This is a genomic window from Collinsella sp. i06-0019-1H4, assembly GCF_042849575.1.
In the GTDB taxonomy this organism is placed as follows: domain Bacteria; phylum Actinomycetota; class Coriobacteriia; order Coriobacteriales; family Coriobacteriaceae; genus Collinsella.
The window spans coordinates 2,359,638-2,455,658 of the sequence record NZ_BAABYB010000001.1; the positions used below are offsets into that span (position 1 = coordinate 2,359,638).

The following is a 96,021-nucleotide window of genomic DNA, read 5'->3' on the forward strand; positions in this document are numbered from 1 at the left end:
AGCCATGCATAGGTGCCAACGCCGGCGGCCAGCACCAACAGCAGCAGGGCGGCAATGATGCCGTAGCGCTTTTTCTTCTTGTTTTCCATCGTTCTCTTCCTTTCGAGAATCGTTTTCCCCGGCAACGGCCCCTACCGCCGCCGACGCTTTTCCCTGCCGCTATGAACGCCGCTCCCTCGCATGCACGCGGGTATGCTTGCCCGCAGGCTCGTCGGGAACCATCCGATCGAGCACTATCGACGCCGCGATCAGCAGCGCCAGAACGGCCACCACAACAAGCAAACCGGGCATCGTCGTGCAATATGCGTTGACGAAGCCCAGGTAAGGGACACAAAAAGAAACAGTGCCGATAACACTCGAAAAAGGCGTCTGCTCGGCATCGTGCATGATGCTTCCGTCTGCATTTTTGTTCGCAATTCCCTGCGTGCCGATCATCTGCGCCACAGGGTCGATCTGATACACCTGGTGCGTCACCACGGCGCCATCCGATCGGTAAAAGGTTGCATTGTCGCCCACGGCAATATCCGTTGGCTCAACCTGGCGGACAAACACCATGGAGCCAACGGGAAGCTCGGGTTCCATAGAGCCCGAGAGCACGGCAAAGGGCATGTAACCAAATGCGCGAGGAACAAAAGAAACAACGGCAAGGGCTATGACAAGCGCGAACGCCAAGCTACTCAAAAGTGCAATAAATCGTTTGAGTCTACGCGCCGTCAAAGTGATAATTCATCCCCCTTGAGGACCTATTCGACCCATCCAAAGGTCAGCAAGTTTCAACAGGAACCGCAAGGCGCTTGAAAAGTGAGTCCGAAATAAGCCAATTTGGAATCTTTTCGTAATAAAAACATAGCGATGTGCTACACATTTTTCAATGTTTTGTCGCTAAATGCTACTAATTTTGGCGTAAGTGGTCATTTATCCCCAAATTGGTCTGCTTTATCCAATATCTGTGACTAACCCCCTACGCAACTTCCCCATAGAGGGATCGACTTTTTGCGGAACTAAAATAATGGTACCCCCCCCACATTAAAACAAATTGCTGGAAGTGCCCTTTATTTCCGACCCCTTTTACTGGAGTTTTATGACAGCCCCATCTAGTTCGCAGCCCATAACCCTCTGAAAACCGTGTCCCAGAATTCCCGTCCGGAGTGGGATACGGCTTCCGCTTGTGCCCCCGTTGGGAAACCACATCCCACTCCGATCACAAATTCCGGGTCGCACTTTCCGCCAAGGCCCTCAACCGGAAACGGCATCCCATTTCTCGGCCGAAAACTGGGATGCGGTTTCCACAGAGCCCCTCAACGGGAAACCGCATCCCATTCCAAAGGCAAATTCCGGGACGCAGCTTCCGCAACCCCACCCATCCGGAAATCCCATCCCACTCCGCACACATCCGGGCATAGAACAATCAGCTTATTAGGCCTTCCATCAATAAAGGGGCGCCCTCGTGTCACGAAAAAAGCCTCGAGAATTTCGAGGCTTTCACGTTTGTGTTATCTCGAGCGCGAGGCGACACGCCTACTCGCCCAGCACGGCCTTTTTTGCGACTGCAGCCATGTTATCCATATCTTCCTTGGTGGGATGGTCCTTCGCGGCAACCCAGTTGTCGAGCAGCATCTTAAATCGGGCGTTTTCGGGATCTTGCTCGAGCATGGCCTCGTAGCGCTGCTTAACCGCGGGGCCCATCTTACCCTGACACATCGCCCAGCCCGCAAGCTCGGCATCCACGGCCAGATTGGAAGTTACGCGGTCGATAATCTGCTGGTAATAGCTCTGGTCGGCCCCAAAGCCGCAGGTGCCAAACAGGAACACGCGCTTGCCGTGCAAGGCGGAAAGCAACGCCGCGACCGAAGGCGTGCACGCGCCCTTGTCGCACCAAAAACCGACGAGCACCGTGTCGGCCGCGCAGGCGCCCTGCGCCTCGAGCGCAACCTGATCTGCATCCGCATCGTCGCTCAACGCCGCGGCATGGACAAACTCAACACCCGCAGCCTGCAGAGCGCGCTTGATCGCGCCCGATACCATCCTGGTATTACCGCTCTTGCTGTTAACCACCATTGAGCACGTCATAGTCACGTTGCCTCGTTTCCCCCAAAACTAAAGCCACTAATGCAATTTATTAGATGAATATCTTAGTACTAACGTGACAGATGTAAACCACCGTCTGTCGATTGATTAATTTGCCCCACGGGCTTGCTCACTGGGCGAATTGGCTGCGGTAGAGTTCGGCGTAGAAGCCGCCTGCCGCTAGCAGCTCGTCGTGCGTGCCGCGCTCGATAATCTGGCCGTCGCGCATGACCAGAATGCAGTCGGCGTTGCGAATCGTCGACAGGCGGTGCGCCACGACAAAGCTCGTGCGACCGGCCATAAGCTCGTCGAATGCCTCCTGAACCTGCAGCTCGGTGCGGGTATCGATGCTCGAGGTCGCCTCGTCCAGCAGCAGAATCGCCGGGTCGGTGAGCATAACGCGCGCGATGCACAGCAGCTGCTTTTGGCCCTGACTAAACGTGCCGCCGTCCTCGCCGATGACCGTATCGTAGCCGCCTGGCAGCTGCACGATAAACTTGTGCGCGTGCGCGCGCTTGGCGGCTTCGATGACCTGCTCGCGCGTGGCATCTGGGCAACCGTAAGCGATGTTTTCCGCCACCGTGCCCTCGAACAGCCACGTATCCTGCAACACCATGCCAAAGGCACGGCGCAGGCTCGCGCGCGTGTAGTCGCGCGAAGCCTTGCCATCGACCGCGATGCGGCCGGCATCGATATCGTAAAAACGCAGCAGCAGGTTGATGAGCGTCGTCTTGCCGCAGCCCGTGGGCCCGACCAGGGCAAACCGCATGCCGGGCTTGGCCTCGATGCAGATATCCTGCAGCAGCTTGCGATCGGGCACATAGCTAAAGTCCACGTGCTCAAAGGTCACCTCACCCTGCGGGGCGGCAAGTTCAACGGCATCCGCCGCATCGGGCTCTTGCTCGCGTGCGTCGAGCAGTGCAAACATTCGGCGCGCCGAGGCATACGCCGTCTGGATCTGCGTGATGACGTTGGTGACCTCGTTGAACGGCTTAGTGTACTGGTTGGCGTAGGACAGGAAGATCTGCACGCCGCCCACCGTAAGCGCCGCGGGCACACCCGTGATCACGCCGACGCAGCCGATCAAGGCAACCACGGCGTAGATGATGTTGTTGATAAAGCGCGTGCCTGGGTTAGAAAGCGAACCCATAAACTGCGCGCGTTCACCTGCCGTATAGAGCTCGGCGTTGAGGGCGTCGAAGCGCGCTTGGGCGTTCGGGCCGTAGGCAAACGCATCCACCAGCTTTTGCTCGCCCACATACTCCTCGATATGACCGCCCAGTTGACCCTGAATACGCTGCTGGGCCGTAAAGCTTTTATTGGAAAGCTTGGCGATGGCGCCGGCTGCAAAAATGGAAAGCGGCGTGACGAGCACCACCACGAGCGTCATGGCCAGGTTGATGGAGAGCATAAACGCAAGCGTGCCCACGATGGTGATGACGCCGGTAAAGAGCTGCGTAAAGCCCTGCAGCAGGCCGTCACCCACCTGATCGACGTCGTTGACCACGCGGCTCATAAGGTCGCCGTGGGCATGGCCGTCGATAAAGCTGAGTGGCATGCGGCTGAGCTTGTCGCTCGCCTCCACGCGCATGTCGCGCACCGTCTCGTAGGACAGACGGTTGACGCAGTAGCCCTGCAGCCACTGGAAGGCCGCAGCACCTACGACGACAATCGCGAGCTTGGTAACGAGCGGCAGCAGCGCATCGAAGTCCACCTGGCCCGTGGCAACGATCAGGTCGATGCCCTCGCCGATAAGGATAGGTGTGTAGAGCTGCAAGATCACCGAGATGGCAGCGCTCACAAACGACGCCGTGAACGAAATGCGATGCGGGCGGACGTAGCCCAGCAGGCGGCGAGTTACCGCGCCCACGGGATAGCGCTCGGGGTCGCCGGGCTGGCGCGGGCCGTCGCCCAGGTCGTTAAGGCTATCGTTGCCGGACACGTTAGCCGTCATCGTGGCGACCGAACCGGAAGAAGTATACGGATTCATTTAGCAGCCCTCCTTTGCGCAAGTGGATGCGGAGGCGGTCGGGACGGACACGGCATTTGGGGCGGGCGCGGGCACCGCACTCCCCTGCTGACCCTCGAGCTCCTCACGACGAAGCTGCGACTGGCAGATCTCGCGGTAAAGCTGACAAGTCGCATACAGCTCATCATGCGTACCCAGGCCCGCGACCGAGCCGTGATCGAGCACGCAGATCATGTCGGCGTCGCGAACGGTCGAGACGCGCTGGCTCACGATGACGGTCGTCAGCGGCAGCCCGCCCTCGGCGGCACCGCGCACGCTGCGCTCGCGAATGGCATGGCGAAGCGCCGCGTCGGTCTTAAAGTCGAGCGCCGAGGCGGAGTCGTCCATGATCAATATCTGAGGCGAACCCACCAAGGCACGTGCGATAGTCAAGCGCTGGCGCTGGCCACCGCTAAAGTTCTTGCCGCCCGCCTCGACCGGGGCATCCAGGCCTTGGGGCTTGTTGCGCACGAACTCGCTCGCCTGCGCCATGTCGAGTGCCGCCCAGAGCTCCTCGTCGGTCGCCGCCTCGTCACGCCAGGTCAGGTTGCTGCGGATCGTGCCGCTCACCAGCGACGCGCGTTGCGGGACGGTCGCGACCACATGGCGCAGCTGATCGAGCGGCCAGGCACGCACGTCGGAGCCCATCACGCTCACGCTGCCGGTGCTCGCATCGTACAGGCGCGAGATAAGCGAGACGAGTGTGGACTTGCCGCTGCCCGTGCCGCCGATAATGCCGAGCGTCTTGCCCAGTGGGAGTTCCAGGGTCACATCGTTGACGGCATTTGCCGCGCCCGCGCCAAAGGAGAAGCTCGCATGGTCAAAGCTCAGCGCGGGAACTGGGGCGGCATTGCCCGGCTTGGGCAGCGCGACCGGCTGGTTGCCCTCGTCGGTGATGCTCGGCACGCAATTGAGCACCTCGTTGATACGCGACGCACTGGCGCTCGCCTTGGTAAAGACCACAACCAGGTTGGCGACGTACACGATGGAGGTCAGGGTCTGCGTCATGTAGTTCACAAACGCCATGACCTGACCCTGCGTGAGCTCACCCACGTTGACCTGGATGCCACCCACCCACAGGATGGCGCACACGCCCAGGTTCATCACAAGAAACGTGACGGGATTAAGGATCGACGAGAGCTTACCCACCGCGATGGCAGTATTGGCCTGGTCATCGGCAGCTTGGGCAAAGCGCTCGCGCTCGTGGTCCTCGCGCACGAAGGCGCGAACCACGCGAGCGCCTGAAAGGCCTTCGCGGCAGATAAGCGCGATGCGGTCGAGCTTTGCCTGCAGCTGCTTGTAGTACGGGATGCAGCGCGCCATGACAAACCAAAACACCAGGCCGATAGCGGGCGTGCAAATCAAGAAAATCACGCCCAGCTTAAGGTCGATGGCAAGGGCCGCAACCATGGAACCCACGGCCAAGAAGGGCCAGCGGATGAGCATGCGCACGCCCAGCGCCACGGCAAGCTGCACCTGGTTGACGTCGTTGGTGATGCGGGTGATAAGCGACGGCGTGCCAAAGCGGTCGAGTTCGGCATAGCTCAGTTTGTTGATGTGCTGGTAGAGTGCGCCGCGAATGTCGGTGCCCATGCCCTGCGAGGTGAGCGCCGCCATCTTTTGGCAGACGAGCGTAAACGAGATGCCGATCACGGCCATGGCGGCAAGCACCATGCCGTAGTGGACGACGGCGTCCACGTCGTGCGAGCCAATGCCCTTATCGATCATCTGGGCAATCACCAGCGGCGTCAGCAGGTCAAAGATCACTTCGATCAACTTGCACGCAGGGCCGATCACCATATATCGGCGAAACTTACCACCAAAACGCCTGAGCAACTCAATCATGTATAGGCGCTCCCTATCATCATCTCTCTTCAATCTGATTCATGATAGTACGGAGAGCCCTGGAGATGCGTAAGCAACTCGTTACAGATGTAAGGGCGACGTTCGCTATCGCCCAAGGCATGTAGCAGCCGATGTTTTGGCAACGCCAGCGAGCGGCATAACGCCAGGGATTCAATTATCAGATAAATGTGACCCTTCAGGCGGTTTTGGTCGGCTACCCGCGAGTGTCGGCAGGGCGCTTGGTAGTCGCGCGATCCCGCAGGCGAAGCCGAGGACCAGCGAGACACCAAGCGCCCTGCCGGCACTCGCGGGTAGCCGCGGCACCAAAAAGCGCCTGCGCACTCGATGGATTCGGATGCCCGACAGAGGCTCCTTATGGCTGCTTCCTTCCGGACCTGACCAGATTCGGAACATGTCGTCATCCGAACCCATCGAACGCGCTAGGCGCTCGGTATATCTTACCCGCTCTCGCTCGCCACGGCAAGATAGCTAGTTTGGGACAGGGCTTTTTTGACTACTTTTTGGCTATCCAAGCTAAACCGAACGATCATTTTACTAGAGTCGGCCGAGGTCGTAGGATCGGGCGGCGGATTCACCGGCGCAGATGAGGTTAGTTATGGCTTCCTGGGAATCGAGCGCCAGCTCAAGGCCCATGGGTCTGCGACAGACTGGCAAAACCAGGTCGATGCCCTGCCCATACACCGCATCCAGGTTGTCAGCACGACCGCCCACGACAGCGGCTACCGACTTGCCATATCGCTTGGCGCGACGCGCCACGCCCACCGGTGCCTTACCGGCGGCGGATTGCTCGTCCATATTGCCCTCGCCTGTAATGACCAGGTCGACATCACGCACGCGCTCATCAAACCCCACGAGATCGAGCACCGTCTCAACGCCCGAACGCAACTCCGCCCCGAGCGCCAGCAGCGCGGCACCCAGGCCGCCAGCAGCACCGGCACCGGGCACGCCGAGCACCGAGCCAAATGTCCGTGCACCCTCGGGCACGCGCAACAACCCCTGAGCCCGCGCCCCGGTAATCGCTGCATCGAGCAGGCGGCCGTAGCCGACCATCCAGCTGTCGTACCTGCTCAGCACCTCGGCATCACCCGTCGGCAGACCCTTCTGCCCGCCAAACACCGCCAGTGCGCCTCGACGCCCCACGAGCGGATTCTCGACATCGGAAAGCACGATGATACGCGCGCCATTCAGCGCCCGAAGCGCCGGTGCCAAATCGATACTCGTCACGTGTTCAAGGCCCGCGAGACCGGGGGCGATATTGCAGCCACACTCATCGACAAGGTGGGCGCCCAGCGCCTGCAGCATGCCGGCGCCACCGTCGTTGGTGGCACTGCCGCCCAGACCAATATAGATAGTCTTTGCACCCGCGCGAAGCGCACGAAGCATCAGTTCGCCCACGCCATAGGTTGTGGCCGCCAACGCCGCCGACTCCGTGCAAGGTGAATACCCAATACCCGCCGCCTCGGCCATCTCGATGACCGCGGACTCGTGCTCGCCGTCCACCAGCATCCGGGCAGACACGCGGTCGCCCAAGGGACCTGCAACCTCGCAGGTTGAAAGCTCGCCACCGCGTGCGGCGATGGCGTCGAGCGTTCCCTCGCCACCATCTGCCAGCGGCAAAGCGCCCAGCTCGGCATCGGGCCACACACGGCGCACGCCTTCGGCAACGGCCTCCTCCGCCTGCGCACTCGACACGCTGCCCTTGAAGGAGTCGATCGCCAGCAGCACACGGCGGGGCCGCCGCTGCACGGGGCCAAAGTCGACCGTCTCGTCGGTGAGATCTCCAACACCCGCGAGCGCCTCGGCGTGAGACGCATGCGCCTCAAGGTTCAAACCGCAACCGACGCCGTCGACACCGCGCAGGCCAGCAAAATAGCTGCTCAGCACTTCACGGCACTCGCCTGCCAGCACGCCGGCGGTCACATTAAACCGATGGTTCAGGCGCGAATCGGCATTGAGGTCGTACAGCGAACCCAGCGCGCCCGCCTTGGCATCGGTCGCGCCATACGCGCAACGCCCCACGCGCGCGTTAACCATAAGCCCCGCGCACATACAGCAGGGCTCGAGCGTCACGTAGACCGTGCAATCGGAAAGGCGCCAGCGTCCAAGCGTCTGAGCGGCGGCACACAGGGCCAAAAATTCGGCATGCGCCGAAGGATCCTGGTCGAGCTCGCGGCGATTATGCGCCCTCGCGACAATCTCGCCCGCGCGCACTACCACGGCACCAATCGGTACCTCGCCCACCGCAGCGGCGGCGCGCGCCTCCGCCAGCGCCTCGCGCATGAACTTCTCGTCGATTTCGGTGATCGTCATCGTTCGCCTTCCCTGTTGCAAATTCAAAACGATGCTATCATTACGACTCACGGAGAGATGGCAGAGCGGTTGAATGCGGCGGTCTTGAAAACCGTTGAGCGCGAGAGCGTTCCGGGGGTTCGAATCCCCCTCTCTCCGCCACCTTAGTGATTCACCGGCGTCATGGTGCGCTCAAACAGCGCATCGACCACGTCGGCTATCTCGGGTCGACGCTCAAGATCGTGACCCGACTCCCACCAATTTGTGAACAGTCGAATAATGCCACCGGCGATAAACTCCGATGTCGTCTCGAGCGAAACGGGCGCCAGGGCATCTTCGGCAAGCGAGCTCATCACACGCTCGCGGATGGAACGCGCAATGCGGTCGCAAATCATGCCGGTCAGCATGCCCGACATGCTGCTGGCCAAAAGGTTATCCATGAGCTGCTCATGCGCCAGAATCATATTCATGGCATCGTCAAAGACCTCATGGCGAAGCGCCCGTACGTCATCAAGCGGCTCCGCGTCCGCTGCATCGGTCCGGTTTTGCGGCAAGCCCGTCATAAGCTCATCGATATAGAAGGCAAAGTAATCGTTTTTATCGCGAAAATGCTTATAGAACGTCGTGCGGCGAATCAGGGCCCGGTCGCAAAGCATGGCAACCGTCAAATCCTCAAACCGATGCTCTTCCAAGAGCTCGGTAAAAGCATCGAACAGGGCACGATAGGTTTTCTTGATGCGAAGGTCCATCCATATCGCCATCCTCAAGGTGTAGACAGCATTCCTTAATTTGTCGCATATCTTACACCTGTACCACCCGTTCCATATTGGCGGCCCCTCCTTGGCGGAAACATAACGCTTACCGGAAAGTTCGGTATCGCCAAAGGTTGCGGGTATACTAGTAGCGTTACACCAACGGCAGCCGGCGCAAAACGCCGCTGCCATTCGAAACGGAGACATCATGCTTCCCGTCATCATCGGTATCGTTGTTGTCGTTGTGATCGCCAGCGCCATCGCCGGCATCTACAACAACATGGTCACCAAGCGCAATCGCATCGATAATGCCTGGCAGAACATCGACACGCAGCTGCAGCGCCGCAACGACCTGATCCCTAACCTGGTCGAGACCGTCAAGGGCTACGCCAAGCACGAGCAGGACACGCTCGCCGCCGTAGTCAACGCGCGCAACGCCGCCGTGAGCGCCACCACCCCCGAGGCCAAGATGGAAGCGGACAACGTGCTGACCGGTGCGCTGCGCCAGCTCTTTGCCGTCGCCGAGGCCTACCCCGACCTTAAGGCAAATACCAACTTTACGCAGCTCCAGTCCACGCTCGAGGACACCGAGAACAAGGTGAGCTACGCGCGCCAGAGCTACAACGATTGCGTGCTCAGCTACAACAACGCCATCCAGACGTTCCCGGCTGTTATCTTTGCCGGCATCTTCCAGTTTAAGGAGCGCCAGGGCTTCGAGGCCGCCGAGGCCGCCCGCCAGGCACCAACCGTCAAGTTCTAGTGAGCCGTTGACGCATCCACAACCGTTTTTGCATAAACCGCCCCGTCGAATGCATACTTCGACGGGGCGGTTTCCTTTGTCGCGAAGGTCCCCCTCAAGGCGCCGTGCATTTTTGTGAGTATTCAGCATGCCCGACAGCTTCGAGCGCCACGATAAATGCCAAAGACCGCGAATATTCCTGCAAATCAAACGCTATCAGCCCATAGCCCCGCCCATCATTCGTAGAAAACATCGATAAATCCCGATTTTTCGCCCGAGGTCGGTATGCAAGGGCCTTCGATTGCAGAATACTCGCAAAAATGCACGTCGCCACCACCCCCCACATGGCTCGAAGCAAAACAAAAGCGCGGCCAAAAGGCCGCGTACCATCTTTAATTCAGATCTATATTGCCCGTAACGGCAGTACCGAGGTAACGCAGTCCCGAGGGCAACCTACCTTTCCGGCGCACTCCGCAGGACGAAAGAACCTCCGCCGCACGAAGTGCGCAGCGGAGGTTCTTTCATGTCCGAGGACGCGCCGGAAAGGTAGGTTGCCCTCGGGCCGGACATACAAGGCAGCTTATGCGACGGTGTAAACCCAGTTGTGCTTATCCTCGACAGCACCGGACTGAATACCAGTCAGGGTCTCGCGAAGCTTCTTCATCACGGGGCCGATCTCGGTGCAGCCAGCCGGGAAGGTCACGGTCTCATCGGCACCGTAGACCTTGTTGTCGATCTCGCCCACCGGGGAGATGACGGCAGCGGTGCCGCACAGGCCGCATTCCACAAAGGTGCCGGCCTTGACCTCGGCCCACTCGACGGGACGCTGGTCGACGGTCATGCCCAAATCCTCGGCAACCTGAACGAGCGAGCGACGGGTGATGGAGGGCAGGATGGAGTCGGTGTGCGACTGAGGAACGACGAGGGTGCCGTTCTCCTTCACGAACAGAACGTTCGCGCCACCGGTCTCCTCGACATAGGTGCGGGACTCGGAGTCGAGATACAGGTTCTCGGCATAACCCTCGCGATGGGCCTCCATCGTGGGCTTGAGGGACATGGCGTAGTTCAGGCCGGCCTTGATATTGCCGGTGCCGTGCGGTGCGGCGCGGTCGTACTCGGAAACGCGCAGCTTGACGGGCTTGAGGCCGCCCTTAAAGTACGGACCGACCGGGGTCACGAGAATGCGGAACGTGTACTCAGGAGCGGGAGCCACGCCGATCACGTCACCGGAGCCGATCATAAACGGACGCACGTACAGGGTCGCACCAGAACCGAAGGGCGGAACCCAAGCGGCGTTGGCAGAAACGACCTGCTTGACGGCCTCAACAAACTTATCCTTGGGGAACGGGGGCATCTCGAGGCGCTGGGCAGAGTTATACATGCGCTCGGCGTTCATGTCGGGACGGAAGCAGACGATGCTGCCGTCCTCGGCGGTGTAGGCCTTCAGGCCCTCAAAGACCTCCTGGCAATAATGGAAGATGCCGCCGCACTCGGAGACATGCAAGGTGTGGTCGGTGGTCAGGCCGCCCTCGTCCCACTCGCCGTCCTTCCAATGAGCCTCGTAGCTGTAATCGGTCTTCATGTAGCCAAAGCCGAGGCTACCCCAATCGATATCCTTCTTCTCGACAGTCATATGTCGCTCCTTACATACACAGTTGCATACTCGCGAACTCGCACGCAAGGACCGAGGCCGACCGCGTCGCAACGTCGCACGCCCGGAGCGTAGAGCCGGACGGGACACGCGAACGGCATCAAAGCCAATGGCACGTCGATTCGCATGCACGAGATTGTACTCCGCACGCGCGTCGGATAAAACGTTTTTCTTTAACTAACTAAAGTATTTTCATTTGACCGAAACTAAAGAGGCCCGCCACCGTAAACGGTGACGGGCCTCAACGACACGATTTGTGCGCCGGCTCGAGCTATGCGTTCTTTTTGCCCAGCTTAGCCTTAACCAAGCCGACCACGGTCGGGATGATCGACACGGCGACAATGCCGATAATCAGCAGCTCAAAGTGCTCCTGCACAAAGGGAATGCCGCCAAAGAAGTAGCCCAGCAGCGTAAAGACCGTCGACCAGGTAATGCCGCCCAGCACGTTAAAGACAACGAAGTTGCGCCAATGCATGCCGCCCATGCCGGCGATAAAAGGCACAAAGGTGCGGATGAACGGGAAGAAGCGGCCGAGGAAGATGGCCAGATGGCCCCACTTATCCAGGAAATCCTCGGACTTTTTGATGCGCTCGGGCGTCATGGCCTTTACCTTGCCCGAGGCGATGATCTTGCGGCCAAAGAAGTGGCCGATCATAAAGTTGCACTGATCGCCCAGGATGGCTGCGGCCCATGCGGTGGCCAGAAGCGCCACGATGTTAAAGCCGCCGTTGTGGGCAAAGAAGCCCGAGGCAAACAGCAGCGAGTCGCCGGGAAGGAACGGGAAGAACACCACGCCTGTCTCAATGAAGATGATCAGGAACACGCAGCCGTAGGCCATAAGCGGGCCGGCGGCGATCCAGCTGGCGATCGCAGCGCGCGGATCCTTAAGCAGCTCGGCAATGAAATTGATGAAACCCATGAAGTAAAACCTCTCAGTTGTGGGCGCGGATACGTCCAAGTTGACCAGTATACGGTTGCGGCGCGAGCACGGGCCAAACCCCTCAAAAGTCTTACTTCATTACCAGCAAGTTTGCATAACTGACACCTGTCGCGCAAAGCCGCCAAGATTGTTCTTCCTAATCCCTAGCGAATCGCTATACTTTATTGAATCGCATTGCCATGGCGCTAAGGGAGGGCGGCCGGTGAGCTTTATCAATACCATTCGCGAGGACATCAAGACCGTCCAGGCGCAGGACCCCGCCGCACAAAGCGGTCTGGTCATCTTCCTTTCCTATCCTGGCCTGCACGCCAAGTGGAACCACGTGCCCGAGCACTGGCTCTGGGAGCACGGTCATCGCTCGCTCGCCCGTGTGCTCTCGCAAATCACCCGCCACATCACCGGCGTCGAGATTCATCCCGCCGCACAAATCGGCAAGCATTTCTTTATCGACCACGCCATGGGCGTCGTCATCGGCGAAACCACCGTCGTGGGCGACAACTGCGTGCTCTACCAGGGCGTTACGCTCGGCGGCACCGGCAACGAGACCGGCAAGCGCCACCCCACCCTGGGCAACAACGTCACCGTGGGCACGGGCGCCAAGGTGCTCGGCAACATTCGCATCGGCAACAACGTCAAGATCGGCGGCAACTCGGTCGTCGTCAAGGACGTGCCCGACAACTGCACCGTCGTGGGTGTGCCTGGGCGCATCATCAAGCGCAACGGCTGCCGCGTGTTCGAGGAGAGCTTCGACGCCAAGCAGCATCGCGAGTACATGCCCGACGATGCCGCCGAGCAGAGCGCCCTCAACCGTCAGGGCATCACCGAAAACGCCCGTCGCGTCAAGGAACTCGAGCAAGAGGTGGCCGAGCTCAAAGCCCTCGTCGCCAAGCTCGTGGACGAGCGCTAAGGCCGCGGGCAGCCGCCACAGCATGAACGCCAACACAAAAGGCGCGCTGGGGAATCCGCCCCCGGCGCGCCTTCTTTTCGATGTGGCATGCGGGACTGCCCCTTTGTCACCTTATGCGAACTGGCTTAGGTAGAGGTCGGCGTAAGCGCCCTCGGCAGCCAGCAGCTCCTTGTGCGTACCCTGCTCGATGATATTGCCGTGGTCCATGACCAGGATGAGGTCGGCATCGACGATCGTCGACAGACGGTGCGCGATCACAAAGCTCGTGCGCCCGCGCATGAGCGCGTCCATAGCACGGCCGATGGCGAGCTCGGTGCGCGTGTCCACACTCGACGTCGCCTCGTCCAGGATGAGGATCGCCGGGTTGTTGAGCAGCACACGCGCGATGGTCAGCAGCTGACGTTGGCCCTGGCTGATGCTCTCGGCATCGTTAGCCACACGCGTGTCGTAACCCTGCGGCATAGTGCGCACAAAGAAGTCGACCTGAGCGGCACGTGCGGCCGCGACAATCTCCTCGCGCGTCGCCTCGGGACAGCCATAGGCGATATTCTCGGCAATCGTTCCGTCGAACAGCCAGGCATCCTGCAACACCATGCCAAACTGCTGGCGCAGCTCGCCACGATCCATGCGGCTCGTGTCCACGCCGTCGAGCGTAATGCGCCCGCCGTCAATCTCGTAGAAGCGCATGAGCAGGTTGATGAGCGTGGTTTTGCCCGCGCCCGTGGTTCCCACCACGGCGATCTTCTGGCCCGGCTCGGCGGTAAACGACACGTCGCGCATGAGCGGCTTGTCGGGCGCGTAGCCAAAGCGTACATGCTCAAAAGCGACACGGCCCTCAACGCGACCCGGCAGCCTGGCGGCCTCGCCCGGCTGCGGATCCGCCTCCATCTCGGGCTCGTCGAGCAGGTCGAACACGCGCTCCGCACTCGCCAGCGCGCTCTGCAGCGAGTTGAAGGTAAATGACAGCTGCGTCATGGGCTCAGATGCCTCGTAGATAAACTGGAAGAACGCCTGGAACACGCCGACGGTCATGTGGCCGGCAACCAGCATACTGCAGCCCACAATCGCAATCACGATCTGTGCCAGGCGGCCGATAAAGCGCACCGCGGGGCCGACGGCGTTAATCATGAAGTCGGCCTTGGCACTCACGCGTGCCAGCTCGCCCGAGGCCTGGTGTACCTCGGCAGAACTTTGGCGCTCGCGGTTAAACGCGCGAATCACCAGACGGCCCGAGTAGCCTTCCTCAACCGCGCTCGTAATCCTTGACACCCACTCCTGGCGCTCACCGGTTACGTCATGCGTGCGGCGCGAGACCACCTTGGTCACCAGCAGCGACAACGCCGTAAAGAACAAAAAGACGAGCGTGAGCGGCACGCTAAACACGAACATCACGCTCACGGCGCCCACCACGGTACCGATCGACACCAGAAGCTGCAGCAAGCCACGCTGCATGCTCTCGGACATCTTGTCCAGGTCGTTGGTCGCACGGCTGACGACCTCGCCGGGACGATGCGCGTCAAAGAAGGCAAGCGGCAGACGGTTGAGCTTTTGTGCGATGCGGTTGCGTAGGCGCAGGTTGAGGCGTTCGGCCACGCTCGACATCAAAAAGCTCTGGAGCGCGTAAAACGAGGCAGCGGCGGTCCAAATCATAAAGTAGATGAAGATGGTCCTGCCGCAGTTCTCCCAGGTGATGTTGAAGGTGGTGTCGTTGGCAAACGCCACCTGAATGTGGCTCCACAGCTCATCGATCACGCGGGCGCTATATGCCGGCGCAGCGGTGTTAAAGATGGCATAGAACACAATGCTCGCGAACACGATATAGAAGCGCCAATGGTCGCCGGCAGCCTCGCTCCACAGGCGGCGCACCGTCGCCCAGGTGTCGCGGGGTGTCTCGTCCTCATCCTCGTCGTCAACGTCGCGCATGCGCTCCGCCTCGGCGCGGGCGCGCTCGTCCTCGGCGCGCTCATTTTCCTCATAGAGTGCCTGGCGACGAGCCTCGCGCTCCGCCGCCTTGGCGGCTTCGTCCAGGTCGGGCGTGGCGCCCGTCTCCTCAACTGTCTCTGCATCCGCGGCGCCATCGGCGATGTCCTGCTTCTTGAGCTCCTCGGTCATGCTACTCACCTCCCTTCATCTGCGATTCCGCGATAGCACGGTACACCTCGCAGGTTTCCATGAGCTCGTCGTGCGTGCCTAGGCCCACGACCTCGCCATCCCTGAGCACCACGATCTGGTCGGCATGCAGAATGGTCGAGATACGCTGCGCGATGATGAGCACCGCGGCATCGCGCGTCTCGTCCTGCAGCGCATGGCGCAGTGCCGCATCGGTCTTAAAGTCCAGGGCCGAGAAACTGTCATCGAAGATATATAGATCGGCATGCTTCATGAGCGCACGGGCGATGGCCAGACGCTGGCGCTGGCCGCCCGAAAAGTTCGTGCCGCCCTGCGCCACCGGGGTATCGAGCCCCTGCGGCTGATCGAGCACAAAGGTGCTCTGGGCAACCCGGAGCGCATGAAGCATGTCGGCCTCAGTCGCGTCTTCGTTGCCAAAGCGCAGATTGCTTGCCACGGTGCCCGAGAACAGCCATGCCTTTTGCGGCACATAGGCAATGCGCCCGCGAATCTCGTCTTGCGAAAGGTCGTGCAGATCAACGCCGTCCAGGCGAATGGCGCCCTTGGTGGCATCGTGGAAGCGCAGCAGGAGCTTGGCCACCGTCGATTTGCCCGAGCCCGTCGAGCCGACGATCGCGGTCGTCTGACCGCGGCGACAGGTAAAGCTCAGATTGCACAGCGTGTCCTCGTCGGCGTCGTCAAAACGAAACGACATATGATCGAACACGGCGACCGCGTCGGCTCCGTCTGCGGACTCAGGCGCCCCGTCGCCCAGCGTAGCCTTGCCGTCCACGATGCTCGGCTCGATTTCGAGCACCCGCTGCGCACGGTTGAGGCACGCCGCGGCGCGCGGAAGCGTCAGAATCACCATCTGCGCCATCATCACAAAGAAAAGAATCAGGATCGCGTATTCCAACACGGCCGAAATGCTGCCGATTTGCATGGCGTGGACGCCCACGCGGTTGCCGCCCACCCACAGCACCGCCACCTCGGCGATGTTCATCAAAAAGAAGCTGGAGCTGTCGAGGCCCACAAACAGGTGGTTGACCTTGATGGCGTTGGCCGCGTAATCGCTAAACACCTCGTCCAGGCGCTGCTCCTCGTGGCGCTCCTTGTTAAATGCGCGGATGACGCGCACGCCCACGATGTTCTCGCGCAGCACCACGTTCATGCGGTCGATAAAGCTCTGCAGGCGCATAAAAATCGGCGCGGCGTTAGCCACCGTAAAGACCGCCGCCACCAGCACGATCGCAACCACCACGCCCAGCAGCGTGCCCATGGCGGGATCGATGAACCAAGCAAAAATGATGCCTGCCACGGCCAAGAATGGCACCGGCAACACCAGCTGAATTGTCTGCAGAATCGCCTGCTGGATCACGTTGATGTCGTTGAGCGAGCGCGTGATCATCGAGCCGGTGCCAAAGCGCTCAAAGTCGCTGGCAGACAGCTCGAGTGACTTGTCGTAGACGGCGTTGCGGATGTCACAGGCCACGTTGGCCGCCAGGCGAGCCGAAAGATAACAGCCCAGCACCGCGCCACCGCTGGCCATGCCGGTCGCGATAAGCATGTACAGGCCGTTGCGCAGGATGTAGTCGACATCACCCGTCGTGATGCCGGTATTGACCATATTCGCCAACATCGTAGGCACCAGCAGCGTGCCGACGTTATCTATCAGCAACACAAACAGTGTCACCGCAATCAGCCCGCGATACGGCTTCATAAACCTCATCAAGAGTCGCACGTCTCCCCCTCTTCTTGGTTTTCCGCTTGGCTCTCGGCGGCCATCTGCTGTTTAAACGCCTCGCACTCCTCGTTGAGCACGTGGGAAAACTTGCCGACCAGGCGCATAATCTCACACTGTTCCCAGGGCTCGAGCGCGCCAAAGGCACGCTGCTCGGCTTTAACCGCCGGCAACGCATAGTGCTCGGCGAACCGCCGGCCCTCATCGGTCAAACAAACGACCTTATTCTTGCGGCTGCCTTCGGCAAATTCCAGCGTCGCGAGCCCTCGCGCCGTCAGGGTTTTAATTGCCGAGTTAATGGTCTGCTTGCTATAGAACCATTCGCTCGTGAGTTGGCTCACGGCAACGTCTTCGTCCGCCGTGCTGATATCGACGAGCATCCAATGGGCGCAATCCGAAAGGCCGCAGGCACGCGCGAACTCTGAGTAAATACGGTCGAGCCCGTTGAGCATCCGGTCAAAATCGACCGACGTAACCGCGCAATCCATCTCTCCCACCATTCGATAGTCCGAATTTTGACTAATTGAAGTTTCAGATTAGTCCGAGTTTTGACTATCGTCAAGGGCTTCATTCGCAGCGCGCAAGCTATACAACATATCGACAAAAAAGACCGCCGGCGCGGGGGCAGCGCCGGCGGTCATGAGAGGAAATAGATTATCTGCCCGTTAGGCGGCAACGGCCTCGTAGACCGTAGCGCCCGAGAAGCTATCGTGCAGGCTCTTGCCGCAGATCCAGGGCAGCTCGACGACCTCGCAGACCGTGTTGACCAGCTCGGAGCAGTCAGTAAAGTGGCCCTTATCGTTGAGGGCCTCGCAATCCTGAACACGCCAATAGCCATCGGTGTGCGTGATGTAGTACTCGTGATCGTTGATCGACACGAAAGCGCGCGTCTTGGAACGCAGCAGCTTCAGAAATCCTTCGAAATCGGTCTCGACGACATCTCCAGCCTGGAACATGATAGTTACCTCCTGGCCCGGCGCCACCACGGCGCGTTGATAAACGTTGGTACTCCTTTAGTAAAACCTTTATCAGAAGTTATGCGGGCATCATTTAGGCAAGTGGTAAAAAACCGCAGGGTAGACGGGATAAAACGTTTAACCATCCCACTGGTTAATCACATTCTGACTGCAGTTTTATGCAAGCCGACTTTTCCGATTGGTGGCTATTGCTGTTTGGAGTCCTCTGCGCGATTACGGCTACGGCACGACGGGTAAGAACGGAGCATCTGCAACGTCATCGCTAGGAGAGCCCATGGAGACCATCGAAGCGCTCATCCGCCGCCGCAGCTGCCGCAAATACAGCGACCGCCCTGTCGAGACCGAAAAGCTCGCACGCATTATCGAAGCCGGCCAGTATGCACCGAGCGGCATGGGGCGCCAGCCGGTGACGTTTGTCGCCGTTACCGATCCGGCGACCGTCGAGCGCCTCTCGCAGCTCAACGCCCAAGTTATGGGCAGAGAGGGAGATCCCTTCTACGGCGCCAAGACCGTTGTGGTGGTGCTGGTCGACCGCAGCGTGCCCACGCACCTGGAAGACGGCTCGCTCGCCATGGGCAACCTGCTCAACGCAGCCTATGCGCTGGGCGTTGATTCATGCTGGATTCATCGCGCCCACGAGGTTTTCGATTCGCCCGAGGGCCTGGAGCTGCTGGCCAGCTGGGGTCTGTCCGCCGACGGAAGCCTGCGCGGTGTTGGCAACTGCATCCTGGGCTATGCCGAGGGCACGCTTCCCGAGGCCAAGCCCCGCCGCGAAAACGTGGTGTATGTTCCGCCGTTCTAACGAACGGCGGACCCGCTGAAAGGCCCCGTCCCATATTTGCTGCCCCACTCGCAACTTATCTTGCCGATGGAGTTGTTGCCGTTTCGCTCGTCTGACTCGCATCGGCGTCGTCGCTTTGCCCGCCTTCGTCCTTTTGAGCATCGGCAATGGTGGCAGCAGCTGCGACCATACCGCGCTGGGGCGCCACACCCGTCTGGTCTTGTGCGCCTTCAACAAGCTCCGTGCCAGCATGCGCAAGTTCAGGCGATTTGAAAATCGCGCCCAGACTCGCGCCGTCGCCGGCATATCCGAGCGCCGCGAGCGCGATGACGATTATCGCGGCAACGACCACGATCGGCACGTAACGATGCCAGCCTGCAGGATTGAGGCCGCTACGGCGGGCAGCACCGCGGCTGATGTAGCCAAGCGTTCCATCGTGCTTGAGCTTTGAGCCCACCACGCGCCTTCGTCCCCACAACGAGGACTCGGCCTGCATGGCCAAGCGAGCGCTTGCCGAAGGATAGCCATATTTTGTGCGCTTGAACGAGCCGTCGAACCCCGAGGCGCTTTTGCCCCACGTCCGCGAAGTCGTACGCCGGCCGACCGGCGCCGCACTTCGCTTTGTTCGGTTCGTTTTTGAAGTCTCCGCCATACTCCCCCGCACGCCGTAACACAATCGAAACAATGCTTCTTTGGACTGTATCACACGCGCCGCACGCGGTCACGGCGCCTCGCTCAGCGGTCGTTGTCCTTCAGCAGGCGCCATAAAGTCGTGCGGCTTATACCGAGCACCTCTGCCGCACGTGTCCTGTTGCCGTGAAGGTGCTGCAGGACCAACCGTGCGACATCGCGCTCGGTATCGGCCAGGGGACGCAAGATGTACAAATCGCTTTCGAGCGCCGGGGCGCCAAAGGTCGCGGTCTTGATAACGTCCTCCTGGGCAAGCACCTTTTTCGCCACGGCACGCTCCACCGTACCCGCCCCCACTAATATATAGAGTCGTTCAGAGACTTCACGCAGCTGCAGGTAATTGCGGGGCCAACGGTACGCATCGAGCGTCTCTGCCGCGGCGGCGGACAACATGGGGGCACCCGTCTTAAACATATCTGCCAGATACCCCAGATAGCGCGCAACCTTTTCCGACGCGCCGCCCTGCTCGGCAATCGCCGGCGCCACACTCACTGCACAGGCCAGACGCTCGGTTACAAAAGCAGCCTGATCGCTTTCGCCGCCGCCCGGCATATCGTTTGCCGTCAACACCACATGGCAACGAGTTGCGAGCACCGTGTCGATCATTGCGGACACGAGCTCGCGCAGACGTTGGGGGCCAACAGCATGCCAGCCGCCCATGCAAAGTGTCAGCCCCGTTTGGAATAGCGGCGATTCGGAACTTTTGAGCAGATGGCGCCAGCCGCGATCCGTAAGCTCATCGAGCGCAACGGACACAAAGGGCTGATCGGCATAGGGTCCATCCAGGTACAGGCGTTTTGCAATCTGATCCTGCCCCGCGCCCAGCTCGCCCTCGAGCATAAGGGGCACCCCACGCGCATAGCTCCCACGTACGGGGGCAGCGACCGCCGCCGCATCTTCGACGATGCCGTACGTGCTCGACGCGTAGCGAGCCTCGACTTCGTCGGCATTGAGCCACTCGATGCCCGCATGCGTCGCAGCGGCGCGCACCTCATGCGCCACGACCACCCAAAGCGCTCCGCGCTCCTTGGCCGTCGGGCGCACCGTCAAGCTCAACCGCACGCCCTCGTGGCCCATCACCAGGCGCGCCCCATCGCCCACGCGAGCGAGACGCTCGGAAACAAAAGCGGCGATATCCTGCTCGAGTGCCGCGTCACTCATAGTCGAGATCACAACGCCACCGCGCTCGTCGACTGCCAGCGCCGATACTCCGGCTGCGGACAATGCCTCAATCAGAATCTGCAGCTTGGCATCGCTATCCATGATTTGCCCCTGTCCGCGGCGACGTGCAACCGCCGACGGTCGCACGACCGAATGTTTCAAAATTGAACGATATTACTCACCAAACACTATAGGGCAAAAGTCGCCGTCCTGCGAGTATATGAATTGCCCCGCATCGCCATCCTGGCGGGGCGATAAGAGCTCTTCGGGACCTATCAACCTGCGGACAAGCCATACCCGCAAGAGCTCCTATCGCTCCACCGCAGGTATGCGCTCGCCAGCACGCAACACGCAAATCAGCTACTTCTCTACCAGATTCCCAGCACGTGCTGCATTCCCAAACTCATGCATGCAATGCCAATCCAGCAGCAAAAGCCCAACGCGATGGGTTTGCCGCCCTTTTTGACCAGCTCGACGATATCGGTATTAAAGCCAATAGCCGCCATGGCCATCACGATAAAGAACTTCGACAGCTCCTTGATGGGCGCCGTAATGGACGCAGGAAGCTGAAGCACCGTGGTGATCACGCTCGCCAGCACAAAGAACAACACAAACATGGGAAACGCACGTTTAAGCGAGAACGTGCTTTTGGCGTCGCCGCCGGCCTTGCGCGCCAGATGCATCTGCCAGCATGCGAGAGCCAATGTAATGGGAATAATGGCCAGCGTCCTGGTGAGCTTAACCACTGTGGCGCTTTCGAGCACATTGGCGCCGGGATGCATGCTATCCCAGGCGCTCGCCGCAGCCGTTACCGACGAGGTGTCGTTGATGGCGGTGCCGGCAAACAGGCCAAAGCCCTCGTTGGTCAGCCCGAGCATGCCGCCGAGCGTCGGAAACACGAGCGCCGCGATAACGTTAAACAGGAAGATGACCGAAATGGCTTGGGCAATCTCGCGATCGTCGGCATCGATGACGGGCGCGGTCGCAGCGATGGCCGAACCGCCGCAAATCGACGAGCCCACACCCACAAGCGTCGCAATCTTGCCCGGCACGTTCATAACGCGGCAGAGCACGACGGCGATGACAAGCGAGGTCGAGATCGTCGCCACGATAATCGGCAGCGACTGGGCGCCCTTGGACAGAATCTGGGAGAGGTTCATGCCAAAGCCAAGCAGGATAACCGCGTACTGCAAGACTTTTTTAGACGTATAGGTGACACCGGCGGCGAGCTGTTCGCGACGATTCTTGGGAAAGACGAGCGCCAGGACCATGCCAAAGAGAATGGCAAATACCGGACCGCCGACCACCTCAATTTGTTTGCCGAGCAACGTCGCGGGAATGGCGATGATCAGGCAGAACAAGACGCCTTTCCAGCGCTCGCGTACGATATTCGCCAGTTGCATATGAGATTCCTTCTTTCTATTTCACGTTTGCGACGGCTTATGATACGGCAATGTTGAGCACAGCCCTGCGCAAATACAGACTAAGATGCCGCAATAGTTCTCGGACAACAGCCGAATTACCCACCGCGGAGAGCTGGTTCGCGGCATAATAAACAACTGACATATGAGTTTGATAGAACAGTTGCGAGGCGCTATGGAAGAATCGATGCACGTCGGCGAGCAGGAAACGAGCCTACAGGACCAGTCCTACCACACCATTCGACGCAAAATCGTCTACCTGGACTACAAGCCGGGCGAAAAGCTAGGCGTCAAGCAGCTTTGCGACGACCTGGATATGGGGCGCACCCCTGTGCGCGAGGCACTGGTGCGTCTGGCGCAAGAGAGCCTGGTGCGCACCGTGCCCCAAAGCGGCACCTATGTCTCGCCCATCAACCTCACCTTTGCCGAGAGCGCCTGCTACATTCGCGAACACCTGGAAAAACAGGTGATTGTGGAGTGCTGCGCCCGTGCCACCTCGGCAGGCATCGAGCAGCTCGACCGAGCCATCGCGCTGCAGGAAAAGGCCATGGCCGAAGAGGATCGCATCGGATTCTTTTTAAGCGACAACCTCATGCACCGCATGATCTTTAGCATCGCGTGCCGCAGCACCGTGTGGTCGTGGCTCGAGGCGACCAATGCCGACCTGGAGCGCTTCCGCTGGCTGCGCGCCGCCACGCAGAGGCTCGACAATCAGGAGATTGTTAACGAGCACAAGCAAATCCGCCGCGCCATCGCCGGCCGCGACCCCATCGAGGCGAGCTTTTTGGTCAGCAAGCACCTGCATATGATGTTCCGCAACCAGACCGAGGTCCTGGACCAATATCCCAAGTATTTCGAGACCAGCAAGCTCCGCTAACCTGCCAAAAAGGGACAGGTTTATTTCGGCAGGTTTTATCTGGGCAAATGCAACAAGGCCCGACTCCGCCACAACGGAGCCGGGCCTTGTTGTTGGCGCGTTTCGACAACAGAGCACTCGATGTCAGTCGTCAACAGTGAGCGAGCCGCATTTGCGCCAAGGTGACGTGAAATGAGAGGGCGCTGACCTTCTGGTCGCGCCCTCGAAATTGAACGTCAGATTGGCGTGAATGCGGCTCGCGCAGCGTCGACCGGTCCGCCGTTCGGCAGAACGGCGGAACAACAATTACTCGACAGTAACGCTTTTCGCCAGGTTACGAGGCTGGTCAACGTCGCAACCGCGCAGGATGGCCACCTCGCGGGCGAGCAGCTGCAGCGGAACGCTCGCCGTGATGGGGCTGAACACGTCACGGACGGACGGCACGCGAATGATGCAGTCGGCAATCTTGTTGATTTCCTCGTCGCCCTCGGTAGCAACGACGATGACCTTGGCGCCGCGAGCCTTGCACTCCATGAGGTTCGACACCGTCTTATCGTATGTTGCGCTCTTGGTTGCCACCGCGATGACAGGGAAACCCGGATCGATCAGCGCGATGGGGCCGTGCTTCATCTCGCCGGCGGCATATGCCTCGGCATGCAGGTAGCTGACCTCCTTGAGCTTAAGCGCGCCCTCATAAGAAATGGCGGCGCCCATGCCGCGACCCACAAACAGCGCGGACTGCGCGTCCTTGCACACAAGCGCGGCCTCGTGCACGGCCTCGGTCTGCGTATCCAGGATCCACTGGATCTGCTCGGCCGTATCGGAAAGCTCGCGGAACAGCATGCGCGTCTGCTTGGTGGTCAAGCGGTACTTGACCTGCGCCAGCAGCAAGGCCAAAAGCGTGAGGCTCACGACCTGACCGATGAAGCTCTTAGTCGAGGCGACTGCAATCTCCTTGTTGGCCTTGGTGTAGATGACGCCGTCGCTTTCGCGCGCCACCGGGCTGCCCACCACGTTGGTGATGCCAAAGACCTTGGCGCCCTTGATGCGCGCATCGCGAATGGCGGCAAGGGTGTCGGCCGTCTCGCCCGATTGGGACACGGCCACGACGAGCGTCGTCGGCGTGATGATGGGGTTGCGGTAGCGGAACTCGCTAGCCGCCTCAACCTCGGTAGGAATACGAGCCCAGCCCTCAATAAGGTTCTTGGCGATGAGTCCGGCGTGGTAGCTGGTGCCGCAGGCAATCACATATACGCGGTCGATATCGTTGAGTTCCTCGAGCGAAAGGCCCAACTCGTCGATATCGAGCTCACCGGCAGGGGTCATGCGGCCCACCAGCGTGTCGCGCACCACGCGCGGCTGCTCGTGAATCTCCTTGAGCATAAAGTCGGGATAACCGCCCTTTTCGGCCATGTCCAGGTCCCAGTCGATATGGGTGATCTTGGGCTCAATCACATTGCCGGCCTCGTCGGTATACTCGACGCCTGCGGGCGTGAGCTTGGCAAACTGACCATCTTCGAGCACCACGACATCGCGGGTGGCATCGATAAGCGCGATCACATCGGAGGCAACGTAGGAGCCGGTCTCGCCCACGCCGACCACAATCGGGGAGTCCTTGCGGGCAACGGCGATCACGCCAGGTTCGTCGGCGCACACGGCGGCCAGGCCATAGGCGCCCACCACGTGGGTGCAGGCCTCGCGCACGGAAGCCATCAGGTCGCGCGTCTCGGCATAGGCCTCTTCGATCAAGTGCGCGAAAACTTCGGTATCGGTCTCGCTCTTAAAGTGATGGCCGCGGCCCTCCAGCTCTTCGCGCAGCTCGGCGAAGTTCTCGATGATGCCGTTGTGGACGATGGCGATGCGACCATCGCAGCTGGTGTGGGGATGGGCGTTGACAACGGAAGGCTTGCCGTGAGTGGCCCAGCGGGTATGGCCGATACCGCAGGTAGCGTCGCTGTCGATATTGGAAAGCTCGCTCTCCAGGCCCGCAACCTTACCCACGCGGCGGATGACGTCGAGGTGAGCCGCGGCGCCCTCGCCCACCTCGAGCGCGACGCCCGAGGAGTCATAACCGCGATATTCCATACGCTTAAGGCCCGTGACCAGAATGTTCTTTGCAATATCAGAGCCGGTGTAGCCGACAATTCCGCACATAGGATAAATCCCTTCGCTCGCGTGACTGCAAAACGCCCACGCACGACGGGCGCTGAGACGTATAACGTCCGAGTATTGTACTCACACAAACGCAAGCTGATATACCAGAAGTGGTATCTTAAACTGGATACCACTCGATGCACACACCCTACCACCACAACGGTAACAGGCACCTTTGCTGTGGTTGGCACTCCCCTAGGGACGCAGGCGGCGTTCGAGCCGATTGCCCAGGGCCGTGAGTGCCATAACAATGACGTAGTAGACCACGGCCACCACTAAAAACGGTTCAAAGGCTCGATAGGTGAGCGCCTGCACGCTCTGGGCGGCGCGCATCATATCCATCAGGCCGATGGTTGCCACCAGCGAGGAGCTCTTGAGGACCGTGATCACTTCGTTGACCAGAGCAGGGGCAATCGAGCGCATCGCCTGCGGAACGATGATCTTGCGCATCATGGGAACATAGCGAAGCCCGATGGCCCGAGCGGCATCGTACTGCCCCCGGTCAACGCCCTCGATACCACCGCGCACCGTCTCGGACACCGTCGCTGAGCCGTTGAGCCCCAGCGTAATGGCACCGGCGGCAAACATCGAAATTTTGAAGCCCGTGAGCTGCGGCGTCGCAAAGTACGCCAAAAAAAGCAACACGATGAGCGGCACGCCGCGAAAGATAGAGGTGTAGAAGTTGAGCACCGCACGCAATGGGCGACAGGGCAAAACCTTGAGCACGGCAATGAGAAAGCCCAGGACGAGTGCTAGGGCCAGCGCGGCGGCCGTCACCTGACAGGTCACGACCAGGCCGCTCATAAACATCGGTATATATGGTTCTAGCAGTTCAAACTTCATCAGCATGCCCTTGGCGCGCGCCTCACCGGCTCGCTATTTTCCGGCAACCGTCGACGTACCGGAAGCGGAATAGTCGCCGTTCCACATGAAGTCGGCGCCCACATACTGCTTGATGCAGTCATCGATGGTGCCGTCCTCGAGCATCTCGCCGATGCATTCGTCAAGCGCCGCGACAAATCCGGCACCCTTCTTGGCCATCAGGCGGTACACGCCCACGTGATCGCTCGTCTCGGAGCGATCGAGCAGGCCCAGCACCAGGCCCTCATTCGCATCGCGCATGGACTGGCCCTCGGCGCCGTCACACAGGTAGGCATCGATGCGCCCGGCGAGACCTCTTGCAGGCACTGGTCGCCACCGTCGTACGTGTGAATATCAGCATCGGGCATGACCTTGGCGATGAACTTGTTCTGCACGGTACCGGTGGTGCAGGCGATAGACTTGCCGACGAGGTCCTCAACGCGCTTGACGGGATCGCCGCCGAGCGTGAGAACGCCCACAAGCGGCTGATAGTAGCCGCGCGTGAAGTCGTAGGTCTGCTCGCGCTCTTCGTTGGAGCTCATCGCCATGGTAAAGGCCTTGTCATCGCTCTGCACCGATGCAAGCGTGGCGGCAAAGTCCTGCGGCTCAAAGTCGTAAGAAAAGCCCAGGCGCGAGACCATCTCGTCGGCAATGGCGATATCCAGGCCGACAACCTTCTGCTTGCCGTCCGACTGCGTCTCCAGATAGCGATAGGGCGCAAAGGCATCGTCGCCCACAAAGGTGAGCTTGGCGCCCTTGATATCGTCGCCCGCAACCGCGGCAGAACCGGCGGCAGAGCCCTTGTCAGCGCCACTGCCAGCGCAACCGCTCGCCGCAACCATTGCAGCACCGGCGATCAAACCCAGGAAATCACGACGAGAAACAGCGCGAGTCATACCAAAGCCTTTCAATCTACGATCAAAACGGCTTCTATTGTAGACACTCCACTGTTTAACGCGCAGCCCAGCCGCGCCAAAACCACCACAAAGGGGGACAGGCACCTTTGTGTGGTCTGGACTCCGGTGTTTGCCCAGATAAAACCTGCCAAAATAAACCTGCCCCTAATTGGTGGGTTTTGACACCCTGGGAACGGGCGATGCTACAATCTGACTCGTACTTGAAACGCATCAAAGGGGCCGCTATGGCAAAGGTAAAAATCAGCGACGTCGCGCGCGAGGCAGGAGTCTCACTGGGCACGGTATCCAACGCGCTCAACCACCCCGAAAAGCTGCGCCCCGAGACCCTCAAGCTCATCAACGAGACCATCAATCGCCTTGGCTACCTGCCCAACCAAAGTGCTCGTCAGCTCGCGGGCGGCGCCACCAAGTCCTTTGGCCTGGTCCTCCCCCGTCTCGACCATGGCTTCTCTCTCCAAATTGCCAGCGGCGCCCATAACGAGGCCCGCAAGCACGGCTATGACCTGCTCATCGCCAACGCCGATAACGACGACATCCTCGAGGACCACTACCTGCGCTATTTTATGGGCACGCAGATGTCCGGCGTCATGGTTCAGCCTATGGCGTCCCCCGATTGGCACCCCGCAATGACCAAGATGCCCGTGCCGATCGTCCATCTGGACATCCACTGCCCCGAACCCGGTTACTACGTGGCCGCCGACAACGAGGCGCAAGGGCGCATTATCGCCGAGCTCGCCATCACCCGCGGCGCGCGCCATATCACCGTTGTGGGCAGAGCGGCATTTATGCAGCTCACCCTGCGCGTACTTGGCATTCATAAGGCCCTCGTCCTGCATCCCGATATCAAAATTGAGGTCATTGACGCCGGAGAATGGAATACCGCTGCCGATGGTTACAGCATCGGCGCTCAGATTGCCGAGCGCTCTACCGGCGAGCGTCCCGATTTTGTCATCGGCCTGACCGACGTATTGGCCTCGGGCATCATCGCGGCACTAACCGACAAGGGCATTTCCGTCCCCGACCAGATTCTTGTCGCCGGCTGCGACGGCAACCCGCTTGCCTGGAGCGGATCGGTCCCCCTCACCACGGTAGCACCACCGGGCTACGAGATCGGCCGCAAGGGCGTGCAGCTGCTCATGGAACAAATCGAGGATAAACCTGCCGCCAAGACCAAACGAGTCCGCATCGGCTCCGCCGCGCGCACCGTCACCACGGTCACGGCCACCGAGGACATTAACCGTCAGGAGCTCGTGCGCCCCTTCTTGCTCGAGCGTGTGAGCACCCAAAAGGCCGAGCAGCACCCGACGGGCCCATCCGCGGCCCCAATAACCGACATCAACCTGGGCGCCTACTTGTAACAAAAAACGCCGCAACGGAAACAGGCCCGCTGCGGCGTTTTTTACTGGCCCCATGTGCCCTCCCCGTTTAGCCGGACCTGCAGCTACGGATATTTATGGAATGTAATCCATTTTTCATTAACTTTTTTGTTAGAATAGACTCAATTCCATATTTTTAGATATTTCCTATAAGTATTGATTTTGCTCCAGTTTTTTCTCGCCAAGAAAGGGGTTTCATGAATCTGATTGATCGCAAACAGTACCTCGACTGGCTCATTTCGTGGAAAGACTCGCACGTCATCAAGGTCGTTTCGGGCGTGCGAAGGTCCGGCAAATCAAAGCTATTTGAAATCTACCGCAGCTACCTGCGCGATCATGGAATCACAGGCGGCCAGGTTATATCCCTCAACTTTGAAGACCTGGAGTTCGAGTCGCTTACGTCGTATAGAGCACTCTACGACTACATTTCCGCCAGACTCGTCCCCGATAAGATGAACTACGTTTTTCTGGACGAGATACAGCACGTCGAGCATTTCGAAAAAGCCGTCGACAGTCTTTTTATCAAGGACAATGTCGACCTCTACATAACCGGTTCCAACGCCTATCTGCTCTCGAGCGAACTGGCAACTTTGCTCTCCGGTCGCTACGTAGAGCTCAAGATGCTGCCCCTATCCTTTAAGGAGTTTTGCTCGGCAAAAACCAATGACGGAAAGGCTCCCGCGCAGTTGTTTGACGAGTACATCACCCGGGGCTCTTTTCCCTTTATCGCCGAGACGGGCATTCAAGGACCTCAGGCGCGCGATTATCTTATGAGCCTCTACGATACCATCGTCATACGCGACGTTATCGAACGCCTGAAGGTCTCGGACGTCCCGACCCTGCGCGATATCACCAAGTTCCTACTCCATAGCATTGGAAACCGGATCTCGATTAAAAAAATCTCCGACACGCTCTCGTCCAACGGCAACAAAACCGACCAGAAAACCGTAGCCAAGTACCTCAAAGGCTTAACAGACAGCCTTGTGCTGTACTTTGCTCCGCGCTATAACGTGCGCGGTCGGCAGCTTCTTTCAACAAACGGCAAATACTACGCCGTTGATCTTGGACTTAGAGGCGCTCTCGTCAAAACCCAAAGCAGCGATATCGGTCATATCCTCGAAAATGTTGTTTATCTCGAGCTCCTACGCCGTGGATACGACGTCTACGTGGGCGATATCGACGGCGGGGAAATCGATTTTGTTGCCCTAAAGTCAGACGAGACAGCCTATTTTCAAGTTTCAGCCACAACGCTCGACGAAACTACCCTCAATCGAGAGTTGGCCCCCTTTAAGAAGGTCCGAGACAACTACCCCAAGACGCTTCTTACGCTCGACACGCTGTTTGCGGACGCGAACTACGAAGGAGTCCGCAAGCGCAACGTGATCGACTGGCTCCTGGAGTAACTTGTAGCGTCATAACCCTCCGCCAGCTCCTTACCAAGGCCGCAGCCCCAGTCGCTTAAAGCACAATGCCCCTCTTATCGGCCAAAACAGCAATCTTGGCGTGATAAGAGGGGCTGACTGCGTCAGCGCCTCCACGCAGGCGCCGTTACCGTCACCGTCCCGCGGGATCGGGTGCGGGATATGGCGACTCACGTGCGAACGCTAGCGCACAGCCTTGACCGCGGCCGGCAGATCGAACAGCGTATCGAGCACAGCCTCGCAGCCATCCACCACGTCCTGCGGCAGCGGCACGATATCGGGAACGGCAAAGACGTGGCAGCCGGCCGTGATGCCCGAGACGCAGCCGTTGCGAGAGTCCTCGACCACGGCACATTCCTCGGGAGCGAAGCCCGCGCGCTCGCAGGCAAGCAGGTACATCTCAGGGTTGGGCTTGCCGTGCACGACGTCCTCGCCGCAGGTCACCGTTTCAAACTTGTCAAAGAGGCCGACCATCTTAAGGTTGCGCTCCGCCGTAACGTGGCGCGACGACGTCGCAAGGCCCACGTGATAGCCCGCAGCCAGCAGCTCGTCTAGACACTCGGCGGCGCCGGCCTTAAGCTCCAGTTCGGTCTTGACTATCTCGTCGCGAATCTCCTTGTGGCGGACATAGATCGCCTCGGCGGTTTCGCGACTACCGTAATGTTCATCAAGGATGTCCATGACATCGGGCAGCGTGCGGCCGATAAACTGATGGATCAGAGCATCATCAATCGCGATCCCCAGCTCGGCAGCGCCCGCCTTCCATGCCTTGATGCCTAAACGCTCGGTATCGACCAGCGTTCCGTCCATGTCAAAAATAACAGCCTTGATCATATCGGCCCCCTCACCGGATTGCATTACTGCCACTCTACCGCACTTTACAAACTTGTATATAACGTATATAGCATATTGCACTTTCGTTACATAGGTAGAGGTCTTATGACAGGCAGCTCGGTAGGATTATAGTTTTCAACCGAGTACTCAATGGTAAGGATCGTTTCATGCTTTCAGACACTACTGCACCTGCAGAGGAGCTTCAGGACAAACTCGCGACGCTCGAGCAGTTGCTTTTGGCATACGGACGCGTCGCCATCGGCTTTTCCGGTGGCGTCGATAGCAGCTTTTTGGCCGCGGTCTGCGCCCGCATTATGCCTGCCAGCACGCTTCTCGTTCACCTCACCACGCCGCTCATCGGCACGCCCGAACAAACCTCGTTTGAGCGATCCGTTGACGGGCAAACCAATGAGGGGCCGCATTTTAAGCTCCCCGTGCTCAATCTTTCGGTCGATCAGCTGCAGCTCCCCCAAGTAGCCTGCAACGACGCCAATCGCTGCTACCACTGCAAGCAGGCCGGCTTTACCGCCATCGTCAACCACGCCAAGTCGCTGGGCTTTTCCACCGTCATCGATGGCAGTAATGCAAGCGATCGCGGTGACTACCGCCCCGGCATGCGCGCGGCAGAAGAGCTCGGCGTACGCTCCCCTCTCATGGAGGTCGGCTTTACCAAGAACGAAGAGCGCGAGCTGTTGCGTGCATGGGGCTATCCCGTTTGGAGCCTGCCGGCGGGAGCCTGTCTTGCCACGCGCGTCCCCACGGGCGAGGAGCTTACGCGCGAGAAGGTCGATTTGATCCGCGCCTGCGAGGATTACCTGCACGATCTTGATCTGGCACAGGTACGCGCGCGCTTGGTCGGCGGCTGCATGCATATCGAAGCCGCTCCCGCAGATGTCACCAAGATTGCCGCCCTCGGCGGTACCGCCGTCGATGCCGAAGGCAAGACCCCGCTGCCCGCCGCCATCGAGTCCGCGCTGCGCGAGCTGGGCTGCGGCCACATCTCCCCCGAGGTCACCCCCTACATCCACGGCAACATGAACCAATAGCGCATCCCGATGAGTTGCGGTGGAATAGTTCCTGTTTTGCGGCCAATCGGGCACAAACAGGAACTATTCCACCGCAACTTCGTTTGGCGGGCATTGACCCGCAGACCTGCCAATAAGGGACAGGTTCATTTTGGCAGGTTTTATCTGGGGAAACGCCAGACAGCCCCATATACACAACCGCCGCAGCTCCATATGAGGCAAATGAATCAGCAGCGTCTATTCCAAATCTTGAGTATTTGTTCGGCGGGACGGCCTCTGCCGGCTCCTGCTAGACTGGTAGATTCCCAACCGTCCATCCAGGAGCCTCAATGTCGCGCAAGTCCGCTTACAAGCAAGTGCTTTCCATCGGCACCGCCGTGGTGCTGGGGTTTGCGCTGTTCACAGGGTCGCTCGACGGAGCGCCCAAGCTGTTGTCGCCGCAAAGCGATGAGCAGGCAGCGGCTCTGGCCGAAAAACAAAGCGAGAGTCCCAGCCGCACCGACGACGAGGCAGACCTGGTCGCTCGACTCGAATCGGGAACAGCGAGCTCCTCGGTCTCTCAAAATAGCCAAGACTCTGGCGATGACTCAGATTCCGCCGCGAGCGACACCGATGACGACGCCTCCGCGGACAGTGCCGCCACCCCTATCGACGCGGTCGAAAACCCCGATCTCGACCGCGCCCGCGGCGTATACCTCAGCAGTATTCCCGACTACGCGGGTAACCCCTATGTTGCCCTGCGCGCCGATAGCACGCACCCGCTCGGCACACCATCATTCACGCTCGATGAATACGAGCGGGCCACCGAAGAAGGATGCTTTAAGAAGTTCTCAAAGCTCGACAGCCTGGGCCGTACCCGCAAAGCACTCGCCTGCATAGGACTCGAATCGCTCGGCAAAGGCAAGCGCGGCGATATCTCACGTATCCACCCCGCCGGTTGGCACCAGCAGCGCTACGACTTTGTTCCGGGCCAGAGCCTCTATAACCGCTGCCACCTTATCGCTTGGTCGCTCTGCAGCGAAAACGCCAACCGCAAAAATCTCCTGACCGGCACGCGCTATCTCAACGAGACGGGCATGCTGCCGTTTGAAGAGCAGATCCTCGGCTACATCCGCGACACGGGCAACCACGTGCTCTATCGCGTCACGCCCATGTATAACGAGGAGGAGCTTGTCTGCCGTGGCGTGCGCCTTGAGGCGCAATCGGTCGAGGACCACGGCAAGACCCTCTGCTTCCACGTATATTGCTACAACCTGCAGCCGCATGTGCAGATCGACTACGCCACCGGCCGCAATCAGGCCTCGGGAGACTAGGGCCGACCGCGCCTCCCGTAACCAAAAAAATGATCCGTTTTCCTCCGTCCCCAAGGGATCAAATAAGGCCGCCCCGGTTACCCAGGGCGGCCTTTTCGTCAGCACCTACATTGCAGGCAACGCCACACGCTACTTGGCGCGACCCTCCTCATAGCGCTCGACCAGCTTGGCCTGAACGTCATAAGGCACCTGCTCGTAGCCGGCGGGCTTCATGGTAAAGTCGCCCGTGCCGCGCGTGATGGAGCGCAGACGCGTCGAATAATCCGTCAGCTCGGCCAGCGGCGCCTGGGCAATAACAACGGTGTCGCCGCGTTCATCGGTCTCCATGCCCGTCACGCGACCGCGCGAGGCCGAGATATCGCCCATCACGGCGCCGGCGTAGCTCTCGGGGATGGTCACCGTGATTTCCTCGATGGGCTCCAGCACCACCGGGTCGGCATCGGCGCATGCCTTGCGCAGGCCGATGCGAGCCGCCGCGCGGAACGCCATCTCGTTGGAGTCGACGCTGTGATACGAGCCGTCGTACACAGCCACGCGGATGCCAGTAAGCGGGTAGCCGGCAATAATGCCGTCCTTCATGGTCTCCTGAACGCCCTTGTCCACGGCGGGAATGAGCGAACGCGGAATGCGACCGCCCACGACCTCGTCTACAAACTCATAGCCATCGCTCGTGCCGTCGGGCCCAATGAGTGGCTCAACGCGCAGCCAGCAGTCGCCATACTGACCGGCACCGCCAGTCTGCTTCTTGTGGCGACCCTGGGCACTTGCCGTGCGGCGAATGGTCTCGCGATACGGAATACGGATCGGCACGCTCTTGGCCACGACCTTGGTGCGATCCTCAAGGCGATTGAGCAGGACCGAAACCTGCGCCTCACCCACGGCGGAGATGATAGTCTGGCCGGTCTCCTCGTCACGATCGATGCTCATGGTCGGATCGGCCTTGCACGCCTTCTCGATAAACGTGTATAGCTTCTCCTCGTCACCGCGGTTCTCGGCCTCGATGGCGATGCGGTACTGCGAGTTGGGGAACTTAAACGCCGCAGCCTCGACCTTGCCGGTAATCGAGAGTGTATCGCCCGTCTCGGCCGCCAGCTTGGGCGCCACGATGATATCGCCGGCATAAGCGTGGCCGACCTCGGTCATGTCACGGCCGCACATCACATACAGGTGGGCCAGACGCTCACCCTTGCGCGTGCGCGCATTGACCAGCTCAAGGCCCGGCTCAAGCGTACCCGTCAGCACCTTGATAAAGCTGATGCGACCCTGTTGCGGATCGGCCAAGGTCTTAAACACAAATGCCACCGGGCGGTCATCGTCACTCGAGATCTTAAGCGAATCGCCGTCGATGAGCGGCATCTCGCCGTAGTCCGTCGGCGCCGGGAAGTACGTGGCGATATCGTCCATCAGCGAGTTGACGCCCTGCTCTTTAATGCAATCGCCCGCAAAGACCGGCACAAAGATGCGCTCGGCGATCGCCTTCGACAGCAGGCCTTCAAGCTCCTCCTGCGTCAGTGTCTCCTCGCCTTCCAAGTACTTCATCATCAGTTCGTCGTCAGCCTCGGCCACCAGCTCGCACAGATGGTCATGGGCTTCCTCGGCCTGGGCACGATACTCCTCGGGAATCTCCGACTCAACGGCTTCAGTGCCGTTGCAATGGCGTGCCTTCATGCGCACCAGATCGATGATGCCGTCGAAGTCCTCGCCCTCGCCCCAGGGAAGGGTCACGGCGCCCAGGCGCATACCAAAGCGCTCCTGCAGCAGATTCATCGTGGTCGCAAAGCTGGCCTCAGAGCGCGACAGGCGGTTTACGAACACCGCACGCGCCAGACGCAGGTCCTCGGCGGCATACCAGAGCTTAACCGTCGTAGGCTGTGGGCCGGCCTCGGCATCGACCACAAACAGAGCCGTCTCGCAGACGCTCATCGCGGCAAAGGCGTCGCCGATAAAATCGGGATAGCACGGGGCATCGAGCACATTGATGCGCGCGCCCTTCCAGTCGATCGGCGCAATGGTCGTCGAGATGGAAAATGCACGCTTGACCTCCTCGGGGTCATAGTCGAGCGTGGGCTTGGTGCCGTCGTGGCCGCCCAGGCGGGCGGTCTTGCCAGAAAGGTGGAGCATGGCCTCGGCGAGTGAGGTCTTGCCCACCCCGCCTTGGCCTACGAGCACCACGTTCCTTACGTTACCGGTCTTGGGAGCACCCATGATGACCTCCTTGCAGGGCCGCGCGCAATGCGCGACGCCAACGGGGAGAGTTCGCGGTCGGTGCCATCCCGGGAGCAGCATGGTCGGCAGCCGAGCCGACTCACCCTCCAAATGTCCTATGCCACCACCCTACCCTCACGGGCGACCGTCCATGCATACCTTTCGGCGCACGTATGAATACAGGCGGCGAGAGGAAGAAGAGCGCATGCGAGGCGATTATTAAACCCCATCGATACAAATAAAAGCCGCCGCAGACCATAAGACCTGCGGCGGCTTTTTCTCAATATATAGCTGAGCCTAGCCCTCGATACGGCTCAAGAACTCACGGGTACGTTGCTCACGCGGGTGATCGATAACCTGCTCGGCAGGACCCTCCTCGACAATGCGACCGCCGTCCATAAAGACCACGCGGTCGGCAACATCGCGCGCAAATTGCATCGCGTGGGTCACGATCACCATCGTCATATTCTGCGCGGCAAGGTCTTTAATGACACGCAGCACCTCGGCCGTTAGCTCGGGATCGAGCGCCGAAGTCGGCTCGTCAAAGAACAAGATCTCCGGGTCGAGCGCCAAGGCGCGGGCGATACTCACACGCTGTTGCTGACCACCCGAAAGCTCACATGGCACCTTGTTCTCGTTGCCCGTAAGCCCCATCTGCGCGATCAACTCACGCGCACGCGCTTCGGCCTGCTCGCGCGGACGCTTGAGTACGCGAACCGGAGCGTCGGTGATGTTTTTCATCACCGTATAGTGCGGGAACAAATTGTAGTTCTGAAACACCAGACCAAACCGCGAGCGCGCCTGTTTAGGCACATCGCCCTTTGCGTACACCGCGCCCGAACCCGCATCCGTCGCGACGGCAAGGTCGCCAAACGAAAGCGAGCCACCGTCGAGCGTCTCGAGCAGCGTGGCGCAGCGCAGCAGCGTGGACTTACCGCCACCCGAAGGCCCGATAATCGCCACAACCTCGCCACGCTTTACCTCGAGTGAGATATCCTTGAGCACCTTATTGCCGCCAAACGCCTTGCGCGCGTTCAATATTTTCATTACCGTTCCGGACACGGGAACCTCCATGTGTTTAAAAAGTCAGCGAGCGTGTGACTGGCGAGACAATGTGCTCCGAAAGAGGAGCGCCGCGTACTTCTGTACGCAAGCGACGGCTTGAGGAGCAGATTGGCCGTCAGGCACGCGCGCAGCGTCGAGCAGTCCGCCGTTCGCTAGAACGGCGGAACGATCTAGTCATGGTAGTAATCCAATTTTTTCTCGGCGGCGCCCAGCAGCATCTCGACCACAAAGTTAAAGACCCAGTAGATCAGCGCCGCAATCGCAAACGGCACCATGCTCACCTGCGAGGCAACCAGCGCCTTGGCGGTCGAGAACATCTCACCCACGCCAATGGCAAACGCCAGCGACGTGTCCTTGACCAGCGTGATGATCTCGTTGCCCATCGCCGGCAGAATACGCTTGGCGACCTGCGGCATCACGATATACAGAAACGTCTGCGTGCGCGAATAGCCCAGCACCTCGGCGGCCTCATATTGACCGCGCGGAATCGACTGCAAGCCCGAGCGATAGATCTCGGCAAAGTAGCCGGCGTAGTTGATGATGAACGCCACAACGCACGCCGTCCATTTGGAATCGGGCGTGAGCGAGATGCCGAACACGTAATACGGGGCAAAGTAGATGGCAAACATCTGCAGCATGAGCGGCGTACCGCGCATGACCGAAATGTAGATGCGCGCAATCCAGCGCAGCGGCGCGACCTTGCTCATGCGCATAAACGCCACGGGAATTCCCAGGGGAATCGACCCGAGCAGCGTCAGCACAAACAGCTGCAAACTGACCAAGAATCCCTGGCCAAGCATCTGCATCATGACCTGAATAGACAACCCAAGCTCTCTTTCACAGTAACGGAACAGCGAACCCAATGCTAAAGCGGGTTTTCCAGGTGCCCGAGTTTGCCGTGAAAGAGGAGCGCCGCGTACTAAATGTACGCAAGCGACGGTTTGAACGGCAAAATCGGGTGCCTGGGAAAGCCGCTATTTGAGCACCCAGTTGTCGAAGGAAAGACCGTAATCTGCATATTTATCACACAGGTCCTTGACCGTGCCGTCCTCATAGAGTGCCTTGAGCGACTCGGTCACGGCATCGGCCGACTTGGTGTCGCCCTTCTTAAAGCCGACGGCGTAGTGCTCGCTGGACAGCGGCTCATCAAGCTGTGTATAGGCATCGGGCTTGGCGGCAAGCTGATACTGGGCAATCGAGAGGTCACAGGCGACGGCATCGACTGCACCACTCTCGAGCTGCATAAACGCCGTGTTGTACTCACCGATGGTATCGAGCGTGGCAAACGTCGCGGCCAAATCCTTCTGGTCGCCCTCGAGCACATCCTGTGCAGCGGAATCAGTCTGGGTAATCACGGTCTTGCCGGCAAGATCGTCCCAGCTCTTGATGCCTGCATCCTTCTTTACCACCAGCACCTGCTCGTTGAGCATGTACGGCTCGGAGAACGTGTAGTCGTCCTCGCGGCCCTCCATGGTAAAGCCGTTCCAGATACAGTTGATGGCGCCCGAGTTGAGCAGCGTATCCTTGGCATCCCAGTCGATGGCCTCGTATTTGACCTCCCAGCCCTGCTTATCGGCAACAGCCTTGGCCAAATCGAGATCAAAGCCGGTGTACTCGCCATCGTCGCCCACAAAACCATACGGAGGATAGGACTTATCAAAGCCCACCACGAGCTTCTTGGACTCCGCAGCGCCCTTCACATCCTTGGCCGCGGCAGAGCCAGCGGCGGAGCCCTTGCCGGCGCCACCGCCGCAACCGACAAGACCAAGGCCAAGCACCGTGGCGAGCGAGCCGGCTAGACCAACAAACTGACGACGAGACATATCGGTGTTCATGGTATTCCCCCTTGATGACACTTTAGTTAGGTAAAGTGAGTCATGTAACGTTCAGAATAATACACTTTAGCGTGATAGAGCACAAGGCGAGTTTGCCCGCCGCGTGAGGGGTGTGGGGGTTAAGTTTCCTGCTCTACAGTCCTGCTCACGACGGAGGCCACATTAAGTGGCCTCCTGTTCGTGCGGAACTCGCGATAAACTTAACCCCCACACCCCTCACGCGGCGGGCAACCGTCGTTGGGCTTATCACTGACACGAATAAACCGCTTGTATATCGTCTGCTGGCTTGGCACGGTACAATACTTGCAGCTTTAATTCATGAATTAGTGGAGTTATTGATGGCAGAATCTCGTGCGGAGCGTAGGGCTCGTCGTGCTTTGATCGAGGCGGCTGAGGGGTCGGAGGAGAAAAAATCTTCTAAGAAATCCAAGTCGTCTCAGGATGCGAAGGGCAAGTCAGCCAAAGGCAAGGCTAAGGCCAAGCGTCCCGGCTCTCGTCGGAGCGAGGACAAGGCATCTCAGACTCGCTCCAAGCGCTCGCATATAGATCAGGTTTCGTCTGCGCGTAAGGCTGTGGATCCCAAGTCTCCCTGTCCGATCATGAAAGCTTGCGGGGGGTGCACGGCGCTCAATCGTCCTTATAAAAAGCAGTTGGCAGCTAAGCAGGCTGTTATGGAGGAGCTTTTTGCTGCTCTTTGCGAGCGCGAGGGTATTAGCGTCGACCCCATTCGCGGTATGGGCGTCACCCTGGGCGACCCGGGCAAATATCCTGCGCCGCGCGGGTTTCGCCATAAGGCCGCCACTCCCTTTGCCCCCGGCAGAGAGGGCGCTGTCCGTTGCGGTTTCTTTGAGCGCGGCACGCACAAGATCGTTGCCGTACCCGAATGCCCCGTCGAGGCACCGGGTGCCCGTCAGATTCTCAACGGCATCGCACGCGAAGCTGAGCGGCTGCATATTCCCGCCTTTAATGAGGACAAGCATCTTGGTTTGCTTCGCTATGCCGTCGTCCGCTGCGGCTGGCGTACCGACCAGGTCATGGTCACGCTCGTGACCGCTCAGCGCGACTTGCCGCATGCGCAGGAGTTCTTTGAGGCTGTCGCCGCACTCAATCCGCACATCGTCACCGTCGCCCAAAACATCAACGGACGTCCCGGCAACGCCATCCTCGGCGAGGAAACCCGCATTGTATATGGCGCCGAGTGCATGCGCGACCAGCTGCTCGGTTGCGAATTCGATATCTCCCCTACCGCGTTTTATCAGACCAACCCGCAACAGACCGAGCTGCTCTATCAGCTCGCTATCGACGGCATGGATTTGCACCAGGGCGATGTGCTCATGGATGCCTACTGTGGCAGCGGTACCATCGGCCTGTGCGCAGCCAAAGCCGCCCAGGACAAGGGCATCGGCATTATGCTGCTTGGCGTGGAGCGCAACCACGCCGGCATCGCTGACGCACGTCGCAACGCCGAGCTCAACGGCCTTACTCGCAACGCATGGTTTATGGCCGACGATGCCACCGATTACATCCTAGATGCCGCCGACAACAACGAGCGGATCGATGTCCTTTCCATCGATCCGCCGCGCGCCGGCTCCACCCCCGAGTTCCTCGAAGCTGCCTGCGCACTTAAGCCGCGCCGCATCACCTATATCAGCTGCAACCCCGTGACCCAAGAGCGCGACCTGCATCAGCTCTTCGACGGAGGCTATCGCCTGCTCAAGATCACGCCCGTCGACATGTTCCCCCATACCGACCACACCGAAACCGTAGCGGTCCTCGAACGCCGCTAACCAACCTCAGTAGATTTTTGGGACAAGAAAGGGGGCGACCCGTCTGGGCCGCCCCCTTTCTTGGTTTATTAATTCCGCTACATCCCCTTGCGCAGGTCGCACACGCCGGCTGCCGCCATCTCGCGCAGCAGCGTCTCGCGATCGCGCGTCACGATCAGATCCAACGGGAAGTGAATCTCGTCGAGCATCTTGCGAGCGTAATCGAGCTTACCAATGGCCATGCCAATGTGCGCATCGGTCGAAACGCCAATGCCCACGCCCAGCTCGGCGCAGCGCTCAGCGATCTTGCGGCATACGGCCCAATGCTCAGTGTCAACACCGTGTTCAAGACTATGGTTGTTGATCTCGATAATCTTGTGCTTGGCCTTAGCCGCCAACAGCACCTCGTCGATATCGAACGGCACGCCCGAACGCCCCGTGTGACCCAGCATGAACACCTTGGGGTGCTCCAGGGCATTGATATACATCTCGGTCGCCTGGGCCAGCGTCGCGCCCTCAGCAATCTGTGGATTATGCACGCTTGCAACCAAATAATCCAAATTACGCGTAACCAAATCGAACAGCGAATGCTGACGACTGTACGAATCGCCAGCGATATCGAGCGTGACAGGAGTGTCCTCGCCAAACAGGCTTCCGTCCAGCGAAACGATATCGGCCTCGGCACCACGCAGCACCAGCACGCCGCTCCAAATGCGCGGCCAGATATCCTGGTTGATAAAGAATTGGTAACTGCGCAGGTCATTGGGACAAGCCGTAACCATAGAGCTCAGATGGTCGGCAGACCCGAGCACCTGCAGGCCACGCTCTGCCGCCCAGTACACATTCTCCTCAATGGTCGAATATGCATGCGCAGAGAACATCGTATGGGTATGAATGTCACAAGAAAGCAGGTAGGGCATCAGGTCTCCTTATCTGGCACGGCCGTCGCTTATATTCATTGTACGCATTGCCTTCGATAGTCGTAAAACCACTCCATCCCAAAGACACAACGTCCATGACAACGGGGTCCGGCTTAACACCAAACCCCGTTTCACGTAAAACATTGTAGGCAGAGCGCTTTACTTTTAACGATACTCGTCCGCCAACTGTTTCCAAGCGGGTAGCGAATTGACAATCGTTTCGTAACTCACGCAATAGCCCAGGCGGAACCAACCCGGCATACCAAAGCTGTCCGAGGGAACCGCAAGCAACTCATACTTCTTTGCGCGCTCGCAAAACGCATTCGCATCGGGCTCCAATGCTTTCACCCATAGGTAGAACGCGCCATCCGGCTCAACATAGGTGTAGCCATACTCCGCTAGTGCGTCGGTAAGCGCGGTGCGGTTGCGTGCATAGGCCTCAACGTCACTCGGCTCATCGATGCAGTCGATAATTACGCGCTGAAAGAGCGCCGGCGCGCACACGAAGCCCAGCGTACGGGCGGCACCGGCAACGGCCGGCATCAGACGGGCAGCCTGCGGATTGGTGTTGGGAACCAAGATCCACCCCACGCGCTCACCCGGCAGCGACAGCGACTTGGAATACGAGTAGCACACGATGGTGTGCTCGTAGATCGAGGGCACCCAAGGCACCTCGGCACCGTACACGATCTCGCGGTACGGCTCATCCGAGATGAGCATAATCGGATTCTCGGGATCGCGCTGAGCGTTGGCCTCGCGCAGAACATTGGCCAGTCGCGTCAGCGTGTCGCGCGTATATACGGCACCGGTCGGGTTGTTGGGCGAGTCGATAATGACGGCTGCCGTCTTGTCGGTGATCGCCTTGAATACGTTATCCACGCTCAGCTGGAATGTGTCCTCGTTGGCAAGCGCCTCGACACACGTGCAGCCGGCCTTCTCAATCCAAACGCGATACTCCGGAAAGTACGGGGCGATAACAATAACCTCGTCGCCCGGATTCGTAACGGCGTTGAGCGCGCAGGTGAGCGAAGCCGCGGCACCCACCGTCATAAAGACGTCTTTGCCCTCATAGCTCGTGCCAAAGCGGCGGTTGAGCGATTCGGCCACAGCGGCACGACATTGCGGCAGGCCCGGTGCGGGCGTGTAGCCGTGCAGCTGGTCGCTCGGCAGCTCCAGGGCCTTCTTAATGGACTCCGCCACAGCAGCGGGTGCCGGAACGCTCGGATTGCCCAGCGAAAAATCGAATACGTTTTCCGCACCGATCTGCGCCTTGCGCTCAAGGCCATAGCTAAAAATCTCACGGATGATGGAGCTTTCCGCACCGCGAGCATACATGGTTTCGTTGATCATCTGTTCCCCTTTCGCATAGGCGGTATTGTACGCTTTAGTTGAGCAAAGTGCCGCAGCAATGTTAATTGGGGACAGACTTAAATGCGTGAAAACGCTCATTTAAGTCTGTCCCCAATTAACAGATGGCCCCATATCGCTAAAAAAAAGGCTCTGTTAGACCAAGGTTGACATAAAAACGATGTCACCGCGAGGCGGTACCCTTCAATTAACGTCGAAGGAGCGCCCATGGATGCAGACGACCTGGTCATCACCCTCAAGAAGAGCCTGGCGAAGCTCAGCAGGACCGAGCGCCGTAAAGCCGTCGAGTTGGTCGGGGACGTCGTCCGCGCCGCCATGTTCGATGACGCGGCGGGAGATGGCCATGAGGTAGAGCGCTGCCCCCGTTGCGGCTCGGTCGCTATCGTCAAGAAGGGCAAGTCCAGGAACGGCGAGCAGCGCTACCTCTGCCGCGACTGCGGCAGGACGTTCTCCGGCTCCACCGACCGGATCCTCGGCGCGAGCAAGTTGCCCCGCGAGACCTGGATGGCCTACGCCGAGTGCTTCGCCCTCATGCTCCCTCTCCGCGAGTGCGCCGGCCGCTGCGGTGTCTGCCTCAAGACCGCCTGGACCATGCGCCACAGGCTCATCGAGTGCCTGAGGGAATACTCGCCCACGTTCCATGTGGGGCAGGGGCAGGCTTGCGAGCTCGACGAGACGTACTTCCCCGAGTCCTTCAAGGGCAACCATTCAAAGGGCTCCTTCACCCTGCCGAGGAAGGCTCGCCACCGCGGCAAGCAGGTCCATAGGCGCGGCCTCTCCCGCGAGCAGATCTGCGTCATGACGGGCGTCAGCGACACGGACGCCACCTTCTTCGAGGTCTCGGGCCGCGGCGTTGTCTCGCGCAGGCGTGCGGCGGAGGCCCTTCGCGACCGCATCGGCGCGGGCGCGGTCGTCGCCACGGACAAGGCGGCCGCATACATCGACGTGCTGCGCGACCTGAAGGTCGCCTCGCATGAATCCTATGATTCCAAGGACCGTTCGGAGGGCACCATCAACCGCATCAACGCCGTCCATTCGCTCCTCGGCTCGTTCATGGCCCGCTTCAGGGGAGTGTCCACCAAGCACCTGGGGGCCTACCTCGACTGGTTCCGCTGGTGCCGCACCTTCATGGCGGCGGGCTCGCGCGCGGCGGAGTCCACGGTCGCCCGCCAGCTCGCCAACGGCTCCTGCTCGACCCGCGTCCGCGGCATGTTCGGCCTCGAGCCTCCCCTCATGGACTACTGGGACGGGCGGGCGGCCTAGCGAATTAAAATGGTGGCCACGGAGCAGCGACCGCGGAAGGAGCGGCAATGACATCGAACGTCCCGGCCACCACGATAAGAATCGATCCCGAGGTCAAAAGGGAGGCCGTGGCCGTGCTCGACGAGCTCGGGCTCTCCATGTCGGGCGCCATGAACATATTCCTCAGGGCGGTGGTCCGCGAGGGCGGCCTGCCCTTCGACGTCAGGCTGGGATCTTCGGGGAAGGCTGACGGGGAGGGCGCGGACCGCGATGGGCGGGGATAGCCCGATTATTTTCCGGTTCGGCGAACAGCCGATCGTGTCAAATTTGGTCTAACAGAGCCAAAAAAAAGCCTCCGCAGGTTTCCCCGCGGAGGCTTTCGCCACAAAGACTATTTGTCGTCGTCGGCGTCGGCATCGGCGTTGACGGCATGGTCATCGCCAGCGCCATCGGATGCCACTTCGGCATCCTCCTGCATGGCCGCCTGCGCAAAAGCCGCGGCATCAGCCGCCAGCTCCTCCTCGCTCATACGAGGCGCGCGCTTTTTGGTCGGCATACCGGCCGCCTTGGCATTGCGCTCCTCCTTGGCCGCCAGGATATCGCCCTCGCGCTCAAGGTAGGCATCCCACTCGTTGTCGAGCAGGGCATTCACGGCGTCGCCTTCGACGGTCTCGCGCTCAAGCAGCACCTTCGCCATCAGATCAAGCTGATCGCGACGGGCATCCAGAATCTCGACCGCGCGGCGATGGGCCTCGCGCATAATGCGCTGGACCTCGATATCGATGCGACGCGCCGTCTCCTCGGAGTAATCCTGGTGATCGGCGTAATCGCGGCCAAGGAACACCTGATGCTGCGCCTCGCCAAACACTTGCGTGCCGAGTTCCTCGCTCATGCCCAGGCGCGTGACCATCTCGCGTGCCATCTTGGTCGCGCGCTCCAGGTCGTTGCTCGCGCCCGACGTGATGTCATCGCACATGAGCTCCTCGGCAACGCGGCCGCCCAAGAACACGGCAAGCTCGTCGAGCATCTCGTTCTTGGTCTTGAGGAAGTAATCCTCCTGCGGAAGCTGCAACGTGTAGCCCAGAGCCTGGCCGCGGCTGACGATCGAAATCTTATGAACCGGATCGGAGTGCTCCAAGATGTGACCCACCAAAGCGTGACCGCTCTCATGATAGGCAATCGTGGTGCGCTCGGCCTCGGTCATCACGCGACCCTTGCGTTGCGGTCCGGCAATCACGCGCTCCATCGACTCCTCGACCTCGTCCATCGAGATCACGGAACGATGGCGGCGAGCGGCCAGCAGCGCAGATTCGTTGAGCAGGTTTGCCAGATCGGCACCGGTAAAGCCAACGGTCATCTGGGCGAGCTTCTCAAACTTAACGTCCTCGTCCATCGGCTTATTCTCGGCATGTACGCGCAAGATCTGCTCGCGACCCTTTACGTCCGGACGGTCGACCGTGACCTGACGATCAAAACGACCGGGGCGCAGCAATGCCGGATCCAGAATATCGGGGCGATTGGTTGCGGCGATCAGGATGACCGACTCGCTTTCCTCAAAACCGTCCATCTCGACCAGCAGCTGGTTGAGCGTCTGCTCGCGCTCGTCGTGACCGCCGCCCAGACCGGCTCCGCGCTGACGTCCCACGGCATCGATCTCGTCAATAAAGATGATCGACGGAGCCTGAGACTTGGCCTCCTTAAAGAGGTCGCGCACGCGGCTGGCACCGACACCCACGAACATCTCGACAAAGTCAGAACCAGAGATGCTAAAGAACGGCACGCCCGCCTCGCCGGCAACGGCCTTGGCCAGCAGCGTCTTACCGGTACCCGGAGGGCCCACCAGCAAAACGCCGCGCGGGATCTTGGCACCCAGTTTGCGATAGCGGTCCGGATCGCTTAGGAAGTCGCGGATCTCCTCGAGCTCCTCGACGGCCTCGTCCACGCCGGCCACGTCCTCGAACTTGACCTTGGGACGCGTCGCCTCGTTGGTCTTGGCATTGGTCTTGCCAAACTGCATGTTCCTGTTATTGGCGCCCATCATCTGGCGCATAAAGTAGAACATGATGGCGATCAGGGCGATCGTCGGCAGCACGCTCATCGCCAGGTCGCCCCAAAAATCGGGGTCGTTGGTGTTGACGATGTACTTGGTATCGGGGTGCTCCGCCATAAGCTCGGCAAGCGAATCGGAGCCGACATAGGTCGAGGAGAAGCTCTTGAGCTCGCTCGTATCGCCCTTGTCCTTTTTCGTCTTCCAGTAATGCCCCGCCACGCTTCCGTCTTGAACCGTATAGGTCAAATCTTCGACGCGATCCTGCTTAATGGCACTGACCATCTCGCTCGTCGCGAGCTTAACGGTATTGCTGGAGTTGGCAAAGCCGGAACCCATATTAAAGAAGGCATAGCCCAGAAGCGCGCAAGCCAAAAGAAAATACAGCCAGCCCGTACGCGTGGGCTTCTTGCCTCCGGGCATCCCCGGAATCTTTGGGTCCCGGGGAGTCTGGGGATTGTTGTCGTTACGGTCGTCGGGCATCTTACGAATAAACCTCCGGTTTCAAAATGCCCAGATACGGAAGGTTGCGATAGCGCTCGGCATAGTCGAGGCCGTAGCCCACCACAAAGGCATCGGGGCAATGGGTTCCAACATACTTGGGCGTGATGGCCGAGGTACGGTCCTCAACGTCCTTCCACAGGAAGGCAGCGACCTCCAGCGAAGCGGGCTTGCGGCTCTCGAGGTTCTTCATCAGGTACTTGAGGGTCAGGCCCGAGTCCAGAATGTCCTCGACGATCAGCACGTCGCGACCACGGATGTCGATATCCAGGTCCTTAATGATACGCACGATGCCCGAAGACTTCACACCGTCGCCATAGCTCGAAACAGCCATGAAATCGATGTTGGTCGGCAGCTCGATCTTGCGCATCAGGTCGCCCATAAAGACAACGGCGCCGCGCAGAACCGCGATCAACACCAGATCCTTACCAGCGTAGTCGCGCGTAATCTCCTCGCCCAGGCGAGAAACGATACCTTCGATATCCTCCTGCGTAAACAGAACCTTCTCGATATCCGGATGTTGAGAAGCCATGACAACCCTTTCTTGTGCTTAATCGCCCACACACCGCCGTATGGACGCGAACTACACATTCTAGCAGCGCACGGGGTATATTTTCCAGCCCGCGCATCATCAGCGCTGGAATACCGTCAACGCCGCACAGAAAAGCTGGTACGAGGGGCTAATCCGCGTCAACCACGCGAAGCAGATAGGCCACACGCGTCGCCGCCGTGCACTTAAAGCGTTCGTCCGCGCGAACTCCGGCGACCCACACCACGGCACCTCCCGGCGCCGTCCTCACCATGGGCACGCCGGCGCGCTCGGAAACGGGAATGCGAGCCTCTCCTAGCAAGTCGGATACCTTCTTGCTTCGGCCACTCATTCCTAACGGGCACATCACGTCTCCCGGTGCGGGACCGTCCACCCATAGGCGCGCCAATCGCGCCTCGGCAGGGATCTCGCCACGCGAGCCCGCCAGGATCCGCTCGCTATCGCTGTCGGCAAAACCCAGGGCAGCCGCGTCTACCAAAGCTGCCACTTCCCCGGCAGCCGCAAGCTCACGGGCGCGGCGCACGATATCGCATCCCGGTTCAACGGCCATCGGCTCTGCGACCAGCATACGTCCCCCGCCCAACGGCAAACGACCGGGTACGGTAACCCAGTCCGCGACCAGGCCCTCGCGAGCCACCGGAGCCTTAAACGCCAGCATGCCAAATTCGACGCGTGCGTCAATCCCCGCCGGAAGCGTGACCGAGCCTGCGCCCTCGGCAACGCAGGAAAGGACTCGCTCCACATGTCGCATCTCTGGACGAGCGTCCGGATCGATGCGTTTGATCGCCAGTCGCACGATGCGCCGCGCGATTACCACCTCGGCCGCAGCAAGGCGTCTGGCATCGAGCACTAGCGCACCCGCCGCCTCCTTGCGCAGGCAGCTTCGAAACGCCTGTGCCGACAGCTGGGATAGAAACGCATCTTCGTCACCAAGGATCTCGCAGGCGGCGCCAATCGTCTTGCACACGCTCGCATTACGCTGTGCCACCACTGGCATTACCCGATGGCGCACGTAGTTTCGCAGATACGAGATATCCTCATTGCTCTCGTCCTCACGCCACGGCTGACCATGTACCTGTAGATAGCCCACGAGCTCGCCATGAGTTAGGTCGAGCAAGGGGCGCACCACGATATTCCTCCGGCGAGGAATGCTCGATAGGCCAGCGGGCCCTGAACCCTTAATCGCGTTCATCAAAAACGTTTCCGCGCGATCCGAAGACGTGTGCGCGGTGCAGATACGAGCCGCCGTTCGCGGTGCCCCCGTCTGGGCGCAGAGCTCGCGAACATACCTCCGCGCCGCGGCATAGCGCACCTCGCGGGCCGCGGCCTCAATATTGCCCGACTCCCCATCAAAATAAGCGTGCTCCACGCACAGCGGTAAACCATATTTCGCGCAGAGCTCACGCACAAAGGCCTCGTCGCCATCGGACGCCTTGCCGCGCAGATGATGGTTTACATGCAGCACATGCAGGCGCTCGCGAGCAATGGGGGCAACACCGCGTCCGTCTTGGATATCCAGCTTTGATGTGCACGCCATAAGAAGCAGTGCCGTCGAGTCCGCGCCGCCTGATACCATGAGCACGACAGGAGCAGCCTGCTGCCTCGTCCGGGTCTCATCGACTGCCCCAGGCACGGCATGGTGTCCATAATGCTGAGATACCGTAGGCATTTGCTTCCTCCCCTATTCGTCCGCACCCATTGTATCCTTTGGAATCTTATGTCTCGTCTGCACCTTCATATCCTCGGCAGTGGCTCTAAAGGCAACTGCGCACTCATCGAGGGCCCGCAAGGGCTCATTATGGTCGATGGCGGACTGTCCCGTCGTGAGACACTCAAGCGCATGGCAGAGCTCGGCCTTTCGGCAGACGACGTGTCCGCCCTTGTGGTCACCCATGAGCACAGCGACCACATTAAGGGGCTTGAGGTTTGGTGTAAGCATTGGAATGGCCCGGTCTTTTCCAGCAGAGGCACGCTCACATCAAAAGAAAGCCTCGCACATCTGCCTGTTGAGGAATTCGACCCAGGCGACACCCTCTCTATTGCCGGAGTCCACATTCAGACGTATTCGACATCCCACGACGTCGTCAATCCCGTCGGCTACCGGTTTGACGCTCAGGGTGATTCGATTGGCTTTGCAACCGACACCGGCGCGTTGTCGAAGCATGCCATCGATACGCTCAAGGACTGTCGCATTCTCGCACTCGAAAGCAACCACGACGTGGCCATGCTGCGTCAAGGCGACTATCCTCGCTTTCTTCAGGAACGTATCCTGTCTGTAAAAGGACATCTCTCCAACGATCAGGCCGCCGATGCCGCACGCGCGTTGGTAACCGATCGCACCGAGCAACTTATCGCGATGCACATTAGCCAAGACAACAATCGCCCAAGCCTGACCGTCAAAAGCTACGCAAGCTCCCTCGGCGCAACACTCGACAACGAACTTGGCAGCGCCGCCACCCGCGTTGAGGGGCTGCATAAACTCACAATACGTCCCGCCGGGCAATATCGGCCCATGACCATACAGTAAACAGCAAAGGGGGCTGGGAATCACTTCCCAGCCCCCTTAACGTAGGCACCGATTTTAAAAGCCGATAGCCTTAATCGATGGAAATCTTCGTAACGTTCTTCTTCTCGACAATCTTAGGAACCGTAACGGTAAGGATGCCGTCAGCGTACTTTGCAGAAAGGCCCTCGCTCGAAGCATCCTTCAGGTACACGCCGCGCATCGCGCTGTACGAGCTGAACTCCTTCTGCAGGAAGTTCTTACCCTCGTTCTCCTCGTCTTCCTCGACATTCACGCTAATGGACAGACGGCCCTCGTTAAGCTCGACATCGATATCGTCCTTGGCGACGCCGGTCAGATAAGCCTTGACCTCATAGCCATCGCCCTTATCCTCAACGTCAACGGGGAACGCCTTAGAGGCAATCGAGCTGTTCGCTAGGTCGCTCATATCATCAAAGAGATCAAACAACGAGCTAGCAGAGGGACGAACACCAAAGACCGAACGATAAGGAACCATGCTTGCCATGACTACCACTCCTTTAAGGGACTGCCGAGCCATCTTCCAGGTGGCAGGGACTTCGTTTGACGCTCTAATATATGCCCAACGATTACGTATATATACATTTTGCTATAAAGTTTTTTAAGTCTCTTTCTATAAGCATATCTAAGTCTGGTTGACTAAGGTTTTAACGAGGTTAAGGTTATTTGAACAGAGCCCTGAATACCAAATACGCGCCTGTCAAAACGAAGCAGGGAGCTTACAATGAGCGCATACTCGTTGTTAATGACAACCTAAGGGCATCATGGACGATCAGACCTCCGACAATTCGTTTGAGCCGCTGCAGAACGATAGTTCTGCCTACTCACAGCCCATACGCTACCATCGTCCCCATATTTCCCAAGAGCCCATTAACGATGCAGAGCCTGAGTATGTAACTCGCAATCGATATCAAACCCTAGAAGAATCTCATTCAGCGCGTAGACACATGGGTGTCGCCTCGAGCGATCCGGTGTATCTAAAAGATGCCCCCTTATCCAAAAACAGCGCATGCAGCCAGGAGCAGACACAAACACCCACAAAGCAACATCGTAGAGGGCCCCGTCCCAAGCAAACTCTAACGCATTCCGCCCGCTATCTCGAGACGCCTAAGCAGGGGAAATCGATATTTACATCGTCAAACAGACGGCGCAGACAGCACCGTCTCCAAATTGCGCTCTTGATCATTGCCATCGTGGCAATCGCGCTGGTCATTCATTTTGTTTTCTTCAAATAGAAAAGGCTATTAGGCCATAGAGGCGTTTAGCTCATATCGACCAAACGCAAAAAAGGGGGAGGCCGCGAGGCCTCCCCCTTCTACATTCCCAATGGCGGCTCGGTGCCGTCCACCGGTCAGCGGCGCCCTGGCCTCCCACGGGCTGACCCCGCAGTACTCTCGGCGCGATGGGGCTTAGCTTCCGGGTTCGGAACGGGACCGGGCGTGCCCCCCATGCTCTGGCCGCTGACCGGTGGGCGGCGCCCACCGTTCTCGGTGTCCGGTATCGCGTACACGTGCCCTGGGGGCCGCATGGCGTATAGGGGGGAGTGACTCGGGGGCATCCTCGTGCCCGGACCGCGCATGGGCGCTGGGTCCCGCGGGCCGCGAGGTGCGGTTCCGGAAGAGCTCGGGCGATTAGTGCGGCTCGGCTGAGGACGTCGCCGTCCTTGCACCTGCCGTCTATCGACCAGGTAGTCTACCTGGGCCCTTACCGGAAGGAGAACTAATCCCTGGAACGGCTTCCCGCTTAGATGCCTTCAGCGGTTATCCGCGCCGCACGCGGCTACCCGGCCGTGCCGTTGGTCGACAACCGGTTCACCGGAGGTGCGTCCACCCCGGTCCTCTCGTACTGGGGGCAGCCTCCATCGATTCTCCTGCGCCCACGGAGGATAGGGACCGAACTGTCTCACGACGTTCTGAACCCAGCTCGCGTACCGCTTTAAACGGCGAACAGCCGTACCCTTGGGACCTGCTCCAGCCCCAGGATGCGATGAGCCGACATCGAGGTGCCAAACCTTGCCGTCGATGTGGACTCTTGGGCAAGATCAGCCTGTTATCCCCGGAGTACCTTTTATCCGTTGAGCGACGGCCCACCCACTCGGGGCCGCCGGATCACTAGAGCCTGCTTTCGCACCTGCTCGGCTTGTGGGCCTCGCAGTCAAGCCCGCTTGTACTCTTGCATTCAAAAGGACGGTTGCCGACCGTCCCGAGCGGACCTTCGCGCGCCTCCGTTACCCTTTAGGAGGCGACCGCCCCAGTCAAACTGCCCGCCTGGCACGGTCCCCGAGCCGGTTGACGGCCTCGGGTTAGGACGCCGGTCGCGCGAGGGCAGTATTCCAAGGGCGGCTCCCCGGGGGCTGGCGCCTCCGGATCGATGCCTCCTGCCTATCCTCTACACGCGGGACCAGCGGCCAATGCCAAGCTGCAGTGAAGGTTCACGGGGTCTTTCCGTCCTTCCGCGGGTAAGTCGCATCTTCACGACCAGTGCAATTTCACCGGGTCCATGGTCGAGACAGCGCCCAAGTCGTTGCGCCTTTCGTGCAGGTCGGAACTTACCCGACAAGGAATTTCGCTACCTTAGGACCGTTATAGTTACGGCCGCCGTTTACCGGGGCTTGGCTTCGGGGCCTCGCCTTAACGGCTAACCCCTCCGCGTGACCTTCCGGCACCGGGCAGGCGTCAGACCCTATACGTCGCCTTGCGGCTTCTGCAGAGTCCTGTGTTTTTGGTAAACAGTCGCTTGGGCCTCTCCACTGCGGCCCGCCTCCGCTCCCCGGGCAAGCCGGTTCACGTACGCGCGGGCACCCCTTCTCCCGAAGTTACGGGGCCATTGTGCCGAGTTCCTTGACCATGGTTGACCCGATCGCCTCGGTATGTTCTACCCACCCACCTGTGTCGGTTTGCGGTACGGGCGCGCACGCGCCTGCCTAGGGGTTTTTCTAGGGACCTCGGGCTCACTCGCTTCGCTCAGTCGCTTCGTCCGGAGCCTCGCCCTTCTGCGGACCGGATTTCCCTGGTCCGCGGGCCGCGCTCCATCACGGGGACGTCCAGAACCCCGCCGAGCCACCCCCATCCGTCGCCCCGTCGGTCGTAGCGCCGCGTGCGCGGTGCAGGAATGTCTGCCTGCTGCGCGTCGGCTACGCCTCCCGGCCTCGCCTTAGCCCCCGACTGACCCTGGGAGGATTAGCCTTGCCCAGGAAACCTCGGGTTCACGGCGGACGAGTTACTCTCTCGTCTCTCGCTACTCATGCCAGCATTCTCACTCCCATGCGCTCCACCGTCGGTCGCCCTGACGGCTTCTCCGCCCATGGGAAGCTCCCCTACCGATTCTAATGAATAAAATCCCGCCGCTTCGGTGTCCAGCTTAGCCCCGTGTATTGTCGGCGCATGTCCACTCGACCAGTGAGCTGTTACGCACTCTTTGAATGCATGGCTGCTTCTAAGCCAACATCCTGGTTGTCTGGGCGGACGCACATCCTTTGCCACTCGGCTGGAACTTGGGGACCTTAGCGGGCGGTCCGGGCTGTTTCCCTCTCGAGCACACAGCTTAGCCCACATGCTCTGACTGCCGCGCTCTGGGCCGCCGGCATTCGGAGTTCGGTTGGATTCGGTAGGCGGCGAAGCCCCCTCGTCCATCCGGTGCTCTACCTCCGGCGGTGAACGCGCGACGCTAGCCCTAAAGCTATTTCGGGGAGAACGAGATATCTCCGGGTTTGATTGGCCTTTCACCCCTATCCGCAGGTCATCGCCGCCGTTTTCAACCGACGTGCGTTCGGCCCTCCACGGGGTCTTACCCCCGCTTCAGCCTGCCCACGGATAGCTCACCCGGCTTCGCGTCCGCGGCGCGGGACTCAAGTCGCCCTGTTAAGGCTCGCTTTCGCTCCGGCTCCCTTTCGGTTAACCTCGCCCCGCGCCAGCGACTCGCTGGCTCATTCTACAAAAGGCACGCCGTCACACCCTAAAAGGGTGCTCCGACTGCTCGTGGGCGCACGGTTTCAGGTACTGTTTCACTCCCCTCCCGGGGTGCTTTTCACCTTTCCCTCACGGTACTGGTGCGCTATCGGTCACAGGGTAGTACTCAGGCTTGGATGGTGGTCCACCCAGGTTCGGACCGGGTTTCACGTGCCCGGCCCTACTCAGGGACCGCGTCGCGCCGTCCGGTCTGGGTTCGCGTACGGGGCTGTCACCCGCTGCGGCCGGCCCTCCCATGCCGTTCCGCTCCCCAGCCGGACCTGCGCCCGGGGGCGGCAGCCCCCGGATGCGCGGCCCTGCAACCCCGTCGGCGGAACCCCTGCCGGGTATGCCCGCTCGACGGTTTGGCCATCGGTCCCCTTTCGCTCGCCGCTACTCGGGGAGTCTCGAGATTGATTTCCTCTCCTCCGGGTACTTAGATGTTTCAGTTCCCCGGGTTGTCCTCCCCGGCCCTATGTGTTCAGGCCGGGGATATGCACACTGCTGTGCATGGGTTCGCCCATTCGGAGACCCCCGGGTCGAAGGATGTGTGCTCCTCGCCGGGGATTATCGCAGCTTGCCGCGTCCTTCATCGGCTCCCTGTGCCAAGGCATCCGCCGTGCGCCCGTGGTATCTTGCGGGACCGCATCGGGCCCGCGGGATATCCACGTGTCGCTAAAATTAATTAATCGATATCATGAATAGCGCTCGTATGTCGCAATTCGGGTATCTCATACCGCGGCACAGTGTATGTACTGTGCTCGCGATCAGATGCTCCTCACTCATATATAAGTGAATTCTTCTTGTTTGGATCGGATGAATGATTGCTATCATTCTCTGTTTAAATCGCAGAAAAGAATCGAGTCTGGAAGATGAATCTCTTCCATCTCTCTCCTATCGCTATGCGGCTCTCAAGGTACGCGGGTGCGACCCCGGGGACCGGGTGCTGCGGGGACTTCCCCGGGAAGACATCTGCCGGACGGGCTCCTGCCCTCTATTCGAGTTAAGTTGATCTCTCTAGAAGATTTATCTCCCTAGAAAGGAGGTGATCCAGCCGCACCTTCCGGTACGGCTACCTTGTTACGACTTCACCCCCCTCACCCTCCACACCTTCGGCGCCTCCCCCCTCTCGGTTGGGCCGGCGACTTCGGGTGCAGACGACTCGGGTGGTGTGACGGGCGGTGTGTACAAGGCCCGGGAACGCATTCACCGCGGCATGCTGATCCGCGATTACTAGCAACTCCGACTTCATGGGGGCGGGTTGCAGCCCCCAATCCGAACTGGGGCCGGCTTTCCGGGATCCGCTCCCCCTCGCGGGGTGGCATCCCTCTGTACCGGCCATTGTAGCACGTGTGCAGCCCAGGGCATAAGGGGCATGATGACTTGACGTCGTCCCCGCCCTCCTCCGCCTTGACGGCGGCGGTCCCGCGTGGGTTCCCGGCATCACCCGATGGCAACACGCGGCGGGGGTTGCGCTCGTTGCGGGACTTAACCCAACATCTCACGACACGAGCTGACGACAGCCATGCACCACCTGTATGGGCTCCTCTCGGCCACGGGGTCTCCCCCGCTTCACCCATATGTCAAGCCCTGGTAAGGTTCTTCGCGTTGCTTCGAATTAAGCCACATGCTCCGCTGCTTGTGCGGGCCCCCGTCAATTCCTTTGAGTTTTAGCCTTGCGGCCGTACTCCCCAGGCGGGACGCTTAATGCGTTGGCTGCGGCACGGGGGGGATCGTCCCCCCACACCTAGCGTCCATCGTTTACGGCTGGGACTACCAGGGTATCTAATCCTGTTCGCTCCCCCAGCTTTCGCGCCTCAGCGTCGGTCTCGGCCCAGAGGGCCGCCTTCGCCACCGGTGTTCCACCCGATATCTGCGCATTCCACCGCTACACCGGGTGTTCCACCCTCCCCTACCGGACCCAAGCCGCGGAGGTTCCGGGGGCTTCGGGGGGTTGAGCCCCCCGCTTCGACCCCCGGCCTGCCGGGCCGCCTACGCGCGCTTTACGCCCAATGAATCCGGATAACGCTCGCCCCCTACGTATTACCGCGGCTGCTGGCACGTAGTTAGCCGGGGCTTCTTCTGCAGGTACAGTCTTGACTCTTCCCTGCTGAAAGCGGTTTACGACCCGAAGGCCTCCGTCCCGCACGCGGCGTCGCTGCGTCAGGGTTCCCCCCATTGCGCAAGATTCCCCACTGCTGCCTCCCGTAGGAGTCTGGGCCGTGTCTCAGTCCCAATCTGGCCGGTCGGTCTCTCAACCCGGCTACCCGTTGTCGGCACGGTGGGCCGTCACCCCGCCGTCTACCTGATGGGCCGCGGAGCCATCCCCTCCCGTCGGGGCTTTAGCCGGGGTGCCATGCGGCACCCCGGGGTATCCGGTATTACCCGTCCTTTCGGGCGGCTATCCCGGGGGAGGGGGCAGGTTCTCCACGTGTTACTCAGCCGTTCGCCACTCGCTTCTGCCCGAAGGCAGGTGCCGTTCGACTTGCATGTGTTAGGCGCGCCGCCAGCGTTCATCCTGAGCCAGGATCGAACTCTCCGTCCAAAGTAAATGGGCTTCGAGCCCGTCCGGTCCTCTCAGTTCATCGCTGATCGGTTCCGTTCGATTCATATGGTTTTAGTATAGGAAAAGGAATTTCTCGGGGCCGCCTCTCGGCGGCCTTGCGAAAAACAAATCCAAGTTAGACCATTTCAAATGGTTCGATGTCTGCCCGGATGCGACACTGAATGTGTCCATCCTCGCAGTATCCGGTTCTCAAGGTGCACGCCCCGCGGCTGATCCGGTCCCACCGGGCCGCGCGGCAAGGAGATATATTGCCAGACCGGAGGGGCCCCGGGGGCGGGAATCTGGCACTCCATATTTTGTTCACAAATGAATCTTGGGACCCTGGAACCCGTCAGGGTCTAATCAACGATCATATATCTCAGACAGACCGTATGACCTCGGTGTTCTTGCTGTCTGATGTAGACGTATCGCTTATATACCCAAACCAGAACTGAATAGCGCCTAGGAGATGGATTGCTTAGGTTCCCCTTATAGAGCCTTTACGCGGCAAAGGACCCCGCCAGACAGCGCTGGAACCCCATTGGTGTGCAACCCCAAGCTGCAAAACGCGAAACGCGAGAAAAGATTGATTTGTGATCTAAATTGGCAGATCCATCTAGGAAATACACAACCAGCCAAAGGAGCGTTCCTAAGTGCGGACTATAAAGAACGAGTCCCAAGACAGGCCTCGAAGAGAATCAGCCCACTCCATATGCTATTGCGACTTTAGAATAAAGAAATCAGCTATCTAGAGCCACGGCTCGATATAAACGCAAAAAAGGGGGAGGCCGCGAGGCCTCCCCCTTCTACATTCCCAATGGCGGCTCGGTGCCGTCCACCGGTCAGCGGCGCCCTGGCCTCCCACGGGCTGACCCCGCAGTACTCTCGGCGCGATGGGGCTTAGCTTCCGGGTTCGGAACGGGACCGGGCGTGCCCCCCATGCTCTGGCCGCTGACCGGTGGGCGGCGCCCACCGTTACGGTGTCCGGTGTCCACTCACGTGCCCTGGGGGCCGCATGGCGTATAGGGGGGAGTGACTCGGGGGCATCCTCGTGCCCGGACCGCGCATGAGCGCTTGTCCCGCGGGCCGCGAGGTGCGGTTCCGGAAGAGCTCGGGCGATTAGTGCGGCTCGGCTGAGGACGTCGCCGTCCTTGCACCTGCCGTCTATCGACCAGGTAGTCTACCTGGGCCCTTACCGGAAGGAGAACTAATCCCTGGAACGGCTTCCCGCTTAGATGCCTTCAGCGGTTATCCGCGCCGCACGCGGCTACCCGGCCGTGCCGTTGGTCGACAACCGGTTCACCGGAGGTGCGTCCACCCCGGTCCTCTCGTACTGGGGGCAGCCTCCATCGATTCTCCTGCGCCCACGGAGGATAGGGACCGAACTGTCTCACGACGTTCTGAACCCAGCTCGCGTACCGCTTTAAACGGCGAACAGCCGTACCCTTGGGACCTGCTCCAGCCCCAGGATGCGATGAGCCGACATCGAGGTGCCAAACCTTGCCGTCGATGTGGACTCTTGGGCAAGATCAGCCTGTTATCCCCGGAGTACCTTTTATCCGTTGAGCGACGGCCCACCCACTCGGGGCCGCCGGATCACTAGAGCCTGCTTTCGCACCTGCTCGGCTTGTGGGCCTCGCAGTCAAGCCCGCTTGTACTCTTGCATTCAAAAGGACGGTTGCCGACCGTCCCGAGCGGACCTTCGCGCGCCTCCGTTACCCTTTAGGAGGCGACCGCCCCAGTCAAACTGCCCGCCTGGCACGGTCCCCGAGCCGGTTGACGGCCTCGGGTTAGGACGCCGGTCGCGCGAGGGCAGTATTCCAAGGGCGGCTCCCCGGGGGCTGGCGCCTCCGGATCGATGCCTCCTGCCTATCCTCTACACGCGGGACCAGCGGCCAATGCCAAGCTGCAGTGAAGGTTCACGGGGTCTTTCCGTCCTTCCGCGGGTAAGTCGCATCTTCACGACCAGTGCAATTTCACCGGGTCCATGGTCGAGACAGCGCCCAAGTCGTTGCGCCTTTCGTGCAGGTCGGAACTTACCCGACAAGGAATTTCGCTACCTTAGGACCGTTATAGTTACGGCCGCCGTTTACCGGGGCTTGGCTTCGGGGCCTCGCCTTAACGGCTAACCCCTCCGCGTGACCTTCCGGCACCGGGCAGGCGTCAGACCCTATACGTCGCCTTGCGGCTTCTGCAGAGTCCTGTGTTTTTGGTAAACAGTCGCTTGGGCCTCTCCACTGCGGCCCGCCTCCGCTCCCCGGGCAAGCCGGTTCACGTACGCGCGGGCACCCCTTCTCCCGAAGTTACGGGGCCATTGTGCCGAGTTCCTTGACCATGGTTGACCCGATCGCCTCGGTATGTTCTACCCACCCACCTGTGTCGGTTTGCGGTACGGGCGCGCACGCGCCTGCCTAGGGGTTTTTCTAGGGACCTCGGGCTCACTCGCTTCGCTCAGTCGCTTCGTCCGGAGCCTCGCCCTTCTGCGGACCGGATTTCCCTGGTCCGCGGGCCGCGCTCCATCACGGGGACGTCCAGAACCCCGCCGAGCCACCCCCATCCGTCGCCCCGTCGGTCGTAGCGCCGCGTGCGCGGTGCAGGAATGTCTGCCTGCTGCGCGTCGGCTACGCCTCCCGGCCTCGCCTTAGCCCCCGACTGACCCTGGGAGGATTAGCCTTGCCCAGGAAACCTCGGGTTCACGGCGGACGAGTTACTCTCTCGTCTCTCGCTACTCATGCCAGCATTCTCACTCCCATGCGCTCCACCGTCGGTCGCCCTGACGGCTTCTCCGCCCATGGGAAGCTCCCCTACCGATTCTAATGAATAAAATCCCGCCGCTTCGGTGTCCAGCTTAGCCCCGTGTATTGTCGGCGCATGTCCACTCGACCAGTGAGCTGTTACGCACTCTTTGAATGCATGGCTGCTTCTAAGCCAACATCCTGGTTGTCTGGGCGGACGCACATCCTTTGCCACTCGGCTGGAACTTGGGGACCTTAGCGGGCGGTCCGGGCTGTTTCCCTCTCGAGCACACAGCTTAGCCCACATGCTCTGACTGCCGCGCTCTGGGCCGCCGGCATTCGGAGTTCGGTTGGATTCGGTAGGCGGCGAAGCCCCCTCGTCCATCCGGTGCTCTACCTCCGGCGGTGAACGCGCGACGCTAGCCCTAAAGCTATTTCGGGGAGAACGAGATATCTCCGGGTTTGATTGGCCTTTCACCCCTATCCGCAGGTCATCGCCGCCGTTTTCAACCGACGTGCGTTCGGCCCTCCACGGGGTCTTACCCCCGCTTCAGCCTGCCCACGGATAGCTCACCCGGCTTCGCGTCCGCGGCGCGGGACTCAAGTCGCCCTGTTAAGGCTCGCTTTCGCTCCGGCTCCCTTTCGGTTAACCTCGCCCCGCGCCAGCGACTCGCTGGCTCATTCTACAAAAGGCACGCCGTCACACCCTAAAAGGGTGCTCCGACTGCTCGTGGGCGCACGGTTTCAGGTACTGTTTCACTCCCCTCCCGGGGTGCTTTTCACCTTTCCCTCACGGTACTGGTGCGCTATCGGTCACAGGGTAGTACTCAGGCTTGGATGGTGGTCCACCCAGGTTCGGACCGGGTTTCACGTGCCCGGCCCTACTCAGGGACCGCGTCGCGCCGTCCGGTCTGGGTTCGCGTACGGGGCTGTCACCCGCTGCGGCCGGCCCTCCCATGCCGTTCCGCTCCCCAGCCGGACCTGCGCCCGGGGGCGGCAGCCCCCGGATGCGCGGCCCTGCAACCCCGTCGGCGGAACCCCTGCCGGGTATGCCCGCTCGACGGTTTGGCCATCGGTCCCCTTTCGCTCGCCGCTACTCGGGGAGTCTCGAGATTGATTTCCTCTCCTCCGGGTACTTAGATGTTTCAGTTCCCCGGGTTGTCCTCCCCGGCCCTATGTGTTCAGGCCGGGGATATGCACACTGCTGTGCATGGGTTCGCCCATTCGGAGACCCCCGGGTCGAAGGATGTGTGCTCCTCGCCGGGGATTATCGCAGCTTGCCGCGTCCTTCATCGGCTCCCTGTGCCAAGGCATCCGCCGTGCGCCCGTGGTATCTTGCGGGACCGCATCGGGCCCGCGGGATATCCACGTGTCGCTAAAATTAATTAATCGATATCATGAATAGCGCTCGTATGTCGCAATTCGGGTATCTCATACCGCGGCACAGTGTATGTACTGTGCTCGCGATCAGATGCTCCTCACTCATATATAAGTGAATTCTTCTTGTTTGGATCGGATGAATGATTGCTATCATTCTCTGTTTAAATCGCAGAAAAGAATCGAGTCTGGAAGATGAATCTCTTCCATCTCTCTCCTATCGCTATGCGGCTCTCAAGGTACGCGGGTGCGACCCCGGGGACCGGGTGCTGCGGGGACTTCCCCGGGAAGACATCTGCCGGACGGGCTCCTGCCCTCTATTCGAGTTAAGTTGATCTCTCTAGAAGATTTATCTCCCTAGAAAGGAGGTGATCCAGCCGCACCTTCCGGTACGGCTACCTTGTTACGACTTCACCCCCCTCACCCTCCACACCTTCGGCGCCTCCCCCCTCTCGGTTGGGCCGGCGACTTCGGGTGCAGACGACTCGGGTGGTGTGACGGGCGGTGTGTACAAGGCCCGGGAACGCATTCACCGCGGCATGCTGATCCGCGATTACTAGCAACTCCGACTTCATGGGGGCGGGTTGCAGCCCCCAATCCGAACTGGGGCCGGCTTTCCGGGATCCGCTCCCCCTCGCGGGGTGGCATCCCTCTGTACCGGCCATTGTAGCACGTGTGCAGCCCAGGGCATAAGGGGCATGATGACTTGACGTCGTCCCCGCCCTCCTCCGCCTTGACGGCGGCGGTCCCGCGTGGGTTCCCGGCATCACCCGATGGCAACACGCGGCGGGGGTTGCGCTCGTTGCGGGACTTAACCCAACATCTCACGACACGAGCTGACGACAGCCATGCACCACCTGTATGGGCTCCTCTCGGCCACGGGGTCTCCCCCGCTTCACCCATATGTCAAGCCCTGGTAAGGTTCTTCGCGTTGCTTCGAATTAAGCCACATGCTCCGCTGCTTGTGCGGGCCCCCGTCAATTCCTTTGAGTTTTAGCCTTGCGGCCGTACTCCCCAGGCGGGACGCTTAATGCGTTGGCTGCGGCACGGGGGGGATCGTCCCCCCACACCTAGCGTCCATCGTTTACGGCTGGGACTACCAGGGTATCTAATCCTGTTCGCTCCCCCAGCTTTCGCGCCTCAGCGTCGGTCTCGGCCCAGAGGGCCGCCTTCGCCACCGGTGTTCCACCCGATATCTGCGCATTCCACCGCTACACCGGGTGTTCCACCCTCCCCTACCGGACCCAAGCCGCGGAGGTTCCGGGGGCTTCGGGGGGTTGAGCCCCCCGCTTCGACCCCCGGCCTGCCGGGCCGCCTACGCGCGCTTTACGCCCAATGAATCCGGATAACGCTCGCCCCCTACGTATTACCGCGGCTGCTGGCACGTAGTTAGCCGGGGCTTCTTCTGCAGGTACAGTCTTGACTCTTCCCTGCTGAAAGCGGTTTACGACCCGAAGGCCTCCGTCCCGCACGCGGCGTCGCTGCGTCAGGGTTCCCCCCATTGCGCAAGATTCCCCACTGCTGCCTCCCGTAGGAGTCTGGGCCGTGTCTCAGTCCCAATCTGGCCGGTCGGTCTCTCAACCCGGCTACCCGTTGTCGGCACGGTGGGCCGTCACCCCGCCGTCTACCTGATGGGCCGCGGAGCCATCCCCTCCCGTCGGGGCTTTAGCCGGGGTGCCATGCGGCACCCCGGGGTATCCGGTATTACCCGTCCTTTCGGGCGGCTATCCCGGGGGAGGGGGCAGGTTCTCCACGTGTTACTCAGCCGTTCGCCACTCGCTTCTATCCGAAGATAGGTGCCGTTCGACTTGCATGTGTTAGGCGCGCCGCCAGCGTTCATCCTGAGCCAGGATCGAACTCTCCGTCCAAAGTAAATGGGCTTCGAGCCCGTCCGGTCCTCACAACTATTAGCTGATCGGTTCCGTTCGATTCATATGGTTTTAGTATAGGAAAAGGAATTTCTCGGGGCCGCCTCTCGGCGGCCTTGCGAAAAACAAATCCAAGTTAGACCATTTCAAATGGTTCGATGTCTGCCCGGATGCGACACTGATTGTGTCCATCCTCGCAGTATCCGGTTCTCAAGGTGCACGCCTTGCGGCTCATCCGGTCCCACCGGGCCGCGCGGCAAGGAGATATATTGCCAGACCGGAGGGGCCCCGGGGGCGGGAATCTGGCACTCCATATTTTGTTCACAAATGAATCGATCCTTCAGTTGTTCCACTGAAGTCATGTCTGAAGCATCGGCTTCTGGTATTGGCGATGACCAGCTGGTTTATAGGTGTTAAGGCATCGGTCATCTCTGGTGCGCCACTTTACTCCAAAAGCATCAGCTATTTGTTTCCCGTCGGTAAAAGGCAGGTTTTGTTCGCCAAGCGTTCTTATATATAGAGAAGTTCGGGTTCGAACCCGTACACCGGCAACAAAAAAGCGACCAACCGAAGTTGATCGCTTTCAATTCTATGCTGGAGCATCTAGAGGGTGTTTCCGAACTCATTTTCTCGCTGCCATTCATGCTTTCGAAGCATCGTTCGACCTCCGCAGCCTCATGTTTTGAGGATCTGCCGTGTTTATCACTGTTATTAATGAGTGTGTGGAAGTGATCCTCATACAGATACGTCGATCCGCCAGATAACTGAGAAGCATCTTTCTGCAGCCCTCGTTGTCTATCCTCACATCTCTCAGGTCTTCCGGAAATTCACAAGCAGTCTTAGGGTCAATTTGTTTCTGCTTTCAGAGACTTGTTTGAGAGTTTTTAAAGACAGTTCAAAACAATAAGTGAGACACCATAAAGCAGAGCAAGATGTGCCGGATAGAAAATGTAGAAGAAATATTTCAGCTTCAGCCCTCGCTTGCCATTATAAAGATTGATAAGCAGCAACGAAACGACCGCGGCGGCAACATCAGGATTTAATACATTAGCTGTAGCAAACTCAAATCCGCCGCCAACTATATGGCACGACGAAAGGAACACTGCGCATACTGCAGCAAAGAACATCTTGGCCTTGTTGTCGTGGAATAAATAGAACGCAGCCACAAGCAGAATGCCATACACACCGCCATCTAGTTTAGTGTATTCAGCTGCCAGTGCCGTCAAAACAATCAGAGCAATTTCTGCGATGTGCCTCTTCCATTTTGAAAGACTTTGTATCTTTTCCAGAATAATCAAAAAGACCAAGGAAAGCAGGAGCTCATACATAACATTCTGTTGCCGAAGGTCAAATAGCTGCCCGGTTTGAACGAAATCGTATATGGGCTCCGCAATGATTGCGAAGACAAGCATATTTCGCAGGTACTTCTTTATGTCATGAGTATGCAAAAATCCCTCAACTATCAAAAAGCAAAATAAGGGAAATGCAATTCTGCCAAGAACATGAAGCACATCCGAAGCCTCGCTTAGAATCGCCCACTGTTCGTCTGATATCTGATTGTACGATGCGTGAGTCATGATTCCATTGGTCAGGACGATCCTGCTTACATGATCGAGAACCATCGAGATGGCCGCTATTATCTTTAATGTGCTGCCGCTAATTCCGTATCTATCTGTTTTCATTTCTTTTTCCTTTCTTTGGGTGGGCCGTCAGGGGTTCAGCCTGCTCCGCAGGCGGCCGCTGCGGCGCTTCGCGCCTTGCGCGCTGCGCTGGCAAACGCTCACGCGTTTACTCAGCTCCGCGCCCCGACGGGTTCGAACCCATGCCTTGGCAACAAAAAAGCGACCAACCGGAGTCGATCGCTTTCTATTCTATGGTGGGCCGTCAGGGGTTCGAACCCTGGACCTTGGGATTAAAAGTCCCCTGCTCTGCCAGCTGAGCTAACGGCCCGCGGGTGGCATTGTACCACGGTCTGGGACTATTCCCAACTCCATTGGCCGTTCTGGAAAATCACAACTTCGCGTCCATCGGGCGTAATGCCCACAATATCGATGTCGTCCGTACCGATCATAAAGTCGACGTGCGTGCTCGAAACGTTGACGCCATGCTCAATGAGCTCCTCTTTGGACATATCATATCCACCCTCAATGCACTCGGGGAAGCCGACTCCCAGTGCAAGATGGCAGCTGGCATTCTCGTCATAGAGCGTGTCATAGAACAGGATGCCGCTTTCGCGAATCGGCGTGTTCTTGGAAATGAGCGCAACCTCTCCCAGATGAGCAGCGCCCTCGTCAGTATCGATGATACTTGCGAGTGTCGCCTTTCCCACACGGGCGTCGTAATCCACCACACGACCGTTCTCGAACTTGATCCAAAAATCGTCGACCTTGTTACCGTGATGGATAAGCGGCATTGCGGAATAGACGATTCCGTCAGCACGCATACGATCGGGCGAGGTGAAGACCTCCTCGGTGGGGATGTTGGGGAAGAAGGGGTGACCGTCGGGGGTCTCGCCCTTACCGCCGGCCCACTCATGCCCCTTCGTCATACCAATTACCAGGTCGGTTCCATTCGAAGCGGTATAGCGCAGGCAGTCGAAACGATTTTCGTTCAGAAAGCGCAGGTTCTTTTCAAACGCCGCATCGTGAAGCTCCCAGTCACTCTCCGGATCTTGGCCGTCAGCACGGGCGGTATGCAGGATCGCAATCCATAGTTTATAGATTGCAACCTCATCGGCGTCTCCCGGGAACACCTCGCGCGCCCAAGCCACGACCGGCGCTCCGGCAATGCACCACGGGTTGATGTTGTAATCCAGTCCGCGGCGGAAAATCTTGCACTGCGTGTTCCTCGCCTTGGAAGCGGCAGCGGGCTTGGCAGGATCGATGCCCTTGAGAGCGGCGGGGTCAGCACCCTCGATAAAGATAAAGCAGGCACCGTCCTGGGCCAGAGAATCCAGCTGTATGCGCTTCCACTCGGGCGTCTGCCCAAAATAGCTTTTCTCGACATGCTCGTACGCAAGCCTCGTCACGGCGTCGTCGGCCCAGATGACCGTCACGTGACCGGCACCGGCGTCATAAGCCTCCGCAACCACCACGCGCGCAAATGATGCGCACTCGACGGGAGACTGAACGACGACCTCCTGGCCGGGCTTAACGTTTACACCCTTGCGGATAACGAGACGCGCATAATTTTTAATCTTGGGCTCAAGGGTCTTCATGCCCTCAAGAGCTTCCTCGACCGTTAGGGCAGCTCGAATCATGTGCCACTCCATCTATCTATAGAACAGTAAAAAGGCGCGCCGCAAAAACGACGCGCCTTATATCTTAGCGATATGTATGGATACAAACGCTACTTCTTCTTGGAGTCCTTCTTGTCCTCCTCGGCAGCCGAGCGCTCGATAAGAGCGTTGAGCTTGTTCTCGGACATGCCCTCGGCCTGCGCGCGGTACATGTTGCGCAAGGGACGAATACGAACGAAGTCGTAGATAAAGTCACCCAGGATGATGACATAGGACAAAACGATGCCGACCATCTGAACAGGACTGGACACCGTGCCGCCGGGAGCGAAGTAGAGCGAAGCCCAAATTGCCACGACGAGTACCATGCCGATGGCGAGCACGGCCCACCAGATACGACGGCGCTTGGTGTAGTCCTCATCCTGCTTGAGAAGAATATTCGACACCGTATAGATACGATCCTCGCGAGCACGCTGCTTGGCCTTGCGGGCGCGCTTCTCCTCCTTGGAAAGGCCTTCCAGGTTTTCACCCTTCTCGAGCTCTTTGCGGCGAGCTTTAGACGAAGCCGGCACGACGCGAACGGAGCTCGCTGCTTGGCGGGCGGGTTTAGCAGATGCGGCGGACTTGCGCGCAACCCCGGTAACTTCGTGGGATTGCGTGCGCTTGTTCGTGGCGCTACGGGTACTCACTTATGCGTTCTCCTTCATGCTTGTGAACTGGGAGCCCGTGATGATCTGGAAGGCCTCGCGATAGCGCTCGGACGTGCCATCGATGACCTCGGCGGGCAGGTGCGGGGTCTCCCCCGTCATATCCCAGTTGGCCTTGAGCCAATTGCGGACGAATTGCTTGTCGTAGCTAGGCTGGATCTTGCCCTCCTCGTAGCTGGCGGCGGGCCAGAAACGGCTGGAGTCGGGCGTGAGGCACTCGTCGATCAGCGTGACCTTGCCATCGATAACACCAAACTCAAACTTGGTGTCGGCAATGATGATGCCACGGGTCGCTGCATACTCGGCAGCAGCCTTGTAGATCTTGAGAGACAGATCGCGAATCTGCGTGGCGATGTCCTCGCCAACGATCTCGCAGCAACGCTCAAACGAGATATTCTCGTCGTGATCACCGATCTCGGCCTTCGTGGACGGCGTGAACAGCGGCTCGGGAAGCTTGGAGGCCTCGGTCAGACCCTCGGGCAGCTGGATGCCGCAGACGGTGCCGTTCTCGTCGTAGGTCTTCTTGCCCGAACCGGTCAGATAGCCGCGGACGATGCATTCGATGGGAATCGTCTGGGCCTTCTTAACCAGCATGGCGCGGCCTGCGAGATAGTCACGATACTCGGCAAACTCCTCGGGGAAATCCGCCGGATCGATGGAGACGAGGTGGTTGGGGACGATATCGGCAAACTTATCGAACCAGAATGCCGAGATGCGGTTGAGCACCTCTCCCTTAAACGGAATCTCGTCGGGGAGAATAAAGTCGAACGCAGAAATGCGATCGGTGGCGACCATCAAAAGGTTTTCGCCGGCATCGTAGATATCACGAACCTTGCCACGGGAATCCGGACGACGCTCCATCGTTGTCACGTGAGTCACTCCTTACCTAAATACGACAGAAATGCGGGTTCTTTCCCGCATGTTTTCGCAAACTCGGAGCGGCAGGAACGCGGCCCCTCCTTCACCGAATAGCGAAAAGCTAGTGCTCCATTGTAGTAGATGCCGCGTCCGCCGTGTGCTCGCGAGGCAGATGAATCGTAAAAGTCGTACCCTTTCCAAGCTCCGACTCCACGGATATGTAGCCATGGTGACGCTCGACGATTTGCTTGGTCACGGCGAGGCCAACGCCCAGGCCGCCGGCTTCGCGGGCGCGGCTGGCATCTGCGCGCCAGAATCGCCCGAAGATGCGCGACAGGTCGTCCTTGGCAATACCGATACCGGTATCCGAAACGGCAATACTGACATGCTTGCGGTCACTGAGCACCGACACCACGACCCAACCGCCCTCGGGGGTGTAGCGCATGGCGTTGCTCATGAGGTTGATGACGCACTGCGTGATCATGTCGGGATCGGCCTCGACGACATCGTCGTGACCTTGGGTCTCGTCAGCAAAGCGCAAGCGCAGATCGCGGTCAACAAATAGGCGCTCCTGAGCGTTGACGATAGACCGCACAAAGGGAACCATGTCCACCGGTTCGAGATTGAGCGGCGCCGTGCTGTTTTCCATACGCGATAGGTCGAGCATCTGCTGCACCAAACGAGCCAGGCGGCGCGTCTCGGAAGCGACCGTCTCCAGATGCTCATCGTCGGTGGGATACACGCCGTCCTGCATGGCCTCGACCGTTGCAAGCATGGCCATGAGCGGCGTGCGAAGCTCGTGTGCGACATCCGAGGTCAGGCGCTTTTCGTGCTTCATATCTTTCTCGAGCGAGGTGGCCATCTCGTCAAAGGTCTCACCCAACTGATCGATTTCATCGTCGCCGCGCAAACCGGTACGAGCGGACAAATCGCCGTCGCGAATTTGCTTGGCTGTGCTGGTTATACGATGAATCGGTCTGGTAAGCATGCGCGACACGAACGATCCGATAACAACTGAGATGCAGACCGCAACAACCGCGGCAAGGGCCATGGCGTTAAAAGTCTTTTCCCTAAACGCAGAATCCGCCTTGGTGAGCAGGGCATCGGAGCCGATAGCCCATAGCTTCACCTGTCCGACATGCTCGCCAGAAGACGTTATGATTTCGACGTTGGCAACGCTATCGGAGTCGGTGGGCGCCGACGAGACCGGGCTATGCGAGGCCTTTTTACCGCTCGAGCTGCTCGACGCCGATTCGCTCTCGCGCACATCGGCGGTCGCACTTGCCGAAGGCCATGAGTCGTCATAGACGACAACGCCCTTTTTGTTGACAACCTGCATACTCAGGTCGTCGGACACCAAGCTCGATGTCGCGACCGTGCGTAGCTCGCCCGCAGTCCAGTTGCCGTTTTCCTCGTACGACGTCGCAAGCTTTTCGGCGGCAGAATTGGCAATCTCGACGATATTGGAGCGCATGTAATCCGAAAAGACGGTACCCCACACAACGGAGACAACGCCCACCAGCACCAATACCGTCATGAGCGACGTCAGGGCAAAAGCCAAGGCCATGCGCGAGGGATAGCTCATCGCTGGCCGTGAATCGGAACGAGGCGTGTTCCAACTTGCCTTGGAACCCGCCTCGTTCTCCTGCTTATGCTTTTGCCCAATTTCAAAGCGCGCAGGTGTCATATGTGATTTCCCTATTTCTCGTCCGACTTATCGGTCTTGGCCGGAGCCTCGAAGCGATAACCGACGCCGTGAACGGTGTAGAGCCACTTAGGCTTCTTGGGGTCGTCGCCCAGCTTGGCGCGAAGGTTCTTGACGTGACTGTCGATGGTGCGCTCGTAGCCCTCAAAGTCATAGCCGAGCACCTTCTCGACCAGCTCCATACGGTTATAGACGCGACCGGGATGGCGAGCAAGCGTGGTGAGCAGCTTAAACTCGGAAGCAGTCAGGTCTACTTCCTTGTCCTCGACCAAGATCTTGTGGCCCGAGATATCGATGACCAGATCGCCAAAGTCGAGCACCTCAACGGCGGGCTCGTCTGCCTGGTGAGCACGACGGAACAGGGCGCGGACGCGGGCAACGAGCTCACGCGGCGAGAACGGCTTAATCAGGTAGTCGTCGGCACCAAGCTCAAGGCCGATGATGCGATCCTCGATCTCGCCCTTGGCCGTCAGCATAATGATGGGGACATCCGAGGTGTCGCGAATGGTGCGGCAAACGCGCTCGCCGGGAATCTTGGGGAGCATAAGGTCGAGCACAACCAGGTCGAACTGGTGCTTCTCGAACTCCTCGATCGCAGACTGGCCGTCCCCGACGCCAACAACCCAGTAGCCCTCGCGCTCGAGATAGGCAGCGACAGCGTCACGGATTGCCTTCTCGTCCTCGACCAGCAGAATCTTTTTTGCATCTGAAGCCATAACACGGCCCCCCTGTCTCAATTAGCTAAGAACAAGCCCATTTTAACGCACCTATGCCCGCCGAGCACCGCTACAGTGCGGCGGCTCGGCGGGCGGCACTCACAATTACAACGCGTTTATTCCCCCGTTGGCGCCCTTTTAACCCCTCGGCGCTAAAGAGAGAACAGGCGGGCGGTAACCGTCTCGGGAATTCCTTGGCTATTACGCACCGTGGCATAGGTTAAAAACGTATTCGATTTACCCGCCGTAGCTGGATAATCGCCATATTCGAGAGCGCGGTCGGGCGACAGCAGCGAACCATAGGTTTTGGCGGAGGTATCGATCAGAAAATGCGATGCCTGAACCTTAACCAGATATTTGCCTTTTCTGCCGGCAGCACACGCAAGCGGCTCGCGCGACAGGAATAGGAACGTCCCATTCTCGTTACCGATATAGGTGCCCATGTTGCCTAGGCTCCCCACGCCGCTATAGGTGGCCTCGATGGAGAACACAAACGTGTCGCCCATATATACGGCCTCGAAGGGAGACACCGATGAGGGAAGGACCAGCTGAGCCCTCTTGGTATTGTTGCCGTCCGTCAGGTCGATCGCCGTCATGCCGTAGTAGACGCCCTCGTCGTTGCGCACACGCGGGGAAATGGTCAAGATGCCGTCACTCACACGCGGGGCGGATGCAAAGCGGCCCGTTGACTTCCAAATGGCCTCGGCCTTTGCCTCGTCGAGCGAGCGGCGGTAGCAATACGAGTCGTGACTCGTCTTATTGCCGCCTGCAGCAGGCATCTTGTACCAAATGACGGACGATTCGAACGCCGTAAACAGCGGCGGGTCGTAGTCCTTGCCGCCTCGGTCGAGCTCGACCACATCGCCGACAAGCGACGCACCTGCCGTATTTTGCGCATAGAGTTTCCATGATGCATTCGCAAAGTTCATCTCGACCCAAGCAAATACGCCATCGCCGGCGCGGACATCGTAAAACGAATACCCCGCACCTTCCACGGGATCCTCGACGAGCGTCGTGAGTGAGCCGTCGCCCAGGTTGAGCATGCCGAGCGTATTGGCATGCCGCGCCGATGCGGGCGCCATCATCGCCGCGGCGTAATCACCGTCGCAGTAATACAGCAGCGTACCCAAAGGCAATGTCCATGAAGCTGCAGGCTCGAGGTCGATTTCGACAGCCTCGTACTCATCCGTAATCGAGACGATTTTTGAGTCATCTTTGATAACCTGCGGCTCGCCGGCGGCATCGTCGCTGGTGCCCGTTTTTTTCGAGCATCCGGCAAGTACCGTGGCAGCGCCCGCGGCAGCTCCACCGAGCACAAAGCCGCGGCGCGATATTCCGTTCTTGATGTGGTCGGCGATACCCATTAGGCGATCTCGGCGCGAGCGGCCTCGATAGCGCGGGTAAGCTGGTCGGCGCAGGAGGTCTTTTTCATACCGCAGGTATTACCGGCGAGAACCTCGATTACGCGATCGGCAGGAGCACCCTCAACCAGCTTGGAGATAGCCTTGAGATTGCCGTCGCAGCCGCCGGTAAACTCGACGCCCAGCACTTTGCTGCCGTCATCGGAAAGATTGAGGTGGATATTGCGAGAGCATACACCCTGAGGCTTGTAGTCAAAACTAATCATTGAGATCCCCTCTCAGAAAGAAATTTCAGACGTCTATTATCCCCGCCTGGCCCGACTTATTATCGTAAGCACCGATTCAACATCCTACGATGCATAGATTAGTGGGGGCAAGATTAGCAGCCCGTACCCCGTGCGTGGACTGTGCGCTTCTCCCGATACATATTGTGGTCGGCGACACGATATACATCGGCCAGCGTATTTCCAGCCGTCTCGACGGTCGCCACGCCAATCGATGCGCTGACCGTCAGTGCCTCATCGCTTACCGCGGCAAGACCGAGACGAAGATCCTGTTCCAGCCCGAGCGCAGACTCGTTGTCAGTATGGGGGCAAACCAGCAAAAACTCGTCGCCGCCAACGCGCATCGGCAGGTAATCCGCACCAGCCACCCGCCGCAGCACGGACGCCGTCCGTCGCAGCAGTTCATCCCCCATCTCGTGACCGTAGATATCGTTGGTCCGCTTGAGATAATTGCAGTCCAACATAATCACGCTCACGGGCAAGCCCTCGTTTACCAGGCTATCTCCGCGCGATTCAAGGTAGTTGCGGTTGCGAAGCCCCGTCAGTTTGTCTTGGTATGTCAGCTCCTCGGCATGTTTGACCATCGATATGTTGTGCGTCGCCACGACGACCGACTCCAGCCGGCCTTGCTCATCGCGATGCTGGGGGACAACCTGTAGCGAGTACCAAGCGCCTCGACAATCTCGCACCTCGGCAGCCAAGTACGGTACGCCCTCCATACGTTCGCGAAGCGTACTTATATCTACGAGTCCCACAACCGCTTCGCGGCTTTCGGGGCTCACGACATCCCGGCAGACCGTGTCCATAAAGTCATATGCCTCGCTGTGCTCGGCAAATATCTTCGCTATCGTCGGCGACATATTGATTCCCTCGATCTCGAGGGTGTCGAGATGCAAAAGGAAGGTCGAATCGTAGATGGCGCTTATGGCATTGATAATGCCGAGCTGTTTATCCTTTTCGACCAAATTGCGGCGATCAACGATATTTCGAGCCAACAGTACCACGACCCAAAACGCAAGGCACACCAAGACGCCAGCGGCGACAAATGTGATCCTGCCAGACATGACCTCAGATTTGGGATACAGCGCAAACAGGCGGTAGTCCTTGTATGCCGCACGCACCGCGTACCATTTGTCTCCTCGATATTCGATGCGCGTTAGGCCATCGTCTTTCCACTCAACCCCTGCGCTGGTGAGGAATCGGGCGAGCGACACGTCAGCATCGGCGCTGTTGGATGAGACAATCTCCGCATCCTCCATAACAAGCACCGTGGGGCCCTGGTGGAAGGTGCTGTTCGAAAGCACGTCGGCTATGGCATATGAATAGTCGTCCGCTGGATCGGAAACAAATGAGCGGTATGCCAAGGCAACGCCGTCGCCATACGGGATAGCGCAGACGGCAAAAACGACACCACGGCGCTCGACGACAGTTGAGTAGGTCACTTTGGAACCTTGATACATCGATGCGACCGGCGCACAGGCCAGCTCCTCTCGCCACAACATGAGCGGATCGCGACCATCGATGTCGTAGTGGGCAGCCATATGGCCATCGGAGTCCATGACCATCAGCCCCGAAAGGTTCTCGGCATGGACAAATTGCTCGATAAGATCGTCGTTAACCTCAACGCGATCAGAGGACAGGAACGTCGCAAACGATTCGATCGCGGCGAGCAAATCGTGCGTCTCTTCGGTTTTTCTCCCCTGTTCGTAGCGGTCATATTTTTCGCAAGCGTTTTCCAAAAACGCCATGGTTTCTTGGCCAAACCCAAGCGTTTTTTCGAGGCAGCGATGGGTTCCAACCGTATACAACAGGCCTAACAAGACAGCGCTGACAATAACGCCGACAGCTATGACGGTCAGAGTCTTTCGACGCAAGCGGTGCTCATCATTTGTCATGGATTTGCTCCTTGCCCGCCCGTCGTCGCTCCTGTCTTGTAATTGCCCACAATACGGTCAATCGTGCCATCTCGGTCCATGGCAAACAATGCGGTATTGAGATCCTTTACGATCGGTCCTTCATAGCCGTCATCAAACGCGACGCCCAGATCAACCGTCATAACGTTGTCAGCGAACACGCGGTAAAGGCCGGGATACCGGGCGGCAAGTCGGTCAAGCGGCTGAACGTCCGCCATCCAACAGTCGACATACCCTTTGGCGAGGGCGGCTTTGCAGAGTTCGGCAGAACCATACGATTTGATTTGCACGTTCGGCGAGATTTCCAGATCCCCTGCGAGCAATCGGCGTTCACTCACCGAGCCCGCAATTACCGCGATGGTCTTGCTTCCATCGAGATGCGCCAAGGACTTGATGCCACTCGTTTTCTTGGCGGCAACCGAGACCGTCACGGTTAGATACGGCTCGGTCCAGTAATACTTATCCTCGCGATAACAGGGAGAATAATCACACCACAGGCAATCGATATCACCGTTTTCGAGCAGCCGGTCGCGATCGTTCCAGTCAATATCGACAAACTGTGGCTTGAGCCCCGCACGCTCACACGCCTCGCGGGCGATGTCGATATCGATACCGGCGTAATCGCCCGTGGTATCGACATACACATAGGGGTCGTTATCCGTAACGCCGATTTTGAGTACCGGGAGATCTTTGTCGGCTTCATTCGAGGAGGAAGAACTGCTTCGAACGGTATACGTCAGGGCGGCCACACAGGCGGCAACAAGGAGCATGAGCGCAAACGAGACGATGGCGGCTCGCTTGATACGTCCGGGCACAAGCCTCCCTTCATCGAAACAGCAGTCGGATTTCATTGTATACCCGGGGCTGATGCGGCGATAAAAAAGCGCCTCACCCAAGATGGGCAAGGCGCCAAAGGTTGGAATGCATCCGCAAACAGCCGAATTAGGTTAACCCTACTCGAAGCTCACCTGCTCCAGGCGATCGAAGACCGTGTCGATGCGGGTGAGGAAGTCCCACGGATCAAAGATCTCGTCGAGCTTCTCCTGGCTGACGGTGCAGCGCGGATCGGCCTCGAGACGCTCCTTAAAGGTGGGACCGGAAACACAATCCTGCACTTCGTGCCAGGTGGCCATGGCGTTTTCCTGCACGATAGCGTAGGCGTCCTCGCGGGTGATGCCCGTGTCGACGAGGGCGAGCAGCACCTTGGAGGAGAAGATGAGGCCGCGGGTCTTGTTGAGGTTGGCCATCATGCGGGCGGGATACAGCTGCAGGCCGTCGATAACGCGGATGAGGCACTGGAACATGTGGTCGAGCGCAATGAAGCTATCAGCCTGGGCGACACGCTCGGCGGAGGAGTGTGAAATGTCACGCTCGTGCCACAGGGCGACGTTGTCGAAGGCAACCTGCGCGTTGGCCTTCACGACGCGCGACAGGCCGCAAACCTTCTCCATGGTGATGGGGTTGCGCTTGTGCGGCATAGCGGAGCTGCCCTTTTGTCCCTTGCGGAAGGGCTCTTCGGCCTCGAGCGTATCGGTCTTCTGCAGGTTGCGGACCTCGGTCGCGATGCGCTCGCAGGTGGCCGCTGTAGTGGCAAGCACGCCGGCGAGGTAGGCGTGGTGATCGCGGCTGATGACCTGCGTGGACAGCGGATCGTGAACCAGGCCCAAGTGCTCGCAGACGTACTCCTCGACGAACGGCTCGATGGAGCTGTAGGTGCCGACGGCACCGGAGATGGCACCGAAGGCAACGTTCTTGCGAGCGTCCTCAAGACGATCGAGATCGCGCTTGAGCTCCCAGGCCCAAGAGCCAAACTTCATACCGAAGGTCATCGGCTCGGCATGGATGCCGTGAGTACGGCCGGCGCAGAGCGTATTGCGCTCTTCGAAAGCGCGGCGCTTGCAGATCACGCCGAGCTTCTTGACGTCCTCGATAATCAGGTCACAGGCCTGAGTAAGCTGATAGCACAGAGCCGTATCACCCAGGTCGGAGCTGGTCATACCATAGTGAACCCAGCGGCTAGGCTTGGGCTCGCCCTCCGGAACATCGGCGTCGATGTACTCCTTCATGTTGGTCAGGAAGGCGATGACATCGTGGCGCGTGACTTCCTCGATCTCGTCGACCTTTGCCTTCTCAAAGTTGGCATGGTCGCGGATCCATTGGGCCTCGTCTTTGGAAATACCGATCTTGCCGAGCTCCGCCTGGGCCTCGCAGGCCAGGACCTCGATCTCCTGCCAAATGGCGTACTTGTTCTCGAGGGAGAAGATGTGTCCCATCTCCGGGCGGGTATAGCGATCGATCATAGCGGCTCCTTTTTGGTTATTGGCACGTTGGTCGTAACTCGACTATTGTACCGTGCGCAGGCGCCCGTATGAGCAACGGGCATCAACCTAACATGTTGCAGATGGAGCGGTCATGAGGACGTCCGCGTATTTGCGAAGCAAATACGCACCGGCTTCAGGCGAGCCCCTCGGCCTCACGAAGCCGCGGGGGAAACTTTGTTGAATTGGCCGTCCCCATGTCTCCCGTGCCCGGTGGAGCGGGCAACGGGACGTCCGCGTATTTGCTTCGCAAATACGCACCGGCTTTAGGCGCCTGCCGGCGCCTTCGCCTGCTCGCTACAAACGCTTCGCGTTTGCTTTACGCTCACACCCTGGCGGGTTCGAGTCCCGGCACTTTATTGAAAAAGCACGGCACCGTAATGGTGCCGTGCTTGTGCTTTTAACTGGAGCGGGCAACGGGACTCGAACCCGCGAGTGTCAGCTTGGGAAGCTGATGCCTTACCACTTGGCGATGCCCGCATATGTGGAGGATAGTATAACGCGGTTGTCTTGTTCGATACAAGGGTGACGATGCTTGTTTTAGCTGTGGAGAATCGTCCTAAAAACAGGCCAATTGTGAAGATAGGGACCTGTACGTTCTTCTATTTACCGTTGTCTACCTGCAGATTTATTCCATTATCTTTCATAGGCGCCATTTGTCAGATATCGGGCAAGCATTTGGTCAGGTTCCGGTACTTACCCGCATGAACCTTGGGGATAGCCTCATCCTACGCGCCGCGGCCTCCCCGTGCGGCGCACGAGGGATAAGGAGCAGCCATGTCCAACGCACCCACGCACTCTGTCCACAGCGCAATCACAGCAGGATCGCTGCTCCTAGTCCTCTTTTTACTTTTAGGCTGCATGACACCGGATGCCGCGCTCGCCGTCGACGGTTACGAATCGCTCGGATTCCGCACTATCAGCAATGAATGCGGTCCTTTTGGAGTTGGCAAATACGAGGCACAGGATTCTTCGACTGCCTATTGTATGAACCAGGACCGATTTGGCCCCAGCACACCGGGCGGACCCTGGCTCACCTACAATCAGGGCTGGGTATGGCTCGAAGACGAATTCGCGGCCATCATCTGCCATGGCTACCCCACCGCCACATCCTTTGGCGGGCATAACCTGTCCCCCGATCGAGCGCGCGCCGCAACCCAACTTGCCGTCTGGATGCTCAACGGCACCACCCATACCGACGGATCATTCTCATATACAACCGCCCAGGGCGTCACAAAGAGCGGAAACTTTTCCGGCGACAATGAGGTCGTTGCCGCAGCGCGCTGGCTCCACGACAGCGCCAAATCGGGAAGCATTAAAGCCGCACCGCATCGCGCACGGCGCTATTTGGGAACTGTGTCGGGCGGCAGCAAGCGTCAAGACATGCTCTACGTGCTCCCGGCCGTCTCCGCATCCTTCCAAAAACAGTCAGCCAACGCCGCCATCACGAGCGAAAACGATACCTACAGGCTCGACGGAGCGAGGTTCGACATCTATGAGAGCGCCGGCGACAAGCGTGTCGGCAGCATCCAGATGGACAGCAGCGGTCGCGCACAGGCGACACTTTTGCCCAATACGGCATATTATCTGGTCGAAACCAAAGCTCCAGCGGGTTATATCCCCAGGAGTGACCGCATCGCCTTTTCCACCGGCAATGACGGCGGGAATGTCGTCATCGATGAGCAGCCCGGTACCATTACCCTGCGCATCGCAAAGGTCGATGCCGCGACAGGGGCAGGTCCTCAAGTCGGCGCGTCACTTGCCGGCGCTGAGTTCACCTGCGTCTCACAGTCTACCCCGGGCTGGTCGCACACCCTCACGACGGATGAGGACGGCCGGGCAACACTTACCGACATCCCCCTGGGCACCTTTACCATCTATGAGTCAAGAGCTCCCGAGGGCTATCTGCCCTCCGATGAAACCTGGAGCTACACCATCGGTGCCGATCAGCTCGGAGACGCGGGCGTCGTTGAGCTCGAGCGCCGCATCCCCAACATCCCCATCGCTTTTGACCTCGAAATTTCAAAGTTCAAGGACTGCGGTAATAGTGACGAATCTGGTGTAGAGCAGCCGGCGGAAAGCGTGGTCTTTGAAGTGGTAAGCAACACTTCGCAGCAAGTTGTTGGAACGCTGACCACCAATATCTACGGTTTCGCATCGACCAAAGACCAGGCTGGAGCATGGTTTGGCGCAGGAAAGCGCCCCGATGGCGTCAGCGGAACCATACCGTATGACCGTGCCGGCTACACCATTCGTGAGGTTGTCGACACTGTGCCCGACGGCTTTAAGCAGGCAGGGGAATGGACTATCACGGCAGAGCAGATCACGGACGGCGCAGAGCTTCAGTACATCGTAGACAACCACGCCCTGTCGACACATCTTCAAATCGTGAAGCGCGATGCTCAGACCGGCAACGCTGTACCACGTGCCGGGTTCACCTTTCAGTTGCTCAATGGCGACCGTGAGCCCATCTCGCAAACATCCTGGCATCCCGCCCATACCGTTATGAATACCTTTGCGACCGATGAAACCGGTACCGTCACCCTGCCCGAATCGCTTAACCCGGGCACGTATTACATACGAGAGACTTCCGCCAAGGAACCGTATCTTGTTGATGAAGATCTGGAGATAACGATTCCCGCCGACATGAACTTAACGCCCGTCGCGGTCGCCTCGTTTTACGACGACGCGGCAACAGGAAGCATCGAGATCGTCAAGAACGATGCCGTAGGTGGGCGCGCCCTTGCCGGTGCTGTTTTTGATATCCGTGCCGTGGGCGATATCGTGCGCCCCGACGGCAGCATTGCTGCCCTGGACGGCGAGACTGTCGCCACCATCACGACCGACGAACGGGGATTTGCGTGCGCAAATCATCTTTCGCTGGGGTGCGGAACCGCCACCTATGAGGTAATCGAGGTGCAGGCACCCGAAGGTTACCTGCTCGACCAAAGCGTCCACACCGTCGAGCTGTCGTATGCCGGTCAGGAAACACCCGTGATCGATGCGCACCTCGACGTTTCTAACGACTACACCAAAATCGACATCTCCAAAGTCGATTTGACCGGCAAACAAGAAGTAGATGGCGCCCGGCTCTCCCTCCACGGTGCCGACGGAACCGAAATAGACGCTTGGACCTCCTCTGACAAACCGCATCGCATCGAGCATCTTTTGCCCGGCACCTACACCCTGCGCGAAGTGATGCCCCCGCGCACTTACGACCTTGCCGAAGACATGACGTTTGAAATTAAGGCCACAGGAGAAGTGCAGACGGTAGCCATGAAGGACGCACCCATCGAGATCGAGGGCAAAGTCGACAAGCGGCAAGAGATCGCCCGCCCTATCGGTAAGGGTCTCGTCGCCAACGGCGATGGCAAAAACCGAGCCGTGGCACAATCCGATGCGGACGGCTCCTTCTCTTATACGCTCGATGCTAAAAATGAGTCGAATACCTGGGTTGATGAATTCACCATCACTGACGATCTCGAATGCGCCAAGGAAGGCACTGCCAAACTCATCGCCATCGAAACCCCTGTCGCGACCGGGGACATCGACGGTCTTTGCAACGTGTGGTATCGAACGTCTCCAGTGGGAAGTATCGATACGGGCGAACAGACCAATGCAACGCTCAGCGACGGGCATGACAACCCCTGGCTCGAAACGGACGAGGTCAAAAAGCTCCTAGGTGACGATTTGCGCATGGTCGATTACGGCGATTGGCATCTTTGGAAAGCCGATATCCCAACAACGGAGTCGGTCACCCTCGAGGCAAAAGAGCTCGCTCTTTTGGACGATACCGCCGTCACGGGCATTCGTCTTGAGTACGGGGTCGTATCGGCCGACTTCACGACAAGAGGCGCTGCAGAATCTTGGACCCGCGAGGACCTCAAAGACGAGCATGACGACCTTGATGATGTGAGCGCCGTCCTTGACTCGGATATTCACGGTGCCGTCATCCATATGCAGGCCGCGTCGTCTTACACGCCTCAGACCGCACTCGCCAACAGCGCTCGCGTTGACCTCTGTCGCAATGGCGGCGGTAGCAACCTTGAATCACATGACGAGGATCGCGTCATCCAGCGATGCGCCATGCCGCAAGATTTACCGGCAACGGGCTCCCTTCCCATTGCCGCCTGCCTCACCGCCTTCGTGACCTCCGGCGCCGCGGCAATCTGGTTTGCCCATCTAAAGCTGGCGTCAAAACGTCGCTGACGCAATAAAAAAGAGGCGAGCCCGTCTCCCGGCTCGCCTCTTATTCGTTCGTGGCGAAATGGCTATTCCCCAGATGCAGACCCACCGTCGATAAGCGCTTGATCGGACTCGGAGATGCCATCGGCTCCCAAACTCTGCTCGTGCTCCACTTCTTCGCTAATCGTGGACTCAGGCGTTGAGCCTTTAACGCCCACGATATACGCGGCCCCGAAACCAAGGACAATGGCGATCAGGGCCAAGATGAGATAGACGGGCCAGTGGCGCTTGATGTACGAAAACACGCAGACTCCTTATAGGTCAACCTACGAACGACGAATGACCTCGGTCACGACCTCGGACACCGTAGCGATATTTGTCGGATTGACGTTGTACGGCAGATCGTCCTCAGTGTGAGCGCATGCCAAACGTGGGCCGTCGACGCCGGCAATGGTAAGGGCGCGTCGGCTTGCCTCGAGAGCAGCATAGGCATCGGTCTTGGCATAGGGCATCTCAAATGCACCGCAATCGACATGGAACGACTTGCACACCTTGTTGACCAAGTTCATGATGCGTCGGTCACCCTTGAGCAGCTGCTGCTCGCCCTCGACCGTCACGACCGAAAGCCTACCGGCACCAATGGACTCAAGGTTGATAAAGAACACGCCACGGAGCTTGTCGCGATGCGCGGCCAGGAACGCCTTCATGCCGGCGCCGTCGCAATCGGAAGCGCCTGTAGCCACAAACCAGATGTCGTGGCCAAGCAGCTCGTCATCGCCCATGGAGGCAACGGCAGCGAGCATATCCTCGGCGGAAGCTCCATCGGAAGACGTGGCACCGCCCTTCCAGCCGTCGTCGTCATCCTCGAAGTTATCCCACGAGCCGATACCGCGACCAGACTTCTTGGCGTCGTAATCATCCTCGACACCAAGCCAATCGCTCATGCTGTCCTGCTCGTTTTTCTTTTTGCGACCGAACAGACCGCCCAAGCCGCGCTTTTGCGGCTTGGCGGCCGGAGCGGCAGGAGCCGAGATAGTCTCAAGCGGCTGAACATCCGAGCTGACCGGCATGGGGGGAACAACCGGAGCCGATGTGGGCTCGGGCCCCTGTGCCGTCGCGAAGGGATCGTTAACCTGAGCCGAAGGGTCGGGAAGGTCGAACAGCGAGGTGCGCGAGGCGACATTGGCCTGCTGCATCGAAGGCATCGAGGGATCGGGGACCGAGGCCAGCGGAGACGCAGAGGGCATGGGAGCCGGCGCGGATGCCGAGTCGGGAACGTTCATGTTCGGGCGCGGCGACGCCTGAGACGAGATTTGAGCCATCAGAGCATCGACCGTCTCGGCCTGCGACGGAGCAGCATTGGCAACCGTGGCGCCGGGATCACTCGGCGCGGGCATGGTGAAGATCTGCGTAGAGTAGGGCCTCGACTCATCCGCCTGCGGAGCTTCGGGGGCCACGGGCTCAGGCTCTTGCTCGGAGCTGTCCGCAGCGACCTGTTCCGCCACAGATTGATCCTCGACCGTATCGGGCGCAGCGGGCTCGTCCTCGACAGGAGCGGAAAGGGGCTCGGCGATAGCGGTGCCCTGCTTCTCAAACGTCATCGTGGCATCAAACGACACAGTGCTGTCGACCGGCTGTTGGGTTTCGAAAGTCGCCGTCTCCCCGGCAACATCCGCAGGCGAAGGCTGCGGCGCCTCGAAAGACGTCGTGGCGTCGGCAACATCAACAGATACCGGCTGCTCGGCGTCGTTTTGCTCAAATTCCTGTGCCGCGCGCTCGCGCTCGGCCTCGGCCGCCTGTTGCTGGGCTGCAGCCTCGCGCTCGGCTGCCTCGCGGGCAGCGGCGCGCTTTTCCTCAAAGTCGTCAACGAGTTTCTTGCCCTTTTCGAATGCCCCCTTAAAGAAATGGGAGGCGCTGGCACCGATCGAAGAAAACGCGGAAGCGATATCGGCATGGGGCGTCGTCACCGGAAGCTCGGCAGAAAAATCGGTGTCGCTCTCGTAGGACACACGCTGCGGATACGCATCGTAGTCGTCCTCGGTATTATCGAGCTCCTCGGGCGCCGGGGCAGGCGCCATGACGTCCAGACCGGCTGCGGGATCGATAGCAGTCTCCGCATCGGCTTCCGTCTCGACGGCATTGGCCTCATCGGGCTGCGCAGCCACGACCGGATCGGGCTGGGGCGCGGGCTCGAACGTCGGCTCCTCGCCCTCTTCGTAATCGAGCGTACAGGACTCGGGAAGCATTCCCAGGGCACGGATGGCATCCGAGCCAAACCGGATGTTGCCGGCGGCATTGCGATAAAGCTTGGGCTCGGGCTCGGCCTGCTCGGCCGCGGCAGGCTCCTCTGCCGACTCGGCAGCGGACTCGTCTGCAACGGGCTCCTCGGCCGGAATATCTTGGACCTGGGACTCGGGTGCAATGACGCCAATCAGGGTCTCGTCGGCAGAAGCACCTTCGAATCCATCGATTTGCTCATCAAAAGCCTCGCCCTGCTCACCCTCGGGAGCGACCGGCTGGCCATACTCATCCTCGGTATAGGCAGGCTCTTCGTACTCGATGGTATTGCCGTAATCATTTTGCTGCTGGGCTGCGGCGTACTCGGCTGCCGCGCGCGCCATCTCCTCGGCGCGACGCTTCTGCTCGCCAAAATACGTGTCAAACGGAATATCGTCAGGGAACTCGTTCTCGCCCTGATAGGGGGCGACGTTATCCATGACACCCAGCATGGCGGCAACAGAGGACTTGTTGCAAACCGAGCCGGACGTGTAGGGAAGGACAAAACGATTGGAAATGATATTGGCGGCATTGGCGAGCGCCACGAGGGAGGCAAGGATCGCGACAATCCACAGCAGGACCTTCAACGCGCCGGGAAGCGGCAAGATGCGCAGGATGGCAATAGCCGCGGGAGCAATCGTGGCAATCGGGAGCAATTTGGCGATCAGCGCTCGGTACGGCGCATAGGGCTCGCGAGCGAGCAGTTCGGCGCGCGGGGAGTCATAGTGCGCGACGACGACAACCGGGCGATTGCGCGGAGAGGCAAGCGGACCAGAGGCCTTGTGATAGGCGATGACATTTTGGCTCACGCCCGTCTTGCCCAGGCGCGAGATCACGGGGCGCCCGGTTCGCTCGAGCACATAGAGCACGGCTCCGACAATGGCCAACAGGGTGCCGACTAAGCCGATACCGCCACCGATGCCCATAAGCAGGGCACCGGCAAATGCCAGAATGCCCGTAACGGCAAACGCCATCCTGCTCGGCGCGGGAGCATTAAACTCCTGCACCTCGGGATCAAAGCCGTGGTTGCGGAAAATTTGAGCGATATCTTCGGCAGCCAAGCGCTCTTCTTCGCTGCACGCCGGCGTGATGCCAGTGTTCTGCAACAGGTGGTTAATATAGTTCTGGGTGTTCGCCATATGCGCTCCACATCCATAATCCGACAAATAGGCCCAATGTATGCACATTAGAACCGTATATAGTCGAAAGTATACCCCGAGCGGGCGCAAACGGCCGAATTCTGGGCATCTTACCGCCCCAAGCGGACAAGGATATAGCCTAATCTCCATATCGGACTAAAATCATGGCATCAAACACCTTCCCATGCGAGGATTCTATGACGGCAAGCGATACAACCGTAACGAATAAAAATGGGGTGCCGGAACCCGGTTTCGACAAGACCGCCCAGCGCATCCTCAATCTGTTCTTTGTCCTCAACAGCTCTCCCGAGCCATTGACCACAGAGCAAATTGTCCTGGATTCCGATCTTGGCTATGGGTCGGGCAATATCGACTCGGACAAGCGCAAGTTTCGCCGCGATCGCGAAAAACTCCTCGAACGCGGAATCACGATCAAGGAAGTTCGCGCAGCAGGCGCCCAAGAAACCGAAGAAAGCGCGTGGACCATCGATCGCGAGCACACGTTTGCGGCCGGTGGCCTCATCACCGCAGACGACGCGGACATCTTGCTCGACGCTATCGACCAGACCCTTGCGACCGGTTCGGCCGCGTTTGCCACGCCGCTTGCAGACATACGCTCCAAGATCGCCTACCTCACCGGCGCATCGACCGCAGAAGAGCCTCCCGCCCGTCGCTTACCCGCCGTCGATGCGGTGTGGAGCGCTTTCGCCGAACGCTGCGCACTGCGCTTTTTGTATCAAAACGGGCACGGGGAGCAAAAAGAGCGCACCGTCTGCGTATACGGCATGTTTGAGCACGAGGGTGTGGCGTATTTTTGCGGACTCGACAACGCCACCGATGAAATCAGGACGTTTCGCTGCGACCGTATCGTTCGCGCATGGCGCCCCTCGAAGGCCTACTCCATCCCCGCCGACTTTAACCTGAACGATCGCCTGTTCTTTGAGTTTGATTTTGCCGATTGCAAGCCCGTTATGGCGACCTTTTCGTTTGCCCCGCAAGCCCAGGCCGACATGGTCAGCGGCCTAACGCGCGGTCGCGGGGAGCTCACGCACACCGAAGAGGGTTGGACCTGGACCGTCGGCGTGCGCGACCTTAATGCCGCTGCCTCGTTTTGTATGGAGCACGCCATGGACGGCATGAGACCCGTTGCCCCCGATGCACTTAAACTGGCGTGGAACCACCTCATCGAAAGGACGGTGCACGAGCATGCCCGCGCGTAAACTCACCAGCGAGCAAAGGCTCTCGCGTGCGATTGACATCATGGAGGCCCTCTACGCTGCCGGTGGGACCGGTATGACACGAGGGGATATCTGCAGCCGTTTTGATATCACGGGTGCGGCGCTCGACGAAATTATCGATATCGTCTCGACCCTCGCTGACCGTGAGTCGGGCGCACGCATCATCTGCGAACGCCACGGCGAGTGCATCATCCTGACAGGCGATGCGGGGCGTGTGCTGCCCTTGCGCCTAAGTGCCGCCGAAGGTGCCGTGCTCAACCACGAACTCGAATCGATGGGAATCGACTCTCGGGCAGCAGAGCGTATCCGACACGCCCTCCTACCCGAGAAACTCGGCTACAACCAGCGCGTCGTCGATACCGTTGCCCGAGGATCGCACTGGCAACAGCTGAACTGCGCGATTCAAGACGGCGTTCGATGCCGCATCATCTACCGTTCGATGGACGACACACGGCCGCGTGAGCGTCTCATCGACCCCCTGCGCATCGCGACGCATGGCGACCAAACATATCTGATTGCCTGGGATGTCGAAGTTGATGCGCAGCGCTCCTACCGCATGGACAAAATCGAAGGCCTTGCCCTTACCGACGATTCTGTGGAGCGCCACGCGCCCGCGTCCGCATCCCTCCACGAATCCCTTTCCAAAGCGGAGCAGAGCGCAAAACTCCTCATGCCGCTCGACATGGCAGAGCGCCTAGACTGGGCCGGCATCATGTCGATTGAGCCAAACGGGGCAGACATGGCAACGGTGACCGTGCGTTATGGGTCAGAGCACTGGCTGTTCTGCCAGGTAATCGCAGCGGGCGGAGCCATCCGCATACTGGATGACCCCGCCCAGGCATTGCGTCTATGCGATATGGCGAAGAGCCTGACCTGCCCGCTTTAACGGCGTCGCTCGTGGCGCGCACGCCACAGCTGCAAATAATGACCGATCTGCGCCGACTCGATACGCTGGTAGGAAGTCGTGGGCAGCGACGTCAAGAACTTCTTGCCGTAGCCCTTTGTCACCAAGCGCGGATCTGCCAAGATGAGCACGCCGCAATCGGTCGATGAGCGGATAAGACGGCCGGCGGCCTGTTTGACCTCGAGCACCGCCTCGGGCAGCGAGTAGCGCGCCCAGGCGCGGTCCTCACGCAGATTGCGCTCACACGAAAGGGGATCCGTGGGGCTCGAGAACGGCAGCTTGGGGATAATGACGCAACGCAGCGTCTCGCCGCTGGCGTCAAAGCCCTCCCAAAAGGCCTTAAGCGCAAAGAGCGATGAGGTCGGCTCGTTGATAAACCGATCGCGCAGGCGACGCGGGGACGAGTTGCGTTGCTGGCAATTGAGCTCCAGGCCCGCTCGCGCCAATTTGGGCTCGACACGGGCATACAGGTCCTCCATATCGCGCCTGTTGGTGAAAAGCGTGAGCACCGATCCACCCATGGCGAGATGGGCATCGACCAGCACGCACTCGAGCGCCGAGAGATAGCGCTCGCGATCGCGCGGATCGGGAATGTCCCCCGCCACGACCACGGCCATATTCGAGTCAAAGTCATAGCTCGAATCCAGGTGCAGCGATGAGGATGTCGACGCACCGATGCGATCGAGGCCGACAGCATGGTTGAAATGCTCAAAGCTCTTGGACACCGTCATGGTCGCCGAAGCGAAGATGGCCGTGTGCACTTCGGGCAGCCACTCGTTCGCCAAGGCCTCGCCGATATCGATGCGCTCGGCGGTCATAGACTCCCCGCCCGCACGCAGCCGACGGTTAACCTGCAGCGAGTACACATAGTGCTCGTCCGTACCCTCAATGATGAGCTTGAGATTCTCGGCCAGCTCGTGCAGACGGCGCGAAATGTCGCCTAGGTCGACAACGACCTCGGGCTTATCGGCGGCGACGGTCTGCACCAGCGCGTCTACGCTTTTATCCGCCTGGTCCAGCGCATCAATTGCGGTATGGGCCGACTGCAAAAAATCGTGCCAGTCATCCGACTCGCGCAGCTCGGGGCCAATCCACAGATTCGCGTTATCGTAGCTCCCACGGGCGCGACGGCCGAGCTCGCGCACACCATCGAACACATCGGCAATCGCCATGCTCGCGCGGGCAACCGTCGACGTCGCTTTGGCGGTGAGTCCCAGGTAGAGCGTGGAGCCCTCGGAAGTGGCCAAATCACGGGAAACCTGACTCAGCGCGCCGGCACTCGACCCACCCAAGCGCTCAAACAGCACGCGCGACTCATCTGCCGAAACCACGCGCGCCCATTGGCGACGGGCCTCGCGCTCGATGGAATGGGCCTCGTCGACCACCCAGTGACGAATCGGGGGCAAAATCCTCCCCTCGGCGGCCACGTTGCGGAACAACAGAGAATGGTTGGTGACCACCACGTCGGCATGTGCCGCACGACGGCGCGCCCCGTGGACCAGGCATTTGTCAGGGAAGAACGGACACAGACGACGAGCACACTCGCGCGAAGCCGTCGTAAAGTCGGGACGGTTGACGCTGCGCCAGCGAATGCCGAGTGAATCGAGGTCGCCATCGGCAGATTGGCACACATACGCCATGATCACCGCAACCGCCGTGAGCGTGTCAGCAGGATCGCGCTTGGTGGTGATCTCAACCTGACCACGGCTCATGCGCTCGAGCTTGCGCAGACACGGATAGTGGTCATAGCCCTTGAGTGCACAAAACGACAGGCCCCCGTCCAGCTGCTCGGCGAGCTTTGGTAGCTCATGGTACATAAGCTGGTCGGCAAGATTATTCGATTTGGTCGCAATGCCGACGGTAATGTTGTTTCGGCGGGCGGCCTCGGCGAAGGGCACGAGATAGGCCATCGACTTACCGACGCCCGTGCCCGCCTCGATCACGCGATGGGTGCCCGTGACCAGCGCATCGCGAACCTCAACCGCCATCGCGATCTGCTCGTCGCGCGGCTCATAGGTGGGGTACATGCGATTGACCAGGCCGCCGGGGGCGTAATCTGCCTCGATCTCTTCACGACTCGGCATCTTAAGGACCGGCAGCTCGTCCGCATCAACGCGATCGTCTGCGCGATCGGCCTTGAGCACATCGGCACGAGCGGCGCTGAGCGAAAATATCGAACCCGGGTTCTGTCCAGCCAAAAAAGAAAAAATGGGGCGATATGACCAAGGCACGTCCGCGTGCATGTCCGCCAAGCGCGCCATAAGGCCCGAAGGCAGGTCGGTAAGTGCGACCAACAGCACGCGCCACACACCGCACAGGGCATCAACGTCGGCGTTCGCACGGTGCGATACTGAATCGCACCCAAACAAGTCGGCCATAAAAGACAGCTTGTGCGAGGCCAGGCGCGGAAGTGCGATGCGCGACAGTGCCAGCGAATCGATCCAGATGTCGCTGACGTTGACACCGCCCTTGACCGACTCGATAAACGACCGGTCAAACGTGGCGTTATGCGCGATAACAGGACAGCCGCCCACAAAGTCGGCGAGTGCCGCGACGGCCTCGACGGCCGACGGAGCATCTGCCACATCGGCGTTCGTAATGCTCGTGAGCTCGGTAATCTCTGCAGGAATCAGCTGCTTGGGATGCACGAACGTATCAAAGCGGTCAATGACCTCGCGGCCCGAAAGGCGGGCCGCGGAAATCTCAATTAACTCATTGTCCTGCACCGAAAGACCCGTGGTCTCGGTATCGAGGACGATTACGTCCTCCTCGATGAGGCCAAACGATTGCGTCTTAGCGCGCTCGGCGAGCGTGGCGTAAGAATCGATGACGAACTGCGGCGTTCCAGGAGATACGGCGTCCTCGATTAGCATGCAACGCCCGCCCGGCGGAGACCCATACGGATCAGGCTGTCGCACACCTGCGGGAACGTCATGTCGTCGGTATGGCGAATCTCATCGGGATACAGCGACGTATCGGTCATGCCGGGAATGGTGTTGGTCTCGAGAATGACAGGGCCGTCCTCGCTCACGATAAAATCGCTGCGCGAAACGCCCAGACAGCCGAGGGCCTTATGGGCCGCACAGGCAAGTTCCTGGGCACGCGCATAGTTTTCGGGCGAAATCTGCGCCGGAATGCGGTGGATGTCTGTGGGGTCGACGTACTTTACATCCAGGTCGTAGAACTCGCAGTCCTCAGGCTTGCGAATCTCCACAATCGGCAGCGCGCGCACGTCGTCCTCGCCGTACACGCCCACAGTGATCTCGGTTCCCTCGATGCACTTTTCGACCAGCACTTTATCGCCGTACTCAAAAGCCTTGGCGATTGCCGCCGGCAGCTCTGAGGGCTCGTGGACGAGCGAAATGCCGTAGCTGGAGCCGTTGACGGCGGGCTTTACAAAGCAACGCTCGCCACAAATCTCGACGATACGATCAATATCGACCTCGTCGCCCGCCTCAAGCGCCAGGCCGGGGGCAATGGGGATGCCCGCCTTGGCATACAGAAGCTTTGAAACCTCTTTATCGGCGCCACATGCGCTGGCGAGCACGCCTGACGCCGTGTAGGGGATACCCAGCGTCTCCATGGCCCCCTGCATGGCGCCATCCTCGCCGCCGGCGCCGTGCATGGCGATAAACGCCACGTCGAAGCCACCGGTCGCCATAGTCACCATAAAGTCATCGGCGGCGGTGTCGAGCAGCTCCACCGAGGTGTAGCCGGCCTCCTTCAGTGCCACCACGACATTCTTTCCAGAATTGAGCGAAATCTCGCGTTCGGCGGAATGGCCGCCCGCCAAGACCGCTACGTGCATGTTCTCTAGGCTTTTACCCGGCATGGGCAGACTCCTCCTCTATAATTCCTGCAGCTGATACCATATTGTAGCGATACCCTCTACGTTTCCCCAAAATCGAAAGGCTTCCATGAATCCCAGGACTAAATCTCAAGACATTCGCGACTTGAGCCAAAACGATATTCGCGAACTTGTCGCCGAACTCGGCCAACCCGCTTTTCGCGCAAAGCAGCTCATCGAATGGGTTTTTGAGAAGAACGTTTGTTCGTTTGATGACATGACCAACCTTCCCAAGGCCTTCCGCGAGCAGCTGAAGGAGGCATTTGCCTTCGACACGCCGACCGAGCTCGCCAAGCAGGTGTCTAAGGATGGCTCTCGTAAATACCTACTCGAGTACCACGACGGTATCTCCGTCGAGACCGTCGGCATGCCTCGTCGCAACAAGCTGTCTGTCTGCGTATCTACCCAAGCCGGCTGTGGTATGGGCTGCGCTTTTTGCGCTACCGGTCTGAACGGCCTCAAGCGCTCACTGACCGCTCAAGAGATCGTTGACCAGGTACTGCATGTTTCCAACGACTTTGGTGAGCGCGCGACGAGCGTCGTGTTCATGGGCCAGGGTGAGCCTTTCGCCAACTACGACGAGGTCCTCAAGGCACTGCGTATTCTTAATGACCCCGATGGAATCGGTATTGGAGCACGTCATCTCACTGTCTCCACCAGCGGCGTCATTCCTGGTATTCGCAAGTTTGCCGACATTCCCGAGCAGTTCACGCTCGCCGTCTCGCTGCACTCTGCCATTCAGTCCACGCGCAATAAGCTCATGCCGGGCGTTAAGAAGTACACGCTTTTGCGCCTTCACGAGGCCCTTCAGCTCTACACCGAAAAGACCGGCCGCCGTCCGACATACGAATACGCCATGATCGAGGGCGTCAATGACACCAACCCCGAGATGCAGGCGCTCTGCGACTTCTGCGAGGGCACGCTGTGCCACGTCAACCTAATCCAGCTCAACGATATCGAGGGCAGTCCTCTCAAACCGTCACCGATTCATAAGGTTGAAGACCTTCAGCGTCGTCTTGAGTCCCGTGGCATTGAGACCACGATCCGTAACTCTCGCGGCAACGATATCGACGCTGCTTGCGGCCAACTCAAGCAGCGCTTCAAGGTTCAGAAGAACGCGTAGGGGAGACCAACCTAAACGTTTCATGTGAAACATCGAACAGCCCCGGTTGCTTAATTGCAACCGGGGCTGTTTCATATCTATCGCTAATTCGCATCGAGCGATTGTTCAACAACTTTTTCGAAAGAAATAAGGGGTCCTTGTTCTGGCGTTCAGACAAGGACCCCTTAAAAAAGGCTAGTAATTGTTAGGTACCTAAAAGCCTACATTTTCCCATTGATGGTTAACCCAATCTTGATTAATCTTGGGATTCTTAGTTACCTGAGCTGTACGCATAGCGACATCCTCAGTCATAACATCCATTTTCTTTTTGGACGTATCGACGATATCTTGCGCTCCGCGAAGCAGACGACCACGCAATTCATCGTCTGTTGCGATCTTAAATCCCGCAAACGCACCAACCGCTACAGTTGCAGCCAAAGCAAGAGCAGTCAGAACTTTATTCTTCATCCTGATCTCCCTGGTCAAATTGAATCATCTCGCCAAGAATGCGAGACAGCTCTTCCTCATCCTTAAACTCGATCTCGATTTTATTCTTGCCGCGCGAGCTCTTGACGCGAACGTTCGTGTTAAACACCTGACGCAGAACGCGTGCAGCCTTCTTAAAAGACTGAGGCGTTGCAGGGCGAGGTGTTTTAGGCGTCTCTCCGGCAGAAAACAGTGGGGCAAGATTTTCTGTCGCACGGACAGACAATCCCTCTGCAACAACCTTCTCAGCAAGATTAATGCGCGCATCTTCATACGGAACCGCAAGAATTGCACGCGCATGACCAGCAGTCAGCTTGCCTTCGAAGATCATCTGCTGAACTACCTCTGGAAGATCAAGCAGGCGCAACGAATTGGTGATTGCGGAACGAGACTTGCTGACAGCCTTTGACAAGGCTTCTTGAGTCATACCGCTCGCATCAATGAGCTGTCGATATCCCTTTGCCTCTTCGACGGGGTTAAGGTCAGAGCGCTGAAGGTTTTCAATCAGCGCGAGTGCAAGCATCTGCTCATCATCAACATCTTTAATGATGACGGGGAGCTCCTCAAGACCCGCAAGTTTCGAAGCCTGATAACGGCGCTCACCCGCGATAATCTCATAGCCATTACCGTGCTTGCGCACAAGAAGCGGCTGAAGAACGCCATGCTCCTGAATTGACTCACTCAACTCTCGAAGCTCGGTCTCGTTGAAGTGAATTCGTGGCTGATTTGGGTTCGGAACGATGTCTTCGATTGGAAGCTTAGTTTCCGAAACGGCATTTGATGCTGACGCTGCAGATCCACCAGTCTCATATTCAGCTTCTGAGACCAGTGCATTGAGACCACGACCCAAGCCGCCGCGCTTCTTAGGACTAGGCACGCTTAATCACCTCTTTAGCAAGGTTCATATACGCCTTTGCGCCCTTGTTCTGTGGCGCATAGGTAATTACTGGCTCACCGAACGAGGGTGCTTCTGAAATTTTAACTGTGCGTGGAATCAAGGTCTTGAATGCCTTGTCACCAAAATACGATTGAACCTCTTCCACAACCTGGTTCGAAAGCGATGTGCGCGAATCGTACATAGTCATGAGCACGCCATAAGTATCAAGGCTCTTATTAAGGCGTGTTTTAACCATCTTCATCGATTCAAGCAGCTTTGTGACACCTTCAAGTGCGTAATATTCGCATTGAATAGGAATCAAAACACTGTCTGCTGCTGTTAACGCATTGATGGTCAGCAAACCAAGCGATGGCGGGCAATCGATGAATATAAAATCAAACTCATCCTGAACAGGCTCAAGCAGATCCTTTAAGCGAGTCTCACGGGCAATCGCACTGACAAGTTCGATTTCCGCACCCGCAAGCTGGATAGTTGCCGGGATTACAAATACCTTATTGCAATTTGTATCAAGAACGAGCGATTCCGCCGGAACATCGTTCAGCAATGCATCATAGATGCAGTGATCGAGTTCTTCTTTTTCGATTCCAAAACCACTCGTACTATTACCCTGCGGGTCAAAATCGACAATTAACGTCTTTCGGCCCAGTTCACCCAACGCTGCTGCAAGATTTACAGCCGTGGTGGACTTACCTACGCCGCCTTTTTGGTTGATGATAGCAATGACACGCGTGTCTTTTGCACTCTTAGAACGCTTAACGTCGCGAAATCCCACGGTCCCTCCTGGTGTATTTAAAGCTGTTGAATGGAGGATGTTTCACGTGAAACAATCCGATTCGACATCGATTGTTATGTTTCACGTGAAACATAACAATCGACACTATCCATTATGTTTCACGTGAAACATCTAGGCAAGCGGATTCTTTTTTGCCATGCCATTAGCACGCGGAAGGGAAACAGATGCCTGACGAGTCTTTTTAAGGATAATAAATTCACGGTGACCCAGACCATTCGGCAAATCAAGGTCGTCCGTCATAAGCGTGGTAAAGCCGCATATCTTTGCAGCAGCAATACCAGATTGAAACTCTTCATCAGATGGATTCCCCTTCGTAATAACAAAGAGACCACCATCTTTTAGAAAAGGAGAAGCATATTCAACGAGAACCGGTAATGGTGCGAGCGCACGGGCGGTCACAACTGCAAATTGCTTCTTATGGGATCGAGCATATTCCTCAAGACGATCGTGAACGGCATAAGCATGCTTGAGTCTAAGCGCACTAACAAAGGAGTTAACAGCATCTACTTTCTTGCCAACGGAATCGATATAGGTAGCCTTTCGCCCACTTGCAATAGTCAACGGAATACCTGGAAATCCAGCACCGGTACCCATATCAAGCAAAGCACCTTCAGGAGCTTTATCAATATAGAGCAGTAAAACAAGTGAGTCCAGAATATGAAGGACGGCTGCATCATCAACATTCAGGATGCGCGTTAGATTAGTAGTCTTATTGGCCTCCAGAACAAGATCAAGATGCTGGATACAGACACGAAGGCTCTCGTCGGAGACCTTCAAAGAATAGTCTTTGCGATACGAAATAAGACGGCCCAGCATTTGGCTTGCCTGCTCATCAGTTAAAACAAACAAGACGACTCCTTTCTGACAAAAATCAGTGTATCGAGAACTTTTGACAAAAAAAGGGGACGTGGAAACCACGTCCCCTTAGCATAGACTCGAGAAGATTATCGAGCAACAATCACAACATGGCGATCGGGGTCAGAGCCCTCAGAATGCGTGTCGACAGCATCGTTACCACGAAGGGCAATATGAACCAGTCGACGTTCGTAGGCATTCATAGGCGGCAAGGAAACACTTTTATGAGTGCGAATAGCGCGCTCGGCAGCGGACTGGGCCATAGAAGCAACCTTGTCCTGTCGACGGCTCTTATAACCTTCGACGTCGACGACGACCGGATACCTAAAGCCAAGCTTGCGACTCACCAACAGGGAGAACATAACTTGAAGAGCATCGAGGGTACGTCCATGGCGGCCAATGAGAACAGCAAGATCAGGAGCAGTTACGTCCAGGATCAACTCGCCCTCGTCACCCTCATACTCATCGATGGGTGAGTTCGCCGCATCGAAGTGCGAAAGGATGGAACGCAGAATGGAAATAGCCACATCGGCAATGGTGTCGAGCTCCTCATCGGTCAGCTCTTCACCAGCCTTGTAACGCTGTGCAATCTCGGGATAATCGCCCGCGACCCGCGGGGCAACCTCCTCAAGCATATCCTCGACGATCTCTTCAGACATAACGAACTCCAAAAGTTAGGTACCTAAATAAGAATACTATCCCACTACTTCTTCTTGTGCGGGCGCGGCTTCTTCTCGCGACGAGTAACCTCGACCTGCAGCGGAGCGTTCTTAAGACGCTCTTCCTCATCGGCCTTGGCCTTATCGATAACCTTCTGCGTCACGAAGATCTGCTGGACAACCTGCCAGGCGGAAGACACGTCGTAGTACAGCAGAACGCCGACGGGCAGGCTCCAACCCATCCAAAGCATCATGACGGTCATGACAACGGCCATCATGCGCATGCTCTGGGCCTGCTGACCAGTCTGATTGCGTGACATATACAGCTGCGGAATCAGGGTCAAGACAGCGAACAGAATCAGGCAAACCAGCGCAGGCAGCGCAACCATAAAGCCATCGGCAAAGGAAGCGCTCGGCGTGGTGGTAAGGTCAGGCAGGATATTGAAGAACGAGAACGTGCCGTCGCTAAAGTAGTTCGGCAGGTTACGCAGCAGCGTAAACAGGGCGAACAGGATAGGCATCTGAATCAGCAGCGGCAGACAGCCAGCCATGGGGTTGAACTTGTTCTCGCTGTAGAACTTCTGCATCTCCTCGGCCTGACGCTGGGGATCGTCGGCATAGCGCTCCTGGATCTCGAGCATCTTGGGCTGCAGCACCTGCATGCGAGCCGTCGACTTGGTCGACTTGAGCATGAGCGGCGTCAGCAGCAGACGGATGATGACCACCAGGATGATGATGGACAGGCCCCAGTCGACCGCAAAGGTCTGGATGAGCTTGAGCAGCTCGAAAAGGATGTTAACGATCCAATCCCACATGTAAGTTTTCCTCCGATAGCGAGTGCCCGCTAGGGCACAGGGTCATAACCGCCGACGTGCAGGGGATTGCAGCGAGCGATGCGCCTCACGGCAAGCCAGCAGCCTCTCAAAACACCGTGCTTCTCAATCGCCTGGACGGCGTATTGCGAGCACGTTGGGTAATAAATGCAGGCGTCAGGCAATAAGGGCGAAATAACCTGTTGATATATGCGAATAGGAGCGATGGCAACACGTCGCAAAACGTGATTGCTCATCGCTCCTCCCCGGCAACGCCGGCGCGCTTCATAAGCGAACGCAACGCCTTGTCCATCTCCTGCGGCGAGGAAACCCTCGTCTTGGGAGTTGCAAACAAGATGATGTCATAACCCGCAACGGGAAATCCGCAGCTGCGGGCGGCCTCGCGCATCACACGCTTAGATCGGTTGCGCACGACGGCACAACCGAGTCGCTTAGCACCAACGAAGGCGACCCTTCCGGAGTCGCCTTCGCCAACCGATTCACATATGGTCATTCGAATCAGAGGGTGATTGAAACGACGCCCCTGACTGAACACATGCTCGAAATCTTGCCGAGACTTAATAGTCTTCATGCGAGATGTGTGTATCGCTGCTAGACAGTGAGACGCTTGCGGCCCTTGGCACGACGACGGGCGAGCACGGCACGACCACCCTTAGTGGCCATACGGGCACGGAAGCCATGGGTCTTGGCACGCTTACGCTTATTAGGCTGATACGTACGCTTCATCTTAAGTTCCTCCTGCTGCATTTCGAGTGTCCGCGGGGACGCGGACGCAGATATAGACACGTGAGCTTGAAGATTGTAGGGAAATCAATGTTCAAATGTCAAGAAATCAAAGGTAAAAGGTTGCGCAGTTCACACGGTTCCCCCATAAGCACAACCGAAATTTGCGCCTCATGGCAACATTTCACGATATTTCATCGAGTTTTCAACAGGTCATGTTGGCAATGTTGAGAACTTTTCGCCCGTTTTCCAAAGTTTTCAACAAGTTTTGAAAAGTTGTCGAAAGATGAGAAACGTTGCACGGTGAGCTACTATTTGTTCGAAACCTTTTGAAAGATTGCGAGCGGCATGTCTGACGACTTTTACACCATGGTCGATTCCGGAGACCCGGCACCCGACAACGAGCACATCACCGGCGTGCGTGAAGAGCGTGCGGAAGGCGAGCAGACGACCACGCAGGCGCCAAAAGCCATGTACGCCGCGCGCATCGCCGTCTATGACGACATGCTGTCGACACCGCGCGTGATCGTCATTGATCCGCAAGATGTCCGCACGTATTTGGAAGAGACGACCAACACCGTCTACCAGTGCATGAAAGAACAAGGTGGCCATATCTCGCTCATGGTCATCCGCGAGATTGTCGAAAACTTTATCCACGCACACTTTGCAGAGCCCATCATCTCGATTCTGGACGGCGGAGACACCATCCGCTTTGCTGACCAAGGACCCGGCATCGACGACAAGGAACGCGCTTTCGACTTTGGCGTTACCAGCGCAAACAGCAAGATGAAGCGCTATATCCGTGGAACCGGAGCAGGGTTTCCCATGGTGCAGGAGTATTTGGAAAACGCCGGCGGTGCCGTATCCATCGAGGACAACATGGGCAACGGCACCGTGGTTACGGTAAGCCTGAACCCTAAACGCGTGCAGGAAATCGAGCGTGCCGGCGGACGCGGTGCTGCCGTGCGGCCCGAGACGGAGCAGCCCACATATCCCCTGCCGGGAGCTTTTGCGCAGCAGCCCATGGCAACGCAGCAGATGCAGCCCCCCGTGGGGCAGATGCAGCAGCCCGGAATGCTTCCCACACAAGAGCCCCAGGCGGCATCTATGTCGATGCCGCCAAACATGCCAGAGGCCATGCCGCTGGCTGATCAGGATGCAGCAGCAATGCAGCAGGCGACGGGGGCGCCGGGTGGCCAGCAAATGGGCTATCAGCCGTACCAACAGGGATATCCATATCAGCAGATGCCGCCACTGGGGTATGGCCAGCAGTTCCCGCAGCAGTACCAGCAGGGATATCAGCAGCCGTACCAGCAGATGCCGCAGCAGCAGTACAACCCCTGGGCCCAGCAGACGCCTCCGCAGCCTTACCAACAGTGGCCTCAAAGTTTTCAACAGCAAATGCCGCCAATGCAGAGTTCTCAACAACCAGCAGCTCAAATGATGTATCCTAATGCAGCAAATCAGTATGCACAGCCACAACCGGACGTGTTCGTAAGCGATCGCGGCAACGCCGCGCTGGGCTATCTGGCGCAAAATCAAGCGTGCGGTGCAACCGATCTGGCGAGGGCATTTGGAAACTCGGCCCCCACTTGGTCACGCACGCTCAATGACTT

Annotated in this window: 73 protein-coding genes, 3 tRNA genes, 6 rRNA genes and 1 other RNA gene (1 of these 83 cut by a window edge); 19 read left to right on the top strand and 64 right to left on the bottom strand. The window is 59.0% G+C overall.

What is annotated here, in order from left to right:
- The 7 genes from ACGHEN_RS10390 to tadA form a co-directional block, all read right to left on the bottom strand.
- Positions 1-89, bottom strand: partial view of a SipW-dependent-type signal peptide-containing protein gene (locus tag ACGHEN_RS10390; protein ID WP_390399260.1) — the 5' end (the start) only. Its footprint begins 616 nt before the window's first position; only the first 89 of its 705 coding nucleotides appear in the window; the start codon lies at positions 87-89; its stop codon lies beyond the left edge, outside the window.
- Between the two features lie 70 nt (positions 90-159).
- A complete protein-coding gene (locus ACGHEN_RS10395; protein WP_390399262.1) occupies positions 160-717 on the bottom strand; it encodes a signal peptidase I in 558 nt (185 codons plus the stop codon).
- An 801-nt stretch (positions 718-1,518) separates the two neighbouring features.
- Positions 1,519-2,070: a flavodoxin family protein BilS gene (gene bilS / locus ACGHEN_RS10400; protein ID WP_390399418.1), complete on the bottom strand. Its 552-nt coding sequence runs from the start codon at positions 2,068-2,070 to the stop codon at positions 1,519-1,521.
- A gap of 127 nt (positions 2,071-2,197) precedes the next feature.
- Positions 2,198-4,057, bottom strand: coding sequence for an ABC transporter ATP-binding protein (locus tag ACGHEN_RS10405; RefSeq protein ID WP_390399264.1), 1,860 nt, complete (start codon positions 4,055-4,057; stop codon positions 2,198-2,200).
- The gene (locus ACGHEN_RS10410; RefSeq protein ID WP_390399265.1) at positions 4,058-5,920 is read right to left on the bottom strand and encodes an ABC transporter ATP-binding protein; all 1,863 of its coding nucleotides are present in this window, start codon (positions 5,918-5,920) and stop codon (positions 4,058-4,060) included.
- A 339-nt stretch (positions 5,921-6,259) separates the two neighbouring features.
- Positions 6,260-6,355: signal recognition particle sRNA small type (ffs, locus tag ACGHEN_RS10415), an RNA gene on the bottom strand.
- 120 nt (positions 6,356-6,475) lie between these two features.
- Entirely contained in the window at positions 6,476-8,251 is a 1,776-nt protein-coding gene (gene tadA, locus ACGHEN_RS10420) for a tRNA adenosine(34) deaminase TadA (protein WP_390399268.1), read from the bottom strand.
- Positions 8,252-8,302: 51 nt separating this feature from the next.
- Between tadA and ACGHEN_RS10425 the strand changes: the two genes are divergently transcribed.
- A tRNA-Ser gene (locus ACGHEN_RS10425) sits at positions 8,303-8,392 on the top strand.
- Between the two features lie 2 nt (positions 8,393-8,394).
- Here the strand turns inward: ACGHEN_RS10425 and ACGHEN_RS10430 are convergent.
- Positions 8,395-8,979, bottom strand: coding sequence for a TetR/AcrR family transcriptional regulator (locus ACGHEN_RS10430; RefSeq protein WP_050766158.1), 585 nt, complete (start codon positions 8,977-8,979; stop codon positions 8,395-8,397).
- 211 nt (positions 8,980-9,190) lie between these two features.
- Here ACGHEN_RS10430 and ACGHEN_RS10435 point away from each other — a divergent pair, with 211 nt between their 5' ends.
- Positions 9,191-9,742, top strand: coding sequence for a LemA family protein (locus tag ACGHEN_RS10435; protein WP_006235641.1), 552 nt, complete (start codon positions 9,191-9,193; stop codon positions 9,740-9,742).
- 559 nt (positions 9,743-10,301) lie between these two features.
- On the opposite strand, the gene ACGHEN_RS10440 is transcribed toward ACGHEN_RS10435, so the two are convergent.
- Positions 10,302-11,354 (bottom strand): branched-chain amino acid aminotransferase, encoded by a 1,053-nt coding sequence (locus ACGHEN_RS10440; RefSeq protein ID WP_250787198.1) that lies wholly within the window; start codon positions 11,352-11,354, stop codon positions 10,302-10,304.
- Between the two features lie 289 nt (positions 11,355-11,643).
- On the bottom strand, positions 11,644-12,291 hold the full coding sequence (locus ACGHEN_RS10445; protein WP_250787199.1) for a DedA family protein: 648 nt from the start codon (positions 12,289-12,291) through the stop codon (positions 11,644-11,646).
- A 223-nt stretch (positions 12,292-12,514) separates the two neighbouring features.
- Between ACGHEN_RS10445 and cysE the strand changes: the two genes are divergently transcribed.
- A complete protein-coding gene (cysE, locus tag ACGHEN_RS10450; protein ID WP_250787200.1) occupies positions 12,515-13,219 on the top strand; it encodes a serine O-acetyltransferase in 705 nt (234 codons plus the stop codon).
- 111 nt (positions 13,220-13,330) lie between these two features.
- Here cysE and ACGHEN_RS10455 read toward each other — a convergent pair whose 3' ends face one another.
- The 4 genes from ACGHEN_RS10455 to ACGHEN_RS10470 all read right to left on the bottom strand — a co-directional run bounded on the left by ACGHEN_RS10455 (position 13,331) and on the right by ACGHEN_RS10470 (position 18,025).
- The gene (locus tag ACGHEN_RS10455) at positions 13,331-15,331 is read right to left on the bottom strand and encodes an ABC transporter ATP-binding protein (RefSeq protein WP_390399272.1); all 2,001 of its coding nucleotides are present in this window, start codon (positions 15,329-15,331) and stop codon (positions 13,331-13,333) included.
- Between the two features lies 1 nt (position 15,332).
- Positions 15,333-17,057 carry an ABC transporter ATP-binding protein gene (locus tag ACGHEN_RS10460; protein ID WP_390399274.1) on the bottom strand — a complete coding sequence of 575 codons (1,725 nt, stop codon included), beginning with the start codon at positions 17,055-17,057 and terminating at the stop codon, positions 15,333-15,335.
- The gene (locus ACGHEN_RS10465; RefSeq protein ID WP_390399276.1) at positions 17,057-17,557 is read right to left on the bottom strand and encodes a MarR family winged helix-turn-helix transcriptional regulator; all 501 of its coding nucleotides are present in this window, start codon (positions 17,555-17,557) and stop codon (positions 17,057-17,059) included. The genes ACGHEN_RS10460 and ACGHEN_RS10465 overlap by 1 nt, the downstream gene beginning before the upstream one ends.
- Before the next feature lie 177 nt (positions 17,558-17,734).
- A complete protein-coding gene (locus tag ACGHEN_RS10470) occupies positions 17,735-18,025 on the bottom strand; it encodes a CDP-alcohol phosphatidyltransferase (RefSeq protein ID WP_118260475.1) in 291 nt (96 codons plus the stop codon).
- A gap of 295 nt (positions 18,026-18,320) precedes the next feature.
- On the opposite strand from ACGHEN_RS10470, the gene ACGHEN_RS10475 reads away from it, so the two are divergent.
- Positions 18,321-18,848, top strand: coding sequence for a nitroreductase family protein (locus ACGHEN_RS10475; RefSeq protein WP_250787204.1), 528 nt, complete (start codon positions 18,321-18,323; stop codon positions 18,846-18,848).
- 55 nt (positions 18,849-18,903) lie between these two features.
- Here the strand turns inward: ACGHEN_RS10475 and ACGHEN_RS10480 are convergent, their stop codons facing one another.
- The 3 genes from ACGHEN_RS10480 to ACGHEN_RS10490 all read right to left on the bottom strand — a co-directional run bounded on the left by ACGHEN_RS10480 (position 18,904) and on the right by ACGHEN_RS10490 (position 22,081).
- Positions 18,904-19,284, bottom strand: coding sequence for a hypothetical protein (locus ACGHEN_RS10480; protein WP_250787205.1), 381 nt, complete (start codon positions 19,282-19,284; stop codon positions 18,904-18,906).
- Between the two features lie 278 nt (positions 19,285-19,562).
- Positions 19,563-20,780 carry a helix-turn-helix domain-containing protein gene (locus ACGHEN_RS10485; RefSeq protein WP_390399279.1) on the bottom strand — a complete coding sequence of 406 codons (1,218 nt, stop codon included), beginning with the start codon at positions 20,778-20,780 and terminating at the stop codon, positions 19,563-19,565.
- 266 nt (positions 20,781-21,046) lie between these two features.
- Positions 21,047-22,081 (bottom strand): YeiH family protein, encoded by a 1,035-nt coding sequence (locus ACGHEN_RS10490; RefSeq protein ID WP_250787207.1) that lies wholly within the window; start codon positions 22,079-22,081, stop codon positions 21,047-21,049.
- A 193-nt stretch (positions 22,082-22,274) separates the two neighbouring features.
- On the opposite strand from ACGHEN_RS10490, the gene ACGHEN_RS10495 reads away from it, so the two are divergent.
- Entirely contained in the window at positions 22,275-22,976 is a 702-nt protein-coding gene (locus tag ACGHEN_RS10495) for a GntR family transcriptional regulator (RefSeq protein WP_390399281.1), read from the top strand.
- A 285-nt stretch (positions 22,977-23,261) separates the two neighbouring features.
- On the opposite strand, the gene glmS is transcribed toward ACGHEN_RS10495, so the two are convergent.
- The 4 genes from glmS to ACGHEN_RS10515 all read right to left on the bottom strand — a co-directional run bounded on the left by glmS (position 23,262) and on the right by ACGHEN_RS10515 (position 26,866).
- Complete coding sequence (glmS, locus tag ACGHEN_RS10500; protein ID WP_373205001.1) at positions 23,262-25,109, bottom strand: glutamine--fructose-6-phosphate transaminase (isomerizing); 1,848 nt, start codon at positions 25,107-25,109, stop codon at positions 23,262-23,264.
- Positions 25,110-25,304: 195 nt separating this feature from the next.
- Positions 25,305-25,952, bottom strand: coding sequence for an amino acid ABC transporter permease (locus ACGHEN_RS10505; protein ID WP_373205002.1), 648 nt, complete (start codon positions 25,950-25,952; stop codon positions 25,305-25,307).
- 33 nt (positions 25,953-25,985) lie between these two features.
- Entirely contained in the window at positions 25,986-26,231 is a 246-nt protein-coding gene (locus ACGHEN_RS10510; RefSeq protein ID WP_390399283.1) for a hypothetical protein, read from the bottom strand.
- Positions 26,150-26,866, bottom strand: a complete 717-nt coding sequence (locus ACGHEN_RS10515; RefSeq protein WP_390399285.1) for a substrate-binding periplasmic protein — start codon at positions 26,864-26,866, stop codon at positions 26,150-26,152. The genes ACGHEN_RS10510 and ACGHEN_RS10515 overlap by 82 nt, the downstream gene beginning before the upstream one ends.
- 245 nt (positions 26,867-27,111) lie before the next feature.
- On the opposite strand from ACGHEN_RS10515, the gene ACGHEN_RS10520 reads away from it, so the two are divergent.
- Both ACGHEN_RS10520 and ACGHEN_RS10525 read left to right on the top strand, forming a co-directional pair.
- Positions 27,112-28,245 carry a LacI family DNA-binding transcriptional regulator gene (locus tag ACGHEN_RS10520; protein ID WP_390399286.1) on the top strand — a complete coding sequence of 378 codons (1,134 nt, stop codon included), beginning with the start codon at positions 27,112-27,114 and terminating at the stop codon, positions 28,243-28,245.
- Between the two features lie 215 nt (positions 28,246-28,460).
- Positions 28,461-29,666 carry an ATP-binding protein gene (locus ACGHEN_RS10525; protein WP_271744602.1) on the top strand — a complete coding sequence of 402 codons (1,206 nt, stop codon included), beginning with the start codon at positions 28,461-28,463 and terminating at the stop codon, positions 29,664-29,666.
- A 201-nt stretch (positions 29,667-29,867) separates the two neighbouring features.
- On the opposite strand, the gene ACGHEN_RS10530 is transcribed toward ACGHEN_RS10525, so the two are convergent.
- Positions 29,868-30,518 (bottom strand): HAD family hydrolase, encoded by a 651-nt coding sequence (locus tag ACGHEN_RS10530; protein WP_390399288.1) that lies wholly within the window; start codon positions 30,516-30,518, stop codon positions 29,868-29,870.
- A 167-nt stretch (positions 30,519-30,685) separates the two neighbouring features.
- Between ACGHEN_RS10530 and ACGHEN_RS10535 the strand changes: the two genes are divergently transcribed.
- Both ACGHEN_RS10535 and ACGHEN_RS10540 read left to right on the top strand, forming a co-directional pair.
- Complete coding sequence (locus ACGHEN_RS10535; RefSeq protein WP_390399290.1) at positions 30,686-31,564, top strand: hypothetical protein; 879 nt, start codon at positions 30,686-30,688, stop codon at positions 31,562-31,564.
- 308 nt (positions 31,565-31,872) lie between these two features.
- Positions 31,873-32,856, top strand: coding sequence for a DNA/RNA non-specific endonuclease (locus tag ACGHEN_RS10540; protein ID WP_390399292.1), 984 nt, complete (start codon positions 31,873-31,875; stop codon positions 32,854-32,856).
- Between the two features lie 129 nt (positions 32,857-32,985).
- Here ACGHEN_RS10540 and ACGHEN_RS10545 read toward each other — a convergent pair whose 3' ends face one another.
- The 4 genes from ACGHEN_RS10545 to ACGHEN_RS10560 form a co-directional block, all read right to left on the bottom strand.
- Complete coding sequence (locus ACGHEN_RS10545; RefSeq protein ID WP_349125159.1) at positions 32,986-35,061, bottom strand: translation factor GTPase family protein; 2,076 nt, start codon at positions 35,059-35,061, stop codon at positions 32,986-32,988.
- Between the two features lie 297 nt (positions 35,062-35,358).
- Positions 35,359-36,108: an amino acid ABC transporter ATP-binding protein gene (locus ACGHEN_RS10550; RefSeq protein ID WP_390399419.1), complete on the bottom strand. Its 750-nt coding sequence runs from the start codon at positions 36,106-36,108 to the stop codon at positions 35,359-35,361.
- Positions 36,109-36,296: 188 nt separating this feature from the next.
- Positions 36,297-36,950 carry an amino acid ABC transporter permease gene (locus ACGHEN_RS10555; protein WP_195645347.1) on the bottom strand — a complete coding sequence of 218 codons (654 nt, stop codon included), beginning with the start codon at positions 36,948-36,950 and terminating at the stop codon, positions 36,297-36,299.
- A 150-nt stretch (positions 36,951-37,100) separates the two neighbouring features.
- On the bottom strand, positions 37,101-37,961 hold the full coding sequence (locus ACGHEN_RS10560) for a transporter substrate-binding domain-containing protein (protein ID WP_368238569.1): 861 nt from the start codon (positions 37,959-37,961) through the stop codon (positions 37,101-37,103).
- Between the two features lie 338 nt (positions 37,962-38,299).
- Between ACGHEN_RS10560 and rlmD the strand changes: the two genes are divergently transcribed.
- Positions 38,300-39,748 carry a 23S rRNA (uracil(1939)-C(5))-methyltransferase RlmD gene (gene rlmD, locus ACGHEN_RS10565; RefSeq protein ID WP_117817849.1) on the top strand — a complete coding sequence of 483 codons (1,449 nt, stop codon included), beginning with the start codon at positions 38,300-38,302 and terminating at the stop codon, positions 39,746-39,748.
- A 77-nt stretch (positions 39,749-39,825) separates the two neighbouring features.
- Here rlmD and ACGHEN_RS10570 read toward each other — a convergent pair whose 3' ends face one another.
- Both ACGHEN_RS10570 and ACGHEN_RS10575 read right to left on the bottom strand, forming a co-directional pair.
- Complete coding sequence (locus tag ACGHEN_RS10570) at positions 39,826-40,647, bottom strand: phosphatase (RefSeq protein ID WP_118081738.1); 822 nt, start codon at positions 40,645-40,647, stop codon at positions 39,826-39,828.
- A 165-nt stretch (positions 40,648-40,812) separates the two neighbouring features.
- Positions 40,813-41,997 carry a pyridoxal phosphate-dependent aminotransferase gene (locus tag ACGHEN_RS10575; protein ID WP_118081740.1) on the bottom strand — a complete coding sequence of 395 codons (1,185 nt, stop codon included), beginning with the start codon at positions 41,995-41,997 and terminating at the stop codon, positions 40,813-40,815.
- A gap of 225 nt (positions 41,998-42,222) precedes the next feature.
- Here ACGHEN_RS10575 and ACGHEN_RS10580 point away from each other — a divergent pair, with 225 nt between their 5' ends.
- Positions 42,223-43,278, top strand: a complete 1,056-nt coding sequence (locus ACGHEN_RS10580; protein ID WP_390397795.1) for an IS1595 family transposase — start codon at positions 42,223-42,225, stop codon at positions 43,276-43,278.
- A 47-nt stretch (positions 43,279-43,325) separates the two neighbouring features.
- Positions 43,326-43,541, top strand: a complete 216-nt coding sequence (locus tag ACGHEN_RS10585) for a type II toxin-antitoxin system RelB/DinJ family antitoxin (RefSeq protein WP_390397797.1) — start codon at positions 43,326-43,328, stop codon at positions 43,539-43,541.
- Between the two features lie 107 nt (positions 43,542-43,648).
- Here ACGHEN_RS10585 and ftsH read toward each other — a convergent pair whose 3' ends face one another.
- The 3 genes from ftsH to tilS all read right to left on the bottom strand — a co-directional run bounded on the left by ftsH (position 43,649) and on the right by tilS (position 48,024).
- Positions 43,649-45,727 carry an ATP-dependent zinc metalloprotease FtsH gene (gene ftsH, locus ACGHEN_RS10590; protein ID WP_390399295.1) on the bottom strand — a complete coding sequence of 693 codons (2,079 nt, stop codon included), beginning with the start codon at positions 45,725-45,727 and terminating at the stop codon, positions 43,649-43,651.
- A 61-nt stretch (positions 45,728-45,788) separates the two neighbouring features.
- Entirely contained in the window at positions 45,789-46,337 is a 549-nt protein-coding gene (gene hpt / locus ACGHEN_RS10595) for a hypoxanthine phosphoribosyltransferase (RefSeq protein WP_118081750.1), read from the bottom strand.
- A gap of 148 nt (positions 46,338-46,485) precedes the next feature.
- A complete protein-coding gene (gene tilS / locus ACGHEN_RS10600) occupies positions 46,486-48,024 on the bottom strand; it encodes a tRNA lysidine(34) synthetase TilS (protein ID WP_390399297.1) in 1,539 nt (512 codons plus the stop codon).
- A 48-nt stretch (positions 48,025-48,072) separates the two neighbouring features.
- Here tilS and ACGHEN_RS10605 point away from each other — a divergent pair, with 48 nt between their 5' ends.
- Positions 48,073-48,882 carry an MBL fold metallo-hydrolase gene (locus tag ACGHEN_RS10605; protein ID WP_390399299.1) on the top strand — a complete coding sequence of 270 codons (810 nt, stop codon included), beginning with the start codon at positions 48,073-48,075 and terminating at the stop codon, positions 48,880-48,882.
- A gap of 70 nt (positions 48,883-48,952) precedes the next feature.
- Here ACGHEN_RS10605 and ACGHEN_RS10610 read toward each other — a convergent pair whose 3' ends face one another.
- Complete coding sequence (locus ACGHEN_RS10610) at positions 48,953-49,384, bottom strand: Hsp20/alpha crystallin family protein (RefSeq protein WP_390399300.1); 432 nt, start codon at positions 49,382-49,384, stop codon at positions 48,953-48,955.
- A gap of 277 nt (positions 49,385-49,661) precedes the next feature.
- Between ACGHEN_RS10610 and ACGHEN_RS10615 the strand changes: the two genes are divergently transcribed.
- A complete protein-coding gene (locus ACGHEN_RS10615) occupies positions 49,662-50,132 on the top strand; it encodes a hypothetical protein (protein WP_390399303.1) in 471 nt (156 codons plus the stop codon).
- Positions 50,133-50,246: 114 nt separating this feature from the next.
- Here the strand turns inward: ACGHEN_RS10615 and rrf (ACGHEN_RS10620) are convergent.
- The 19 genes from rrf (ACGHEN_RS10620) to ACGHEN_RS10710 all read right to left on the bottom strand — a co-directional run bounded on the left by rrf (ACGHEN_RS10620) (position 50,247) and on the right by ACGHEN_RS10710 (position 74,946).
- Positions 50,247-50,362 (bottom strand): 5S ribosomal RNA (gene rrf, locus ACGHEN_RS10620).
- Positions 50,363-50,508: 146 nt separating this feature from the next.
- Positions 50,509-53,485 (bottom strand): 23S ribosomal RNA (locus tag ACGHEN_RS10625).
- A 397-nt stretch (positions 53,486-53,882) separates the two neighbouring features.
- Positions 53,883-55,389, bottom strand: a 16S ribosomal RNA gene (locus ACGHEN_RS10630).
- Between the two features lie 840 nt (positions 55,390-56,229).
- A 5S ribosomal RNA gene (rrf, locus tag ACGHEN_RS10635) occupies positions 56,230-56,345 on the bottom strand.
- A gap of 143 nt (positions 56,346-56,488) precedes the next feature.
- Positions 56,489-59,465: ribosomal RNA gene (locus ACGHEN_RS10640) — 23S ribosomal RNA — on the bottom strand.
- A 397-nt stretch (positions 59,466-59,862) separates the two neighbouring features.
- Positions 59,863-61,369 (bottom strand): 16S ribosomal RNA (locus ACGHEN_RS10645).
- Together the 16S, 23S and 5S rRNA genes form the textbook arrangement of a ribosomal RNA operon.
- 884 nt (positions 61,370-62,253) lie before the next feature.
- Positions 62,254-63,051 carry a TraX family protein gene (locus ACGHEN_RS10650; protein WP_390399305.1) on the bottom strand — a complete coding sequence of 266 codons (798 nt, stop codon included), beginning with the start codon at positions 63,049-63,051 and terminating at the stop codon, positions 62,254-62,256.
- A gap of 192 nt (positions 63,052-63,243) precedes the next feature.
- Positions 63,244-63,319: transfer RNA gene (locus ACGHEN_RS10655), tRNA-Lys, on the bottom strand.
- Positions 63,320-63,347: 28 nt separating this feature from the next.
- Complete coding sequence (locus ACGHEN_RS10660; protein WP_390399307.1) at positions 63,348-64,628, bottom strand: aminopeptidase; 1,281 nt, start codon at positions 64,626-64,628, stop codon at positions 63,348-63,350.
- 89 nt (positions 64,629-64,717) lie between these two features.
- Entirely contained in the window at positions 64,718-65,293 is a 576-nt protein-coding gene (locus tag ACGHEN_RS10665) for a hypothetical protein (protein WP_118079980.1), read from the bottom strand.
- Entirely contained in the window at positions 65,294-66,172 is an 879-nt protein-coding gene (locus tag ACGHEN_RS10670) for a phosphoribosylaminoimidazolesuccinocarboxamide synthase (RefSeq protein ID WP_035136481.1), read from the bottom strand.
- Positions 66,173-66,290: 118 nt separating this feature from the next.
- Positions 66,291-67,856 carry a sensor histidine kinase gene (locus tag ACGHEN_RS10675; RefSeq protein WP_390399308.1) on the bottom strand — a complete coding sequence of 522 codons (1,566 nt, stop codon included), beginning with the start codon at positions 67,854-67,856 and terminating at the stop codon, positions 66,291-66,293.
- Between the two features lie 11 nt (positions 67,857-67,867).
- Positions 67,868-68,590: a response regulator transcription factor gene (locus ACGHEN_RS10680; RefSeq protein WP_118079985.1), complete on the bottom strand. Its 723-nt coding sequence runs from the start codon at positions 68,588-68,590 to the stop codon at positions 67,868-67,870.
- Positions 68,591-68,742: 152 nt separating this feature from the next.
- A complete protein-coding gene (locus ACGHEN_RS10685) occupies positions 68,743-69,954 on the bottom strand; it encodes a twin-arginine translocation signal domain-containing protein (RefSeq protein WP_118079987.1) in 1,212 nt (403 codons plus the stop codon).
- Positions 69,954-70,217 carry a TIGR03905 family TSCPD domain-containing protein gene (locus ACGHEN_RS10690; protein WP_089572560.1) on the bottom strand — a complete coding sequence of 88 codons (264 nt, stop codon included), beginning with the start codon at positions 70,215-70,217 and terminating at the stop codon, positions 69,954-69,956. The genes ACGHEN_RS10685 and ACGHEN_RS10690 overlap by 1 nt, the downstream gene beginning before the upstream one ends.
- A 113-nt stretch (positions 70,218-70,330) precedes the next feature.
- Positions 70,331-72,130 (bottom strand): GGDEF domain-containing protein, encoded by a 1,800-nt coding sequence (locus ACGHEN_RS10695; RefSeq protein WP_390399312.1) that lies wholly within the window; start codon positions 72,128-72,130, stop codon positions 70,331-70,333.
- Complete coding sequence (locus ACGHEN_RS10700; RefSeq protein WP_390399315.1) at positions 72,127-72,963, bottom strand: substrate-binding periplasmic protein; 837 nt, start codon at positions 72,961-72,963, stop codon at positions 72,127-72,129. Before ACGHEN_RS10700 ends, ACGHEN_RS10695 begins: the two co-directional genes overlap by 4 nt.
- A gap of 138 nt (positions 72,964-73,101) precedes the next feature.
- Positions 73,102-74,448, bottom strand: coding sequence for an adenylosuccinate lyase (gene purB / locus ACGHEN_RS10705; protein ID WP_390399317.1), 1,347 nt, complete (start codon positions 74,446-74,448; stop codon positions 73,102-73,104).
- Between the two features lie 423 nt (positions 74,449-74,871).
- Positions 74,872-74,946 (bottom strand) — tRNA-Gly (locus ACGHEN_RS10710).
- A 297-nt stretch (positions 74,947-75,243) separates the two neighbouring features.
- Between ACGHEN_RS10710 and ACGHEN_RS10715 the strand changes: the two genes are divergently transcribed.
- Complete coding sequence (locus ACGHEN_RS10715; protein WP_390399319.1) at positions 75,244-78,675, top strand: SpaA isopeptide-forming pilin-related protein; 3,432 nt, start codon at positions 75,244-75,246, stop codon at positions 78,673-78,675.
- A gap of 62 nt (positions 78,676-78,737) precedes the next feature.
- Here ACGHEN_RS10715 and ACGHEN_RS10720 read toward each other — a convergent pair whose 3' ends face one another.
- Both ACGHEN_RS10720 and ACGHEN_RS10725 read right to left on the bottom strand, forming a co-directional pair.
- Positions 78,738-78,956, bottom strand: a complete 219-nt coding sequence (locus tag ACGHEN_RS10720) for a hypothetical protein (protein WP_118080001.1) — start codon at positions 78,954-78,956, stop codon at positions 78,738-78,740.
- Positions 78,957-78,977: 21 nt separating this feature from the next.
- Complete coding sequence (locus ACGHEN_RS10725) at positions 78,978-82,067, bottom strand: M28 family peptidase (protein ID WP_390399322.1); 3,090 nt, start codon at positions 82,065-82,067, stop codon at positions 78,978-78,980.
- Positions 82,068-82,303: 236 nt separating this feature from the next.
- Between ACGHEN_RS10725 and ACGHEN_RS10730 the strand changes: the two genes are divergently transcribed.
- Entirely contained in the window at positions 82,304-83,287 is a 984-nt protein-coding gene (locus ACGHEN_RS10730; protein ID WP_390399324.1) for a helix-turn-helix transcriptional regulator, read from the top strand.
- On the top strand, positions 83,274-84,191 hold the full coding sequence (locus ACGHEN_RS10735; protein ID WP_373205014.1) for a helix-turn-helix transcriptional regulator: 918 nt from the start codon (positions 83,274-83,276) through the stop codon (positions 84,189-84,191). The genes ACGHEN_RS10730 and ACGHEN_RS10735 overlap by 14 nt, the downstream gene beginning before the upstream one ends.
- On the opposite strand, the gene ACGHEN_RS10740 is transcribed toward ACGHEN_RS10735, so the two are convergent.
- A complete protein-coding gene (locus ACGHEN_RS10740) occupies positions 84,188-87,082 on the bottom strand; it encodes a helicase C-terminal domain-containing protein (RefSeq protein WP_373205015.1) in 2,895 nt (964 codons plus the stop codon). The two genes, ACGHEN_RS10735 and ACGHEN_RS10740, sit on opposite strands and share 4 nt — an antisense overlap.
- Entirely contained in the window at positions 87,076-88,041 is a 966-nt protein-coding gene (locus tag ACGHEN_RS10745; RefSeq protein ID WP_373205016.1) for a D-alanine--D-alanine ligase, read from the bottom strand. The genes ACGHEN_RS10740 and ACGHEN_RS10745 overlap by 7 nt, the downstream gene beginning before the upstream one ends.
- Positions 88,042-88,126: 85 nt before the next feature.
- Here ACGHEN_RS10745 and rlmN point away from each other — a divergent pair, with 85 nt between their 5' ends.
- Entirely contained in the window at positions 88,127-89,179 is a 1,053-nt protein-coding gene (rlmN, locus tag ACGHEN_RS10750) for a 23S rRNA (adenine(2503)-C(2))-methyltransferase RlmN (RefSeq protein ID WP_390399326.1), read from the top strand.
- Positions 89,180-89,371: 192 nt separating this feature from the next.
- On the opposite strand, the gene ACGHEN_RS10755 is transcribed toward rlmN, so the two are convergent.
- The 9 genes from ACGHEN_RS10755 to rpmH form a co-directional block, all read right to left on the bottom strand.
- Positions 89,372-89,626, bottom strand: a complete 255-nt coding sequence (locus ACGHEN_RS10755; RefSeq protein ID WP_390399328.1) for a hypothetical protein — start codon at positions 89,624-89,626, stop codon at positions 89,372-89,374.
- Positions 89,616-90,521 carry a ParB/RepB/Spo0J family partition protein gene (locus tag ACGHEN_RS10760; RefSeq protein ID WP_373205019.1) on the bottom strand — a complete coding sequence of 302 codons (906 nt, stop codon included), beginning with the start codon at positions 90,519-90,521 and terminating at the stop codon, positions 89,616-89,618. Before ACGHEN_RS10760 ends, ACGHEN_RS10755 begins: the two co-directional genes overlap by 11 nt.
- A complete protein-coding gene (locus tag ACGHEN_RS10765) occupies positions 90,514-91,314 on the bottom strand; it encodes a ParA family protein (RefSeq protein ID WP_390399330.1) in 801 nt (266 codons plus the stop codon). The genes ACGHEN_RS10760 and ACGHEN_RS10765 overlap by 8 nt, the downstream gene beginning before the upstream one ends.
- Before the next feature lie 132 nt (positions 91,315-91,446).
- Positions 91,447-92,184 carry a 16S rRNA (guanine(527)-N(7))-methyltransferase RsmG gene (gene rsmG / locus ACGHEN_RS10770; protein ID WP_390399331.1) on the bottom strand — a complete coding sequence of 246 codons (738 nt, stop codon included), beginning with the start codon at positions 92,182-92,184 and terminating at the stop codon, positions 91,447-91,449.
- Between the two features lie 95 nt (positions 92,185-92,279).
- Complete coding sequence (locus ACGHEN_RS10775; RefSeq protein WP_349124844.1) at positions 92,280-92,849, bottom strand: R3H domain-containing nucleic acid-binding protein; 570 nt, start codon at positions 92,847-92,849, stop codon at positions 92,280-92,282.
- 44 nt (positions 92,850-92,893) lie between these two features.
- Positions 92,894-93,664, bottom strand: coding sequence for a YidC/Oxa1 family membrane protein insertase (locus ACGHEN_RS10780; protein WP_390399334.1), 771 nt, complete (start codon positions 93,662-93,664; stop codon positions 92,894-92,896).
- A gap of 29 nt (positions 93,665-93,693) precedes the next feature.
- Positions 93,694-93,918: a membrane protein insertion efficiency factor YidD gene (gene yidD, locus ACGHEN_RS10785; RefSeq protein WP_082421942.1), complete on the bottom strand. Its 225-nt coding sequence runs from the start codon at positions 93,916-93,918 to the stop codon at positions 93,694-93,696.
- On the bottom strand, positions 93,915-94,253 hold the full coding sequence (rnpA, locus tag ACGHEN_RS10790; protein WP_006236191.1) for a ribonuclease P protein component: 339 nt from the start codon (positions 94,251-94,253) through the stop codon (positions 93,915-93,917). The genes yidD and rnpA overlap by 4 nt, the downstream gene beginning before the upstream one ends.
- Positions 94,254-94,273: 20 nt before the next feature.
- On the bottom strand, positions 94,274-94,408 hold the full coding sequence (gene rpmH / locus ACGHEN_RS10795; RefSeq protein WP_019127408.1) for a 50S ribosomal protein L34: 135 nt from the start codon (positions 94,406-94,408) through the stop codon (positions 94,274-94,276).
- Between the two features lie 345 nt (positions 94,409-94,753).
- Between rpmH and ACGHEN_RS10800 the strand changes: the two genes are divergently transcribed.
- Positions 94,754-96,021: ATP-binding protein (locus tag ACGHEN_RS10800; protein WP_390399338.1), on the top strand; the 1,268-nt coding region annotated here is incomplete at its 3' end.

Bases quoted from the DNA above. Each gene is read 5' to 3' on its own strand.
- bilS (WP_390399418.1), bottom strand. From the start codon at position 2,070: ATGACGTGCTCAATGGTGGTTAACAGCAAGAGCGGTAATACCAGGATG.
- ACGHEN_RS10405 (WP_390399264.1), bottom strand. From the start codon at position 4,057: ATGAATCCGTATACTTCTTCCGGTTCGGTCGCCACGATGACGGCTAAC.
- ACGHEN_RS10410 (WP_390399265.1), bottom strand. From the start codon at position 5,920: ATGATTGAGTTGCTCAGGCGTTTTGGTGGTAAGTTTCGCCGATATATG.
- tadA (WP_390399268.1), bottom strand. From the start codon at position 8,251: ATGACGATCACCGAAATCGACGAGAAGTTCATGCGCGAGGCGCTGGCG.
- ACGHEN_RS10430 (WP_050766158.1), bottom strand. From the start codon at position 8,979: ATGGACCTTCGCATCAAGAAAACCTATCGTGCCCTGTTCGATGCTTTT.
- ACGHEN_RS10435 (WP_006235641.1), top strand. From the start codon at position 9,191: ATGCTTCCCGTCATCATCGGTATCGTTGTTGTCGTTGTGATCGCCAGC.
- ACGHEN_RS10440 (WP_250787198.1), bottom strand. From the start codon at position 11,354: ATGACTGTCGAGAAGAAGGATATCGATTGGGGTAGCCTCGGCTTTGGC.
- ACGHEN_RS10445 (WP_250787199.1), bottom strand. From the start codon at position 12,291: ATGGGTTTCATCAATTTCATTGCCGAGCTGCTTAAGGATCCGCGCGCT.
- ACGHEN_RS10455 (WP_390399272.1), bottom strand. From the start codon at position 15,331: ATGACCGAGGAGCTCAAGAAGCAGGACATCGCCGATGGCGCCGCGGAT.
- ACGHEN_RS10460 (WP_390399274.1), bottom strand. From the start codon at position 17,057: ATGAGGTTTATGAAGCCGTATCGCGGGCTGATTGCGGTGACACTGTTT.
- ACGHEN_RS10465 (WP_390399276.1), bottom strand. From the start codon at position 17,557: ATGGATTGCGCGGTTACGTCGGTCGATTTTGACCGGATGCTCAACGGG.
- ACGHEN_RS10470 (WP_118260475.1), bottom strand. From the start codon at position 18,025: ATGTTCCAGGCTGGAGATGTCGTCGAGACCGATTTCGAAGGATTTCTG.
- ACGHEN_RS10475 (WP_250787204.1), top strand. From the start codon at position 18,321: ATGGAGACCATCGAAGCGCTCATCCGCCGCCGCAGCTGCCGCAAATAC.
- ACGHEN_RS10485 (WP_390399279.1), bottom strand. From the start codon at position 20,780: ATGGATAGCGATGCCAAGCTGCAGATTCTGATTGAGGCATTGTCCGCA.
- ACGHEN_RS10490 (WP_250787207.1), bottom strand. From the start codon at position 22,081: ATGCAACTGGCGAATATCGTACGCGAGCGCTGGAAAGGCGTCTTGTTC.
- ACGHEN_RS10495 (WP_390399281.1), top strand. From the start codon at position 22,275: ATGGAAGAATCGATGCACGTCGGCGAGCAGGAAACGAGCCTACAGGAC.
- glmS (WP_373205001.1), bottom strand. From the start codon at position 25,109: ATGTGCGGAATTGTCGGCTACACCGGCTCTGATATTGCAAAGAACATT.
- ACGHEN_RS10505 (WP_373205002.1), bottom strand. From the start codon at position 25,952: ATGAAGTTTGAACTGCTAGAACCATATATACCGATGTTTATGAGCGGC.
- ACGHEN_RS10510 (WP_390399283.1), bottom strand. From the start codon at position 26,231: ATGCGCGATGCGAATGAGGGCCTGGTGCTGGGCCTGCTCGATCGCTCC.
- ACGHEN_RS10515 (WP_390399285.1), bottom strand. From the start codon at position 26,866: ATGACTCGCGCTGTTTCTCGTCGTGATTTCCTGGGTTTGATCGCCGGT.
- ACGHEN_RS10520 (WP_390399286.1), top strand. From the start codon at position 27,112: ATGGCAAAGGTAAAAATCAGCGACGTCGCGCGCGAGGCAGGAGTCTCA.
- ACGHEN_RS10525 (WP_271744602.1), top strand. From the start codon at position 28,461: ATGAATCTGATTGATCGCAAACAGTACCTCGACTGGCTCATTTCGTGG.
- ACGHEN_RS10530 (WP_390399288.1), bottom strand. From the start codon at position 30,518: ATGATCAAGGCTGTTATTTTTGACATGGACGGAACGCTGGTCGATACC.
- ACGHEN_RS10535 (WP_390399290.1), top strand. From the start codon at position 30,686: ATGCTTTCAGACACTACTGCACCTGCAGAGGAGCTTCAGGACAAACTC.
- ACGHEN_RS10540 (WP_390399292.1), top strand. From the start codon at position 31,873: ATGTCGCGCAAGTCCGCTTACAAGCAAGTGCTTTCCATCGGCACCGCC.
- ACGHEN_RS10545 (WP_349125159.1), bottom strand. From the start codon at position 35,061: ATGGGTGCTCCCAAGACCGGTAACGTAAGGAACGTGGTGCTCGTAGGC.
- ACGHEN_RS10550 (WP_390399419.1), bottom strand. From the start codon at position 36,108: ATGAAAATATTGAACGCGCGCAAGGCGTTTGGCGGCAATAAGGTGCTC.
- ACGHEN_RS10560 (WP_368238569.1), bottom strand. From the start codon at position 37,961: ATGAACACCGATATGTCTCGTCGTCAGTTTGTTGGTCTAGCCGGCTCG.
- rlmD (WP_117817849.1), top strand. From the start codon at position 38,300: ATGGCAGAATCTCGTGCGGAGCGTAGGGCTCGTCGTGCTTTGATCGAG.
- ACGHEN_RS10570 (WP_118081738.1), bottom strand. From the start codon at position 40,647: ATGCCCTACCTGCTTTCTTGTGACATTCATACCCATACGATGTTCTCT.
- ACGHEN_RS10575 (WP_118081740.1), bottom strand. From the start codon at position 41,997: ATGATCAACGAAACCATGTATGCTCGCGGTGCGGAAAGCTCCATCATC.
- ACGHEN_RS10580 (WP_390397795.1), top strand. From the start codon at position 42,223: ATGGATGCAGACGACCTGGTCATCACCCTCAAGAAGAGCCTGGCGAAG.
- ACGHEN_RS10585 (WP_390397797.1), top strand. From the start codon at position 43,326: ATGACATCGAACGTCCCGGCCACCACGATAAGAATCGATCCCGAGGTC.
- ftsH (WP_390399295.1), bottom strand. From the start codon at position 45,727: ATGCCCGGAGGCAAGAAGCCCACGCGTACGGGCTGGCTGTATTTTCTT.
- hpt (WP_118081750.1), bottom strand. From the start codon at position 46,337: ATGGCTTCTCAACATCCGGATATCGAGAAGGTTCTGTTTACGCAGGAG.
- tilS (WP_390399297.1), bottom strand. From the start codon at position 48,024: ATGCCTACGGTATCTCAGCATTATGGACACCATGCCGTGCCTGGGGCA.
- ACGHEN_RS10605 (WP_390399299.1), top strand. From the start codon at position 48,073: ATGTCTCGTCTGCACCTTCATATCCTCGGCAGTGGCTCTAAAGGCAAC.
- ACGHEN_RS10610 (WP_390399300.1), bottom strand. From the start codon at position 49,384: ATGGCAAGCATGGTTCCTTATCGTTCGGTCTTTGGTGTTCGTCCCTCT.
- ACGHEN_RS10615 (WP_390399303.1), top strand. From the start codon at position 49,662: ATGGACGATCAGACCTCCGACAATTCGTTTGAGCCGCTGCAGAACGAT.
- ACGHEN_RS10650 (WP_390399305.1), bottom strand. From the start codon at position 63,051: ATGAAAACAGATAGATACGGAATTAGCGGCAGCACATTAAAGATAATA.
- ACGHEN_RS10660 (WP_390399307.1), bottom strand. From the start codon at position 64,628: ATGATTCGAGCTGCCCTAACGGTCGAGGAAGCTCTTGAGGGCATGAAG.
- ACGHEN_RS10670 (WP_035136481.1), bottom strand. From the start codon at position 66,172: ATGGAGCGTCGTCCGGATTCCCGTGGCAAGGTTCGTGATATCTACGAT.
- ACGHEN_RS10675 (WP_390399308.1), bottom strand. From the start codon at position 67,856: ATGACACCTGCGCGCTTTGAAATTGGGCAAAAGCATAAGCAGGAGAAC.
- ACGHEN_RS10680 (WP_118079985.1), bottom strand. From the start codon at position 68,590: ATGGCTTCAGATGCAAAAAAGATTCTGCTGGTCGAGGACGAGAAGGCA.
- ACGHEN_RS10685 (WP_118079987.1), bottom strand. From the start codon at position 69,954: ATGGGTATCGCCGACCACATCAAGAACGGAATATCGCGCCGCGGCTTT.
- ACGHEN_RS10690 (WP_089572560.1), bottom strand. From the start codon at position 70,217: ATGATTAGTTTTGACTACAAGCCTCAGGGTGTATGCTCTCGCAATATC.
- ACGHEN_RS10695 (WP_390399312.1), bottom strand. From the start codon at position 72,130: ATGACAAATGATGAGCACCGCTTGCGTCGAAAGACTCTGACCGTCATA.
- purB (WP_390399317.1), bottom strand. From the start codon at position 74,448: ATGATCGATCGCTATACCCGCCCGGAGATGGGACACATCTTCTCCCTC.
- ACGHEN_RS10715 (WP_390399319.1), top strand. From the start codon at position 75,244: ATGTCCAACGCACCCACGCACTCTGTCCACAGCGCAATCACAGCAGGA.
- ACGHEN_RS10725 (WP_390399322.1), bottom strand. From the start codon at position 82,067: ATGGCGAACACCCAGAACTATATTAACCACCTGTTGCAGAACACTGGC.
- ACGHEN_RS10735 (WP_373205014.1), top strand. From the start codon at position 83,274: ATGCCCGCGCGTAAACTCACCAGCGAGCAAAGGCTCTCGCGTGCGATT.
- ACGHEN_RS10740 (WP_373205015.1), bottom strand. From the start codon at position 87,082: ATGCTAATCGAGGACGCCGTATCTCCTGGAACGCCGCAGTTCGTCATC.
- ACGHEN_RS10745 (WP_373205016.1), bottom strand. From the start codon at position 88,041: ATGCCGGGTAAAAGCCTAGAGAACATGCACGTAGCGGTCTTGGCGGGC.
- rlmN (WP_390399326.1), top strand. From the start codon at position 88,127: ATGAATCCCAGGACTAAATCTCAAGACATTCGCGACTTGAGCCAAAAC.
- ACGHEN_RS10755 (WP_390399328.1), bottom strand. From the start codon at position 89,626: ATGAAGAATAAAGTTCTGACTGCTCTTGCTTTGGCTGCAACTGTAGCG.
- ACGHEN_RS10775 (WP_349124844.1), bottom strand. From the start codon at position 92,849: ATGTCTGAAGAGATCGTCGAGGATATGCTTGAGGAGGTTGCCCCGCGG.
- ACGHEN_RS10780 (WP_390399334.1), bottom strand. From the start codon at position 93,664: ATGTGGGATTGGATCGTTAACATCCTTTTCGAGCTGCTCAAGCTCATC.
- yidD (WP_082421942.1), bottom strand. From the start codon at position 93,918: ATGAGCAATCACGTTTTGCGACGTGTTGCCATCGCTCCTATTCGCATA.
- rnpA (WP_006236191.1), bottom strand. From the start codon at position 94,253: ATGAAGACTATTAAGTCTCGGCAAGATTTCGAGCATGTGTTCAGTCAG.
- rpmH (WP_019127408.1), bottom strand. From the start codon at position 94,408: ATGAAGCGTACGTATCAGCCTAATAAGCGTAAGCGTGCCAAGACCCAT.